At 58.4% G+C, this 109,132-nt stretch carries 120 protein-coding genes, 1 tRNA gene, 1 pseudogene and 2 riboswitches (2 of these 124 cut by a window edge); of the genes and pseudogenes, 53 read left to right on the forward strand and 69 right to left on the reverse strand.

Going from position 1 to position 109,132, the window contains the following annotated elements:
* The 7 genes from AC2TEL_RS00275 to cbiE form a co-directional block, all read right to left on the reverse strand.
* A protein-coding gene (locus AC2TEL_RS00275; protein ID WP_480842572.1) for a CbtB domain-containing protein crosses the window boundary here: on the reverse strand, positions 1-114 show its 5' portion. Its footprint begins 57 nt before the window's first position; only the first 114 of its 171 coding nucleotides appear in the window; it begins with the start codon at positions 112-114; the stop codon falls past the left edge of the window.
* A gap of 35 nt (positions 115-149) precedes the next feature.
* A riboswitch (cobalamin riboswitch) is annotated at positions 150-356 on the reverse strand.
* A 43-nt stretch (positions 357-399) separates the two neighbouring features.
* Positions 400-1,143: a precorrin-6A synthase (deacetylating) gene (gene cobF, locus AC2TEL_RS00280; RefSeq protein WP_480901356.1), complete on the reverse strand. Its 744-nt coding sequence runs from the start codon at positions 1,141-1,143 to the stop codon at positions 400-402.
* Positions 1,136-1,864, reverse strand: coding sequence for a uroporphyrinogen-III C-methyltransferase (gene cobA / locus AC2TEL_RS00285; RefSeq protein WP_480842568.1), 729 nt, complete (start codon positions 1,862-1,864; stop codon positions 1,136-1,138). The genes cobF and cobA overlap by 8 nt, the downstream gene beginning before the upstream one ends.
* The gene (locus AC2TEL_RS00290; RefSeq protein WP_480901357.1) at positions 1,861-3,177 is read right to left on the reverse strand and encodes a cobyrinic acid a,c-diamide synthase CobB; all 1,317 of its coding nucleotides are present in this window, start codon (positions 3,175-3,177) and stop codon (positions 1,861-1,863) included. Before AC2TEL_RS00290 ends, cobA begins: the two co-directional genes overlap by 4 nt.
* Positions 3,170-3,964 (reverse strand): precorrin-4 C(11)-methyltransferase, encoded by a 795-nt coding sequence (gene cobM, locus AC2TEL_RS00295; RefSeq protein WP_480842564.1) that lies wholly within the window; start codon positions 3,962-3,964, stop codon positions 3,170-3,172. Before cobM ends, AC2TEL_RS00290 begins: the two co-directional genes overlap by 8 nt.
* Entirely contained in the window at positions 3,961-4,329 is a 369-nt protein-coding gene (locus tag AC2TEL_RS00300) for a cobalamin biosynthesis protein (RefSeq protein ID WP_480901842.1), read from the reverse strand. Before AC2TEL_RS00300 ends, cobM begins: the two co-directional genes overlap by 4 nt.
* Complete coding sequence (cbiE, locus tag AC2TEL_RS00305) at positions 4,326-5,525, reverse strand: precorrin-6y C5,15-methyltransferase (decarboxylating) subunit CbiE (protein WP_480901359.1); 1,200 nt, start codon at positions 5,523-5,525, stop codon at positions 4,326-4,328. The genes AC2TEL_RS00300 and cbiE overlap by 4 nt, the downstream gene beginning before the upstream one ends.
* Between cbiE and AC2TEL_RS00310 the strand changes: the two genes are divergently transcribed.
* Positions 5,524-6,273, forward strand: coding sequence for a cobalt-precorrin-6A reductase (locus AC2TEL_RS00310; protein ID WP_480901360.1), 750 nt, complete (start codon positions 5,524-5,526; stop codon positions 6,271-6,273). The two genes, cbiE and AC2TEL_RS00310, sit on opposite strands and share 2 nt — an antisense overlap.
* Here AC2TEL_RS00310 and cobJ read toward each other — a convergent pair.
* From cobJ to AC2TEL_RS00345, 7 genes are read right to left on the reverse strand one after another with little or no spacing between them, the layout of a single operon-like run.
* Positions 6,246-6,998 (reverse strand): precorrin-3B C(17)-methyltransferase, encoded by a 753-nt coding sequence (gene cobJ, locus AC2TEL_RS00315; RefSeq protein WP_480901362.1) that lies wholly within the window; start codon positions 6,996-6,998, stop codon positions 6,246-6,248. The genes AC2TEL_RS00310 and cobJ overlap by 28 nt on opposite strands.
* Positions 6,995-7,723, reverse strand: a complete 729-nt coding sequence (locus tag AC2TEL_RS00320) for a precorrin-2 C(20)-methyltransferase (RefSeq protein ID WP_480842557.1) — start codon at positions 7,721-7,723, stop codon at positions 6,995-6,997. The genes cobJ and AC2TEL_RS00320 overlap by 4 nt, the downstream gene beginning before the upstream one ends.
* Complete coding sequence (locus tag AC2TEL_RS00325) at positions 7,720-8,349, reverse strand: precorrin-8X methylmutase (protein ID WP_480901363.1); 630 nt, start codon at positions 8,347-8,349, stop codon at positions 7,720-7,722. Before AC2TEL_RS00325 ends, AC2TEL_RS00320 begins: the two co-directional genes overlap by 4 nt.
* A complete protein-coding gene (gene cobG / locus AC2TEL_RS00330) occupies positions 8,349-9,488 on the reverse strand; it encodes a precorrin-3B synthase (RefSeq protein ID WP_480901364.1) in 1,140 nt (379 codons plus the stop codon). The genes AC2TEL_RS00325 and cobG overlap by 1 nt, the downstream gene beginning before the upstream one ends.
* Positions 9,485-12,778: a cobaltochelatase subunit CobN gene (gene cobN, locus AC2TEL_RS00335; RefSeq protein ID WP_480901365.1), complete on the reverse strand. Its 3,294-nt coding sequence runs from the start codon at positions 12,776-12,778 to the stop codon at positions 9,485-9,487. Before cobN ends, cobG begins: the two co-directional genes overlap by 4 nt.
* Positions 12,779-12,784: 6 nt before the next feature.
* Complete coding sequence (gene cobW, locus AC2TEL_RS00340) at positions 12,785-13,840, reverse strand: cobalamin biosynthesis protein CobW (RefSeq protein ID WP_480842549.1); 1,056 nt, start codon at positions 13,838-13,840, stop codon at positions 12,785-12,787.
* 2 nt (positions 13,841-13,842) lie between these two features.
* Positions 13,843-14,217, reverse strand: a complete 375-nt coding sequence (locus AC2TEL_RS00345) for a DUF1636 family protein (RefSeq protein ID WP_480842547.1) — start codon at positions 14,215-14,217, stop codon at positions 13,843-13,845.
* Between the two features lie 93 nt (positions 14,218-14,310).
* Positions 14,311-14,515: riboswitch (cobalamin riboswitch) on the reverse strand.
* 84 nt (positions 14,516-14,599) lie between these two features.
* Between AC2TEL_RS00345 and AC2TEL_RS00350 the strand changes: the two genes are divergently transcribed.
* Positions 14,600-15,619: an NAD(P)-dependent oxidoreductase gene (locus AC2TEL_RS00350; RefSeq protein ID WP_480901843.1), complete on the forward strand. Its 1,020-nt coding sequence runs from the start codon at positions 14,600-14,602 to the stop codon at positions 15,617-15,619.
* 206 nt (positions 15,620-15,825) lie between these two features.
* Complete coding sequence (locus tag AC2TEL_RS00355; protein WP_480901366.1) at positions 15,826-16,269, forward strand: hypothetical protein; 444 nt, start codon at positions 15,826-15,828, stop codon at positions 16,267-16,269.
* Positions 16,270-16,456: 187 nt separating this feature from the next.
* Here the strand turns inward: AC2TEL_RS00355 and AC2TEL_RS00360 are convergent.
* Positions 16,457-16,530 (reverse strand) — tRNA-Cys (locus AC2TEL_RS00360).
* Between the two features lie 224 nt (positions 16,531-16,754).
* On the opposite strand from AC2TEL_RS00360, the gene AC2TEL_RS00365 reads away from it, so the two are divergent.
* The 3 genes from AC2TEL_RS00365 (at position 16,755) to AC2TEL_RS00375 (ending at position 19,828) form a co-directional block, all read left to right on the forward strand.
* Positions 16,755-17,408, forward strand: a complete 654-nt coding sequence (locus AC2TEL_RS00365) for a protein-L-isoaspartate O-methyltransferase family protein (RefSeq protein WP_480901367.1) — start codon at positions 16,755-16,757, stop codon at positions 17,406-17,408.
* A 96-nt stretch (positions 17,409-17,504) separates the two neighbouring features.
* The gene (locus AC2TEL_RS00370) at positions 17,505-18,923 is read left to right on the forward strand and encodes a TolC family outer membrane protein (RefSeq protein ID WP_480842533.1); all 1,419 of its coding nucleotides are present in this window, start codon (positions 17,505-17,507) and stop codon (positions 18,921-18,923) included.
* Between the two features lie 74 nt (positions 18,924-18,997).
* On the forward strand, positions 18,998-19,828 hold the full coding sequence (locus tag AC2TEL_RS00375) for a hypothetical protein (RefSeq protein ID WP_480901368.1): 831 nt from the start codon (positions 18,998-19,000) through the stop codon (positions 19,826-19,828).
* A 2-nt stretch (positions 19,829-19,830) separates the two neighbouring features.
* Here AC2TEL_RS00375 and AC2TEL_RS00380 read toward each other — a convergent pair whose 3' ends face one another.
* Positions 19,831-21,288, reverse strand: coding sequence for a cobyric acid synthase (locus tag AC2TEL_RS00380; RefSeq protein WP_480901369.1), 1,458 nt, complete (start codon positions 21,286-21,288; stop codon positions 19,831-19,833).
* Between the two features lie 60 nt (positions 21,289-21,348).
* Between AC2TEL_RS00380 and AC2TEL_RS00385 the strand changes: the two genes are divergently transcribed.
* The gene (locus tag AC2TEL_RS00385) at positions 21,349-21,918 is read left to right on the forward strand and encodes a cobalamin biosynthesis protein CobQ (protein WP_480901370.1); all 570 of its coding nucleotides are present in this window, start codon (positions 21,349-21,351) and stop codon (positions 21,916-21,918) included.
* Between the two features lie 69 nt (positions 21,919-21,987).
* Here AC2TEL_RS00385 and AC2TEL_RS00390 read toward each other — a convergent pair whose 3' ends face one another.
* A complete protein-coding gene (locus AC2TEL_RS00390) occupies positions 21,988-22,308 on the reverse strand; it encodes a DUF6280 family protein (RefSeq protein WP_037310273.1) in 321 nt (106 codons plus the stop codon).
* Positions 22,309-22,526: 218 nt separating this feature from the next.
* Between AC2TEL_RS00390 and efp the strand changes: the two genes are divergently transcribed.
* A complete protein-coding gene (gene efp / locus AC2TEL_RS00395) occupies positions 22,527-23,090 on the forward strand; it encodes an elongation factor P (RefSeq protein WP_480901371.1) in 564 nt (187 codons plus the stop codon).
* Positions 23,091-23,143: 53 nt separating this feature from the next.
* Here the strand turns inward: efp and AC2TEL_RS00400 are convergent, their stop codons facing one another.
* A complete protein-coding gene (locus AC2TEL_RS00400) occupies positions 23,144-24,088 on the reverse strand; it encodes an ABC transporter transmembrane domain-containing protein (protein ID WP_480901372.1) in 945 nt (314 codons plus the stop codon).
* Positions 24,089-24,197: 109 nt separating this feature from the next.
* A complete protein-coding gene (gene ygfZ, locus AC2TEL_RS00405; protein ID WP_480901373.1) occupies positions 24,198-24,935 on the reverse strand; it encodes a CAF17-like 4Fe-4S cluster assembly/insertion protein YgfZ in 738 nt (245 codons plus the stop codon).
* Positions 24,936-25,008: 73 nt separating this feature from the next.
* On the opposite strand from ygfZ, the gene AC2TEL_RS00410 reads away from it, so the two are divergent.
* Positions 25,009-25,683: a TIGR04283 family arsenosugar biosynthesis glycosyltransferase gene (locus AC2TEL_RS00410; protein WP_480901374.1), complete on the forward strand. Its 675-nt coding sequence runs from the start codon at positions 25,009-25,011 to the stop codon at positions 25,681-25,683.
* 7 nt (positions 25,684-25,690) lie between these two features.
* Here the strand turns inward: AC2TEL_RS00410 and AC2TEL_RS00415 are convergent.
* Both AC2TEL_RS00415 and AC2TEL_RS00420 read right to left on the reverse strand, forming a co-directional pair.
* Positions 25,691-26,446, reverse strand: a pseudogene (locus AC2TEL_RS00415) (hypothetical protein); the annotation flags it as partial.
* 68 nt (positions 26,447-26,514) lie between these two features.
* Positions 26,515-27,384: a MurR/RpiR family transcriptional regulator gene (locus tag AC2TEL_RS00420; RefSeq protein ID WP_480861904.1), complete on the reverse strand. Its 870-nt coding sequence runs from the start codon at positions 27,382-27,384 to the stop codon at positions 26,515-26,517.
* A gap of 120 nt (positions 27,385-27,504) precedes the next feature.
* Here AC2TEL_RS00420 and AC2TEL_RS00425 point away from each other — a divergent pair, with 120 nt between their 5' ends.
* From AC2TEL_RS00425 to AC2TEL_RS00470, 10 genes are all read left to right on the forward strand, one after another.
* Entirely contained in the window at positions 27,505-28,281 is a 777-nt protein-coding gene (locus AC2TEL_RS00425; protein ID WP_480861903.1) for an N-formylglutamate amidohydrolase, read from the forward strand.
* Positions 28,278-28,862, forward strand: coding sequence for a TRAP transporter small permease subunit (locus tag AC2TEL_RS00430; protein ID WP_480861902.1), 585 nt, complete (start codon positions 28,278-28,280; stop codon positions 28,860-28,862). Before AC2TEL_RS00425 ends, AC2TEL_RS00430 begins: the two co-directional genes overlap by 4 nt.
* Positions 28,859-30,178: a TRAP transporter large permease gene (locus AC2TEL_RS00435; RefSeq protein ID WP_480842511.1), complete on the forward strand. Its 1,320-nt coding sequence runs from the start codon at positions 28,859-28,861 to the stop codon at positions 30,176-30,178. Before AC2TEL_RS00430 ends, AC2TEL_RS00435 begins: the two co-directional genes overlap by 4 nt.
* A 53-nt stretch (positions 30,179-30,231) precedes the next feature.
* Positions 30,232-31,266, forward strand: a complete 1,035-nt coding sequence (locus AC2TEL_RS00440; protein WP_480842509.1) for a TRAP transporter substrate-binding protein — start codon at positions 30,232-30,234, stop codon at positions 31,264-31,266.
* 148 nt (positions 31,267-31,414) lie between these two features.
* On the forward strand, positions 31,415-33,100 hold the full coding sequence (locus AC2TEL_RS00445; protein ID WP_480901376.1) for a Na/Pi cotransporter family protein: 1,686 nt from the start codon (positions 31,415-31,417) through the stop codon (positions 33,098-33,100).
* 55 nt (positions 33,101-33,155) lie between these two features.
* Positions 33,156-34,517: a glutamine synthetase family protein gene (locus AC2TEL_RS00450; RefSeq protein WP_480901377.1), complete on the forward strand. Its 1,362-nt coding sequence runs from the start codon at positions 33,156-33,158 to the stop codon at positions 34,515-34,517.
* Between the two features lie 94 nt (positions 34,518-34,611).
* On the forward strand, positions 34,612-35,994 hold the full coding sequence (locus AC2TEL_RS00455; protein WP_480901379.1) for an aldehyde dehydrogenase family protein: 1,383 nt from the start codon (positions 34,612-34,614) through the stop codon (positions 35,992-35,994).
* A gap of 66 nt (positions 35,995-36,060) precedes the next feature.
* Complete coding sequence (locus tag AC2TEL_RS00460) at positions 36,061-37,206, forward strand: iron-containing alcohol dehydrogenase (protein ID WP_480901381.1); 1,146 nt, start codon at positions 36,061-36,063, stop codon at positions 37,204-37,206.
* Between the two features lie 74 nt (positions 37,207-37,280).
* On the forward strand, positions 37,281-38,120 hold the full coding sequence (locus AC2TEL_RS00465) for an EamA family transporter (protein ID WP_480901383.1): 840 nt from the start codon (positions 37,281-37,283) through the stop codon (positions 38,118-38,120).
* A gap of 69 nt (positions 38,121-38,189) precedes the next feature.
* Complete coding sequence (locus tag AC2TEL_RS00470) at positions 38,190-38,960, forward strand: alpha/beta hydrolase (protein WP_480901385.1); 771 nt, start codon at positions 38,190-38,192, stop codon at positions 38,958-38,960.
* A 15-nt stretch (positions 38,961-38,975) separates the two neighbouring features.
* Here the strand turns inward: AC2TEL_RS00470 and AC2TEL_RS00475 are convergent, their stop codons facing one another.
* The 4 genes from AC2TEL_RS00475 to AC2TEL_RS00490 form a co-directional block, all read right to left on the reverse strand.
* A complete protein-coding gene (locus AC2TEL_RS00475; RefSeq protein ID WP_480842495.1) occupies positions 38,976-39,257 on the reverse strand; it encodes a hypothetical protein in 282 nt (93 codons plus the stop codon).
* A 237-nt stretch (positions 39,258-39,494) separates the two neighbouring features.
* A complete protein-coding gene (locus AC2TEL_RS00480; protein WP_480901387.1) occupies positions 39,495-40,520 on the reverse strand; it encodes a GTP pyrophosphokinase in 1,026 nt (341 codons plus the stop codon).
* 12 nt (positions 40,521-40,532) lie between these two features.
* Complete coding sequence (parE, locus tag AC2TEL_RS00485) at positions 40,533-42,491, reverse strand: DNA topoisomerase IV subunit B (protein WP_480901389.1); 1,959 nt, start codon at positions 42,489-42,491, stop codon at positions 40,533-40,535.
* A 179-nt stretch (positions 42,492-42,670) separates the two neighbouring features.
* Positions 42,671-43,510, reverse strand: coding sequence for a class I SAM-dependent methyltransferase (locus AC2TEL_RS00490; protein WP_480901391.1), 840 nt, complete (start codon positions 43,508-43,510; stop codon positions 42,671-42,673).
* A gap of 138 nt (positions 43,511-43,648) precedes the next feature.
* On the opposite strand from AC2TEL_RS00490, the gene AC2TEL_RS00495 reads away from it, so the two are divergent.
* Positions 43,649-44,257, forward strand: a complete 609-nt coding sequence (locus AC2TEL_RS00495; protein WP_480861900.1) for a carboxymuconolactone decarboxylase family protein — start codon at positions 43,649-43,651, stop codon at positions 44,255-44,257.
* Between the two features lie 311 nt (positions 44,258-44,568).
* A complete protein-coding gene (locus tag AC2TEL_RS00500) occupies positions 44,569-45,921 on the forward strand; it encodes an MATE family efflux transporter (RefSeq protein ID WP_480842485.1) in 1,353 nt (450 codons plus the stop codon).
* A gap of 1 nt (position 45,922) precedes the next feature.
* On the opposite strand, the gene AC2TEL_RS00505 is transcribed toward AC2TEL_RS00500, so the two are convergent.
* Positions 45,923-46,324: a hypothetical protein gene (locus AC2TEL_RS00505; protein ID WP_480842484.1), complete on the reverse strand. Its 402-nt coding sequence runs from the start codon at positions 46,322-46,324 to the stop codon at positions 45,923-45,925.
* 14 nt (positions 46,325-46,338) lie between these two features.
* Positions 46,339-47,541, reverse strand: coding sequence for a pyridoxal phosphate-dependent aminotransferase (locus AC2TEL_RS00510; protein ID WP_480901844.1), 1,203 nt, complete (start codon positions 47,539-47,541; stop codon positions 46,339-46,341).
* A gap of 92 nt (positions 47,542-47,633) precedes the next feature.
* Between AC2TEL_RS00510 and AC2TEL_RS00515 the strand changes: the two genes are divergently transcribed.
* The 3 genes from AC2TEL_RS00515 (at position 47,634) to AC2TEL_RS00525 (ending at position 48,856) form a co-directional block, all read left to right on the forward strand.
* Positions 47,634-48,026 (forward strand): helix-turn-helix domain-containing protein, encoded by a 393-nt coding sequence (locus tag AC2TEL_RS00515; RefSeq protein WP_480842482.1) that lies wholly within the window; start codon positions 47,634-47,636, stop codon positions 48,024-48,026.
* On the forward strand, positions 48,023-48,280 hold the full coding sequence (locus tag AC2TEL_RS00520) for a succinate dehydrogenase assembly factor 2 (RefSeq protein WP_480842480.1): 258 nt from the start codon (positions 48,023-48,025) through the stop codon (positions 48,278-48,280). The genes AC2TEL_RS00515 and AC2TEL_RS00520 overlap by 4 nt, the downstream gene beginning before the upstream one ends.
* A gap of 78 nt (positions 48,281-48,358) precedes the next feature.
* Positions 48,359-48,856, forward strand: coding sequence for a MarR family winged helix-turn-helix transcriptional regulator (locus AC2TEL_RS00525; RefSeq protein ID WP_480842478.1), 498 nt, complete (start codon positions 48,359-48,361; stop codon positions 48,854-48,856).
* 3 nt (positions 48,857-48,859) lie between these two features.
* On the opposite strand, the gene AC2TEL_RS00530 is transcribed toward AC2TEL_RS00525, so the two are convergent.
* The 3 genes from AC2TEL_RS00530 to AC2TEL_RS00540 are packed head-to-tail and all read right to left on the reverse strand — an operon-like array spanning position 48,860 to position 50,705.
* Positions 48,860-49,579, reverse strand: a complete 720-nt coding sequence (locus AC2TEL_RS00530; protein ID WP_480842476.1) for a DUF1194 domain-containing protein — start codon at positions 49,577-49,579, stop codon at positions 48,860-48,862.
* Complete coding sequence (locus tag AC2TEL_RS00535) at positions 49,576-50,280, reverse strand: DUF1194 domain-containing protein (protein WP_480901393.1); 705 nt, start codon at positions 50,278-50,280, stop codon at positions 49,576-49,578. The genes AC2TEL_RS00530 and AC2TEL_RS00535 overlap by 4 nt, the downstream gene beginning before the upstream one ends.
* Positions 50,277-50,705: a VOC family protein gene (locus AC2TEL_RS00540; protein WP_480901395.1), complete on the reverse strand. Its 429-nt coding sequence runs from the start codon at positions 50,703-50,705 to the stop codon at positions 50,277-50,279. The genes AC2TEL_RS00535 and AC2TEL_RS00540 overlap by 4 nt, the downstream gene beginning before the upstream one ends.
* A 178-nt stretch (positions 50,706-50,883) precedes the next feature.
* Here AC2TEL_RS00540 and thyX point away from each other — a divergent pair, with 178 nt between their 5' ends.
* Both thyX and AC2TEL_RS00550 read left to right on the forward strand, forming a co-directional pair.
* Positions 50,884-51,795, forward strand: a complete 912-nt coding sequence (gene thyX / locus AC2TEL_RS00545) for an FAD-dependent thymidylate synthase (protein WP_480901397.1) — start codon at positions 50,884-50,886, stop codon at positions 51,793-51,795.
* 53 nt (positions 51,796-51,848) lie between these two features.
* Positions 51,849-52,157 (forward strand): hypothetical protein, encoded by a 309-nt coding sequence (locus AC2TEL_RS00550; protein WP_480842467.1) that lies wholly within the window; start codon positions 51,849-51,851, stop codon positions 52,155-52,157.
* 80 nt (positions 52,158-52,237) lie between these two features.
* Here the strand turns inward: AC2TEL_RS00550 and AC2TEL_RS00555 are convergent, their stop codons facing one another.
* Positions 52,238-52,444 carry a cold-shock protein gene (locus AC2TEL_RS00555; RefSeq protein WP_008758035.1) on the reverse strand — a complete coding sequence of 69 codons (207 nt, stop codon included), beginning with the start codon at positions 52,442-52,444 and terminating at the stop codon, positions 52,238-52,240.
* 215 nt (positions 52,445-52,659) lie between these two features.
* On the opposite strand from AC2TEL_RS00555, the gene AC2TEL_RS00560 reads away from it, so the two are divergent.
* Together AC2TEL_RS00560 and AC2TEL_RS00565 are read left to right on the forward strand one after the other, a co-directional pair.
* Positions 52,660-52,977, forward strand: coding sequence for an arsenate reductase family protein (locus AC2TEL_RS00560; RefSeq protein ID WP_480842466.1), 318 nt, complete (start codon positions 52,660-52,662; stop codon positions 52,975-52,977).
* 41 nt (positions 52,978-53,018) lie between these two features.
* Complete coding sequence (locus tag AC2TEL_RS00565) at positions 53,019-53,387, forward strand: hypothetical protein (protein WP_480842464.1); 369 nt, start codon at positions 53,019-53,021, stop codon at positions 53,385-53,387.
* Between the two features lies 1 nt (position 53,388).
* On the opposite strand, the gene AC2TEL_RS00570 is transcribed toward AC2TEL_RS00565, so the two are convergent.
* From AC2TEL_RS00570 to thrS, 5 genes are all read right to left on the reverse strand, one after another.
* Positions 53,389-53,916: a DoxX family protein gene (locus tag AC2TEL_RS00570; RefSeq protein ID WP_480842462.1), complete on the reverse strand. Its 528-nt coding sequence runs from the start codon at positions 53,914-53,916 to the stop codon at positions 53,389-53,391.
* On the reverse strand, positions 53,913-54,674 hold the full coding sequence (locus AC2TEL_RS00575) for an HvfC/BufC N-terminal domain-containing protein (protein WP_480901399.1): 762 nt from the start codon (positions 54,672-54,674) through the stop codon (positions 53,913-53,915). The genes AC2TEL_RS00570 and AC2TEL_RS00575 overlap by 4 nt, the downstream gene beginning before the upstream one ends.
* On the reverse strand, positions 54,671-55,528 hold the full coding sequence (bufB, locus tag AC2TEL_RS00580) for an MNIO family bufferin maturase (RefSeq protein ID WP_480901401.1): 858 nt from the start codon (positions 55,526-55,528) through the stop codon (positions 54,671-54,673). Before bufB ends, AC2TEL_RS00575 begins: the two co-directional genes overlap by 4 nt.
* A gap of 71 nt (positions 55,529-55,599) precedes the next feature.
* Positions 55,600-55,902, reverse strand: a complete 303-nt coding sequence (locus AC2TEL_RS00585; protein ID WP_480842456.1) for a BufA1 family periplasmic bufferin-type metallophore — start codon at positions 55,900-55,902, stop codon at positions 55,600-55,602.
* A gap of 221 nt (positions 55,903-56,123) precedes the next feature.
* Complete coding sequence (thrS, locus tag AC2TEL_RS00590) at positions 56,124-58,082, reverse strand: threonine--tRNA ligase (protein WP_480842454.1); 1,959 nt, start codon at positions 58,080-58,082, stop codon at positions 56,124-56,126.
* Positions 58,083-58,297: 215 nt separating this feature from the next.
* On the opposite strand from thrS, the gene AC2TEL_RS00595 reads away from it, so the two are divergent.
* From AC2TEL_RS00595 to AC2TEL_RS00610, 4 genes are read left to right on the forward strand one after another with little or no spacing between them, the layout of a single operon-like run.
* Positions 58,298-59,047, forward strand: coding sequence for an alpha/beta fold hydrolase (locus AC2TEL_RS00595; protein ID WP_480901403.1), 750 nt, complete (start codon positions 58,298-58,300; stop codon positions 59,045-59,047).
* Positions 59,047-60,039 (forward strand): alpha/beta hydrolase, encoded by a 993-nt coding sequence (locus AC2TEL_RS00600; protein ID WP_480901405.1) that lies wholly within the window; start codon positions 59,047-59,049, stop codon positions 60,037-60,039. The genes AC2TEL_RS00595 and AC2TEL_RS00600 overlap by 1 nt, the downstream gene beginning before the upstream one ends.
* On the forward strand, positions 60,039-60,464 hold the full coding sequence (locus AC2TEL_RS00605) for a VOC family protein (RefSeq protein WP_480901406.1): 426 nt from the start codon (positions 60,039-60,041) through the stop codon (positions 60,462-60,464). The genes AC2TEL_RS00600 and AC2TEL_RS00605 overlap by 1 nt, the downstream gene beginning before the upstream one ends.
* A gap of 20 nt (positions 60,465-60,484) precedes the next feature.
* Positions 60,485-61,099 (forward strand): hypothetical protein, encoded by a 615-nt coding sequence (locus tag AC2TEL_RS00610; protein ID WP_480901846.1) that lies wholly within the window; start codon positions 60,485-60,487, stop codon positions 61,097-61,099.
* 24 nt (positions 61,100-61,123) lie between these two features.
* Here the strand turns inward: AC2TEL_RS00610 and AC2TEL_RS00615 are convergent, their stop codons facing one another.
* Positions 61,124-61,708, reverse strand: coding sequence for a DUF6151 family protein (locus tag AC2TEL_RS00615; protein ID WP_480901408.1), 585 nt, complete (start codon positions 61,706-61,708; stop codon positions 61,124-61,126).
* A 5-nt stretch (positions 61,709-61,713) separates the two neighbouring features.
* Entirely contained in the window at positions 61,714-62,985 is a 1,272-nt protein-coding gene (phaZ, locus tag AC2TEL_RS00620) for a polyhydroxyalkanoate depolymerase (RefSeq protein WP_480842443.1), read from the reverse strand.
* A 112-nt stretch (positions 62,986-63,097) separates the two neighbouring features.
* On the opposite strand from phaZ, the gene AC2TEL_RS00625 reads away from it, so the two are divergent.
* The 4 genes from AC2TEL_RS00625 to AC2TEL_RS00640 all read left to right on the forward strand — a co-directional run bounded on the left by AC2TEL_RS00625 (position 63,098) and on the right by AC2TEL_RS00640 (position 66,934).
* Entirely contained in the window at positions 63,098-64,900 is a 1,803-nt protein-coding gene (locus AC2TEL_RS00625) for a PHA/PHB synthase family protein (protein WP_480842441.1), read from the forward strand.
* Between the two features lie 130 nt (positions 64,901-65,030).
* Complete coding sequence (locus tag AC2TEL_RS00630; RefSeq protein WP_480842440.1) at positions 65,031-65,477, forward strand: phasin family protein; 447 nt, start codon at positions 65,031-65,033, stop codon at positions 65,475-65,477.
* Between the two features lie 135 nt (positions 65,478-65,612).
* Complete coding sequence (gene phaR / locus AC2TEL_RS00635; protein ID WP_480842438.1) at positions 65,613-66,167, forward strand: polyhydroxyalkanoate synthesis repressor PhaR; 555 nt, start codon at positions 65,613-65,615, stop codon at positions 66,165-66,167.
* Positions 66,168-66,175: 8 nt separating this feature from the next.
* Positions 66,176-66,934: a trypsin-like serine peptidase gene (locus AC2TEL_RS00640; RefSeq protein ID WP_480901409.1), complete on the forward strand. Its 759-nt coding sequence runs from the start codon at positions 66,176-66,178 to the stop codon at positions 66,932-66,934.
* A gap of 3 nt (positions 66,935-66,937) precedes the next feature.
* Here AC2TEL_RS00640 and AC2TEL_RS00645 read toward each other — a convergent pair whose 3' ends face one another.
* Entirely contained in the window at positions 66,938-68,152 is a 1,215-nt protein-coding gene (locus AC2TEL_RS00645; RefSeq protein ID WP_480901410.1) for a DegT/DnrJ/EryC1/StrS family aminotransferase, read from the reverse strand.
* A gap of 754 nt (positions 68,153-68,906) precedes the next feature.
* On the opposite strand from AC2TEL_RS00645, the gene AC2TEL_RS00650 reads away from it, so the two are divergent.
* Positions 68,907-69,716 (forward strand): M90 family metallopeptidase, encoded by an 810-nt coding sequence (locus AC2TEL_RS00650; protein WP_480842432.1) that lies wholly within the window; start codon positions 68,907-68,909, stop codon positions 69,714-69,716.
* Between the two features lie 10 nt (positions 69,717-69,726).
* Here AC2TEL_RS00650 and AC2TEL_RS00655 read toward each other — a convergent pair whose 3' ends face one another.
* The 7 genes from AC2TEL_RS00655 to AC2TEL_RS00685 form a co-directional block, all read right to left on the reverse strand.
* The gene (locus AC2TEL_RS00655; RefSeq protein ID WP_480842430.1) at positions 69,727-70,533 is read right to left on the reverse strand and encodes an ABC transporter permease; all 807 of its coding nucleotides are present in this window, start codon (positions 70,531-70,533) and stop codon (positions 69,727-69,729) included.
* A complete protein-coding gene (locus tag AC2TEL_RS00660) occupies positions 70,530-71,417 on the reverse strand; it encodes an ABC transporter permease (protein ID WP_480901412.1) in 888 nt (295 codons plus the stop codon). Before AC2TEL_RS00660 ends, AC2TEL_RS00655 begins: the two co-directional genes overlap by 4 nt.
* Before the next feature lie 82 nt (positions 71,418-71,499).
* Positions 71,500-72,249 (reverse strand): transporter substrate-binding domain-containing protein, encoded by a 750-nt coding sequence (locus tag AC2TEL_RS00665; protein ID WP_480842426.1) that lies wholly within the window; start codon positions 72,247-72,249, stop codon positions 71,500-71,502.
* A gap of 32 nt (positions 72,250-72,281) precedes the next feature.
* Entirely contained in the window at positions 72,282-73,058 is a 777-nt protein-coding gene (locus tag AC2TEL_RS00670) for an ABC transporter ATP-binding protein (RefSeq protein ID WP_480842424.1), read from the reverse strand.
* 128 nt (positions 73,059-73,186) lie between these two features.
* On the reverse strand, positions 73,187-73,930 hold the full coding sequence (locus AC2TEL_RS00675; RefSeq protein WP_480843029.1) for a phosphate/phosphite/phosphonate ABC transporter substrate-binding protein: 744 nt from the start codon (positions 73,928-73,930) through the stop codon (positions 73,187-73,189).
* A 5-nt stretch (positions 73,931-73,935) separates the two neighbouring features.
* Complete coding sequence (locus AC2TEL_RS00680) at positions 73,936-74,373, reverse strand: tellurite resistance TerB family protein (RefSeq protein WP_480842422.1); 438 nt, start codon at positions 74,371-74,373, stop codon at positions 73,936-73,938.
* A gap of 20 nt (positions 74,374-74,393) precedes the next feature.
* The gene (locus tag AC2TEL_RS00685) at positions 74,394-74,843 is read right to left on the reverse strand and encodes a tellurite resistance TerB family protein (RefSeq protein ID WP_480842420.1); all 450 of its coding nucleotides are present in this window, start codon (positions 74,841-74,843) and stop codon (positions 74,394-74,396) included.
* A gap of 125 nt (positions 74,844-74,968) precedes the next feature.
* Between AC2TEL_RS00685 and AC2TEL_RS00690 the strand changes: the two genes are divergently transcribed.
* Positions 74,969-75,913 (forward strand): methyltransferase domain-containing protein, encoded by a 945-nt coding sequence (locus AC2TEL_RS00690; RefSeq protein ID WP_480901414.1) that lies wholly within the window; start codon positions 74,969-74,971, stop codon positions 75,911-75,913.
* A gap of 93 nt (positions 75,914-76,006) precedes the next feature.
* Here the strand turns inward: AC2TEL_RS00690 and AC2TEL_RS00695 are convergent, their stop codons facing one another.
* The 4 genes from AC2TEL_RS00695 to secG form a co-directional block, all read right to left on the reverse strand.
* Positions 76,007-76,300 carry a DUF1330 domain-containing protein gene (locus tag AC2TEL_RS00695; protein ID WP_480842416.1) on the reverse strand — a complete coding sequence of 98 codons (294 nt, stop codon included), beginning with the start codon at positions 76,298-76,300 and terminating at the stop codon, positions 76,007-76,009.
* Between the two features lie 69 nt (positions 76,301-76,369).
* On the reverse strand, positions 76,370-77,146 hold the full coding sequence (locus AC2TEL_RS00700; protein WP_480901415.1) for an isocitrate lyase/PEP mutase family protein: 777 nt from the start codon (positions 77,144-77,146) through the stop codon (positions 76,370-76,372).
* 105 nt (positions 77,147-77,251) lie between these two features.
* On the reverse strand, positions 77,252-78,895 hold the full coding sequence (gene pyrG / locus AC2TEL_RS00705; RefSeq protein ID WP_480842413.1) for a CTP synthase: 1,644 nt from the start codon (positions 78,893-78,895) through the stop codon (positions 77,252-77,254).
* 160 nt (positions 78,896-79,055) lie between these two features.
* Complete coding sequence (secG, locus tag AC2TEL_RS00710; protein ID WP_480843028.1) at positions 79,056-79,418, reverse strand: preprotein translocase subunit SecG; 363 nt, start codon at positions 79,416-79,418, stop codon at positions 79,056-79,058.
* Positions 79,419-79,568: 150 nt separating this feature from the next.
* On the opposite strand from secG, the gene nthA reads away from it, so the two are divergent.
* The 5 genes from nthA to AC2TEL_RS00735 all read left to right on the forward strand — a co-directional run bounded on the left by nthA (position 79,569) and on the right by AC2TEL_RS00735 (position 82,941).
* Positions 79,569-80,183, forward strand: a complete 615-nt coding sequence (gene nthA, locus AC2TEL_RS00715) for a nitrile hydratase subunit alpha (RefSeq protein WP_480843027.1) — start codon at positions 79,569-79,571, stop codon at positions 80,181-80,183.
* Positions 80,180-80,857, forward strand: coding sequence for a nitrile hydratase subunit beta (nthB, locus tag AC2TEL_RS00720; protein ID WP_480901416.1), 678 nt, complete (start codon positions 80,180-80,182; stop codon positions 80,855-80,857). Before nthA ends, nthB begins: the two co-directional genes overlap by 4 nt.
* A complete protein-coding gene (locus AC2TEL_RS00725; RefSeq protein ID WP_480901418.1) occupies positions 80,854-81,189 on the forward strand; it encodes a nitrile hydratase accessory protein in 336 nt (111 codons plus the stop codon). The genes nthB and AC2TEL_RS00725 overlap by 4 nt, the downstream gene beginning before the upstream one ends.
* 217 nt (positions 81,190-81,406) lie before the next feature.
* Entirely contained in the window at positions 81,407-82,699 is a 1,293-nt protein-coding gene (locus AC2TEL_RS00730; protein WP_480842407.1) for an adenylosuccinate synthase, read from the forward strand.
* Complete coding sequence (locus tag AC2TEL_RS00735) at positions 82,699-82,941, forward strand: DUF2842 domain-containing protein (protein WP_480842405.1); 243 nt, start codon at positions 82,699-82,701, stop codon at positions 82,939-82,941. The genes AC2TEL_RS00730 and AC2TEL_RS00735 overlap by 1 nt, the downstream gene beginning before the upstream one ends.
* A gap of 102 nt (positions 82,942-83,043) precedes the next feature.
* Here the strand turns inward: AC2TEL_RS00735 and AC2TEL_RS00740 are convergent, their stop codons facing one another.
* Positions 83,044-83,586: an N-acetyltransferase family protein gene (locus tag AC2TEL_RS00740; protein WP_480842403.1), complete on the reverse strand. Its 543-nt coding sequence runs from the start codon at positions 83,584-83,586 to the stop codon at positions 83,044-83,046.
* Positions 83,587-83,797: 211 nt separating this feature from the next.
* On the reverse strand, positions 83,798-85,543 hold the full coding sequence (locus AC2TEL_RS00745; RefSeq protein WP_480901420.1) for a hypothetical protein: 1,746 nt from the start codon (positions 85,541-85,543) through the stop codon (positions 83,798-83,800).
* Between the two features lie 120 nt (positions 85,544-85,663).
* On the opposite strand from AC2TEL_RS00745, the gene AC2TEL_RS00750 reads away from it, so the two are divergent.
* Positions 85,664-86,371, forward strand: a complete 708-nt coding sequence (locus AC2TEL_RS00750) for a thiamine diphosphokinase (RefSeq protein WP_480901421.1) — start codon at positions 85,664-85,666, stop codon at positions 86,369-86,371.
* Here AC2TEL_RS00750 and AC2TEL_RS00755 read toward each other — a convergent pair.
* From AC2TEL_RS00755 to AC2TEL_RS00770, 4 genes are read right to left on the reverse strand one after another with little or no spacing between them, the layout of a single operon-like run.
* Positions 86,316-87,230 (reverse strand): DMT family transporter, encoded by a 915-nt coding sequence (locus tag AC2TEL_RS00755; protein WP_480901422.1) that lies wholly within the window; start codon positions 87,228-87,230, stop codon positions 86,316-86,318. The genes AC2TEL_RS00750 and AC2TEL_RS00755 overlap by 56 nt on opposite strands.
* Before the next feature lie 48 nt (positions 87,231-87,278).
* Complete coding sequence (locus tag AC2TEL_RS00760; RefSeq protein ID WP_480842396.1) at positions 87,279-87,695, reverse strand: GFA family protein; 417 nt, start codon at positions 87,693-87,695, stop codon at positions 87,279-87,281.
* Positions 87,696-87,735: 40 nt separating this feature from the next.
* Positions 87,736-89,109, reverse strand: a complete 1,374-nt coding sequence (locus AC2TEL_RS00765; protein WP_480842394.1) for an L-serine ammonia-lyase — start codon at positions 89,107-89,109, stop codon at positions 87,736-87,738.
* A gap of 1 nt (position 89,110) precedes the next feature.
* On the reverse strand, positions 89,111-89,812 hold the full coding sequence (locus AC2TEL_RS00770; protein ID WP_480901423.1) for a glutathione S-transferase family protein: 702 nt from the start codon (positions 89,810-89,812) through the stop codon (positions 89,111-89,113).
* A 169-nt stretch (positions 89,813-89,981) separates the two neighbouring features.
* Here AC2TEL_RS00770 and rpiA point away from each other — a divergent pair, with 169 nt between their 5' ends.
* From rpiA to AC2TEL_RS00800, 6 genes are all read left to right on the forward strand, one after another.
* Positions 89,982-90,767, forward strand: a complete 786-nt coding sequence (gene rpiA / locus AC2TEL_RS00775; RefSeq protein ID WP_480843026.1) for a ribose-5-phosphate isomerase RpiA — start codon at positions 89,982-89,984, stop codon at positions 90,765-90,767.
* A 117-nt stretch (positions 90,768-90,884) separates the two neighbouring features.
* Positions 90,885-92,243 carry a glutathione-disulfide reductase gene (gor, locus tag AC2TEL_RS00780; protein ID WP_480901425.1) on the forward strand — a complete coding sequence of 453 codons (1,359 nt, stop codon included), beginning with the start codon at positions 90,885-90,887 and terminating at the stop codon, positions 92,241-92,243.
* A 72-nt stretch (positions 92,244-92,315) separates the two neighbouring features.
* Positions 92,316-93,458, forward strand: coding sequence for an FtsH protease activity modulator HflK (gene hflK / locus AC2TEL_RS00785; protein ID WP_480842389.1), 1,143 nt, complete (start codon positions 92,316-92,318; stop codon positions 93,456-93,458).
* Positions 93,458-94,336: a protease modulator HflC gene (gene hflC / locus AC2TEL_RS00790; protein WP_480842387.1), complete on the forward strand. Its 879-nt coding sequence runs from the start codon at positions 93,458-93,460 to the stop codon at positions 94,334-94,336. The genes hflK and hflC overlap by 1 nt, the downstream gene beginning before the upstream one ends.
* Complete coding sequence (locus tag AC2TEL_RS00795) at positions 94,336-94,530, forward strand: DUF2065 domain-containing protein (protein WP_480842386.1); 195 nt, start codon at positions 94,336-94,338, stop codon at positions 94,528-94,530. The genes hflC and AC2TEL_RS00795 overlap by 1 nt, the downstream gene beginning before the upstream one ends.
* 185 nt (positions 94,531-94,715) lie before the next feature.
* Positions 94,716-96,152: a DegQ family serine endoprotease gene (locus AC2TEL_RS00800; protein ID WP_480901848.1), complete on the forward strand. Its 1,437-nt coding sequence runs from the start codon at positions 94,716-94,718 to the stop codon at positions 96,150-96,152.
* 258 nt (positions 96,153-96,410) lie between these two features.
* On the opposite strand, the gene AC2TEL_RS00805 is transcribed toward AC2TEL_RS00800, so the two are convergent.
* The 6 genes from AC2TEL_RS00805 to AC2TEL_RS00830 all read right to left on the reverse strand — a co-directional run bounded on the left by AC2TEL_RS00805 (position 96,411) and on the right by AC2TEL_RS00830 (position 101,526).
* Positions 96,411-96,827 (reverse strand): VOC family protein, encoded by a 417-nt coding sequence (locus AC2TEL_RS00805; RefSeq protein WP_480842382.1) that lies wholly within the window; start codon positions 96,825-96,827, stop codon positions 96,411-96,413.
* A gap of 468 nt (positions 96,828-97,295) precedes the next feature.
* Positions 97,296-97,964 carry a Crp/Fnr family transcriptional regulator gene (locus AC2TEL_RS00810; protein ID WP_480842380.1) on the reverse strand — a complete coding sequence of 223 codons (669 nt, stop codon included), beginning with the start codon at positions 97,962-97,964 and terminating at the stop codon, positions 97,296-97,298.
* Between the two features lie 107 nt (positions 97,965-98,071).
* A complete protein-coding gene (locus AC2TEL_RS00815; protein ID WP_480901426.1) occupies positions 98,072-98,677 on the reverse strand; it encodes an inner membrane-spanning protein YciB in 606 nt (201 codons plus the stop codon).
* 17 nt (positions 98,678-98,694) lie between these two features.
* A complete protein-coding gene (locus AC2TEL_RS00820; protein WP_480901427.1) occupies positions 98,695-99,597 on the reverse strand; it encodes an EamA family transporter in 903 nt (300 codons plus the stop codon).
* 89 nt (positions 99,598-99,686) lie between these two features.
* Complete coding sequence (ftsY, locus tag AC2TEL_RS00825; RefSeq protein ID WP_480901429.1) at positions 99,687-100,829, reverse strand: signal recognition particle-docking protein FtsY; 1,143 nt, start codon at positions 100,827-100,829, stop codon at positions 99,687-99,689.
* A 28-nt stretch (positions 100,830-100,857) separates the two neighbouring features.
* Positions 100,858-101,526, reverse strand: coding sequence for a lysoplasmalogenase family protein (locus AC2TEL_RS00830; protein WP_480842373.1), 669 nt, complete (start codon positions 101,524-101,526; stop codon positions 100,858-100,860).
* A gap of 139 nt (positions 101,527-101,665) precedes the next feature.
* Between AC2TEL_RS00830 and AC2TEL_RS00835 the strand changes: the two genes are divergently transcribed.
* Complete coding sequence (locus AC2TEL_RS00835; RefSeq protein ID WP_480842371.1) at positions 101,666-102,061, forward strand: hypothetical protein; 396 nt, start codon at positions 101,666-101,668, stop codon at positions 102,059-102,061.
* A 2-nt stretch (positions 102,062-102,063) separates the two neighbouring features.
* Here AC2TEL_RS00835 and AC2TEL_RS00840 read toward each other — a convergent pair whose 3' ends face one another.
* Positions 102,064-102,705, reverse strand: coding sequence for a glutathione S-transferase family protein (locus AC2TEL_RS00840; protein WP_480861896.1), 642 nt, complete (start codon positions 102,703-102,705; stop codon positions 102,064-102,066).
* Between the two features lie 3 nt (positions 102,706-102,708).
* Positions 102,709-104,193: an exodeoxyribonuclease VII large subunit gene (xseA, locus tag AC2TEL_RS00845; protein ID WP_480842367.1), complete on the reverse strand. Its 1,485-nt coding sequence runs from the start codon at positions 104,191-104,193 to the stop codon at positions 102,709-102,711.
* A gap of 75 nt (positions 104,194-104,268) precedes the next feature.
* On the opposite strand from xseA, the gene purD reads away from it, so the two are divergent.
* Entirely contained in the window at positions 104,269-105,531 is a 1,263-nt protein-coding gene (gene purD, locus AC2TEL_RS00850; protein ID WP_480901430.1) for a phosphoribosylamine--glycine ligase, read from the forward strand.
* Between the two features lie 89 nt (positions 105,532-105,620).
* Here the strand turns inward: purD and AC2TEL_RS00855 are convergent, their stop codons facing one another.
* Complete coding sequence (locus AC2TEL_RS00855; protein ID WP_480842363.1) at positions 105,621-106,370, reverse strand: FG-GAP repeat domain-containing protein; 750 nt, start codon at positions 106,368-106,370, stop codon at positions 105,621-105,623.
* A complete protein-coding gene (locus AC2TEL_RS00860; RefSeq protein ID WP_480842361.1) occupies positions 106,370-106,693 on the reverse strand; it encodes a 2Fe-2S iron-sulfur cluster-binding protein in 324 nt (107 codons plus the stop codon). Before AC2TEL_RS00860 ends, AC2TEL_RS00855 begins: the two co-directional genes overlap by 1 nt.
* A 127-nt stretch (positions 106,694-106,820) precedes the next feature.
* Between AC2TEL_RS00860 and AC2TEL_RS00865 the strand changes: the two genes are divergently transcribed.
* Positions 106,821-107,192, forward strand: a complete 372-nt coding sequence (locus tag AC2TEL_RS00865) for an OB-fold nucleic acid binding domain-containing protein (RefSeq protein ID WP_480842359.1) — start codon at positions 106,821-106,823, stop codon at positions 107,190-107,192.
* A gap of 4 nt (positions 107,193-107,196) precedes the next feature.
* On the opposite strand, the gene AC2TEL_RS00870 is transcribed toward AC2TEL_RS00865, so the two are convergent.
* The 3 genes from AC2TEL_RS00870 to AC2TEL_RS00880 form a co-directional block, all read right to left on the reverse strand.
* Positions 107,197-107,964, reverse strand: a complete 768-nt coding sequence (locus AC2TEL_RS00870) for an extensin-like domain-containing protein (RefSeq protein WP_480842357.1) — start codon at positions 107,962-107,964, stop codon at positions 107,197-107,199.
* A gap of 116 nt (positions 107,965-108,080) precedes the next feature.
* Complete coding sequence (locus AC2TEL_RS00875; protein ID WP_480851643.1) at positions 108,081-108,605, reverse strand: GNAT family N-acetyltransferase; 525 nt, start codon at positions 108,603-108,605, stop codon at positions 108,081-108,083.
* Positions 108,606-108,842: 237 nt separating this feature from the next.
* Positions 108,843-109,132 carry the 3' end of a glutathione S-transferase N-terminal domain-containing protein gene (locus AC2TEL_RS00880; RefSeq protein WP_480842353.1) on the reverse strand. The gene runs 400 nt beyond the window's last position, so 290 of the gene's 690 nt are visible here — the last part of the coding sequence; its start codon lies off the right edge, out of view; its stop codon occupies positions 108,843-108,845.

The following is a 109,132-nucleotide window of genomic DNA, read 5'->3' on the forward strand; positions in this document are numbered from 1 at the left end:
AGCCGCCTGAACATGGCCGGTCAGGGTGATGATGCCCAGACCCAGTGCAACAGCGAACAGAGCCGAAAGTACACCTGTGCGAGCGACCGATGCCGTTTGAGTTTGTGTCGTCATATTTATCCTCCTGTGCCGCCGCACCCGACGGCCGGTGTTTCAATTTTCGCCTGGCAGGTCTCCTGGCTCGCGGGTCGGTGCCTCTGTTCGCCTTCCCCCCGGAACCGGGAGTGGCTGGTTGAACAGGGGCTCACCGCTTACAGTCGCGGGGGCGGCTTTGGATTTGACCTGCGTGCAGGCCGCACCAAATTCCCTCTTAGCATCCGGATGTCTCCGGCAGGACCAGACGGTTTCATTTAGCCGTGAAGGGCTCGTGCACGCAATGACCAAATGCGACGTTTTCGGTCAGATCCCGCGCTTTTTCAGCAGATAGACATCCATGATCCAGCCATGTTCCGCCCGAGCCCGCGCGCGGGTTTCAAGAATCTCGTGCGCCACGTCGGCCAACGGGCCCTTGATCAGAATCTCCTCCGCCATGCCCACGTAAGCGCCCCACCAGATGTCGAATTGGGCCATATCGAGGCATTGGAAAGAGCATTCTCCATCCAGCATGACAGCCACTTTCGAAGCAGCGTCCGGCCACCCTCCGTCTCGCAAACGCCGCCCTGTTGTCACCACATAGGGCGCGCCAATGTCGTTGATCGGAACGGCATGCGCGGCCGTCAGCGCCTGCAGTGCTGTTATGCCGGGAACCACGCGCGTTTTCGGCTGTGGGTCGAGGCGCGAGGCGATCCGAAGCGAACTGTCGTAGAGCGAAGGATCACCCCAGATCAGCAAGGCGACGGTGCGAGCTTCTGGGTGAGCGTCAATCGCCTCACGCCAGCGTTCGGCTATCGCGTCGTGCCATTCATCCACACCGCGCAGGTAACCATCTTCGGCCCGTCGTTTTGGGATGTCGAAATAGGCGGTCCTTGGTGGCTTGTCCGCGACCTGTGCGATGATCTGCTCCCGAATACCAGCCAGATCCGCCTTGTTTTCACCTTTGCGGGGAATCAGGATCAGATCGGCCTCTCGGATCGCCTGCGCGCCCTGAAACGTGACATGATCGGGATTGCCGGTGCCAATGCCAATGAGGTTCAGTTCAATCATCGTCAAACTCTGCCAACGGGCCGTACAGGATCAGGGCCGGGGCCGTACCGATCTCGGTTTTCAGTTTTTCGGACAATGCGCCGATGGTAGAGCGATGCAGAACCTGATCCGGTGTCGAGACCGACTCCGCCATAAGTGCCGGGGTATCCAGAGGCAGACCGTGCGCATGCAGTGTTTCGACCAGCAGCGGAAAGGTGCGTTTTCCCATGAAAACAACCGAAGTCGCACCGGGATCGGCCAGCGCAGGCAAGTTCAGGTCCTCCGGCAATTTGCCGCTGACATCGTGGCCGGTGACAAACTGCACGCGCCGCGCTGTCAGTCGCCGGGTCAGCGGAATTCCCGCCGCAGCGGCCGCTGCTACCGCTGATGGAATGCCTGGAATGATCTCATATTTGATCCCGGCTTCGCGCAGCGCGACTAGCTCTTCCTCCAGGCGCCCGAACATCCCGCCATCGCCTGATTTCAGGCGCACCACATGCTGCCCGGTCTGCGCATATTCCACCAACAAGCGGCTGACATGATCCTGCTTGGGCGAGGGGCGGCCAGCACGTTTGCCTACACCGACCAAATCGGCATCCGAGCGTGCATGGCTCAGAATGGGTCCGCTGCTGAGGTCGTCGAACAACACCGCGTCCGCCTTTTGCATTCGATCAACGGCCTTGAGCGTCAACAATTCCGGATCACCCGGACCCGAACCTATGAAGCTGACGAATCCGCTCATGCCGACGCCTCTGCAATCAGGTGGAAAAAGGTGCCGGTGACATTGCCACGCTGTGAGCCCGTTTGCGGCCCCTCCGCGCCTTCGGCATCAAAGACACGCGCCAGCGGCGCGTCCGGCTGTTCAACAATCGACGAATAGTGGAACTCATGCCCGCGCAGCGCTGTTCCGGCTGCAAAGCCAGGCATCGGCGCCAGCAATTCGGCCCGGCGATAGCCGAGGTTGAACTTGCGCTTTTCATAGGAAGTCACCAGACCCAGCAGTCCCGCCATCCGGTGCGAGGTTCCTTCCTTGTCCACCAGAACCTCTCCCAGAGCCATATATCCGCCGCATTCGCCGTGCACGGGCTTGGTTCCGGCGTGCTTGCGCAATCCGCTCAGGAACGTGTCGGCAGCGGCCAGAGTACCTGCGTGCAATTCGGGGTAGCCTCCGGGCAACCAGACCAGATCCGCGTCCGGTGCAGGCGCTTCGTCTGCCAAAGGAGAAAACGGCAGAATCTCCGCCCCTGCACTGCTCCACCCTTCCAGAAGATGTGGGTAGGTAAATGAAAACGCTTCGTCCCGAGCCAGTGCGATCCGTTGCGCCGGAGGGCGCGGCAGCGCGGCTGACGATGGCCCAACCGGGCCTGAGGAGGCCGCCTCCTTGATCGCCTCAAGGTCCACATGTTCGCGCAGGAATGCAGCGTATCCTGCAATGGCGCTTTCCAGATCAGGATGCTCGACGGCCTGAATCAGGCCCAGATGCCGTTCGGGCAGGGTCAGATCGCCACGCCGTGGAAGGACCCCCAGAACCGGCAGGCCGGCCCGCTCCATCCCCAACCGGGTCAGGCGTTCGTGCCTTGGACTGGCGCAACGGTTCAGGATCACACCGGCAAACGGCAGATCGGGGTTGTACATTCGGAAGCCCAAAGCAGTCGCAGCGGCGGATTGCGCCTGACCGCCCACATCCAGTACCAGCACCACGGGCCAGCCCATGCGCAGAGCCGTCTCGGCGCTGGACCCATGACCCAGCTCTCCCGGCTTGGCGACGCCGTCAAACAAGCCCATCGAGCCTTCCGCGACCATGATATCCGCGCCATCGGCTTGGGCCGAAATCGCGTTCAACAGGGGCTCATCCATTGCCCAGCTATCGAGATTGAACGAGGCCCGCCCGGCAGCCGCCCGATGAAAGGCGGGATCGATGTAATCCGGCCCGCTCTTGAACGGCTGAACGGACAGCCCGTCCTCGGCCAGCGCCCGTAACAGGCCCAGCATGACCGTAGTCTTTCCGGTGCCCGACGAGGGCGCTGAAATCAAAAGGCCCGGAGGGTTAGTCATCACCGTGGCTCCAGCTCGACCACGGGCTGTCGGCACTTTGCGGGCGATAGCGGCGGTCGTAGGTTTTGGAATACAGACAGCTTTCGTCGAATCCCTCACCCGCCAATGCGGGGCCAACCATGATCAGCGCTGTGCGCGAGATGCTTTCATCCAGCGCGTCTTTCAGGGTTTCAAGCGTTGCGCGAATGATCTTTTCGTCCGGCCAACTGGCACGATAAACCACGGCGACCGGACAGTCCGCACCATAGGCAGGCGACAGATCTGCAATCACTTGGTCCAGATTGCCGATCGACAGATGAATGGCCAGTGTCGCACCGGTCCGGGCGAAGTTTTCCAGTGTCTCACCCTCAGGCATTGACGATGCGCGACCTGGTGTGCGGGTCAGCACCACCGATTGCGCCAAACCGGGCAGCGTCAGTTCGGTGCCAAGTGCCGCCGCAGCCGCTGCAAAGGACGGCACGCCCGGGGTGACGCTGACCGGTATGCCCATCTCTTTCAATCGGCGAATCTGTTCGCCCATTGCTGACCAAACCGAAAGATCGCCGGAATGCAGTCGTGCCACATCCTGACCTGCCTTATGCGCGATCTCGATCTCAGCCATGATCTGATCCAGATCCATCGGGGCGGTATTCACGATTTTAGCGCCTTCCGGGCAGTGGCTCAGGATTTCTTCAGGGACCAGAGAGCCGGCATAAAGGCATACCGGGCAAGAGGCGATAATATCGCGCCCGCGCAGGGTCAGCAGGTCGGCGGCGCCCGGTCCGGCACCGATGAAATGAACGGTCATATCTGTCCTCCGATGGCGACGGCGCAAGTGGCAAGCCGGTCGTCCGAGATTTGTCTGGGTGAGATCAACCGCGCGCCGGGTCCGGCGGCAGCAAGGGCGGATGCTTCGGCCACGCTGCCGGTGCCATATGTGGCGCGGCTGCGGGCCGAGCAGGTGAGGGTGCGCTCTCCGATCAAGTCCGCGGACTCGACGAATTTCAGCGGCAGGCCCGTCGTTTCCACGAACTCGGTCAGCGCCGGGTGACCATCTTTGTCGGCGGCTGTCGCCAGGGCTTCAACGTGCTGACCCACGGTGGCCAGATTAAACGCGGCGCGCAGGCTGTCTGCAGTTGCAGTAGATGAAAACCCGATACCGGCCACGATCATAGCGTCGCGCTCCACTGAACCACCGGATAGGCGGAATTCCATCCACGCCGGGGGCCAAGTTGGCCTGCCTGAGCCAGTTCAATGCGCAGCAGGTCTCCACCCAGCTTGGCGTGCCATTGCGCCAGCAGGGCTTCACTTTCCAAAGTGACGGCATTGGCGACCAATCGAGTGCCGGACGGCAGATTTGCGTGTAGCCAGATCAGAAGTTCGGTACTCAACCCACCGCCGATGAAAACGGCGTCGGGTATGGGTAGATCGGGCAAAATTTCGGGCGCTGTCCCATGTACCACGTCCAGCCGGTCCTGGCCCAATGCGTCCGCATTGCGGCGTATGCGCTCGGCGCGGTCGGCGCGCGGTTCAATCGTAGTCGCGGTCAGGGTCGGATCGCACATCAACCATTCGATACTGATCGAACCTGTGCCTCCGCCGATGTCCCAAAGGCGCTCGCCCCTCTGCGGCGCCAGCGCCGACAAAGTAAGCGCGCGGACCGGGCGTTTGGTTATCTGTCCATCCGTCTCGAAGATGTCGTCCGGCTTGCCCGAGGCCTTGGGAAAAGCTCGACCGGGACCTGTGACCTCGAGTCCGACGCATACGGGATGGTCAAACGTGCCCAGCAGCGCCTCGGTCAGCGATACAATCCGGGTGTTTTCCCGCGGGCCACCTAATGCTTGCATAACGTGCAGCTTGCTGTCGGCAAAGCCTGTCTCGGTCAGGTATGATGCGAGCTCGGCGACGGCCTTGCCGTCGCGCAATAACAGAATGGCGTGCAACCCTGAAGACAAATGGGGGCGCAGGCGAGTCAGGGGTGCGGCGTGCAATCCAAAAGTCAGCGTGGTTTCCAACGGCCAGCCCAACCGGGCCGCCGCAAGCGAAAAGGTCGACTGGCCGGGCAGGGCGGTCCACTCTCCGGCTTCGAAGTTGCGCGCGATGACCGACCCGGCACCGAACCAGAAGGGATCACCTGAAGCCAGAACAACGGTACGACGTCCGCGCAGGTCGTTCAGGATCGGCAGGCCATCGGCAAAGGGAACCGGCCATTCGATACGGTCCGCGCCGGATTCCGGGATAAGCGACAGATGTCGCGGCGGCCCCATGACAACTTCGGCGTTGTCCAGCACTTGACGGCTTGCGGGTGACAGGCCATCCAGTCCATCTTCGCCCAGTCCCAGAACGGTCAGCCACGGAGCTTCACGCATGTCCAACCTCCTGATCCTTGGTGGTACGGCCGAGGCCAATGCCCTGGCCAATGCTGTCGCCGAACAGGGTATAGCGGCAATCTATTCTTACGCCGGCCGCGTCGACAACCCGCGTCCACAGCCCTTGCCACTGCGCGTTGGCGGATTTGGTGGCGCGGACGGGTTGGTCAGATACATCCGCGAGACCAAAATCAGCCATCTGGTTGATGCAACCCACCCGTTTGCGGCGCAGATGAGCCGGAACGCGGTCGAGGCGTGCAACGTGACGGGCATTCCGATGGCGGCGCTGACACGGCCCGCCTGGACCAGCCAGGTCGGGGACCTCTGGCACCGCGTTCCCGATATCGCCGCCGCGGTCGATGTCCTGTCCGGCCCCGCTCAGCGGGTCTTTCTGGCCGTTGGCCGGATGCATCTTGAGGATTTTGCGGCCCAGCCCCAACACAATTACCTGCTTCGATTGGTGGATGAGCCAGAGAGGTTGCCTTTGCCGAACTGCGAGGTGGTCGTTGCGCGCGGCCCGTTTACGGTGGCGGGTGACCGTGCGCTGATGGAGCGCCACAAAACCGAACTTGTCGTATCCAAGAACGCGGGCGGCACTGGCGCCCAGGCCAAACTGGATGCTGCGCGAGCGCTGGGCGTGCCGGTGCTGATGATCGACCGTCCCGTCCTGCCGCAGCGGACGGAGCTGTCGAGCGTGGCGCAGGTTCTGGACTGGCTGGCTCATTCCGGAGTGAACCTCGGCGTATAGACGATCGGATCGCTGTTTCGTTCGATCACGCGCGTGCGCGATGATCCGACGATCACGACAGTCTGCATGTCAGCCATATCCGGCGTCGCCTCGGCCAGGGTTGAGATGCGGATCGCCTCATCGGCGCGCGATACGGCGCGGGCAAATAATATGAGCCGCTCGGGCTCGCATTCCTCGCGCAGGATTTCAAGCGTCTTTACAAAACCTTCCGGCCGAGACTTCGAGCGAGGATTGTAGAAGGCCATCGAAAAGTCGGCCTGCGCCGCCAGACGCAAACGCTTTTTAATCAGGGACCAAGGCTTGAGGTTGTCGCTGAGGTTGATGGCACAGAAGTCATGCCCCAACGGTGCCCCCGCACGGGCGGATGCGGCCAGCATCGCAGTGATGCCGGGTAGCACGTCGATCTGAATATCGCGCCATTCTTCCGGGCCGTTTTCCAGCGCCTCGAACACCGCCGCCGCCATAGCGAAAACGCCCGGGTCGCCCGAAGAGACCACAACCACGCGCTTACCCTCGGCAGCCATCTGCAATGCGTGCTGAGACCGGTCAATCTCAACCCGGTTGTCGCTGGCGTGCAAAGTCAGCCCTTCGCGTTCCGCCACGCGGGCAACATAGGGGATGTACCCTACCACATCTGTCGCTTCCGCCAGCGCCGCTGACACCTCGGGCGTCACCAGATTTTCGTTGCCCGGCCCGAGACCTGCAATCTTGACCCAGCCGCTCATGGGCGACGCCCCTGACCGTGTACGATGATGATTGAAAAATAGGGTGTAACTTTCTCGCAAGCTTCGGACAGCTTTGTTACCGTCTGGTTCGGCATCTGCGCGAATTCCACGATCCACGCGCGGTTATAGAGACCGGCTGTTTTCAACGCCCGTTTTACCTTGTCGATATTGCGCCCAATCTTCATCACGACCAGAGCGTCGGTCTGCGCCATACGCTCGGCCAACGTATCCTCGGGCAACGTGCCAACCAGAACTGTCAGCACGTCATCGCCCCACGTGATCGGATCTCCGGTTGCGGTCCACGCGCCTGACATTCCAGTAATCGCCGGGACGACATCAACATCAACATCATCGCGCAATCGACTGTAAAGGTGCATAAAAGATCCATAGAAGAATGGATCTCCTTCGCACAGAACGACAACTTCCTCGCCGCTTTCGGCCAGTGTCTTAAGGTGTGCGGCGCAGTCCTCGTAGAACGCGGAAAGCAATTCGTTATAGCGCGGGTCAGTCACGGGAATTTCCGTGGTTACGGGGTATTCCATTGGGAATTCCACCGCGCCACTGGGGATCATGCCGTTCACGATCTTTCGCGCCTGTCCGCTACGCCCGGGCTTGCGGAAGAATGCAATGTGGCGAGCGTTCCGCAGCAAACGATCTGCGCGGACGCTCATCAGATCCGGGTCGCCGGGGCCGAGGCCGAGGCCATATATCTTGCCCGCGCTCATTCCGCACGGCTCGCAATGGCATTGATTGCCGCCACGGTGATGGCGCTGCCGCCCAGACGGCCCTTCACAATGCAGGACGGAACGGGTTGCGCTTCCCACAGGGCGTCCTTGGATTCGACCGCGCCGACAAAGCCCACCGGACAGCCGATGATGGCGGCCGGCCGGGGGCAATCGGGATCTTCCAGCATGTTCAGCAGATGGAACAGGGCCGTTGGAGCGTTACCTATGGCGACCAGCGCGCCTTCCAGCTTGGGCCGCCACAATTCCAGCGCAGCGGCCGAGCGGGTGTTGCTCATCTCAGCGGCCAAGGGGCGCACGCGTTCGTCATGCAGGGTGCAGATCACCTCGTTATCTGCGGGCAGGCGAAATCGGGTCACACCTTCGCTGACCATGCGCGCGTCGCACAAGATAGGTGCGCCGTTTTCCAGCGCAGTGCGAGCGGTCGCAACGAATCCGGGTGAGAAATGCACGAACTCCTCCAGCCCGACCATCCCGGCAGCGTGGATCATGCGGACGGCGACCTGTTCTTCGTCGGCGTCGAACCGGGCCAGATCGGCTTCGGACCGGATGGTGGCAAAGCTCTCCTTGTAGATCGCCGCGCCATCGGTTTCGTATTCATAGGGCATCAGGTGAAGTCCATGGTCATGAGTGTTTCGGGGTCGAGCCCGCGCTGGCAGGGCTCATCCCCCGCGCGGCCCTGTTTGACAAGATCAAATCGACCGTTCTGGCCAACCAATGTGACATCGGCAGACCCCATTCTGGCGCATCCCTTGGCGCAGCCGGAGACATGAAGGCTGCCGGGAATACACGAGGCCAATACGCGAGCGATCTCGCGCGTTTCCACCTGCGCCTGCGGGCAGAACGGAGCGCCGGGGCAGGCGTCGGTGGTCATCAGCGGGTCGGTGCCATCCGTGACAAAATCCGGAGCGGGTAACGCCGCCCCGCCTTCCAGCAGGATCAGTCGCCACGGGGTGACCCGCAGGGCCAAGGCGCCACTGTCATTCATCAGATCGTAGAGCTTTCGTGCGGGCAATTGTCCAAAGGCCGCACCGTAGAACGTGCCCAGATCACAGTTGCCGGGTTCCAACGGCGTACCAACCGCGCCCGGCGCACCACCTTGCCATTCCTTCGGAAGTCCGTGCGTTGCAACAGCCCGGGCCATGCGGCGGGTGTCTTCTGTGAAGTTATCGGCAAACCAATTTGCCAGCGCAATCAGGTGGTCGACGGCTTCGTCTTCGGTGACGAGTCGTCCGGTTTTGGACCCGTCCGCGCGCAGGACCATGCCGTCGGGGGCCATCTCCAACCGGATATCTGCAGAGTCCGCTGCCAAAAGTCGCGCAGGGCCAGTGTCGATGGCAAAGCCGAATTTGGCCGGCAGAGCGGGCAGTTCTCCCAGGCGATCAATCAGTTCCTGCGCCAGCCGGGCGGTTAGGTCACCCGTCTGATAGAGTGGTGAGACCAGAATATTGCGCCGCACTTCAATACCGGCTTCGGCATCCAACAGGTTTAGCGCGGCAAGTTCCTGCAGCAACGCCTGATGGTCAGTTTCTTTCACGCCACGCAGTTGCAAATTGGCGCGGTTGGTCAGGTCAATAGTACCGTTGCCGAACTGTTCCGCCAAGTCACACAGTCCAAGTGTCTGCGCGGCAGTGAGGCGCGCTAGTCGGGGTCGTACCCGTACTACCAGCCCGTCGCCCGACATCATCGGTCGGTGTGCGCCGGGGCACCAGCCCTGGACGATGGGTTCTTTTTTCAGGGCGCTCATCCCAGCCCCTCCAGATTGGCGCAGATCGAATTGCTGCGCGTGTTCCACAACCCCGCCTCCAGCAGAGCGCGGAACCGGTCCTGCATAGCTTGGTAAGCTTGCGGGTTTGCCTCTTGCAGGAAGGCGTCCACTTCTGCGTCTCCCAACGTTGCGTCATGATAGAGATCAAAAAGATGCGGCGCGACCGTGCCGGACAGATGTGCGAACGAGGCCATGTGATCCAGCGTCGCCGCGATTTCGGCGGCCCCCCGGGACCCATGCCGTTGCATGCCTGCGATCCAGCCGGGATTGGCGGCGCGAGCATGGACAACACGACTGATCTCTTCAGGCAGCGTACGGGCGCGCGGATTTTCCGGATTGGTGTTGTCCAAATGATAAAGCTGCGCAGTGCCGCCGGTAATCTTCTTGGCGGCCGCGAACCCGGCCTCATGCGTGGCATAGTCATTGGCCAGCAGCAGGTCGGTCTCGGTCAGATCCTGCAGGTGCACGAAGCTGTCCGCATTTGTGACACGCTGAGTGATGCCGTCGACATCCTGCGCGATTTGCTCTCCTTCGATGGCGAAGGAACTGGCCTCAAGCCAAGCTTGCCCGGCCTGTTCGCGCGCTTCGTCCGTGTAAGTTTCGGACAGGTGCGTCATGTTCAGGCCATAGCTGCCCGGAGCTGGGCCAAAGACCCGCACGGCGGGGGCCTGCCCGGCATAGGGGTTCCAGTCCGGTGCCTCGTCACGTTCGGACAAGGCCCGTACCGCCTGACCAAACAGCGCCGAAAGTGTCGGGAAGACGTCCCGGAACAGACCCGAAACGCGCAGGGTCACGTCCAGGCGCGGGCGGCTGAGGTCGGTGATCGGCAGCACCTCGATGCCGGAGACGCGCTCCGAGCCCCTGTCCCAGACGGGTTTGACGCCCAGCAGATGCAGCGCCATGGCGAACTCCTCGCCTGCCGTGCGCATGGTGGCCGAGCCCCACAGATCGACGATCAGCCCCTTGGGATAGTCGCCTTCTTCTTGCAAGTGGCGTCGGACCAGTTCCTCGGCCAGTTTCACGCCCTGCGTATAGGCAGCACGGGTCGGAACTGAGCGCGGGTCCGTTGTATAGAGGTTTCGCCCTGTGGGCAGCACATCCGACCGCCCGCGATAGGGTGAGCCCGAGGGGCCGGCTTCGATCCGTTTTCCGGCCAGCGCATCGATCAGGGCGCCGCGCTCGGCATGGGCCGAAGGAGCTGGGTTGAAGTTACCGGTCACATCGGGGACGCGGCCAAAGATGTGCAGACCATCGCCGAACTGGCTTTCCTTGATGTCGCAGACAAAGCGGTCGATGCGGGTGATTGCCTCGGCGGTGCAGGTGGCCTGGTCGAGGCCCAGATCGCTCTCCAGTCCGATGGCCTGCGCCTCATCCCGGATATCCGCCTGCAGCCGGTCTCGGCGCTTGGGGTCCAGCCCGTCGGCGTTCGAGAATTCATCCAGCAGCGATTCCAGCCGCACCATTCGGTCCGGCGTTCCGCTTTCCTTCATTGGGGGTGGGATATGGCCCAGAGTGACCGCGCCGATCCGGCGTTTGGCCTGCGCGGCCTCGCCCGGGTCATTGACAATAAACGGGTAGATCACCGGCAGGTCGCGGATCAGCGCTTCGGGCCAGCATTCGTTGGACAAAGCGACCGACTTGCCCGGCAGCCACTCCAGCGTACCATGGGCACCGATATGGATCAGAGCGTCCGCGCCGAGGCCCTTGCGCAGCCATAGGTAGAAGGCGACATAGCTGTGGCGCGGGGTGCGCGACAGGTCGTGGTAGTCGTCATCCCGCAGCTCGGGCGTGCCGCGTTCGGGTTGCAGCGCGACCAGAGCGTTGCCGCGACGCAGGGCGGTGAAGTGGAAGGCACCGTCGATGAAAGAGGGGTCGTCTTCCGGTTCGCCCCAGACGGTTTGCAGGTCGGTCCGCAATTTCTCGGGCAGGTCCGCCAGCGCGGTCAGGTAATCGTCCAGCGGCCACGAGATGCGGGCGTCCAGAAGTGTCTCGGCGATCGGCTCAGCCGGGGCAGTGTCATAGCCCTCGGCCTGTAGATCGGACAGCATCGCCTCGGCGGAGGCCAGCGCATCCAGACCCACCGCATGGGCCATCTGCCAGTCCTTGCCGGGATAGGTGGACAGCACCAGCGCCGGCACGTGATCCGCCTTGGGCTTGTCATGCAGGGCCAGCCAACCGGTGACGCGGTCGATGATGGCTTCGATCCGCTCGGGTTCGGCCCGGTGGGCAAAGCGGGAGTATTCCAGATGCGGATCGCGCTTTCCGGGCTCCTTGAAGGATGCGATGCCCGCCGAAATGCGCCCATCCACCTCAGGCAGCACCACATGCATTGCCAGATCGGCAGGGGAGAGGCCGCGCTCCGTCTCGGCCCAAGCCTTGCGGCGTGAGGTCGCGAGGGCAATCTGGAACACTGGCACACCCGCTGCATCCAGAGGGGATGTGCCCGACGCGCCTTTGCCCGAGAATGAGGTGGCGTTGATAATGGCCGCAGGGGTCAGCGCCACGACTTGCTCGCGCAGCCAATCAGCAGATGCTGGCGCCTTCAAGGACGGTGCGAACAAGCCGACCGCCTCAAATCCGCGCGCGTGCAGGCTGCGGATCAAGGCTGCAATCGGGGCAGTGTCAGCTGACGTCAGATAGGCGCGGTAGAAGGTCACGAGTATGCGTTTCGCGTCGCCCGAGAAGGCCTTGTCCACCGGGATAACGCCGCGATCGGGGCACCATGCTCCGCATTCGGGCAGGGTTTTTGCCCCCATCACCGGCCCGGCATAAAGCCCCGCCGCCAATGCCATCTGCGCCAGCGCAGCCTGCGCTGCGACTTCACCACCGGTATCACACAGATGCGCCAGCCGCCGCAGAGTCGAGACGGGCAGGGTGGAATAGTCATCCAGCCGCGTATCTTCGCGCCCGTCTGCCGGCAGAACGGCCAGCGCGATGCCTTTGGCCTGCGCCAGCGCCAGAACCTGCTGAAGACCGTAGGACCAATAGGGCACGCCACCGATCAAGCGGATCAGGATGCCCTTGGCCCCCTCCAGCGTTTGTTCCACATAGGTGTCGACCGACAACGGGTGTTTCAGCGCCGTCAGATTGGCCAGCCGCAGGGTGGGCATCCGCCCCTCCGGCCCGCCCCCGCGATGCCAACCCGCCGCAAAAGCGCCAAGGTCGCTGTCGGAAAAGGACAGCACCACCAGATCCGCCGGGCTCTGGCCCAGATCGGTTGGGGTCTCAGTTTCTTCTAACCCGTGGCTTTCGCGGAAGACGACGTGCATGTGTGGTTACTCGGCGGCCTCGGCAACTCCCACGAGGATATCGCGGATTGCGGCCTCTTTGATGTCGTCATGCTCGGCAATGACCACCAGTCGCGAGCGGCGCTCTTCGCCGGGTTCCCATGGGCGGTCGTACTGGTGGCGCACGCGGGCACCGACAGCCTGCACCAGCAGGCGCATGGGTTTGCCCTGGACGGCGGCATAGCCTTTGACGCGCAGGATATTCAGTTCGTTGGCCAGACGTTCGATATTGGCGACCAGTTCCGCCGGGTCGGTCTGTTCCGGCAGCTCGACGATGATGCTTTCGAAATCGTCATGCTCGTGATCGTGGTGGCCGTCGTGATGGCTGGGGCGGGCGTCCATGTCATCTTCGGCAGCGGCTTCCAGACCCAGCACGACGCGTACATCCACGACGCCTTCGGCCACTTCGACCACGGGCAAGGGGCGTGGGGCCTCGGCCGCGATGATCTCTTTGGCCTTGGCGACGCCTTCCGGGCCGGCCAGGTCGGGCTTGGTCAACAGAATGATGTCTGCACATGAGATCTGATCCTCGAACACCTCAGACAGGGGTGTTTCGTGGTCGATCGAGTCATCGGCCAGACGCTGCGCGTCCACCGCTTCGACATTTGGCGCAAAACGCCCAGCGGCGACGGCCTCGGCATCGGCCAGAGCGATCACGCCGTCGACGGTGATCTTGGACCGGATATCGGGCCAGTCGAACGCCTTCAGCAGCGGTTTCGGCAGGGCGAGGCCGGAAGTTTCGATCAGGATGTGATCGGGGCGCGGCTCCAGCGCCATCAGCGCCTCGATGGTTGGGATGAAATCATCGGCCACGGTGCAGCAGATGCAGCCATTGGCCAGTTCCATGATGTTTTCCGCCGGGCAATCCGGAATTGCACAGGACTTCAGGATGTCACCATCGACGCCAACATCGCCGAACTCATTGACCACAACGGCCAGACGCTTGCCCTGCGGGTTCTGCATCAGGTGGCGCACAAGCGTGGTTTTGCCCGAGCCCAGAAAGCCGGTGATCACGGTGACGGGAAGTTTCTCAAGAGTGCTCATTCTCAGGCTCCAATCGGGGGGATGCGCGAGGCGCAGTTTTTGCGGAAATGCTCGGGGCGCTCGCGCCATTTGACCAGGCCGTCTTCGGTGGCCAGATACTTGGTCGCGCCGTCGACGATGACGTCGACATGATCGGTTTCGTTCAGGTTTTCATAGACGAAGGTCCAGCGATCCGGTCCACCGCGCAACACGATTGAGCATCCCTGATCGCAGTTCGACAGACACTCGACCGGTTTCAGGGTAATGCCCTCGGGCAGGTTGGCCCTTTCCAGCGCCTTGTGCAGAAGGGTGCCGGGCCGTTCCGCGTCGTCTTCAATCGGCAACCCACGGCGGCACGTAGTGCAGACCAGCAGCTCGACTGGCGCCGTCTCTGTCATGTCTCTCATCCCCCCAAATCCTCTTCGCGGGGGACGGGGTTTCATGCGGGCCACGTGTGCGACATGGGCCCGACACCGGAACACCCCGCCCGGTTTCAACTTCGGGTGCTGGCAGGTCTCCCGGCTTGCGGATGTCAGAACGGTTGTTCTGTCGGATGTCCCGCCTTCCCGGCCTTGCGGGCCAGTGGCTTTGGGCACCCTCTCCGGTCACGGTCGCGGGGGCGGCTGCGTTTGACGGATAACCGCTGACGCATTCCCTTTTCATCCAAAAATGGACACCAACGGATGCGACATGCGGCACCGGTGGGCGCCTTGTCAAGCGAGTCGCACACTTCTTGTGCCTCAGGGGGTGAAAAGCGACCTGCCGGCGTCGCTGGGCGGCATGACGTATTGTGACGGGCCATGGTGCCATGGATCGCAGAATGCGAACAGGGAGCGCAATAATATGAAAGTGGGTTTCATCGGACTGGGAAATGTAGGCGGCAAGCTTTCGGGTTCATTGCTGCGCAACGGTATTGATCTGACCGTGCATGACCTGAACCCGGATTTGGTTGCGGAGTTCGTGGCCAAAGGCGCGAAGGCCGCGGAAGGACCGGCCCAGCTGATGCGCGACTGTGATGCGGTGATTACCTGCCTGCCATCGCCTGCGGCCTCGGACGCTGTCATGCAGGAGATGCTGCCCGAGGTCGGACCCGGCAAGATCTGGATGGAGATGTCCACCACCGACGAGGCCGAGGTGAAACGTCTGGGTGCAATGGTCATCGAACGTGGAGGTAAGGCGGTCGACTGTCCGGTCTCGGGGGGATGCCACAGGGCGGCAACTGGCAATATCTCGATTTTTGCAGGTTGTGATCGCGAAACGTTCGAACAGATATTGCCGTTTCTGACAACGATGGGGCGGCGTGTTCTGCATACCGGCGAACTGGGCTCGGCCTCGGTATTGAAGGTGCTGACCAACTATCTGGCCACGGCCAACCTGATCACGTGCGCCGAAGCGCTGGTTACGGCCAAGGCGGCCGGGATGGACTTGGGCACGACCTATGAGGCGATCAAGATTTCTTCGGGGACGTCGTTCGTCCACGAAACCGAAAGTCAGGTCATCCTGAATGGCTCGCGCGATATTTCTTTCACGATGGACCTTGTGAAAAAGGATATCGGCCTGTTTCAGGAAGTGGCCGACCGTGCCGGGGTTCCGTTGGAAATCAATCCGGTAATGATCAAGATATTCGAGGACGGAATCGCCCGTTTTGGGGAGCGTGAACTGTCCCCCAACATTATCAAACGTCTGGAAGAGGCCACAGGGCTGGACATCCGTGCGCCCGGCTTCCCACCGGAGATGTTGGACGACGAACCCGAAGAGCCCGGATACGAGGTTATCCCGCAGAACCGGGCGGCGGGATAACAGGACGACTTTGATCGGATGCCTGCCTAAACTGCGTTATCGAAGGTAGGCATTCCAAAAAATACTGCTGATGCACCCTTGGCACACAATGCGTTACTTGGCGCTTGGCCCCAGACGTAATTGATCTGATTTCTGGATTTTCGGAAATCGGCGTACTCTGTGATTTAAGTCGTTTTATTGTCTGCGGATTTTTAGGGGTGACATAAATGCGGGTTCTCTTCAAACAAGCGTTGGTAGTATTCTGGTTGCTGTGGTGGGCCTTCGCTTTTCTGACTGATTTCATTGGCGGTTTGGAACTGTTGGGCGTAACCTCGACACCGTGGTTTGACGGTCACAACTATCCGTTCCTGAAAAAGACGCTTGAACAATTCGGAGCGTCCACGGCCGTAGATGTCACTCTGTTTGTTGGCATTATTATCTGGCTGCTATTGTCGACCTCGTTGTTTGCCGTCGCGGCAATAACGCCCTACTCAAAAAGGGATCTGTGGCTCAAACGGGTCGACGCTGCGTTTATTGTCTCGCTGGGCCTGTGGCTTGCGTTCTTTCTGTCTGATCAAACAGTTATGAACTTTGATCTTGAAGAGAACCATATGGTTCAGGGGGGCTTTCAGCTTTTGTGTTACCTGACCATCTATCTGTTGCCCGATTGAATGCGCAGAGATCGGGGCGTGATCCGTGTTGAAACGGTTTCTTCGCTGCAAGGTTGTTCAGATATGCGCACGGATAGTTCAGGGAGAAAGCGATCCGGGCCAAGCTCTCAGATGCAATTGCACTTGAAAGGAAAATGCGACTGGCAAAGCGGATATAGTATACGGCCAGGGCGGGTGGCTGAGTGGATGGAGGCGAGTACCGGAATCGAACCGGTGTACACGGATTTGCAATCCGCTGCGTCACCACTCCGCCAACTCGCCTTTTCAAGTAAAATCAATCACTTGCCGTGGTGTGATGGGCGTTCTAACAGCTTTCGCAGGGAACGTCCAGAGGGTTGGTGGCAAAACCGGTGCAACAATGCACATCGCGTGTCGCAATTGACTGCACGATTTTGCCGCGGCAGGATTCCGTCCATGGCCCGTTGCCGCAGGGGATTGGATGTGGCACAAGCCGGTCAAACTCGGGACTATGGAAGAGCGATCATATGACAGATTTCGCGGCTCGGCGCCTAACGATGGTTGATACGCAGATTCGGCCCTCGGACGTGACAAAATTTCCCATCATCGACGCAATGCTGAATGTGGAACGCGAGAGATTTGTACCGGACGCACAGCGCGAGGCAGCCTATGTCGGCGACCTGATCGAGCTTAGTGACGGTCGCTGCATGCTGGAGCCGCGCACTCTTGCGAAAATGCTGGATGCCCTGAACATTTCCAACGACGAGATAGTGTTGGATATCGCTCCGGTCCTTGGGTACTCGACTGCTGTTACGGCCCGTATGGCGCAGCTGGTCGTAGGTGTGGAAGATGACGAAACGCTTGCGTCAGAAGCACAGACCGTACTGGTGGAAGCGGATGTCGACAACGCCATCATTCACACCGGACCGCTGGATCAGGGCGCGGCTGAACACGGGCCTTATGATGTGATATTGGTCCAGGGCGGTGTTGAACGTTTGCCCGACGCTTTGCTGGACCAGTTAAAAGAGCACGGCCGGATCGCTTGCCTCTTCATGGAGGGCGAATTGGGAACTGTGAGGGTCGGTCATAAGTCCGGTGGCCGTGTCACCTGGCGCTATGCATTCAATGCCAGCGCACCGGTATTACCTGCCTTTTGTGCTGAGTGTGCATTTTCGCTATAGTAAGGCATTAGAAATTTTTTGCCTCCTTGATTACTTGAAAACAAGGGCGCAAAGTGCCTGTGAGGCAGTGAAAAATTGATTTGAGAGGGTTAGAAAATGCGTGGGACAGCAGGAAGGAGGCTGGCCAAAGCCTTTGCGCTGGCGGCCGGTATTGCGGTTAGTGCGTTGCCCGAAAGGCCCGCTTGGGCTGACAACATCACCGATGCTTTTATTGGCGCCTACAACACCAGTGGCCTGCTTGAGCAGAATCGGGCCCTGTTGCGAGCAGCCGACGAAGACGTGGCAATTGCGCTGTCGGCGTTGCGGCCAATTATCAATTGGTCGGTGCGCGTCAGCGACCAATACAGAAAAAGCAATGTCAGCACTGCGGTTACCACGATCAGGCCAACAAGTTTCTTTTCAGGTCTGACGCTGAGCCAGTTGATCTATGACGGAGGAGCCTCGGTTCTGGGGAAGCAGTCCGCGCAGGAGACCGTTCTGGCGACACGGCAATCGCTGATCGACATTGAGCAGCAAGTCCTGATCCGCGCGGCGAATGCCTATCTGGGTGTTCTGCTACAGGAAGAAACCGTGGAAATTCGGCAGAACAACGTAAACGTTTCTGCAGAGGAACTCCGGGCGTCACAGGACCGGTTCGAAGTGGGTGAAGTCACCCGCACTGATGTGGCTCTGTCCGAAGCGCAATTGGCCAGTTCGCAAGCGGATCTGGCGGTTGCACGCGGTGAACTGAGCATCGCGCAGGCCGAGTATGTAAACGCAGTCGGCAAGGCCCCGGGGCGAACCGCAGGTCAACCGAGCTTGCCCAACCTGCCGCGTTCCGAAGCCGAAGCCGTCAGCCTGGCGCAGCGCAACCACCCGGCCATTCAGTCCGCGAAGCACCAGGTGCGGGCGCTGGATCTGATTGTTCAGCAGCAGCGCGCCAATCTGGGCCCGAACGTCACTTTGAACGCTGATGCCGGGATCACCGAAAGCTATGACAACGACGACTATATCAACGACGCGACGATCTCGCTGAACTTCAATCAGCCGATTTATCAAGGTGGCGGTCTGGCGGCCGCGGTGCGTCGTGCAATGGCTACGCGGGATGCCTCGCGGGCGAACCTGCTGAACGTGCAGAAGGATATCACCCAAGGGGTTGTCGACCGTTATGCCGCTTACCAGGCCGCGTCAGCCAGCTTGAGGGCTTCGACGGAACGGGTTCGCGCCTCGCAGGTCGCGTTTGACGGTATCCGCGAAGAAGCGACTTTGGGCGCGCGCACCACGCTGGATGTTCTGAACGCACAGCAGGATTTGCTGGATGCGCAGTTAGCCGAAGTTGCATCGCGAACCGAACGGTCCCGGGCAGCATATCAGCTGCTGCAGGCACAGGGTCTTTTGACTGCGGAACGTCTGGGACTGGCCGTTCAGATCTACGATCCGACGCTGTACTACAATCTGGTCAAAAAGGCTCCGTCGCAGGTCAGCAAACAGAGCCGCGATCTTGATCGGGTGCTCAAGGCCTTGCGTCGCGACTAATCGGCGTTACTACCGGTTGTTCGCTTTGGCAGGATTGGCTACACTTGAGCCAGGGCTGAGAGCGGTAGAAAAAAATGTCAGATAGTCTTGTGAATACAGATGCTGAGGATGTTCTGTCGTCGATCAAACGTTTGGTCAACGAAGATGGGCGCGAGGAATCGGAGTTTATCTTCATTCCGACGCCTCCGGCACGAAAACCGGGCAGGCTGGTTCTGACCGATGCATTGCGCATTGGTGATGAACCGATGCCCGAAGAAAAACCCACGCCATTGAAGCTGACCATTGAGGACAGCGCAGAAACCACCACACCAGCAGAAGCCGCAAACGCGTCGGTAAGCCCTAAAGAACCGATGCGTTTGCAGCCTTGCGACGCTATTCAGTCAGAGGCAGCCGCGCCATCGACCGAAGCGACAACAACAAAGCAGGCAGTTTCCGAAGACGGCAATGTTGGCCCGGAACGTGGTGACGCCAAACGGGATCTGGCCGGTAGTCTGAGCGCAAAGATTGAAGCGTTGGAAGCAGCAATTGCCCGTACCGAAGATCAGTGGGAACCGGACGGCGAAAGCAATGACGATTACTCCGGTACCCGGATGCGGTCCATGAACTGGTCAGTCCACGGCGGGTTTGACGAGTCGGAAGAGACTGAAAATGACGCGGCCGATTCTGCGGGGGAGTCTCGTTTGACCTTTATTCGCCATTCCGACAAGGCAGAGGCCGCACCTTCTGAGAATGAGGATGCGCAATCTTCCGCCGAATTCCCCGATGAAGAAGCTTTGCGCGAATTCGTGGCGCAGGTCGTGCGGGAGGAACTGCAAGGTGCTTTGGGGGAACGGATCACACGGAACCTGCGCAAAATGGTTCGGCGCGAAATCTACCGGGCAATGATGGCCCAGAAAGTAGAGTAGACTCACTTCCGACCGGGCGTCTGGGCCAGCGACAGCAACAGGTCCAGATCCATGTTCCGTTCCAGGTGATCGGCCAGTGCATCCAATACCTGATCGACACCGTCTTCATATGCGATCTCGGAATTGACGCCAAGCTTTGACAGATAGCTGGATCGAAACGCGTCGGATGTGAAAATACCGTGCAGATAGCTGCCACGGATGCGCCCGTTGGCACTGGCCGCGCCTTCAGGGCGCCCTTCGATTTGCAACCATGCGCGAGCGCAATCGGGACCTTCAGTGCGCCCCATGTGGATTTCGTAACCGCTGACAGGTTCACCGCCGGGAAGGGCCATAGCCGTGCGTAGAGTGACCTGTTTCTGACCTGCCATGACGGTTTCCACATCCAGCAGTCCCAGACCTTCAACCGAACCGGGGCGCCCGTCGACACCGTCCGGGTCCGAGATGGTTTTGCCCAACATCTGGTAACCGCCGCACAGCCCCAATACGTGGCCCCCGCGACGCACATGGGCGTACAAATCCACATCCCACCCCTGCGCGCGGAAATACGTCAGATCACCGATCGTCGACTTGCTGCCAGGTAACAGAACCAGATCCGCATCACCAGGCAGGGCACGTCCGGCCGGTACGATCTCGACCGTCACGCCGGGTTCGGCTGACAGAGGATCGAGATCGTCGAAATTGGCCATCCGCTCCAACTGAGGCACCACCACTTTGCAGGCGCCGCCGGTATGCGAGCGGATATCCATCATATCCTCAGCAGGCAGCCTCCACGCGTCCTGAAACCACGGAACTACACCAAGGCAAGGCCAGCCGGTCCGCGCGGCGATGTCGTCGCGTCCCTCATCGAACAGAGAGACATCACCCTTGAACCGATTGACCGCAAAACCACGGATCATCTCAATGTCGCCGTCTTCCAACACCGCCTTTGTGCCAACGATCTGAGCAATCACGCCGCCCCGGTGGATGTCACCGACCAGAACGACAGGTACGCCGGCGGCGCAGGCGAAGCCCATATTGGCGATATCTCCCTTACGCAGGTTGGTCTCGGCCGGGCTGCCTGCGCCTTCGATCAGAACCAGATCGGCATCGGCACAAAGCCGGTCAAAGCTCTGCATCGCAGCATCCAGCAACTTGGATTTGTCCCTGCGATAGTCCCCCGCTTTCATCGTACCGGCGCGCTGGCCTTGCACGATAATCTGAGCGCCGGTGTCAGTTTCCGGCTTCAGCAGGATTGGATTCATGTCCGTATGCGTTGGACGATTGGCCGCGCGAGCCTGCAAGGCCTGCGCCCGACCGATTTCGCCGCCGTTTTCGGTGACGGCGGCATTGTTCGACATGTTCTGCGGTTTGAACGGTGCAACGCGTAAACCGCGGCGGGTATAGGCGCGTGCAAGCCCGGCCACCAAAACCGATTTTCCGACGTTGCTGCCGGTGCCCTGAATCATGATGGACCGAACCATGGCCTGTCTCCTATGCTGACGCGCAGATGACCCGATTTGCGGGCAAAGGAAAAGCCCCTGATGAACACGCCCGCGCATCTTTTGATCGGTGCAGCCGCCTTTGCCCGCCCGGCCAGGGGACGCATGCTTGCAGCGGCACTGCTGGGGTCGTTGATACCCGACCTGTCCCTTTATCTGCTGGCGGGTGTCTCGCTTTTCGTTCTGAATATCCCCGAACAGGTGGTGTTCGGTGAGCTCTATTTTTCTCCGGCCTGGCAGACGGTTTTTGCCATCGACAATTCGTTTGTCCTGTGGGGTCTTTCTCTCGGAATCGCTCTGTTCAGCGGATCGCGGGTATGGATCGCGGTGACTGGGTCAGGGTTTTTGCATCTGACGATGGATTTCCTGCTGCACGCAGGCGATGGCAGACCGCAATTCTGGCCTTTCAGTGGTTGGGTTTTTCACAGCCCGGTCAGCTACTGGGATAGCTCTCATCACGCGCTGTTGGTCGCGCCAATGGGCGTCCTGGTCTGCTCGGGTTCATACCTGATCTTGTGGAGGCGCGGGATTGCGCTGTGGGCAAAGCTTTTCTTTGCCGCATTGTTGGTGGCCGAGCTTTGGGTGGCGCGACAATGGTTATTGTACTTCTGAAGCTGTTGGGCAAAAGAAAAACGCGCCCCGAAGGCAGGAGCGCGTTTTTTCATAAGAAGTCGCCTTGTATCAGGCGGCTTCGGCCTGCTGAGCGGCGTTGCGACGCTCGCTTTCTTCGCGCGACAATGCCACCGAGGTACGCACTCCACGACCAACGAATTCCATCAATCCGCTGACAACCCGTTCGTTCGGGTCGATACCTGCGCAGGACAACACTTCACGACCGTCGCGCGATCGTGCCCAGCGGGCGATCTGTTCCGGGCCGTTGCCATACTTCTTGTCATCGGCAATAGCGTCATCAAGTGCAGCCAACACAACGGCCGCGAAAAGTTTGCGTGCACGATTGCCCTGTTCGTTATTAAAGGCAGTGCCGTCAACGAAATCTCTCATCTCGTCTTCCTTGTTGTTCTTGCTCTTGCATTTTCGGCGTGACGGTCCTTATGACCTATTAGGTGCGATTCGGATACACCTAAAATGCATAGTTGCGTTGCGTCATTTGCATAGCTTGCTGCAAGTGCAGCACTAGGTCTCGTTGTCTTGTCAGGTGTGGTCACGCCAGATATAGGGACGCCAACTGACGCATCAACCGTTTGTGAAGGATTTATGTAATGCCCAAGATAAATGGGAACGAAATTCGCCCCGGCAATGTGCTTGAGCATAACGACGGGCTGTGGGCGGCGGTCAAAGTGGACCACGTAAAGCCCGGAAAAGGCGGCGCATTTGCCCAGGTCGAACTGCGCAACCTGCGCAACGGATCCAAGCTGAACGAACGTTTCCGCTCGGCTGACAAGGTTGAGCGCGTTCGCCTGGAACAGAAGGATCAGCAGTTCCTGTACGAATCTGACGGTATGCTGGTCTTCATGGATACTGAAACCTACGAACAGATCGAACTGCCTGCGGATCTTCTGGGCGAACGCCGCCCGTTTCTGCAGGACGGCATGACAATTGTGGTCGAATTCTACGAAAGTGAAGCGCTGAATGCGACGCTGCCGCAGAAAGTGACCTGCAAGATCGTCGAGACCGAGCCGGTGATCAAAGGGCAAACCGCCGCGAATTCGTTCAAGCCAGCGGTACTGGACAACGGAGTTAAGGTCATGGTGCCGCCGTTCATCGGTCAGGACGAAATGATCGTGGTGAACACCGAAACCATGGAATATTCCGAACGCGCATAGGTTCTGGCGCTAAGGCAACAAAGACCGTGACAGCCATGCTGCGCGGTCTTTTTTCATGTCCTGCGCCGTGGGCGGCGATAGCGGGCAGGGTCGGGGCCGAACAATTCCAGCATCAACTCGAACTTAATCCGATTTGCGCTGACCTGCCGGTAAAAGGCGATCAGAAATGCGGTCGGACCCTGTATACGGCTGAGTCCGCTGGTGGCGGCCACCACCGTTCCGACGTCGGTTCTGCCTTCAAGCACCAGCCAGCCGCCCAGCATCAGAACACCCACTGTTCCGGCACCGTTGATCACGCTGAGCAGGAATTTGGCCGACAGTTTCCAGATGAACATCCTGCGGCGGGTTTCGTAGATTTCGTCAAACAGGGCGTCGATGTCCCGTGCCACCGCGTCGATATCCTCGGTTGTCAGGCGATCGGTTGAGTTGCGAAGAATGCGGACACGTTCGGCGACAAACACGTTCACTTTGCGCTGAGACACCAGGACGATGATGATCTGTGGAACGATCATCGAAAACGCGATCAGGCCCAATCCGGGTTGCGTCGATGAGATGTAGCCGATCACGCTGATCAGCGTTCCGATTTGCACGACGGGATCGGAAAAGGCGCCACCGGCGAATTTGCCCAGCTCTTCTGCTTCGGCAGAGATTGCGGTGGTCATTGTGCCTTTGCGGAATGGCTGGCCCTCGTCGTTCAGGTCCGACGTGCGAACCAGCAGGCGTTGGCGGATCATGCGGATCAAATCCTCGCCCAGAGTTCCTGCGCGGTAGCCCAGCACCCATTTCAACGCGAGGCTCAGCAGGATCACGGACATCATTCCCCCGCCCAGATATAACAATCGTTCTGTATCGACATCGTCTGTAGTGAGGTGATTGATGATGTCGCGTTGAAACTCCAGCGGCACAGCGGCAAGTGCCGCGACGGCCAAGGATAGCAGGATGAGTATGATTTGCCGCCCGGCGCTGGCGCGCCAGATCGCCGTGTACAGGCGAAACATGCTCGATTTCCCTCACGATACCATTCTATTCAGTGATACCGCGCCGTCCGGCAGGTTCAAATGCGCTGGAAGTTGAATGGGCAGGGGCGTGCCGCTGAGGCAACAAGTGTCAGTCCGTCAGTCGCAGGTTTGCGCTGCCAGCCTGCATATCCCCGCGGGCGCGATCCAGGCGCAAATAGGCGATAGCCTTTCCGTTGGATTGCGTGAACAGCGTTCCGGCCGGTTTTCCATCTGACAGGATTTCCGTCCCGACCGGAGCCTCCCCGGACACCTCCACCGTGCGAAGGCCTTTGCGCAACTCGGTCTTGTGCTTCATGCGGGCAGTGACTTCTTGTCCGACATAACAGCCTTTTTTGAAATCCAGACCGTTCAGAGCCTCAAACCCGGATTCCAGGATGTAGCTGTCCGATGTCAGTTCGATACCGCTTTCCGGGATGCAGTGGCGCACGCGGATGGCATCCCAATCGGTTCCGTCTTCAGATTCTTGCGCAGATGAGTAGGCGCGCCAACCCATATCCGGATGCCGGGGGTCGGGCAGGGCGCCCTCCGGGGCATCGCCCGTGCCGCGCTGCAGGTTCAGGTCGGTATCCTCAATCGACACGTCCGCGCGCAACTTGTACATCGACAGGCGTTTGGCCAGTCCATCTGCAAGTTCATCCGCTACATCCAGCAGGACCGCGTCACCGTCGCGCTTCAGAAAGAAATCGGCCAGATATTTGCCCTGAGGCGTCAGCAGTGCCGCGTAAACCAGCCCGTTTTCAAGCCTCTGGACATCGTTGGTGATCAGCCCCTGCAGAAAGCTGTCCGTGTCCGTCCCGGTCAGGCGCAAAATGCGGCGATTGGGCATGGGTGGATCCTCGTCATTTGGTCTGGCTCCGTGATATAGGAGATCTCGCTGCCATGACCAGAGGGTAACAGACGTGTCCGCACCGATCAGTGTTGTAATCCCGACCCTGAATGCATCCGCTGATCTGCCCAGAACCCTGCTGTCGTTGATGGAGGGCTTGCATGCCGGCATGATCCGCGAACTGATTATTTCTGATGGCGGATCAGATGATGCGACGCTTGAGATCGCCGAAGAGGCCGGGGCCCGGATGTTTGCAGGCGACCCCTCGCGTGGTGGACAGTTGCGACGGGGCTGTGCGGCGGCCAAAGGGGAATGGATACTGATCCTACACGCAGACACGGACCTGCAACCGGGTTGGAGTGAGGTTGTCGGCGAACATCTCGAGACGCGTTCTCCGGCTGCCTTTAGGCTTCGCTTCCGTGTGGGCGGTTTTGGTGCCAGATGGGTTGCAGGCTGGGCAAATCTGCGCAGCAGGGTGTTTGGATTGCCTTACGGGGATCAGGGGTTGCTGGTCCTGCAAGAGGATTACCGGTCAGTTGGCGGCTATCCGGATCAGCCTCTGATGGAAGATGTGGCGCTGGTCCGGGCGTTGCCGCGTGCGGCCCTTCTGAAGACCGTCGCCGTTACGAGTGCGGAACGCTATACTCGTCAGGGCTGGATACGCCGGGGGGCGCGGAATCTTTGGACTCTGACACGCTATTATCTGGGGGCTGATCCGGAGAGGCTGGCGCGGGCTTATCGACGCTGAAGGTGCTGCGCAATTCGACAATCGACTTTCCCAGACGGAAAGGGGCTGCAAAACTGACGAGGCACAGCGCGATGATCTGCAACACCAGAATATGCGCGTTGGCCTGCAGATACTCCCATTCATCCTTGAGCTTGCCGACCTGCTCAATCAGATCGTCATAGCTCTGGGCGAGGATCAGATAATCCCCGGCGATAGCGGGTACTTTGCGGCGCATGTTGTCTATGGCCGTCTGTGTGGCGTCATCAAGCGAGGTGAAAACCAGAAACTGTTCGATGTCGAAGGCGTCGGCCTTTGCGGCCATATCGCGAGCCTCGTCCATTTCGTCCTTGGCTTGGCGTCCGAACAGAAACTGCAAGCCCTGCAAAGGCGCAACCTCGTTGGTTACGGCGATGAACAGGGGCAAATCCGCGTTACTGGCGGTCGAAGCGGAAAGGAACTCGACCTTGTCACATAATACGGCTGTATCGGGGTCAAATGCCGGATCACAGAACCGCAGCCTGAACCGCGCAGCGTCGCGGTCAAATGCCAAGGTTGCGGCATAGGCCACATCGATCTGGCGATCCAGCCGGGAACTGTCCGACGTGTAGAGGCCCGCCAGCACGGCCACAAGGGCACCGACACCACCAAGAACAACCCAAACCAGATCGGCCAGTTTCCAGGCCCGGTGCCCGGCCGGTTTGCGGAACAGAAATCCGGTTCCGACGAAACCGATCAGAAAGAAGACGATCAGCAGCAGCAATTGGTTCTCGGTAACAAAAGTCATGGCCCGAGTGTAAGAGCTGCGCGCAGGCTGGCAACAGGGCTCACGCGCTGTTGTAGTTTATCAGGGGTTCACGACCCTGAGCTTTGACCAAATTTGCGAAACAGTTTGGTCCGGTCGAAAGCCTGTTCCAGCTCGTCCGTGCGATCCTTGACGCTGTCCCACAGACGCCCCTGCATTTCGGCGATGACGCATTCCAACAGAACCAGCAGGGAAGCCATCGAATCCCACGCGGAAGGCACTGCAATGCGGGCCGCAAACGTGTGTTTCGCCAGTCGGTGGATCGGGGATCGCCACTGGTCCGTCAACAGGACGACCTCGGCCTTGCGCTCGTGACACAGTTGTCCGATCAGCAGGGTGGTGTTTTCATAACGACGGACATCCAGGGCCACCAATACATCGCCTTCGCGGACTTCCAGCAAATCATGGGTCCAGGACGCAGCGTCCGCCAGCAGTTTCACATCCGGACGGATCATCTGCAGATGAAGGTACAGATATCGGGCAAGCGTTCCGGTGATGCGTCCGCCGGTGATAAATACACGCCGTTTCGGATCGCAGAGCAGACGGCAGAAACTGTCGAACTCTTCCGGGTCAACCTCGTCGATCGACCGTCTCTGGTTTTCCAGCGCCTGGCGGGAATAGCGGTTCAGGATGTGTTCTTCCGGCAGGTCGTTCTGCCAAACGTCGCGCTTGGCTTCGGGCCCAGAGATCATCTCTTTGACCTCGCCCCGCACCGCTGCCTGAAACTGCGGATACCCCTCGAAGCCGGTTTTCTGCAACATGCGTGCAACCGTGGTAGTCGAGACCGAAGCCACACTGGCCAGCTCGGTTATGCTGCCCAGACCCGCCATTGGGTAATCGTCCAGCAGCACGTTTACCAATTGCCGCTCTGACGGTGTCATTTTTTCCCGATGCGACAGGAGTTTTTCAGTTACCCGCACAAGGATCCTCCGTTGGTTGCAGTCCGTTTATGTGAAATTTTTGACGCTGCAATCAAGTCTGGAGAAATTTGTACAGGAAAATTATTGACAGGTGAATGGCGAATGTAGAGATTTTTCCGCATGGAATCGCAGGACAGCAAAACCGACTTTGGACCGGTCGTTCACAAAACGCAGGCCGAGGGCAGGCCCTCGGTTCTTGTAGTTTGCGAACATGCCTCCAATCGGGTGCCAGAGTTTCTTGGGAATATGGGTTTGGCCGAAGCTGCTTTGCACAGCCATATTGCCTGGGACCCGGGTGCGTTACCGGTGGCGCGGGCACTTGCGGACCAGATGTCGGCATCCCTGGTTTACGGCGGCGTGTCGCGTCTGGTTTATGACTGCAACCGCCCGCCGGAAGCTGCGGATGCCATGCCGGCGCGCAGTGAAGATGTAGAAATACCGGCCAACGCCAATCTGACGCCTGAAAAACGGGCAGAGCGGGTCGCCCAGGTTTACACGCCATTTGCGGCGGCTCTGTCGAACGAAATCGCCACGCATCGCGAAACACTGGACCTGATGGTCACCGTACATAGCTTCACCCCGGTTTATCGCGGTGAAAACCGTAGTGTTGAGCTGGGTCTGTTGCATGGCGCGGACAGTCGTTTTGCCGAAACGATGATGACAATGGCGCCGACGGATCTGCCCTATGTCACGCGGTTGAATGAACCATATTCTGCTGCGGATGGTGTCGCCCATACGCTGGATGTTCAGGCTGGCCCCAGCGGGTTGCTAAACGTGATGATCGAAATCCGGAATGATCTGATCCGCACACCGGAACAACAGCGGGGAATGGCGGATTGGCTCGCTCCCTGGATCGAACGAACCCTGGCGGCACTACGCGAAAGGGGGCTGGCATGATCAGGATGATGGCCGGATACGTACGCGTGGTGGACGCTATCAACTACCGGATTGGCCGTGTCATGATGTGGGGCCTGTTCGTCATGATGGGCATCCTGTTGTGGTCCTCGATCTCGAAGACCTTCTTTTTGCCGTCGCTCTGGACGCTGGAAATGGCGCAGTTCGCTATGGTCACCTACTACATCGTAGGAGGGCCGTATTCGATCCAGCTGGGCTCGAACGTGCGGATGGACCTGTTCTATCACAACTGGAGCCCGCGCAAGAAAGCGTGGTTCGACGCCTTCACGGTGATCCTTCTTATCCTTTACCTTGCCGTGCTTTTCTACGGAGGGTTGGGGTCGACCGCCTACAGCCTTGGCTACTGGGGCGATGCGCCGATTTCGTATTTCACCGGGCTGATAACGGGTACCGAGGAAATCGGTCGGCTTGAGCGTTCATCAACGGCGTGGCGCCCCTACATCTGGCCGATAAAGGCGATCATGGTATTCGGCTTCTTCCTGATGTTGCTGCAGGCGATATCGGAATTTTTCAAAGACATAGCCCGGATCAACGGGCAAGAAATCGGGGTCCGTCGGGCATGAGCCAGGAATTTATTGCCATCTTCATGTTCGCATTGATGATGCTGATGCTGTTCACAGGTCAGCGTGTCTTTGGTGCGATCGGTGCTGTGGCTACGATTGCAGCGCTGGCCTTGTGGGGCACGGGTGGGCAGGACATCACGTTCTCGGCCGCGATGAAGCTGATGAAATGGTACCCTCTGCTGACTCTGCCGATGTTTATTTTCATGGGCTATGTGCTGTCTGAAAGCCGGCTGGCGGATGACCTTTACCGGATGTTCCATGTCTGGATGGGGCCGGTGAATGGTGGGCTGGCGATTGGAACCATCGGATTGATGGTTCTGGTGTCGGCCATGAACGGCCTCAGCGTGGCGGGCATGGCCATCGGCGCGACGATTGCGCTGCCGGAACTGCTGCGGCGTGGCTACGACAAGACCATGGTGACAGGTGTCATTCAGGCGGGGTCCAGTCTGGGAATCCTCGTCCCACCGTCTGTCGTGCTGGTTCTGTACGCCATGATCGCGCGTCAACCGGTAGGGCAGCTATGGCTGGCCGGTATCCTTCCGGGGTTGCTGATGGCCGGTTTGTTCATTCTGTACATCTGGATCAGATGCCGCATTCAGCCGCATCTCGGCCCCGCAATGGAAGACGCGCACGAAGTGCCACGTGCTGAGAAGATCAGGTTACTTGGGGCCGGGGCGCTGCCGTTGATCATCTTCGCGGCAATGATGGTGCCTTTTGTCAACGGCTGGACCTCGCTGGTCGAAAGCTCGGCCATTGGGGCGCTGACGGCGCTGGTTGTCTCGGTCATCAAACGTCGGATGACGTGGAAAATATTCGAAGACTGCACAAAACAGACGCTGGCGATTTCCTGCATGTTCATGTGGATTATCCTCGCCGCGCTGGGCTTCGGAGCCGTCTTTGACGGGCTGGGTGCGGTGAAGGCCATCGACAACCTGTTTACCGAACAGTTGGGTCTTTCCCCCTGGATGATCCTGATCCTGATGCAGCTCAGCTTCATCGTTATGGGGACATTCCTTGACGACACGGCAATGCTGGTCATTGTGGCCCCACTTTATGTTCCGTTGGTCGGTGCGTTGGGATTTGATCTGATCTGGTACGGCGTGCTGTACACGATCACCACCCAGATCGCCTATATGACACCGCCCTTCGGCTACAACCTGTTCCTGATGCGCGCGATGGCGCCACCCGAGATCAGCCTGAGGGACATCTACCGCTCGATCTTTCCCTTTGTCGCGGTGATGGTTCTGGCATTGGTGATCATCATGGTATTCCCGGAAATCGCCCTGTGGCTGCCCGGTTACATTTACGGAAATTAACAAGAAGGCCCACCAAAACGGGCACGCAAACTTAAAACGGAGAGGAATTAGACATGACGACAAGACGTAAGTTTCTGAAAACCGCCGGTGTTGGCGTTGCGGCCGCACCTCTGGCAGCGCCGGCCTTGGCGCAGAACACGATTACGTGGCGTATGCAAACTTATGCGGGGCCGGCACTGGCCGAACACGTGATTGATCCAGCCATCAAAATGTTCAACCAGATCGCAGGCGACCGCATGCAGATCGAGCTTTTCTATGCCGACCAGTTGGTACCCACCGGAGAGCTTTTCCGTGCCATGCAGAAAGGCACCATCGATGCGGTTCAGTCGGACGACGACTCCATGGCCTCTCCGACCGAAGTTACGGTGTTTGGCGGATACTTCCCCTTTGCGTCGCGCTACTCGCTGGATGTGCCCGTTCTGTTCAACCAGTACGGTTTGAACGAGATCTGGGATGAGGAATATTCCAAGGTCGGCGTCAAACATATCAGCGCAGGCGCCTGGGATCCCTGCCACTTTGCCACCAAGGACCCGATCAACTCGCTGGCCGATCTTCAGGGCAAACGCATCTTCACCTTCCCCACCGCGGGCCGGTTCCTCAGCCAGTTCGGCGTGGTTCCCGTCACCCTGCCTTGGGAAGATATCGAAGTCGCGGTGCAGACCGGCGAACTGGACGGTATCGCATGGTCCGGCATCACCGAGGATTACACCGTCGGCTGGGCGGACGTGACCAATTACTTCCTGACCAACAACGTCTCGGGTGCATGGGCCGGTCACTTCTTTGCCAACATGGATCGCTGGAACGAACTGCCCGAGGATCTGCAGACCCTCTTTAAAGTGTGTTGCGATCAGTCGCACTACTATCGCCAATGGTGGTATTGGGGCGGTGAAGCCAGCCTGCGGGTCAACGGCGACAAGCTGAAACTGACGACGATCCCGGATGAGGAATGGGCGCAAGTCGAACAGGCTGCCGTGAAGTTCTGGGACGAGATCGCGGCCGAAAGCCCAACCAAGGCGAAGGTGGTCGATATCTTCAAGAAATACAACGAAGTCATGCAACAGGCCGGACGGCCTTACCGCTACGGCTAAGAAACGCGCAATCCCGACGCGAGGCTTCCGGCTCGCGTCGGGATTGGACAACAGGAACCAACGCCTCTTATGCTGATGATCTCTCAGAAAGCAAAAACCAAAGCCCGGAAGCTCTTATGCGCTTCCCGGGTTTTCGAGGTGTAGATAGATGGCCATCGCAAGTTTCTTGATCGAAATTTTTGCAGCGACCATGTTGTTGCTCTTTGCCGTGCGATTGGTGCGCACCGGGATCGAGCGGCGGTTTGGCGCCTTGTTTCAATCTATCCTGACGCAGCACTCCAACAGCTATGTCGCAGGTGGTGCCGGGATGGTACTGGCCGCGATCCTGCAAAGCTCGGCTGCGGTCGCGGTGTTGCTGACCGGATTTGCCGCCGCAGGGATGGTCAGCTTCGGAATGGCTCTGGCGGGCGTTCTGGGGGCCGATGTCGGCTCGGCGCTGGTCATCCAGGTCTTGTCATACGATCTGGGCTGGCTGCAGCCGGTGTTGTTGGGGCTGGGCGGCTGGTTGTATCTCAAGTCGGACCGGGCGAACGTGCGCCTGATGGGGCGGATCATCGTGGGGATCGCGTTCATCCTGATTTCGCTGCAGTTTCTGCGCGATGCGGTTGAACCCATCCGCGAAAGCGCCTTTTTGCCCGCAATCGCGGACTATCTCGAAAGCGACTACCTCAGCGCCTTCATCGTTGGTGCGGTTCTGGCCTTTGTCATGCACAGCTCGGTCGCGACGATCCTGATGTGCGTCACACTTGTCCAGATCGGAGCAATCCCGTTTGCGGCCGGGCTTTCATTGGTTCTCGGAGCCAATCTGGGTTCGGCATTCATTCCGATGTGGCTGACGCGAGATATGACGATCCCGGCCAAACGCATACCGCTGGCCAACCTGGTCCTGCGCGGCAGTGCCGCTTTGCTGGTGCTACTCGCCGTCAACCTGACGGGTGCAGAACAGATGCTGATGGTGGCCAGCGCTGGGCAGTCTCTGATCCTGGCTCACATCGGTTTCAACTTTGCGGTCTTTCTTCTGGCCACCGGCTTTGTCACATGGATGGAACGACCCATGTCGTTGATCCTGCCTGAACAGAAGGTCGAGAAAAATTCGCTTGATCAGTTTTCGGGCGCCCTCAGCCCGCTAGACGACCCCACTGCCTCGGGTGCCAGTGTCGCGATGTCGTCGGTACGCCACGAATTGCTGCAGATGGTTACGCAGGTCGAACGGATGTTCCGACCCGTTCTGGATATCTACGAAAAAGATGACAGTGATGCCATCTCGGCCCTTTGGCAGCAGGACGAGAGGGTCAATGCGCAACTGACCGAGATTCGCCGGTATGTCGCCCGGATGCCACGCCAGAACATGAGCAAGGCACAAATCAAGACTGCACGCGGGCTGGTGGAATATGCCATCCGTCTGGAAGCGGCGGGCGATGTGGTTTCGAACAACATGACTCGCATGGCCCAGATCAAGCACACGGACCGTACCGAGTTTTCAGCGCAGGGCTGGAAAGAGTTGAAAGATCTGCACGACAGGATACTCGACAGCTTTTCGTTGGCCCGACATGTTCTGCTGGTTGACGATGTGGACTGCGCCCGGAGGTTGGTGCTGGACAAGGCCGAAGTCAAACGATTGTCACGCAACAGTCGCAAAGCGCATCTCAAGCGCCTGGAGCGCGGCCAGACCGAGAGTTTTCAGTCCAGCGATCTGCATTTGGAAACGCTGCGTGCCATGCGGGATCTGCACGGGCACGTGGCGGCAATAGCTTATCCGATCCTGTATCGGAGCGGACAGGTACTGGAAACTCGTCTGGTTATGGAGTTGGAACAAGAAGCGGCCGAAGATTGACGGTGAACAGGGAAAACCGAGACCGGGATAGCTCGGGTGAAAAGGGATGAATGCGATGGGCAAGGACGCAGTGCTGGCCGATTTGAAGGCCAAAATTGATGCCGGATTGGTTGATACGGTATTGGTCTGCATGGTCGATATGCAGGGGCGCTTGATGGGCAAGCGGTTTCATGCAGGCCATTTTGTGGCAGGCGCGTGGGAGGAGACGCATTGTTGTAATTATCTGCTGGCGACGGATCTGGAGATGGGAACGCCCGACGGCTATGCCTCGACCAGTTGGGAGCGGGGTTATGGTGATTATGTCATGAAGCCCGATCTGAGCACGTTGCGTCCGGTGCCCTGGCTTGAGGGCACGGTGATGGTGATGTGCGACGTGCTGGATCACCACACGCATAAGGAAGTGCCGCATGCGCCCCGGTCCATACTGAAACGCCAGGTCAACCGCCTGAAAGCCATGGGCTATGAGGCGATGTGCGCGACCGAGCTGGAGTTTTTCCTGTTCGAAAAGAGTTTTGACCAGATCCGCAAGGAGGGGTTCCGCGATCTGGAGCCGATTTCGGGCTATAACGAGGACTACCACATCCTGCAGACCACCAAGGAAGAGCATGTGATGCGGCCGATCCGCAATCATCTGTGGGATGCGGGGATTCCGGTCGAGAACTCGAAGGGGGAGGCCGAGACCGGGCAGGAAGAGCTGAACATCAAGTATGCGCCGGCTATGGATACGGCCGAGTATCACTCGATCGCCAAGAACGCGGTGAAAGAGATTGCCTGGCAGCACGGCCATGCTGCGACCTTCCTGCCGAAATGGCACCATGACAAGGTGGGAAGTTCCAGCCATGTGCATCAGTCTCTCTGGGCCGATGGTCAGCCCGCGTTTTATGACGCAGAGGATGAGCTGGGCATGTCGGCGCTGATGAAAAGCTACATGGCGGGGCTGCTGAAATACGCCGCCGATTACACCTATTTCATGGCGCCTTACATCAACAGCTATAAGCGCTTCATGAAGGGCACCTTTGCGCCGACGCGGATCATCTGGTCGGTGGACAACAGGACTGCGGGGTTCCGCCTGTGCGGAGATGGCACCATGGCGGTGCGGGTGGAGTGCCGGATTCCGGGTTCGGACATGAACCCCTATCTGGCGATGGCCGGGATGCTGGCGGCCGGGATAGCTGGGATCGAAGAAAAGCTTGAACTGCAGCCGCCCACTAAAGGCGATGTCTACCAAGGCGATACTGGGATGATCCCCGGCAACCTGCGCGCGGCACGGGATGCGTTGCACGGGTCAGAGATGCTGCGCGCGGCCCTAGGCGATGAGGTTGTCGATCACTATACCCGTGCGGCCGAGGTCGAGATCGAAGAGTTTGAGCGCGTGGTGACGGATTGGGAAGTGGCCCGCGGCTTCGAGCGGGCTTGAGGAGGCGGGAGCGAGGGGCCAGCCCCTCGCGCTCCCCGGGATATTTTTGGCCAGATGAAGCAGGGATCCTGTTTTCTTTGAAGATGGAGTGGACATGGGGCAGGTGTTGAAATGCATCTCGCCGATTGACGGATCGGTTTATGCGGAACGTGAGGTTTTGTCTCGGGATGAGGCCTTCGCGGCGGCTGAACGGGCGGGGGCGGCGCAGGCGAATTGGGCGGCGCGCCCATTGCGGGAGCGAATTGATCTTGTGATGGCGGGTGTGGCCGCGGTTGGCGCGATGAATGACGAGATCGTGCCGGAACTGGCCCATATGATGGGTCGGCCGGTGCGTTATGGCGGTGAGTTTGGCGGCTTCAACGAGCGCGCCAGCCACATGGCCGAGATTGCGGAAGGCGCACTGGCCGATATCGTGGTGGGTGAGGACTCGACCTTCAAACGCTACATCAAGCGCATCCCGCATGGGGTGGTGTTTGTGGTGGCGCCCTGGAACTACCCCTACATGACGGCGATCAACACGGTGGCGCCGGCGCTGATCGCGGGCAACACGGTGATCCTGAAACATGCCACGCAGACCCTGCTGGCGGGCGAGCGCATGGCGCGGGCCTTCCATGCGGCCGGTGTTCCGGAAGACGTGTTCCGGAACGTGTTCCTGAGCCATGACGTGACCAATGACCTGATCGCGGGCAACGCGTTCGACTTCGTGAACTTCACCGGCTCGGTCGGCGGCGGTCAGGCGATGGAACGCGCGGCGGCGGGCACTTTCACCGGTGTCGGAACCGAGTTGGGCGGCAAGGACCCGGGCTATGTGATGGAGGATGCCGATCTGGATGCGGCGGTTGATACGCTGATCGACGGGGCGATGTTCAACGCGGGCCAGTGCTGCTGCGGGATCGAGCGGATCTATGTGCATGAGAGCCTCTACGATGACTTCGTCGCCAGGGCGGTCGAGATCGTGAAGGGCTATAAGCTGGGCAATCCACTGGAGGCGGGGACCGCCATGGGCCCGATGGCCAATGTGCGCTTTGCCGACGAGGTGCGGGCGCAGATTGCCGAGGCTGTCGAGGCGGGGGCCGTGACCCATATCGACACCTTCCCCGAGGATGATGGCGGCGCCTATCTGACGCCGCAGATTCTGACAGGCGTCACCCATGACATGCGGGTGATGCGGGACGAGAGCTTTGGTCCGGTGGTCGGCATCATGAAAGTGTCCTCGGATGACGAGGCGATTGCGTTGATGAATGACAGCGAATTTGGCCTGACCGCCTCGCTCTGGACCCGCGACGTGGATCGCGCGGCGCGGGTGGGTGACGCCATCGAGACCGGCACCGTGTTCCTGAACCGCGCCGATTACCTGGACCCCGGCCTGTGCTGGACCGGTTGCAAGAATACCGGGCGGGGCGGCGGTCTGTCGGTCATCGGCTATCACAACCTGACACGTCCAAAGTCGTATCACCTGAAAAAGGTGACTGGCTGAGGATACCCGCCCGTCCCGTTCTCCTCCCTCGCCGGGACGGGCCCGAACATTGAGAGAAAGTAAGACATGAGCCTTGTTGGAAACTGGTCTTATCCGACCGCAATCAAATTCGGCGCCGGTCGTATCCGGGAACTGCCCGACGCCTGTGTGGCTGCCGGGATGAAAAGACCCTTGCTGGTCACGGACAAGGGGCTGGCCGATCTGCCGATCACCACCGCGACGCTGGATATCATGGAGGCCGCCGGTCTGGGCCGCGGCCTGTTCAGTGACGTGGATCCGAACCCCAACGAACGGAACCTCGATGCAGGCGTCGCGGCCTATAACGCGGGCGGCCATGACGGGGTAATCGCCTTTGGCGGCGGCTCGGGGCTGGACCTGGGCAAGATGGTGGCCTTCATGGCCGGCCAGACGCGGCCGGTCTGGGATTTTGAGGATATCGGCGACTGGTGGACCCGCGCTGATGCCGACGCCATCGCGCCGATCATCGCGGTGCCGACCACGGCCGGAACCGGGTCCGAAGTCGGCCGCGCCAGCGTCATCACCAATTCCGAGACCGATGCCAAGAAGATCATCTTCCACCCCAAGGTGCTGCCAACGGTGGTGATTTGCGACCCGGAACTGACCGTGGGGATGCCGAAGTTCATTACCGCCGGCACCGGTCTGGATGCGTTCGCCCATTGCGTCGAGGCGTTTTCCAGCCCGCATTACCACCCGATGAGCCAGGGCATCGCGCTGGAGGGGATGCGCCTGGTCATGGAATACCTGCCGCGCGCCTATGCCGACGGCGCCGATATCGAGGCCCGCGCCCAGATGATGAGCGCCGCAGCTATGGGCGCCACTGCCTTCCAGAAGGGCCTCGGCGCCATCCACGCCATGAGCCACCCCGTCGGCGCACACTTCAACACCCATCACGGCACAACCAACGCCGTCTGCATGCCCGCCGTGCTGGAGTTCAACGCCCCGGCCATCGCCGACCGCTTCCGGTCCGCCGCTGCCTATCTGGGCATCGACGGCGGCTTCGATGGCTTCCGCGCCTTCGTGCAGGAGTTCAACGACAGCCTCGGCATCCCCCGCAAACTGTCCGATCTGGGCGTCGCCGAGGCCGCAATCCCCGACCTCGTCCAGGGCGCAATCATCGATCCCTCATGCGGCGGAAACCCAATCGAACTCAACCAAAACAACCTCACAATCCTGTTCAAAGCCGCATTGTGATCTCATTCGCAGTATGCAAGTAACGCGACCGGCCCGCCCTGCGGGCCGGTTTTCCCTTCAAGAGAGGCTTGGAAGTGACCCTGTTTGTCATTGCCATCATTTTGACGGCAGCGTTGCTGCATGCGGTGTGGAACGCGATTGTAAAAACCGCAGCCGACCGGACGACCACTCTGGGGCTGGTTGCGCTGGGTCAGGTCATTCCGGCAACGGCCATGATCCTGCTTCTACCGCTGCCCAGTGCCGAGAGCTTTCCCTACATCCTGATCTCAACTGTGGTTCACTTCGGTTATTATTACATGTTGGGCAAGGCTTATCAGCATGGAGACCTCAGCGTCGTTTACCCCATCGCCCGTGGCGTTGTGCCCGCTTTGGTGTCTTTGTGGGCCATGGCGCTGGTCGGCGAAGTGCTGCCTTTGCAGGCCTGGGGCGGGATCGCGTTGATTGCGTTGGGTATTCAGCTTAGCAGCTGGAAAGCGTTGCGGTCTGGTGTGGGGCTGTGGGCCTTTGGATTCGCACTTGGTACCGGGTTCTGTATTTCGATCTACTCGGTTGTAGACGGTATTGGTGTACGGATCTCCGGCAACACGCTCAGCTACTGGGCGTGGGGGGCGTTTCTGCACCTGTTCATTGCAGGGTTCATCGGTATCCGGAAGAGGAACACCCTGGCCGCGCTTCCTGCCAAAGCGTGGATAGTGGGCATTCTGGGCGGTTTGGTGTCGATGACGGCCTACGGCCTCGTGCTTTATGCCAAGAACTTCGCCCCGTTGGGCGCGGTCTCGGCGCTCAGGGAAACATCGGTCATTTTTGCGGCGCTCATCGGGTTCGTTTTCCTGAAAGAGGGCTACTGGGTGCGACGGTTGGGTGCCGCCGTATTGATGGCGGTTGGCGTCGCCCTGATCGGCATGGCTGTGTGAAACCAGCGGCCTTGCCGCTTGCGCCGTTCGTCTCGCATAGTGGATGCGACAGATGAAGGAGCGTATTTCATGACCAAAGAGATTGTTCTGATCCACGGGGCCTTTGCCGGACCTTGGTGCATGGAGGATTATGCGACGTTTTTCCGCGACCGGGGCTGGACGGTGCACACGCCTGCACTGCGCTATCATGACAGAGACCCCAAGGCGGAACCCGATCCGGGTCTGACTGACACCAGCGTTCTGGATTATGCCGACGACATCGCGGAATTCGTGCAGGGGCTGGACAGCAAACCGGTCATCCTCGGCCACGCTATTGCAGGCGTGGTGGCGCAGCAGGTGGCCTCACGCGGGTTGGCCAGAGCCATCGTTCTGATCAACCCGAACGCGCCGTGGGGCACGCTGCCCGAAACTGACGACGAACGGGCCATTCCCCGGGCGCTGATGGAGGGCGGGGCGTTCTGGAAACAGCCGATGCGGGTCGAGTTCGACCTGATGGCCCCCTTCGCGCTCAACAAAATGCCCGAGTCGCAACAACATGAGGTGTTCGACCGGTTGGGGGCCGAAAGCGGGCGGGTGATGTTCGAGATGTTCTTTTGGATGTTCGACGACAATCACGCGATGAAGGTCGATATCGACAAGGTCGACTGTCCGGTGCTGGTCGTCTCGGGCACCGAGGACCGGGCGGTGAACCCCAACACCTGCCGCGCGTTGGCAAAACTCTACGGAGACCGCGCGACTTTCATGCCCGTGGAAGAGCACGCGCATTTCCTGTTCATGGAGCCCGGCTGGGAAGGCCCGGCCGGACAGATCGCGGACTGGTTAGATCAGAAGGTGGGCTAAGGCCGCCAACCGGGGTCAGTTATTGGTCGAGAAGGTGCTCTGCGGCTTCCATTTCAGGGTGCCGTCACTGTCGCGATGACAACGTAACAGGCGTTCTTGTATCGTGCGGACCGTCTCGGTGACCGTGTTGTCACCGGTCAGCAGGACAAATGAATCTTCAGAATAAGCCATGCCTTCGTAATAGCAGAACCGAGACTCTGCGCCGTCCGGAATGGGCGATGCGGTGCTGAGCATCTGCTGCGCGGGGGCTTGTGCGGCCAGCAAGGCAAAGGCCAGCCCGAGGGTTAGTGTTTTCATGTCGTCCTCCCGTTCGAAATCTGTTGTTGGTCTAATTGGGTCTTGGACGCTCGGAACCTCAAATGTCGTTCTTGAATGACGGATTGAGAGTAAGTGTGAACGAGATCAACGGGTTAGGCAAGGGGGGTGTTTAGGAAAACGGTTTTGCAAGTTTGTCGCGATTTGACCCAAGCACCATTCAAATCACTTTGTTGACACCTGGATTCTCAAAGAAGGGAAAAACAAAGTCGTCCTGATTTAGTAAGTCAGGAGTAGACCGCTTGCCTTAAGATACTCACGCATCTCTTTTAGATCGACTAGGTCTTCGAGTTCATGGAAGTCTTCTTCATCTATGGAGTAGTGCTCCTGAAAGCAATCGGAAAAGTACTTCTTGTAGTCCTTCGCGACCATTGCGGAGCGTAACAACCCGAGCATTGTTTGATCGTATGGAAAGTAGACTGAGTCTGGCAAATTTAGAAGAAGGCCTTCCAGATCTACGGTATTTTTGACGCCAAAGTGCTTTAATTCTGAAATAACTTCATTAATCAATTCAGGGCTAGACTCAAAAAAATCTTCATCTAAGTCGTCTTCTGGCCCAACTTTACGTACCACGGCTTCAATGGACAGCCTTGAAAGCGGGTCATGTTTTGTCTCCGGGCTGCTACTCGAAATTTTCTCTTTGTAAGTCTTCGCTTCTGCGGCAATGTTTGAAAGCTCTCGGTCCAACAATTCTAGAGTACCAGAAATAACCATCAGACGTCTTTGAAGTGCCTGTGGGAGCGCTTTGGTAGACTTGTAGTTTTGACCGTGTTCAATTTCTGCCCAAGCATGCTCGAGCGCAGTTCTAACTTGGATTTCGAACGCCAAATCGCAAATACCATCGTATTCTGGTAGTTTTCTCCGATCCTCGCCTAGCTTGCAGACTAAGTGGAGCGATCGATACCCAACCAAATTAACTTTGTCGAAAATTCGCTTGTTTATGCTGTTGTCTTCGTCAATCTCAAAGCTAGCACGCAAGAGTTTTTCTACTGTCGAAACTTCGGTTTCTAAATACACTACAACTCTAAAACCGACGATATCCGTCATTTCGTCATGTGGAGCGACGTAGCGCTTCCGGCGCGCTTTCGCTAGCGCACCGTCATGGTCCTTTACTCTTGACTGGATGGGAAGATGCTTTACCCCAGCTTTTGATATTTCACTTGAGATTATTCCAAAAGCGCTTGTCCTCAATCTTTCAAAGTCGTTTTTTCTAGAATTCAGATAGTTTTGAAATTCTTTACTCACGAATAGTTTTCCTCAAACATCCAACTCCTCCACAAACCGCGCGTTCTCCTGAATGTACTGGAACCGCAGTTCGGGTTTTTTGCCCATCAGGCGCTCGACCAGATCGCCGGTCTCGCCGGGCTCGTCCTCGTCGATTGTGACGCGGATCAGTTTGCGGGAGGCAGGGTCCATCGTGGTCTCTTTCAGGTCTTTGGCGTCCATTTCACCCAGACCCTTGAAGCGTGAGACGTCGATCTTGCCCTTGCCGCCCAGACCTTTCTCAAGCCACTCATCCCGCTCGGCCTCGTCCAGGCAATAAACGCGCTTGGCCCCTTGCGTCAGGCGGTAGAGGGGCGGGCAGGCCAGGTACAGGTGGCCCGCGTCGATCATCGGGCGCATCTGGGTGAAGAAGAACGTCATCAGCAGCGAGGCGATATGCGCCCCGTCCACATCCGCGTCGGTCATGATGATGACCTTGTCATAGCGCAGGTCGTCGACGTTGAACTTGGTGCCAAGGCCCACGCCCAGAGCCTGCGTCAGGTCGTTGATCTCGGCATTGGTGCCCAGCTTGGAACTGGCCGCGCCCAGCACGTTCAGAATCTTACCGCGCAGGGGCAGCAGGGCCTGTGTTTTGCGGTCCCGACCCATTTTGGCGGACCCGCCCGCCGAGTCGCCCTCGACGATGAATAATTCGGTGCCGTCGCGTGTTGAACTGGAACAGTCCACCAGCTTGCCGGGAAGACGAAGTTTCTTAGTGGCGGACTTGCGTTGTGTTTCCTTCTCGGCCCGTCGGCGCAGGCGTTCCTCAGCCCGCAGGATGAGGAAGTCTAGAATCGCGCCGGCGGATTTCGTGTCGGCGGCCAGCCAGTTGTCGAAATGGTCGCGGACCGAGTTTTCGACCAGCCGTTGCGCCTCGACCGTGGCCAGACGGTCTTTGGTCTGGCCGACGAATTCCGGCTCAGAGATAAAGCACGACACCAGCGCGCAGCCACCGGTGATCAGGTCGTCGCGCGTGATCTGACCCACTTTCTTGTTGTTGATCAGCTCGCCATAGGCCTTGATCCCCTTGAGGACGGCGGCCCAGAATCCGGCCACATGAGTGCCGCCTTCGGGGGTGGGGACGGTGTTACAGTAGGATTGGATGAATCCGTCGCGCGAAGGCGTCCAGTTGATCGCCCATTCGACCTTGCCGGGGGTGCCGAATTTCTCGTTGAAGTCCACGGTGCCGGCAAAGGGTTGCTCGGCATATGTCGAGGAGCCGTTCATCGTCTCTTTCAGGTAATCCGACAGGCCGCCGGGGAAATGGAAGGACGCCTCGGTCGGCGTCTCACCGTCGTCGATGGCGGATTTCCAGCGGATTTCGACGCCCGAGAACAGGTACGCCTTGGAGCGGATGGATTTGAACAGGCGGGCGGGCTTGAACCGGTGATGGCCGAAGATTTCTTCGTCTGCATGGAAGGTAACTGTTGTGCCGCGCCGGTTGGGGGCCGCACCGACTTTTTCCACGGGGCCCAGCGGGATACCGCGAGAAAACCGTTGTTCAAAAAGCTGCTTGTCGCGCGCCACCTGCACGACCATCGAATCCGACAGAGCATTCACCACTGAGGCGCCAACACCGTGCAGACCGCCCGAGGTCTGATAGGCCTTGCCCGAGAATTTGCCACCCGCGTGCAGGGTGCACAGGATCACCTCGAGCGCCGATTTGTCCGGGAACTTTGGGTGCGGGTCGATCGGGATGCCGCGCCCGTTGTCGCGCACGGTCAGGGCGTAATCGGCGTGCAGCTCGACCTCAATCCGGTTGGCGTAACCGGCGACCGCTTCGTCCATCGAGTTGTCGAGGATTTCGGCGACCATATGGTGCAAAGCGCGCTCATCCGTGCCGCCGATATACATACCGGGGCGTTTGCGGACAGGTTCCAGACCTTCAAGCACCTCGATTGAGGAGGCGTCATAGGTCGTTGTGGCAGGTGCGCTCAACAGATCTTCGGGCATGGGTGCTGCTCTTGTTTTCGGGTTTTCCCCATTATGGCAGGTGATGTGGTTCGGGGGAAGAGGGGGGCGAAGTGTTGTGTGCTCCTTAACGCATTCAATTGTTTTACACGCTCAATGATACTAAGCTGACGAAGTCGAATAGAGGGCACCAACTGGCCGGAACCACGTCTTTTCCCGCATCAATCGGGTTTCTCTGCCGTGAATCGGGCGCCTCCCACACGGTGTCGCTGAACATCGTCGACAAATCGCGCGTACATGTCGATGAACCCTTTTCCTTTGGAGGGGTTTCCCGCCCGTTCCGCCTCGGCATCCAGCTCTCGGTACATGTGAAGGCGTTCAGCCAGAATTGTACCCCAGGGTTGGGTAAGATCATCCGTCGAAATAACAGTAAAGCCCGCCTGTTCAAGCAATGCTTGGTAGTCCGGGATGCTGTGCAGGGTCTGGCAGGCAAAACGGACGCGGTATTCTTCGATCTCTTCGTCCGGCAATGGGCTGTGCATCACCCAGTCGGTAAACGAAAACCGGGCGCCAGGGCGAAGGACCCTGAAGACTTCCTGCAATGCGCGCGAAGTATCCGGAATATGCAAGAACGATTCCTGACTGACCGCGGCATCAAAGCATGAAGCGTCAAAGGGCAACTCCATTGCGCTCCCTTGAACAGGATGAACTTTATTCTGTAAGCCCACAAGATTGTTCAGTTCTTCCGCCCCGGCGACGCGGTTTGGGCTAAGGTCCAGCCCGGTCACGTCAACTCCTCGTTCAGCCGCATACCATCGCGCTGGGCCGCATAGACCGGCGCAAACATCGAGCACGTGGTCGCCCGGTTTCATACCGGTGTTGTCCGCCAGACATGCATTAGCATTCAGCCCATCATAGTGGTCCTGATCGAAGGGATAGAGATCGGCTGGATGTACGTTTTCCAGCGAACCCCTGCTATTTTGAAGTTTGGTCAAGATATGTGGGGCTGAAATCGGGTGGTTTGCGTACCACGCTGCGACGTCGTTTTCTTTTGCGTCCATGGGAAATCCATCTCTTTTGAATTCAAGAAGCTTACTTCCCCGGGGCTTGCCGTCAATTATGCGCGTTCAGAATTGCCTCGAACAACACAAAGATCGCCCCTAGGGTGAGTTTCAACGTAACCATCAGGCGAGAACTCGATGAGCTGGATCAAAACCATTCCGTTCGAAGAGGCAACGGGCAAGCTGAGAAAGCTTTACGGGCGGATCACGGGGCCGGGTAACAATGTAGACAATATCATGATGGCGCATTCTCTGCGTCCTCATTCGATGGAAGGGCACATGGCGCTGTACAAGAATGTGCTGCACCACTCGGCCAACACGATCCCGAAGTGGTTTCTCGAAACCCTTGGCGTCTGGGTCAGTTCACTGAACCGCTGCGGTTATTGTGTCGAGCATCATTTCAACGGGCTGCAGCGCTTGTTGGGGGATAAGCCGCGAGGTGACGCCATCCGCGCAGCGATCGAGACATGCGACCCTGAAACCGCCCCGTTGAACTCAGCGCAGATCGCAGCCATGAAATATGCACAAATTCTGACCGAGGCTCCGGCGGAGTTGACGGAACGCGACGTGGCCGCATTGCGGGATGCTGGCTGGGATGATGGTGAGATCCTGGAGATCAACCAGGTTTGTGCCTATTTCGCGTATGCCAACAGAACTGTATTGGGGTTGGGGTGTTCGACCGAGGGAGACATTCTTGGGCTATCGCCCAACAACTCGGACAATCCTGATGATTGGGGACACCGTTGAACGGCTGTCCTGTGGCGCAACGAACCGACCTGTCTTAGGGTTCGAATGAGGGTGCGGACCCGGGCATTCAGCGCAAACGCATACCGAGTTTCCCACAGTTTGGAACTCAATTTGCAGGCAGTCCTGAAGCCGGGCGATCAAACCGACTGTTCGGTGGCGGCAGTAGATATCTGTTACCTCTGTTTGGTACGTGGAGTGGGCAGTTGAATTGCTCTGACATTCCGTATTCAAAAGTCTCACTTTGAAATAAATCAGTTCCTCTCTTGTTTCTGGCGCGGGCCGAGCCTAAGGCTGGCGGAATGAGGAAAGTGATGACATATCCCGCCCATTTTCGCGCCATTGCGGTGTTGGGTTTGCCGCTGATCGGCGGGCACCTTGCGCAGTTTGCGATCGGGTTGACCGATACCGTCATGCTGGGATGGTACGGAGTCGAGGCGCTGGCCGCAGTGACGCTGGCCAGCAGCTATTACTTTGTACTTTTCCTGTTTGGCGCAGGGTTCGGCTGGGCCGTCATGCCGATGGTCGCCACCGCTGCCGCCGAAGAAGATGAGACCAGTATCCGACGCTCAACGCGCATGGGACTGTGGTTGTCGCTGATCTACGCGACCGTGATGATGCCCCTTCTGTGGTGGTCCTATCCGGTTCTGATAGCGTTGAAGCAGGAACCGCAAGTGGCTGAAACTGCTTCCGAATACCTTCGCATCGCCGGGTGGGGGCTGTTCCCGGCATTGCTGGTCATGGTTCTGAAATCCTATCTGGCGGCATTGGAGCGGACGCAGATCGTTTTATGGATCACGGTTCTGGCCGCGGTGGTAAACGGTATCACGAACTACGCCCTGATCTTTGGTAATTGGGGCGCCCCCGAATTGGGCGTTACCGGTGCGGCCATTGCGTCGGTCGTAACACAACTCGTTTCGCTGATTTGTGTCGTGGTTTATGCGGTCCGGGCATTGCCCGAGCACAGCCTGTTCCAGCGCTTCTGGCGTCCGGATTGGGAGATGTTCTTCAGCGTTCTGCGGCTTGGCGTTCCCATCGGGTTGACGACTTTGGCCGAAGTATCACTGTTTGCTACCTCCGCTGTCATGATGGGCTGGCTGGGGCAGGTGCCGCTGGCCGCGCACGGAATCGCGCTGAACCTCGCCTCAGCCACGTTCATGGTGCATTTGGGTTTGTCAAACGTGGCAACGATCCGGGCTGGCAATGCTTTGGGCCGCAGGGACCGGGCGCATCTGGAAAAAGGAGCGATCGCTGTGACGGGCATGTCGCTGGTGATGTCTTTTGTTGCGATCGTGCTGTTCCTGACCTGCGCCGAGCCATTGATTTCACTGTTCATCGAATCCGATGATCCACAGCGTCCGCAGATCGTTGCGATTGGTACGGGCCTGTTGGCAATGGCGGCCCTGTTCCAACTTGTGGACGGTGCTCAGGTCATTGCATTGGGTCTGCTGCGCGGGTTGCAGGACGCAAAGATACCAATGGTCATGGCTGCGCTCAGCTATTGGGTCGTGGGTATTCCGGCCTCGTATTTCTTTGGGTTCATCCAGGGAATGGATGGGATCGGAGTCTGGCTGGGTCTTGTGCTTGGTCTCGCCTTTGCAGCAGTCCTGCTTATGGCCCGTTTTTGGTTGAGGTCAGTTCGCGAAGTTCCTGTTCCCGCGGAATAATTTACTCTCTTGCGACTCGATCCGCTTTTTTGCGCACCAGCACTGTGCGCAAGTCATGCATTGCCATCAGCAGCCGGTCGGTCACCTCCTCAAGCTCTTGGTCCGAGGCTTTGGATTGCGCCCATTGGGCTGTCTGGTTCAGGTGATCCACCGTGCGATGAATGTCGTCGATGCTGCGCTGCGCCAACAACGTTTTGCGTTCGTCCATCCAACGAGCAATTTCGGCCGTCTCATCGTCATTCAGAACGTGCTGCCCATGGGGTTTTACTTCGCCGTTGCGGACGTTCACAACGGCGATTTGCTTCATTTCAATCCGCTGTTGGCGGTTTTCAGTATCGACCCTGAACACGACCGCGCCATTCTCGCGCACGCGGAAATAATATTCTGGCAGTTCTGCAGTCATGTGGTCCTCCGGATTCAGGTCAGCGAAGCACAAAACTTCTGTATGCGGGTGCAGGCTTCTTTCAACGCCTCGTCCGAGGTCGCGTAGCTGACCCGGAAATTGGGTGACAAACCAAAAGCCGCGCCAAAGACGACTGCCACGTCAGCCTCTTCCAATAAGGCGTTGGCGAAGGTTTCATCCGTATCGATGACGGTCCCTGCGGGTGTCGTCTTGCCGATCAGACCAGCGATCGAAGGGTAGACATAAAACGCGCCTTCGGGCGTTGGGCAGGTGATGCCGTCAATCCGGCTCAGCATGTCGACCACCAGATCGCGGCGGCGTTTGAAAATCTCGGCATTCGGGGCCAGAAAGGCCTGCGTACCATTCAGCGCCTCGACCGCGGCCCATTGGCTGACCGAGCAGGGGTTCGAGGTGGATTGCGACTGGATCTTGCGCATTGCGGCGATGATCTCGACCGGACCAGCCGCGTAGCCAATGCGCCAACCCGTCATCGCATAGGCCTTGGACACGCCATTACAGGTGAGCGTTCGGTCATAGAGTCCGGGTTCAATCTCGGCGGGCGTGCAGAATTCGAAACCGTCATAGGCCAGATGCTCATACATATCGTCGGACATGATCCAGACATGAGGGTGGCGCATCAGGATGTCCGTCAGGGCCTTTAACTCAGCGCGGCTGTATCCCGCACCAGTCGGGTTCGACGGCGAGTTGAAGATGAACCACTTGGTCTTCGGGGTGATCGCCGCTTCCAGTTGTTCGGCGGTCAGCTTGAAATTGTTGTCCAGAGTGGTCTCAACCACAACCGGTGTACCGCCTGCCAGCAAAACCATATCCGGATAACTGACCCAATATGGCGCAGGGATGATGACTTCGTCGCCGTCATTCATCGTTGCCATCAGAGCGTTGTACAATGTCTGCTTGCCGCCTGTCCCGACCGAGATCTGGGCCGGCGTGTAGTCCAAACCGTGATCCCGCTTCATCTTGGCACAGGCCGCCTGTTTCAGTTCGGGGATACCATCGGGGGCGGTGTACTTCGTTTTACCGGCGGCGATTGCCGCAACTGCCGCGTCCTTGATGTTCTGCGGCGTGTCAAAATCCGGTTCACCTGCGCTGAGCCCGATGACATCGCGACCCGCCGCCTTCAATTCGCCTGCCTTTGCGGTCATGGCAATGGTCGGAGAGGGTTTGACGCGCGACAATGTCGCAGACAGGAAGGTCATGGCGGCCTCGGTTTGTAAGTTTGTCCGGACTGTCATAGGGTGCGCCCGAAATACGATCAAGTCATACAAGATACAGGTATAGGAGACCCCCAATGAACGACGAAACGGACTGGTTCGGACCGGACGCGGCGACATTCGGGGATCGTGTCGCCGGCGCGCGCGAGGCGACGGGAATGACACAGACCCAGCTGGCCCGCCGTCTCGGAGTCAAAAAGGCCACCGTTGCCGCGTGGGAGGACGATCTGTCCGAACCGCGCGCTAACAAACTGTCGATGATGGCCGGAATGCTCAACGTCTCGATCATGTGGCTGCTCACGGGCGAAGGAGAGGGGATGGACGCGCCTAACGCCTTGAGCGAGGCCAATACCGATCTGGCGCCTCTGGTTGCAGAGATGCGTGCCATTCGAGGGGAAATGCGCGCCAGTTCCGAACGGTTGGCGCGCGTCGAAAAGACTCTGCGTTTGAAGCTGGAAGAGACCGAATGACCGAGCCACGCGAAACCCGGATCAAGCGCATGAAGATGCGTTCGATGCGGCGCGGGATCAAGGAAATGGATCTGATCCTGTCGGCTTATGCCGACCGCAATCTGGCGGCGATGGATCCGGCCCAGTTGGAAGCCTACGATGCGTTGTTGCACGAAAACGATCAGGACCTCTATCAATGGGTCACTGGTCAGTCTGCTGCACCCGAACCCTTCGCGGATCTGATTGCCGACATAGCGCAAACCTTTCAAAAATAGCATAAAATCCGGCTTAACTGATTTTTCGGGATTTCGCGTCATCTTGCCTTGAACGGCGCGGATGAATCGGAGGGTCATATGAGTTTGGAATTGCAGGTCTCCGGGCAAGGAACCAAGGGGTTCATGTCCAGCTACCTAGAGGCTTTGGCGTTGGTCGAGCGGCTGCACCGGTTGCTTCTCGACGTCATCAAGGATGAGTTCGAGCGTGTCGGCGTTCTGGAAATCAATGCCGTTCAGGCCCTGCTGCTGTTCAATATCGGCGATCATGAAGTCACCGCAGGTGAACTGAAAAGTCGCGGATATTATCAGGGCAGCAACGTCAGCTACAACCTCAAGAAACTGGTTGAAATGGGATACATGCATCACCAGAGATGCGAGATCGACAGACGCTCGGTTCGGGTGCGGCTGACACCTCGTGGGCGTGAGATAAGGGATATCGTCTCAGATCTATTTGCCCGTCACGCTGATGGGCTTCAGAGCCGTGGTGTCCTTAGCATAGACGGTATCGAGGATATTACCGGATCGCTGCGTCGCGTGGAAAGATACTGGACCGACCAGATCAGGTATATCTATTGACGATCAACGCGCCTTTGGGCTGAGGCCCGACAGGATCAACCCCTCCAGCTCTTTGATCAGCTTTCGGGTCATGGCGTCCTCATAATCTTCGAAACCCAGTGCAACTTCGACAAATGCGCCTGGTCCCAGAATGACCCATGCGTTGTAATAGGCGGATAACTCACCAACCTGCACATATCGCTTGTCGCTATGTGTCGGATCATCGGCGCCAATGACCAATCCGTTGATCGTGATCCCGGATGCGCTCAGGGTCTGTTTGACGTCGCGCGGATGGGGGCCAAGATTGTGTTTGCCGTCGCCTGACAAGTCCAGCGTACGTTTCCAACAATCGGACTGTTCGGCCAAAAGCTTGGCCCCAAACACCATGGCAGACCCAACGGCGGTGCCCTGAGGTGCCGAGGATCGTGTGACCGAATCCAGACGTTGCCCGATTTGTTGAAGGTCCGTGGAGGAGCGAACTTCCGTCCAATCCAGAAGAATGCGTTGATGGCTGGCCTCGCTCCACTCGAATATCGCCAGACGAACGGGCGCAGCAGGATTTGACAGGATCAGTTGCTGAACCTCGGGGCGACGCAACGCTGCTGACAGACCGCGGAGCTGAAGACGGTATTCCTGGCTATCGACCGAGCCAGACACATCCAGGCCCAGCGCCAGAGCTTGCCGGCATTCGGCCCAAACCGGAGGCGCTGTCAGGCTGAACAAAAGTGCCAGCAACCGGATCAATTCGGATGACCTTTTGAAACTGCACTCAGTTCGAGCGTGTTCAACTCGCGTTCCAGTTTCCGCCGCATGGCCCGCTCGAAATCTTCAAACCCATTTGCAATTTCCAGAAAGGCACCGGGACCACGCAGAACATTGTTCTCGAAGAACGGGATCAAATACAGCTCACCCTCGAAATCGGCGGCGTTGATGACGAGGCCATTGACGACCGTGTCACCGAAGGGAAAATGCCTGTAAGCGATTTCAGGTCCATAACCGTCGTTGTTCGACCCATCCCCTGACAGATCAATGGTTTGAAACAGACATCTGGGCGCCTGCTGCATCAGGGTTGCCCCAAAGGCCAGAGCATACCCCATGGCCGTCGCCGAACCACTGTCCGAGCGGACGGATTGTGAAATACGCGAAGAAGCGAAAGTGAGGTCGTTGTCGTTCTCTATCATTTTCCAGTCGAGAATAACCCGCTGGATATCGCGCCCGCTCCATTCATAAACTGATAATGCAACGGGCAGTGAGGATGAAAAAAAAGCATCTCGCACCTCGGGTGCAATCAGAGCTGCAGCGAGGCCCTGCCTCTGTAACACATCCTCATTCGCGTCGACCGAAGTTGATATGTCTAATGCCAGCGCCAAGGCGAGACGACAGGTTTCGGCCTGACCGGGGCTGGCCAGAATAGCCAGCCCAAGGGATGCCAGCCAGCGGATCACCAGTGCCCGGTGCTTTCCATACTGGCCCAGGGTTCAGCGGGCTCGAGTGCTTCGCCGTTTTGCAACAGCTCAACCGAAATATTGTCGGGCGACCGGACAAACGCCATACGCCCGTCGCGCGGCGGGCGGTTGATGACGACGCCATTGTCCTGAAGGTGCTGGCAGGCCTCGTAGATGTTGTCGACGCCATAGGCGAGGTGACCGAAATGGCGGCTGTCGCTGGGCAACGCGTCATCGCCGTCCCAGTTATATGTCAGCTCAATCGGTGCGTCTTCCTGACCCGGAGGGGCCAAGAACACCAGGGTAAAGCGCCCGGCCTCACTCTCGTACCGGCGGGTTTCTTTCAGGCCCAATAGTTCATAAAACTCTATGGATTTCTCCAGATCCTTCACGCGGACCATGGTGTGAAGATATGTCAGCCCCATCGTGACTTCCCTTACATTGATTGTGATTTTCAGCAGCTTAGCGCGCAGTCATCGTGTGTCGAGGGGTGCGGCGGATCACAATTCCAATTTTGCACGAAACGCCGCACATCTCGCGGTTCCGGTAGGGAAGTCGACGATATATAGTGGTGGGCGACTCATCGCTGGAAAGGATAATTTCATGCCTCTGTCTGCCGACCAACTGGCCGAGATCGACGCGCAACGTGCTCAGTCCCATCCGACCCGCCGCGTTGTTGCCGAAGGTATGGAAGATCACCTTTACACGGCGCAACCGGTTCTGGATCACGGATTTGTCCGGGTTATCGATTATATGGGCGACGATGCTGCAATTTGTCAGGCGGCGCGTGTGTCTTACGGCAAAGGCACCAAGTCGGTACAGAATGACGAGGGGCTGATCCGCTATTTGATGCGGCACTGGCATTCGACACCATTCGAGATGTGCGAGATCAAACTGCACGTCAAATTGCCGGTCTTTGTCGCGCGCCAGTGGATTCGCCATCGGACGGCAAATGTGAACGAATATTCCGCCCGTTATTCGATCCTGGATCGCGAGTTCTATATTCCTGCACCCGAAAACGTCGCCGCCCAATCCGAGGTGAATAACCAGGGGCGAGGCGACGCGTTGCAAGGTGAGGAAGCAGCACGCGTTCTAGAGATTCTCAAGGCCGACAGTGCCCGGTGTTACGACAACTACGAATCCATGATCGATCAGGATGGTCAGCAGGGGCTGGCCCGCGAGTTGGCCCGCATGAACCTGCCGGCAAATATCTATACCCAATGGTACTGGAAGGTGGACCTTCACAACCTGTTCCATTTCCTGCGCCTGCGCGCAGACCCGCATGCACAATATGAGATACGGGTCTATGCCGAGACCCTGTGCAAAATCGTTGCCGACTGGGTTCCTTTCGCCTATCGCGCGTTCGAAGACTACCGCCTTGGCGCGGTCAATTTGTCGGCTCAGATGGTTGCTTGCCTTCGACGGATGCTGGCAGGTGAGGCTGTCACGCATGAGAATTCGGGCCTGACCGCCCGCGAGTGGCGAGAGTTTCAGGATGTGATCCGCGAAGGCTGAACTCGCATATCATTTGTCTATACGTTTTGTCATGTATCTGTTACATTGGATGCATGACAATGATCTCGGATATTCGAAATGTTGCCGCAGCTCTGCTGCTGGCGGGTACGGCTCATGCGCAATCTCCGATTGCAGAGGTGATCTGTGAACCCACCAGCCGGATGCACGACAAGTTGACACTTCAGTTCGGATCGCAGCAGGCAGCATCGGGTATACGCGGGCCCGAGCAGATCATGGAAGTCTGGACCAGCGAATCCGGTGATTGGACCTTGGTTATTACCTATGCAACCGGAACGTCCTGCATCGTTGCAATGGGCGAAAACTGGTTCACCCATGCCGAAGCAGATCCGGCACGAGGGTGAATTTTCCTGGAAGGGCGGTCAACGGCCGGAAATTGGCCGCTAACCTTTTTTGGAAACGTCCCACCTTTGGTGAGAGCAAATTACAATGGCTTCAAATCAGCCGCCATCTGACGACCGTCACGTCCGTCCTGCAGCTCGTACGAGACTTTCTGATTATCAGCGAGCCCGGTCAGACCGGATCGTTCTACGGCTGAGATATGAACAAACACGTCTTTGCCGCCTTCATCGGGGGCGATAAACCCATAGCCTTTGGTTGTATTAAACCATTTCACGGTGCCGGTTGGCATTTCCCGTGTCTCCTTCCTACTTACACGTTGACCCCTAAATTGGCGGGGACAGTAGTTGACGCAACCGCAACACATCACAGTTCGCCCAAGCGAGACGGCCCGAATTGCGTGTTTCGTCTTTTTCAACATTGCACGGTGAAGTAAAAAATCAAGAATAACCGGGGTAAGCATTTCATTTTGCCCAACATTGCATCAACGACAGGAACAACCCGATCATGCGCCTTTATGGATTGAAAACCTGTGATACCTGCCGCAAGGCATTGAAATCGCTTCCAAATGCTGAGTTCGTGGATGTTCGGGCGCAAGGTGTGCCGGATTCAGTGATAACGACGGCGTTCCAACGTTTCGGCAAAGCCTTGCTCAACACTCGGTCAACAACCTGGCGGGATTTGGATGAATCCGAGCGGGATCGTCCTGCTTTGGACCTGTTGGCAGAGCATCCCGCGTTGATGAAGCGTCCATTGATCGAAGCAGACGGCAGATTGTTCTTGGGCTGGACCGAAGAAACACGCCGAGGCCTTGGTGTTGTCTGAGAAACCACATATCTGACATCTGAAACTGTGGAGACGGAAGAATGCGGAACGCTGCAATGATCTTGGGCGTCATCGCCGGCCTTGTTGGAATGATTGTCGGCTTTTTTGGCTATGGCTTCGTGGAACTGGTTGATCAGTTTGGTGAGATCGACGGCATTGCCGAGCAGGTCGAGAATCCCGAACTGGTTCAGACCATCTCGATCCTGGCGCCCCTTCTGGCAATTGCAGGGGGCGCAATGGCTCATGCGCGTGCGCTTGTGGCTGGTGTTTTGCTGCTGCTTTCGGCGGCCGGCATGTACTACGCCTTTGGTTTCGGCGTGTTCACCATGTTCCCGATTGCCTTTGCCGCAGTGGCCGGGGTTCTTGGGCTGGCCGCGGGAAAGCCGGACGAGCCCAAGACGCATTTCTAAATCACTTGATGCGCAGGATTCGGTCCAGCGACAGAGGGCCTGCGCCATTGATCACGATCACCGCAAGCGTGAAGGACCACAGTGTCCGATCATCCAGCAGGTTCGGAGCGTTCGTGAAGTAGCTACCCAGCTCGGTACCGTGCCCGTTAACGTCCACGATCGTCTGAACCCAGACAAACGCGATCATGCCCAATGCGGAGATGCGCGAGAGTAAGCCTACCACGATCAGAGCGGGCAACAGGAATTCCGCCCATGTGCCCGCCACGGCAACCGCCCAGTGAAAGATACCCAGTTGGGAGCTGTCATAGCTGACAGCTTCCATGGCTTTGGGGAAAATCTGTACATAAGCACCGTCAGACGGGCGCAAGAACCCGAAAAATCCGCTGCCCAGTTTGGTCGTCGCCGAGTTCCAGTAGTACACCAGCAGAGTTGCCGCAAAAACCAGCCGGGCCAAGGTCGGTGTCAACCAGCCAGAGGTCACCTCCAGCCGTCCCAGGGTGTTGTTGTACGTAGAAATCAGGGCAGTCATGTATCCAGCCTTTCGATAGTCACGGAAGTAATCGCACCGCCCTGCAAAAGCAGTGCCAGAGTGGTTCCCAGGTCAAAGTCGTGGGTTTCTGCAGTTGTCGCCTCAAACGCTTCGCCGATGGTTTCACCGTTCTGAATTCGTTCGATCCAGCCGGCACCGCCAGGCGGTAGTTCATGCGGGGCAGGGTCATATTCCGGACGAGTGATCAGGACGTCCTGTGCGCCCGCTTCGGGTTTGGGAGCATCTTCCTGCGTGTTGAACCGCCAAATTGCATGAATCGGCCAGACCGAGCGGACGATCTGCACCGCCGGAGCCAATGTAAGCTTTGCCCGCATCAGATCCTCGGGCGCGACGGCCAGAGCATCCGGATCGATCGGTTGACCATCGGCCGCGTGATAGGATCGCCGAATTGCAAGTTCCAACCGGGCGACATCCGGCAGGTAACCCAGATGGGAAAGCTGCTCCATTTTGGCCAGAAAACCCGGAAACTCTTCCCCATAATACATCATCATAGGTGAAGACGGCGGATGCTGGCGCAGAAAAATTCCCGCCAAGCCGTCCATGTTTTGCGGGCCCAGCAGTTTGGCAATCACCGGGAAGGCCTGATGCATTGCCTCGGTCAGGGATACGGCGACGTTGTTGCGATAGACGCTGAAACGGCCCCCCGCCGGTTGGTCGGCTGAATCCAGCAGACCGTCCGGAACGGGTTGGCTTGCATCCAACAGGGCCGAGTGAAAAGCGGTTTGCGACACCCTCATGCCGGAACCCGGTCCAAAGCCGATTGTGCGCGTTCCGCTTCGGCCCGCAGGACCGGCCAGTCGGGAACATCAGTGTCCCATTCGATCAGAATTGGCTTGGGTCCCGACCGGTCCAGAACGTAATCCAGCAGAGCCCAAACCGGATCGACGACTTCGCGCCCATGGCTGTCGATCAACAGCGGGTGGCCGTGATCGTCCTCGTCTTCGTCATGACCGCCAAGGTGAATCTCGCCAACCTGCTCCAGCGGGTAGGCGTCGATATAGCCCTGTGGCGAGAAATCGAGGTTGGTGGCAGAGACAAAGACATTGTTGACGTCCAGCAACAAGCCGCAGCCCGTTCGCCTGGCGATTTCGCGAAGGAAGTCGGGCTCGGACCAAGTGCTTTCCTCAAAAGCAAGATAGCTGGACGGGTTTTCCAGCAGCATTTGCCTGCCAACGACTTCCTGTACCTGATCGATATGATCGCATACGCGGGCCAGTGTGGTGTCGGTATAGGGCAGGGGCAGAAGGTCGTTCAGAAAATGACTGTCATGGGTTGACCAGGCCAGGTGCTCGGAAAAGCTTGCCGGGTTCAGCCAGCCGACCAAACTTTTCAAACGTGTCAGGTGGTCAGAGTTCAGCGGATCCTCTCCACCAATGGAAAGGCCGACACCATGGACGGAAATCGGAAACTGTTCGGACAGGTGTCGTAACTGCGCCAGCGGACGGCCACCGTCGCCCATGTAGTTTTCGGCATGAATTTCCAGCCATGCCACTGGTTTTGCGTGATCAAGGATCTGCGAGAAGTGCTGCGGCTTGTATCCTACGCCCGGTGCGGCAGGCAGTCGGTTCGATCGGAGAGCATCATCCAACATAAGCGCGTTCCCTGACTACGACGAAAAGGGCGGGCGATGTTGCCCGCCCCCAAATCTTCGTTTGCGAGGCCTTATGCCGGCAGGTCACGCTCCAGCGGCTCGAGCGAGCCGTGGCGGGGCGTACCGTCGGCGGACTTGGGCAGTTCGATATCGGCGCATGTGCCGGCATCGACCAAGGTCCAGGCATTGCCCTGATAATCAACGGTCGAGGTGCCTGCGCAGGTAGTGCCGGGGCCCGCGGCGCAGTCATTCTGACCGGCCAGCGAAACGCCATAGCACTTTTCTTTGGCTTGCGCGGTTGCTGTAGTGGCTGCGCCCGATACAGCAGCTGCAACTGCGGTTGCGATGACCAGGGACTTTGCGGTGTTCGACATCTCGGTAATCCTCTTGATGACTGGGTATGTCTGCTTGTGACAATGACAAAGGTAATGGCTTGCGGGCCAGAGTTGAATTCACGAGCCCGTGTCTCACGAGCGCGTCAAAGGTAGTCATGCCACCTTGCGCGTTAACAAACTGTTTTTGAAGTGGAAAATTGGAAATGTTTCAATCCGGCCCCAAAAAGGGGGCCGGATTCACGGCAATTTGCTGCCGAATGTTACAACAGGTCCGGCGGGGTCGCGGACTGGCCCAGCTCTTTTGTTACAGCTTCAAGTGATTGAACCTGTGTCTGTTTTTCACCCAGCCGGCGAACGCTGACCGTGCGCTCTTCGACTTCGCGGTGGCCGACGGCAAGAATGACCGGAACCTTGCCGACCGAATGCTCGCGGACCTTGTAGTTGATCTTCTCGTTGCGGATGTCGGCTTCGGCGCGGACACCGGCGGCCTTGAGCGTTTCAACCACTTCCATCACGTATTCATCTGCGTCCGAGGTAATCGATGCGACGACCACCTGCCGCGGAGCGAGCCAGAACGGCAATTTACCTGCGTGCTCCTCGATCAGGATGCCGATGAAGCGTTCGAAAGATCCAAGGCAGGCGCGGTGCAGCATGACAGGACGGTGTTTGGCGCCATCAGCGCCGATGTAAGTGGCGTCCAACCGTTCCGGCAGAACGAAGTCCACCTGGAACGTGCCGCATTGCCAGTCCCGGCCAATCGCATCGGTCAGGACAAACTCCAGCTTGGGCCCATAAAATGCGCCTTCTCCGGGGTTCAGCTCTGGTTCGACACCCGCTGCGCGAGTGGCGTTCAGCAACGCTTCTTCGGCTTTGTCCCAAACCTCGTCCGACCCGGCCCGTTGTTCCGGGCGGTCCGAGAACTTGATCTTGAAACTGTCAAACCCGAGGTCCTTGTAGACATCCGTCAGGAAGCCGATGAAGCGTGCGCACTCGTCGCCGATCTGATCTTCAGTCGAAAAGATATGAGCGTCGTCCTGCGCGAAGCCTCGAACGCGCATGATGCCATGCAGCGCGCCCGATGGTTCGTATCGTGCGCACGACCCGAATTCCGCCATGCGTAGCGGCAGGTCGCGATACGACTTTAGACCCTGTTTGAAGATTTCAACGTGGCAGGGGCAGTTCATCGGTTTCAGCGCGTTGACCGATTTCTCGCGCGCGTGTTCTTCGTCCACTTCAACGATGAACATATGCTCCTGGTATTTGTCCCAGTGGCCGGACTTTTCCCACAGTTTGCGGTCTACGACCTGGGGTGTGTTCACCTCAACATAGCCACCGCGGTGCTGGGCGCGGCGCATGTAATCCTGCAACTGGGTGTAGATGGTCCAGCCGTTCGGGTGCCAGAAGATCTGACCCGGGGCCTCTTCCTGCATGTGGAACAGGTCCATCTCGCGACCCAGCTTGCGGTGGTCGCGTTTGGCGGCTTCTTCCAGCATGTGCAGGTGGGCCTTGAGCTTTTCCTTGCCGGTGAAGGCCACGCCATAGATGCGTTGCAGCATCGCGCGGTTGCTGTCGCCACGCCAATAGGCGCCGGCAATGCTCATCAGCTTGAAGGCGTCACCCGGCAACTGACCGGTATGTTGCAGGTGCGGACCGCGGCACAGATCCTGCCAATGGCCATGCCAATACATACGCACTGGCTCGTCACCCGGGATCGCTTCAATCAACTCGACCTTGTAAGGCTCGTTGTTGGCTTTGTAGAATTCGATCGCACGGTCCCGATCCCAGACCTCGGTGGTCACGGGATCACGCTTGTTGATGATTTCTTTCATCTTTTTTTCGATGAGGCCGAGATCTTCGGGCGTGAAGGGGTCCTCCCGGTCGAAATCGTAATACCAGCCGTTCTCGATGACCGGGCCGATGGTGACCTTGGTTGCGGGCCAGATTTCCTGCACCGCGCGCGCCATCACGTGAGCAAAATCGTGGCGGATGAGTTCATTGGCCTGAACCTCATCCTTCATGGTGTGGATGGCGATATCGGCATCCGCTTCGATGGGCCATTGCAGGTCCCAATGCTGGCCATTCACCGTGGCCGAGATGGCCTTTTTCGCCAGCGAGTTTGAGATGTCGGCCGCGATTTGCGCCGGCGTGATGCCAGCTTCATAGGATCGTGCATTGCCATCGGGAAAGGTGAGAGAGACGGATTTTGAATCCAGGGCCATGGTCTGGCTCTCCTCGTCGGTTTGGCGCCCACTGAACGCCCGGTTGCGGGTTATGGTGTTCCGATCCTTTGTCAGGCGGTTGCGTGGGTGTCAAGGGAAGAAGCGAGGAGCGCTGCCCCTCGCGCTCCCCGGAGTATTTGTGAAAAGATGAAAGGGCCGGGGAATTGCACTTGGGTTCGGGGCGTGCATGATGCGGGAAACGCAAAGAGGATTTCATGGCGGCGACGGAATACCTGGAGACAGCGCAAGGGCGACGGCTGGCCTATCACAAGAGTGAAGGGTCAGGGCCGACACTTGTTTTCCTTGGGGGGCTCAAGTCCGACATGGAGGGCACCAAAGCCGTACATCTCGAGGCATGGGCGCAGGCCCGTGAGCAGTCGTTTCTGCGGTTCGACTATTCCGGGCATGGCGAAAGCTCAGGCGCGTTCGAAGAGGGCTGCATCGGGGACTGGCATCAGGATACGCTGGCTGCGATTTCCACGCTGACGGACGGGCCGCTGATTGTTGTCGGCTCGTCCATGGGCGGGTGGCAGGCGCTGCTGCTGGCCAAGGCGATGCCGGATCGGATCGCGGGCATGGTCACCATCGCGGCCGCGCCGGATTTTACCGAGGACGGGTATTGGGCGTCCTTTACGGATGAACAGAAAGCGACGCTGGACACCGTCGGTCGCGTGGAGCTGCCATCGGACTACATGGAACCTTACATCATCACCAGGCGGATGATCGAGGACGGACGGCAGCAGCTTGTTCTGCGCAACGCTCTTGAGTTACCGTTTCCCGTTCGCTTTCTGCAAGGTACGGCGGATACTGCGGTATCCACCGAAACGGCTGTTCGTTTGCTTGAGCACGCCAGCGGGCCGGATATGCAGCTGTTATTGGTCAAGGACGCCGACCATCGGTTTTCGGACGGCCCCTGCCTGCAGATAATCGAAAAGGCAGTCCTGGATGTGATGGCGGGCAGCTGATGCGGCGGTTCGGGCGTTTCCTGGGACGCGTTCTTCTGGCAGGCATTGCACTTGGCGCTCTTGTGTATTGGTTTGGCCCGCGTGAGATGGTGGACCTGAATCCCCAGTTTGAATCGCGAAAGTTCGGCGAAGGTGTGCAGGTCTATTTCGAAAGTACCGAGTCCGTCTTTGATGACATCGTGCCCGGTGTGGAGAAGCGGGTAATCTGGCGGGATGGCTTCAAAGAGCGACGCACGCCCTATTCCGTTCTTTATGTTCACGGCTTTTCCGCGTCATCCGAAGAAATCCGACCGGTGCCGGATCTGATAGCAGACGCGTTGGGCGCCAATCTGGTCTACACGCGCCTGCAGGGGCATGGTCGATCCGGAATGGCCATGGCCGAAGCGACCGCGTCCGGCTGGATGATGGACATGGCCGAAGCGCTGGCCGCGGCCCGCGCTGTTGGCGAGCGTGTGGTTGTCATTTCCACGTCGACCGGTGGTACGCTGGCGGTAGCGGCCGCTCTCAACCCAGAACTCAGCAAAGACGTCGCGGCAATGGTTCTTGTGTCACCGAATTTCGGCGTCAATACGGTTGGGTCGTGGGTACCATCGCTGCCTTGGGCACGAAACTGGTTGCCGGTTCTGTTGGGGTCGGAACGGGATGTTTCTGGCCCAGACCCCGAATTGAACAAGTATTGGACCGTCGTCTATCCGTGGGAGGCCGTCGTGCCGATGACGGTGTTGGTCGAGAGCGTTTATGCTCTGGACGTCTCTGGCGCGCAGGTTCCGGCCCTGTTCTGGTTTTCCGACGACGATCAGGTTGTGCGGCCGGACCGGACGCATAAAGTGGCAGAAGCATGGGGCGCACCGGCCACCGTTTCGCTTGTCACGATGGGGCCGGGGGACGATCCGGCGTCTCACGTCATAGCGGGCCGGTTGATGGCTCCGGGGCAGACCGAATTTGCCGTGGCCGGTATGCTCGCTTGGTTGAAGGAACAGGGGATCGAATAATGGAACAACGCGTCAGCCTCATCACCGTCGGAGTTGTCGACCCGGAAACTGTCGCGGCATTCTACGAGCATTTGGGTTGGAAAAGGGTCGAAAGCCCAGATGGAGTCATCGCGTTCGATTTGATCGGACAGACCCTCGGCCTTTACCCGCTTTCGGCACTGGCAGAAGAAATCGGCGTCGATGTTGGTACGCTGGGGCAGGGGGCGCTGACCCTTAGCTATAATTGCCGCGCAAAAAGTGACGTGGCCGAAGTTCTGAGCAAGGCCGGAGAAGCAGGTGCCGAGATTTTGAAGCCTGCTTCGGATGTGTTCTGGGGTGGTCACCACGGCTATTTCCGCGCGCCCGAAGGCACGATCTGGGAGGTGGCATTTAACCCCTTCTCGAAGCTCGGACAGGATGTGGCTTTTCGCTGGAACGGATACTGACAATGCGCAAGCCGGGCAGTATGTGGAGCCTCGAAACGCTCGGCCGTATACGCCTGTCCCGGCATTTCTTCATGCGGGATTTCCTGTATTCCGAGATCAGTAATTTTCATGCCCGGCAGAACATCCCCGAGAATCCGGATCTTGCAATCGAAACCGGCCGGGCGTTCTGCGAAACTCTGCTGGATCCGCTCGAAGAAACCTTTGGCCGCATTGCCGTGCGTTCCGGCTATCGGTCGCCGTCATTGAACCGGTTCGGCAATGAGAACAAGCTGAATTGCGCCCGCAATGATCACCCCCTGGAATGCCATATCTGGGATCGGGGTGAGGGCGAAGCCCGGATCGCCGGGGCATCCATCGTGATTCCGTGGTTTGCGGATCGGTATGCGCGGGGGCGCGACTGGCGGGATCTTGCATGGTGGATGCACGACCATCTAGACTATTCCGAAATTTGGTTCTTTCCCAAGCTCTGCGCATTCAACCTCGTCTGGCGCCCAATCCCGATGCGGCGCATCGACAGTTATATCGCGCCGCGCGGCTGCCTGTTGCGACCAGGCGCCGAGCCGAACGAAAGCACGACGGAAAGGCGCAAGCGATACGTGGATTTCCCAGCATTCCGAGCCATCCAGTATCCTTGAGCCGTTGATCGAACGGGGCTGCGATTAATCGTAGAACGATGCGCGTTCTTCTTTGGTCAAAATTGTCGGTGTGACGGTCGGTGCACCGGTTTCCCGATTAAAGAAAACAGAGGTTTTCCAACGTCCTGACAGTCGGGATGCCAAGGCGCGCCTGAAAAGTCCGATCGCGGCATATTGCAGCTTTTCGTGCTTTTGTTTCCCTTCTGGGGCAGGAACGAACCCTCGCGTGGTCACAGGGCCCAAGGGTGTTGGATCGGTGATGCGTTCAACGATAAATCCACCAAAGGAAAATGTCGGTGATTGCGGGGTCGTCAAAAGCGGTGCGTTACAGCAGTTTGCATACCAGCGCATCATCCCTTTGGGGCTTAACTGCATTGCGGCCAGATGCTCGGCCCCTTTTTCTATGATGATATCTTCCGGAGTGGTCTGAAGAATTTCAACGGGTCCCGGCGCCGGGTCCGGTTGGCCGAAGTATAGTTGAGCTGCCCGGCAGTCGTGGCAGAAGCACACGACATGTGTTCCGGACTTCACGCCCCGAGCGGTGATATGTCCTTGCAGGGAACCGCATGTGCAGGAAAAGGGGATATCTCCAACCTTTTTCCCGCTCATGGTTGTCAGGCAACTTTGTTCTGGTTGGCCGCTTTCCGGCGTGGTTTGCGGCTGTTTTGGTTCATGAAATCAATCACAAGCGGGCGGATATTGTCGCGCCAGCTTCGGCCGGCGAAGATACCGTAATGGCCAGCGCCCGGTTCGACATGGCTTGCTTTTTTGCTTTCGGGCAAACCGGTACACAGGTCCAGCGCGGCGATACACTGGCCGGGGGCCGAGATATCGTCATTCGCACCTTCGACCGATTTCACCGCCACGTCAGTGATTTTTGCGATGTCCACCTTGTGCCCAGCCACGACAAATTCGTTACGGGCGATTTCGCGGTTCTTGAACACCCGTTCCACTGTGGACAGATAGAACTCGGCCGTCATGTCCATCACCGCCAGGTATTCGTCATAGAATCGGTTATGGGCATCATGGTCCGACGCTTCATCCCGGATCACGCGGTGTATCTGATCGGTGAAGGCTTTGCTATGACGCTCCGCATTCATCGACATGAATGACGCCAGTTGCAGCAGGCCGGGATAGACCATGCGCCCCACGCCCTTGTATTTGAAGCCGACGCGCTGGATCATCGTTTCTTCCAACTGACCCATTGTGACGCGACGCCCGAAATCGGTGACCTCTGTCGGGGTTGCGTCCGGATCGACAGGGCCGCCGATCAGGGTCAGTGTGCTGGGCTGAGCCTTTGGTTCAAGCTCGGCCAGATAGGCGGTCGCGGCCAGTGTCAGCGGCGCGGGCTGGCAGATTGCAACGACGTGGGTATCCGGCCCCAGCTCCTTCATAAAATCGACAAGGTAGAGCGTGTAATCCTCGACATCGAACTTGCCTTCGGACACAGGGATATCGCGCGCATTATGCCAGTCGGTTACATAGACTTCGCAGTTGACCAGCAGGCTTTTGACGGTCGAGCGCAAAAGCGTCGCGTAGTGTCCCGACATCGGTGCAACCAGCAGCACTTTGCGGGCCTGGGTCTCGCGCCCGTTCACGCGGAAATGGATCAGGTCGCCGAATGGGCGTTCAAGCACGGTGGTGATGTCGACCAGATGGTCCTTGCCGTCTTCGCAGGTAAAGGTCCGGATGCCCCAGTCGGGCTTTACGACCATGCGCTGAAAGGTGCGTTCCGTCACTTCACCCCAGGCGGCCATCCATTTGAACGCCGGGTTCGGGATCATCGCGAATTGGGGAAACGACGCCATTGCACTGGCCGTTGCGCCAAGCCACTGATTGGTGTTGCGCATGGTTTCCATCAGGTCGTAGGTCATCATGTAGCGCATGAAATGGGGCCTCCTGAGTGTCAGCCTGAGAGTTCGGACCATTCGTCGCTTTGCCCCCCAGCACCCACGACGTTATTCTGCATAGCAGCGAGGTTAGGGGGGAATTGTTAAAATGACAACTAGCGAAGGTCAGACACCCGAGGTGACCGAAGAACATATTGAACGCCTTAAAGAAAATATGGAAAAGGTCGAGCAGTTGTCGAAGCGCCTGATCGAGGTGATGGCCGGAAAAACGCCGCACGCCCCCGCGCTGGACGGCCCGAATCAAGATCTTTATGCAAAGGCAGCAACCGCTTATTGGGCCGATGCTTGGCAAAATCCCGCCAAGTTGTTGGAACAGCAGGTCGAATTCTGGAGCAAATCCGTTTTGAACTTTGCTGAAGCGCAGCGAGCGATGACCACCGGCGAAGTTGAAGACGACGGAAACTCGAAACCCGACCGCCGGTTTTCGAACCCGATGTGGGACACGAACCCCTATTTCCGATTCATTCGTCAGCAGTATCAGACCAATGCTCAAGCCATCGAACAGGCCGTGGCCTCGGTCGAGGATCTGGATGCGAAGGACAGGCGCCGTCTGGCCTATTTTTCACAGCAGATTATCGACATGATGGCGCCGACGAATTTCCTGGCCACAAACCCGGATGCGCTGGAAAAGGCCGTCGAGACCGAGGGGCAATCTCTGATCAAGGGACTGGAAAACCTTGTTTCCGACCTTGAGGCCAACGATGGCGAGCTGGTGGTCAAGCTGGCTGATGACAGCGCCTTCGAGATCGGCGGGAATATCGCGACGACACCTGGTGATGTGGTCTATCGCAACCGGATGATGGAACTGATCCAGTACAAACCCGCGACTGAAACGGTACACGAAACGCCCATTGTTTTGTTCCCGCCCTGGATCAACAAGTTCTACATCCTGGATTTGAAGGCCCAGAACAGTCTGATCAAATGGGTAACCGAGCAGGGATACACCCTATTCGTTGTAAGTTGGGTCAATGCGAACCAGTCCCATGCCGATATCGGGATGGAAGACTATATTCAGGAAGGATTTCTGACCGCCATTGAAGAGGCCAAGAAGATTTGCAAGGTCAAGCAGGTTAACGCCGTCGGTTATTGTATCGCCGGAACGACGCTGAGCCTGACGCTGTCGTTGCTCAAGCAGCGCGGCGACAAGTCGATCAAATCAGCCACTTTCTTTACCACGCTCACGGATTTTGGCGAGCAGGGCGAGTTCACGCCCTTCCTGCAAAACGATTTTGTGGACGGGATTGAACAGCAAGTTGACAAAGACGGCGTTCTCAAGGCGTGGATCATTGGGCGCACCATGTCGTTCCTGCGCTCGAAGGACCTGATCTATACGCCCGCCATCCGCAGTTACATGATGGGCGAAACGCCTCCGGCTTTTGATCTGCTCTATTGGAATGGAGACGGCGCCAACCTGCCGGGACGGATGGCAATGCAGTATCTGCGCGGGTTGTGTCAAAGCAACGATTTCGTTGCAGACGGTTTCGAGTTGATGGGGCACAAGCTGCACATCAAGGACGTGGACGTGCCCTTGATGGCAGTTACCTGCGAAACCGATCACATTGCAGCCTGGAAGGATTGTTATCGTGGTGTCCAGCAAATGGGCTCGCGGTCCAAGACCTTCGTAGTGTCCGAATCCGGTCATATTGCCGGGATTGTTAACCCTCCGAGCAAGAAGAAATACGGCCATTACACCAATCCCGATCTCAAGGCCGACGCCGACACCTGGCTGAAAGAGGCTGATTTCCACGAAGGGTCGTGGTGGCCGCTGTGGGAGGCCTGGCTGAAGAAGCGCTCGGGCAAGCAAGTGCCCGCTCGCGATACCGGCGATTCGGACCATCCGCGTCTGTGCCCGGCACCGGGGACCTACGTGTTGGTCAAGGCAAATCGCTGATTTCATTATGAAACTAATTTTTTCTGCATCGCAGCAAGAAAATACTTGAAATGCTGCGGTGCAGAAATCATATTGTCCTCAAGCTGATGAAACCCGGGGTGGGCCCGGACCGGCTGAAAGGATTAGGACAATGGCAAAGACCCAAGACTTTACCGCGACCCTGAAAGACATGATGGGCGCGTTCCCGGTTGACACAACCGCTCTGGAAGACGCATTCAAGTCGACCGCGACCCTGAACGAAAAGCTGTCGGGCGTTGCTCTGGACGCTGCTGAAAAATCGGCAGAAATCTCGAACAAGTGGACCAAGGAAACCCTGGCCAAGCTGAGCGAGATGTCGAAAGCAAAGGCAGAGCCTGCCGACTACGCCAAGGCTGCAACCGACTTCGCAAGCGCGTCGGCCGAAGTTGCTGCTGAAAACATGGCTGCATTCGCCGAGATCGCAAAAAAAGTGCAGACCGAAACCGTTGAGCTGCTGATGGCCGCCGGCAAAGACGCTGCAGAAGACGCGACTGCCGCTGTCAAGAAGGCAACCAACGAAGTGACCGCTGCTGCCAAGAAAGCCGCGACCACCAAGTAAGCGACGACGGCAATCGGCACCCAACCCTCCCATTTGGTGTGATTGCTTCGGGCAGGTCGAATGACCTGCCCTTTCTTTTTGTGCTGCGCTCGCATAATCTCTGCTGCAACGCATCATCCTTGGGGAGGGTACTAGGTGTCAGAACAAGAAAAACCGCTGCTGATCAAGCGCTATGCCAGCCGCCGGCTGTATAACACCGAGACCAGCGATTACGTCACGCTCGAAGACATCGCAGGGTTCATCCGCGATGGGCGTGAGGTTCAGATTATTGACCTGAAAACGGGAGATGACCTGACTCGTCAATACCTGCTTCAAATCATTGCTGAACATGAAAGCCGCGGTGAAAATGTTTTGCCGGTGAATGTGCTGAACGATCTGGTACGCAGCTATATGGTGCCGGGCGGTGGAATGATGCCGCAATTCCTGCAAAGCTCGTTCGAGATGCTTCGCGAAAGCCAGACCAAGATGATGGAAAACATGAACGCCATGAATCCAATGTCACAGATACCTGGGTTCGAGGCGTTGCAGGCGCAGCAACAGGCGTTTCTGAAGGCGATGACGGGTGGTCTATCGGGGAACTGGTCCGGTCCTGATGCCGAAAAGGAAGACACGTCCGAACCGAAGGAAGATCTGGCGGACATCAAGAAACAGCTGGCCGAATTGCAGCAGAAACTGTCCAAACTTAGCTGACGATCCTTATGTGGTATGCGCTTCTGCTTCCTGCGGTTCTCTGGGCAGGGGGAGCGCTGGCGCAGGGGAAGTTCACTGAGACCTGGGAACCCGTTTGCACGATGGGCAGGGATGCGGCGGCCGGGTGTAGCGATATTCGCGCCCGTGAAATTATTGACGCATCTCAATCACCATGGCGCGCCATTGGTCGGGTCAATTTTGCCAGTACCAGCCAACGGTTTCATTGCACTGGAGTTCTTGTGTCAGAACGCCATGTCCTGACGGCTGCGCATTGCCTCTATAACGGTGCTCGTAAACGATGGATCCCCGCAACGAGCATCCGTTTCGCCGCTGGCTATCAACGCGGAGAAGCTGCAGCGTTTTCGACAATCAAAGACTACCGATTGGCGCCCGCACAGGGGCGTGATGGGACGTTCGATGGGCAAGCCGATCTGGATTGGGCCGTTTTGGAGCTGTCCGAACCGATCGGTCAATCGGTGGGCTATCTGCCCATCGATCCGGTCACGCAACCGGGATTTGTGGCTGGTTACTCGGGCCTGAGGCCACATGTCCTGAGCCGAACGAACAGCTGTGAGCCCGATCCGGGGCCGCCAAGGCTATTGCGTGCGATCTGTCCGGTGATGATGGGAGATTCCGGTGCCCCACTGCTTGTCGAGACTGAACACGGAATGGCCGTGGCTGGTATCCTGTCGCGTATCGCGCCGACCCCGCAAGGGATCAACGCGCTTTTTTTATCTGTCAGGTTGTTCGAACTGAACGGCGATTGAAAATCAGGTGCCGTAGACGGGCATCGGGCCCGTAACATCTGCGACCGACGCCAGCAGAATGTCCGTGATCACATCCAGCTCGTCCCGCGTCAGGCGAACGGGCAGGCGGACATCACAGGCTTTCATCAACATCGCACGGGTCCGCGGCAGCTCGACCTGTTCCGGCAAGAATTGCCAGTTCCAGAACGCGCGCGCGTTGTCCTCGCTCAGACCAAAGACCTGAACCTTGACGCCGCGCGCCTCGGCAGCCTCGGCAAAAGCACGGGTTTCGGCCACATCCATACCCACCAGATTGAACTGGATCGAATCCGGAGCGCGCCGTTCCGGAGCCAGCGGGGCTGGAACATCGATGTAAGGAGAGGTGTTCAGACGATCTGCGACGTAGTCGTGGTTTTCGAGGCCGTCGCGCACACGGCGGGCAAGTTCCGGGATCTGCGGGCGGATGACGGCGGCGCTCAGGTTGCTCATGCGCAGGTTATACAGCGGCAGTTGGTTCTGCCAGCGGGCGAAAGCTTGTTCAAGGTCTGGCGAGTTATCGCCATGCGGGCCTTTGTGCTTCTTCCAGTTGTGTTCATAGGCACCGGACATGATCACAGCCCGAGCGACCAGATCGGCGTCGTCGGTGATCAGGATGCCACCTTCGCCCGCATTGATCATCTTATAGGACTGGAAGGAGAAACAACCAACCTTGCCAATGGTCCCGATGTTGCGACCATGCCACTGAGTGCCCAGTGAATGGGCTGCGTCCTCGATCACCGGGATGTTGCGCGCGTCGCACAGCTCCATGATGGCGTCCATATCGGATGTGTGGCCGCGCATGTGGCTGATGATCACCGCCTGTACATCGTCCAGTTTGACGGCGAAATCTGCCATGTTGATCCGATAATTGTCGCCCACTTCGCACAGAACTGGGATGCAGTCGGCATGCACGATCGAAGACGGAACGGCTGCGAAAGTAAATCCGGGGATCAGCACCCGCGCATCGCGCGGCAGCCCCAATGCCTTGATCGAAAGGAACAGCGCGGCGGAACAGGAGGACACCGCCAAAGCGTATTTCGTGCCCAATAGTTCGGCAAATTCGGCCTCGAGAAGGGCAACCGGCGCGTCCTGCGGTGCGGTATAGCGAAACAGGTCGCCGGACTGCATCAGGGCGTCAATGGCTTCTCGTGCTGCTGCGGGGATGGGTTCGGCATCATGAACGTTAGGTGGTAGCGTCATATTTGGTTTTCCCGAATTCTATTATTTGGAAATATAAAGTAATGAATTCAGCAAACCAAGGCCCCATTGCACGCTTAAGCGGAATTTCACCAAACTGTTGCTTTTTCGAAAGGTCGACCTGTCTGCATGACCTCCCCCGGTGACGTCGGTATCCGCCCTGGTATCGCCGCGTACCAGCTTGGCGAGTGGCTCGATTATCGATCGTTGGAAGGGCGGAGGCTGAAATTCACGATCAAACGTTCATCAGCATGTAGTCATGTTCCCGCACCGAAAACCAACGCGGGACCTTGGCGACAATTCAGGGGGCGGCCGACACAGCAAATGCTCCAGTTTTCAGGCAGCCGTCCGGCCAAGCCGAACTTTTGCATGGCGGCCGTCAATGTCGGCTTCTAAAAGTCCGACATGACTACTCGAGATAGTATCCGCGCATTTCTCCAGCATGGCTGCAAATGAAGACGGCACTCCTTTGCTTCGCAGTTTTCGTTCAGGTAACTTGCGTTGATGCGTCATTGAGCATGGCCGTCATGACAAATTGGAGCTCGATTGGACTTGGCTCCAAAGGCGAAATGAAAGCCAGCGCAACCTGTCGAGACTTGAACAGGCTGTTCAATGTGCGCGACGCCGAACCCAGGAGTTTCGACGCATCGCGCAAATAGTACGATCACCTAGCCATGATCGATCCATTGTTCGGTCAGGATTGGAGACGGTTCGTCGCCAATTGTACCCCTTGGCGTGATCCGTATAGTGTTCGCTGATGATACTGTTTCTTGCACTTGTCCTGCTGATCGTCGCGGTTTTGGGCTATCGCTTTTGGTCGAAAAAACAAAAGCGGGCGGCGCTTCTTTCTGCGCCGCTTACCGACCATCAGCGCAAGATCATCTATCGTCGTGTGCCGATCATTCAGCGGTTACCCCAGGACCTGCGCGGCAAGCTTGACGGCAAGATAAACCTGTTTTTGAACCAGGTGAATTTCCTTGGCTGTGATGGCCTCGAGGTTACAGAAGACATGGAGCTTTCCATTGCTGCACAAGCGTGTTTGCTCGTCGTGAACAGCGAGCTTTGGTACGATAATTTGACAACTGTCCTGATCTACCCGAACGCGTTCAAATCAAAACAGCAGAAGCATTCCGGTTTCGTTGTGACGGAAAAGGAAATCGTACGGACAGGGGAAAGCTGGGACCGGGGTCCTGTCATTCTGTCCTGGGCGCACAGCAATCAGGGCGCGCTGGATGATCACGATGGACAGAACGTTGTTTTTCACGAGTTTGCCCATCAGATCGATGATCTGTCCGGTGGAACCAATGGCGTGCCGATCCTGAGCGAAGGTCAGAGCTTTACCGAGTGGGAACACGCATTCCTTACAGCCTATGACGCCCATGTTCGGGCCGTCGAGAGCGGCCGTCACACGGTTATCGACCCCTATGGGGCAACAGGGCACGAAGAGTTCTTTGCGGTTTCAGTCGAGGTGTTCTTTGAAAGGCCCCAAGCGTTGAAGCATGAGGTTCCCGAAGTATACGCTCAGCTGTCCAAGCTGTTTCACCTCGACCCCGTCACCTGGCAGTAAGGTCCGACCCTTAACGCGCCAGATTCAACCGGAAGCGCATCTTGGCTTTCCGCTCGGCTGGCAGGTGGCGGTTCAGTCGTTTATTGACCAGCCCGAATCCCCAGACGATGACCAGCGTTAGCAGGATGAAATAGAATGCCAGGATCGGGTAAGGGACGAACGGGTTGAACGTCTTGTCCGCGAAATAGCTGGCGTAATAAAGCGCGTCACCCCGTTGCTGCCACGCAGGAAAGGCCGAGAAAAAGACGAGTGTGGTTGCATGGAACAGAAAGATCGCTTCGTTCGTGTAGGCGGGCCAGGCTAGCCGAAGCATGGTCGGCCAGACGATACGGCGAAAGCGGGACCACCCGGACATCCCATAGGCATCTGCCGCCTCGATATCACCCTTGGGGATCGAGCGCAGCGCGCCGTAGAAAATCTCGCCCGAATAGGCGGCGGTGTTCAGGAACAGCACGATCAACGCCCCCAGCCAGGCCGAGGTGAAGGCGTCGAACATCGGATAGGTCTTCTTCAGCGACAGGAAGAAGAAATAGGCGAAGAAGAACTGGATAAAGAGGGGCGAGCCCCTGAAGATGAAAATGAACCACTCGGCGGGCTTGCGCAGCCACTTGTTGGTCGATGCCTTGCCTACGGCCAGTGCGGTTGCAAGAAAGAACCCGGTCGCCAGCGCCATGATGCCGAAATAGACGTTCCAGATCATTCCCGAACCGATCAGAGTGAACTGTTCACACAGGGTAAAATCGGTTCTCGGCAACAAACGTTCGCCGATCCCGATCGAACGCAGGCCGTAGTCCTGGATGGTTTGCAAGCAGCTCATGCAGTGGTCTCCTTGCGCAGCAACTCGCCGCCGGATGTGGCCTGGCCGTGGGACAGGCGGCGCATAAGCTTTTCAAGCCCGATCTCCGACACGCGCGTCATGCCAAGGTAGAAAATGAGCAAAAACAGGAAGTACCACATGCGCCAGTCACCATGCGGGTATTGGGTGAATTTCGACGTCTTGGTGCCGCCAAGTTCGCGGGCCCAATAGACGATGTCTTCGATGCCCAAAAGAAACAGCAGGGGTGTCGCCTTGATCAGCACCATCCACAGGTTGCTGAGACCGGGCAGCGCATAGACCCACATCTGGGGCACAAGAATACGCCAGAATGTCTGGCGACGGGTCATGCCATAAGCTTCGGCCGTTTCCAGTTGTGCATGAGGGACGGCGCGCATACCGCCGAACAGAACGTTTGCCGCGAAGGCGCCAAAAACGATGGAAAATGTGATGACGGCGAGGAAAAAGCCATAGGTCTCGTGCACCCATTCCGGGGCAGTGCCCAAAGGCAACTTGGCGGCCTGACACACGAGGAAGTCATTGCCCTGGCGAACGGGCTCGGTCCATTCGGGGCACAAAACCTTGTGGCGGATCCATTCGAATCCCTGATCAAGGGCGATGACGAAAAACAGGAAGAACGCGATATCCGGAACACCCCGGACGATGGCGATGTAGCCTTTGCCCAACAAACTGAGCGGTGGAAAATGCGACCGTGCAGCCATGGCACCGCCAAACCCGAAAGCCAATGCGACAGGGGCGGTTACGGCCAGCAGGGCCAGAACCTTGACGAACGACAGGTAAAACGACCAGTGGACGCCGTTGGTCAGGTAACATGAAAACCAGCGAAACGTGCCCAGTGTGTCAGGATCGGCGCAGTAGGAGAACATAAGGCGTCTTTCGAACGTCAAGCCCGGTGATTAGCCGGGTTGGTCCGGCGCGCAAATGGCGCCGGACCTTTGAACGGAGTGCTTAGTTGGTGACGACCGAGCCGTCAGCGCTGTAGGTGGAGATGCCTTCACCAAACCACTTGATCAGCATTTCGTTCAGCGTGCCGTCAGCTTTCATCGAGGTGATTGCCTCGTCGAACTTACCGCGCAGTTCGCCGTCGCTTTCACGCAAGCCCATGCCGACACCACCGCCCAGTGGAACCGGGTCGCCTACGAATACCAGTTCGCCACCCGATTCCTCGACCAGCGGGACCAGATAATCGCGGTCCGCCAGAACGGCATCGGCTTCGCCGTTGCGAACAGCGGCGATGGTTTCTTCCGGTGTGGCAAATTCAACCAGAGTCGCACCGGATTCGGCGACGTGGCCCGCCTGAATGGTCGCGGTTTGGGCCGCAACGATGCCGCCGGTCACGTCCGCCGCATCAGAGGTTGCGACATAGGCCGACGCGGTCGGAGGATAGTAATCCTGAGTGAAGTCGATGACCTCGTCCCGCTCATCAGTGATCGACATACCGGCAATGATGGTGTCGTAGTTGCCCGAAACCAGGTTCGGGATGATCGAATCCCAGTCGTTCTTGACCCATTCGCATTCCAGACCGGCGCGCTTGCACAGCTCATCGCCAACTTCACGCTCGAATCCGTCGATTTCACCCGCATCGTTGATGAAGTTGTACGGAGGGTATGCGCCCTCGGTTCCCATCCGAACGGTGTCGGCCATAGCGATACCGGCAGTCAGCGCCAGTGCTGCGGTGGTCAGAATCAGGTTTTTCATTGGTTACTCCCCTTATTGGTTCTGTCCGTAGATTATGCCGCCTGAGTGGCGGAGAGAAAGCCCTGAAGCCGTTTGGATTCAGGGGTGGTGAAAATATCTTCGGGTGTGCCTTCTTCCTCGATCAGGCCCTGATGCAGAAACACGACATGGCTGGATATGTCAGCCGCCATCTTCATGTCATGGGTCACGATGATCATGGTGCGGCCTTCGGCGGCCAGATCCTTGATAACCTTGATCACTTCCTGTTCCAGCTCGGGATCGAGCGCTGAGGTCGGTTCATCGAACAACAGCGCCTCGGGTTCCATGCAAAGTCCGCGGGCGATGGCCGCGCGCTGCTGCTGGCCGCCGGACAACTGCGCCGGGTAAACATCGCATTTGTCGCCGATGCCCACTTTCTCAAGGTATTTGCGGGCGCTGTCCTCGACCTCGGCCCGGTCGCGGCCCAGAACGGTCACAGGTGCCTCCATCACGTTCTGAAGGATCGTCATGTGAGCCCAAAGATTGAACTGTTGGAACACCATTGACAGGTTTGTGCGAATGCGCAGCACCTGTTTGGGGTCGGCCGGACGGCGATGGTTGTGGTTACCGGTCCAGCTTACAGGTTCGCCTTTGAACAGAATCTCGCCTTCCTGGCTGTCCTCCAGCAGGTTGCAGCAGCGCAGAAGGGTCGATTTTCCTGACCCGGACGATCCGATCAGAGAAACGACGTCCCCGCGATGCGCCGTGATGTCCACCCCTTTCAACACCTCGAGATTTCCGAAGCTTTTGTGCAGGTTCTTGATCTCGATTACGGGCGCGGTCTCTGTCACGGGCGATCCAGGCATTGTTGGTTGTGTTGGTGCGGTACTAGGGCTGAAAAAATCGTCCAATGCAATGCGCAAATGACACGTTCCGGACCTGAAACCTCCAAAATGACCAGAGGTTTTGGTCAAATCGGTCAGGGATTGCGCAGGATGGCCTCTGGCGCGGGCGGATTGGGTACGGCCAGATAGTGTTCCGCCGGGATGTCGATCAGGTCGCACAGATGCAACAATTCCCGCTCGGTGCGTGACAAATTTCCGATGGCGTCACGCACAGCGCGGGCGACACTGCGCGCATCCTGTCCATTGGCAGTAATGTAGGGCAGTACGGGGGTCGGAGTCGTGGCAGCAGTTTCGCGTAGCTTTGCGCCGAGATCGCTATGTTCCTTGAGCAATTCCCAGGTCAGCGCGTCCAACGACGCATAGTCTGCACGTCCTTCCGCGACTGCCTGAGCCGACAAAGCGTGCCCACCGGTTTCCAGAATTGTCCTAGGAATTTTGCTGTGCTTGCCAAAGTGAACCATGGGCGCGGCCCAGCCGGATTGAGACAGGGCCTCGTTAAAGGCAAAAACACCCTCGGCAAGCTGATCCAGATCGCGGGAATCATCCCGCCGCGCGACGATGATCGAGCGATAATACCCCGGCGGACAACCAGTTAGTCCGTAATCCGGTGTACCAACCAATTGAACCTTGCCATGCAGGCGGGTTCGGTAGGGCATACCGCAGGTTTGTGCAAATACCAACCCCGGGTCCATCCAGACGTCCCAGAAGTCGCGATCACGGTCAAGTTTTGTGGGGCCGTACCCAAGGTGGTATCGAATCAGCGTCCAGAAACTGTCATTGGCGGCTTGCAAGGCAGGCATGTCGTACATGCCAAGCATCGCCGTCACGATTTTTCAGCCTTCTGCCGGGCCAAGGCCGAATCCACGTCGCTGATGCCCAAAAGGCTGACCACCAGTCGCAGCAGCGAATCCTCTTCTCCCGTTCGATGCCCGTCAGCCAGCGCAACCGACCACATCGCCTGCACCACGGCCAGACGATCATCGTATTCGATTGCCTCTTTGATAGCGCGGGTGAAACGGACGGTATCAGGGGCCTCGGCCTCCAGATCCTCGGCACGGGCACGCAGGGACGCGGCTTCGAATGGAGATAAGCCGTAACGCTGGGCTGAAATCCGGTCGATCCGGGCCATTTCGGTATCGGCATAATCGTTGTCGGATCTGGCAATGCGAACCAATAAGGCAGTCAGGGCCAGTCGGGCGTCATCTTCAACAAGCGGGTCGGGCTGAGGCTGCGTAAGCCGGGACAGGAAATCCTTGAACATACGCAAGATATAGACGCAGCTTAGCTGGCTTCCAAGCGGCTTTGCACCCGCTCGCGTGAGGCCTTGCTGTCATTGTAGCTGAGGCCCATTGCGGCACGTGCCTCTTCGACGATCTTGATCTCGCCTTCGTCCGAGTTGCCGTCGGCCAGGACAATCTCCCACAGCGCATCCAGTGCAGCCAGTCGTTCCTGCAGGTCCGTGGTTTCGCGGATCAGCTTGCCAAACGTATCGGTTTCAGGCGCGGCAGCGTGCAGTTTCTCGCATGTGGCGCGAACCTTGGCGGCCTCTATCGCATTGTGCTGGTAGAGGCGGGCGAGGATGCGGTCGATCAGACTGATTTCTTCCAGTTTGTAATCCCGATCCGCCTGCGCCACGCGCACCATCAATGCCCCCAGGGCCAGTTCGGCGTCAGGGTCGGGCAGGGTCGTGTTCTGAGGCGGTCGAAAGGCCTGAAAGAGTTTCTTTAGCATACCAAACACCTAATCGACACTGAGAGCTTGGCCAAGTATGAAATGTAGTAACACCGTACCGGAGCAACCAGCGTACGCTCAAGTGGCGGCGTGTCGCCCATCTTGTATTCCAAAGGATCTTGCACTTGGTAAAACGATCTCCCTCAGCGCTGGGCCTGCGCAAAACTCAAAAAGGTTTGGAGATTGCCCCATGGTTCAATCCGCTTGTTCCAAAGTCCAAAGGGTTCAACTCCAAATCCGCTGACGTTTTTCCTGCTAAAGATTTGATGGAGAACGCAAAAAATGATCCGTCAATCGCGTCGGACAAGTACGGGTTGATTGAAGAGGTGGACTATGTCGGCAGTGCGACGGAACTTGCTTCGACGGTTCCTCAGCACGAATTCGGGACTTTCGATTACATCTACAGCTCGCACAATTTCGAGCATCTGCCTAATCCAATTAAGTTTCTGCAAGCGTGCGAGCTTTTGTTGAAGCCCGGCGGGCAGTTGATCATGCACGTACCGGATGGTCGGCTTTGTTTCGATTATTTTCGCCCGCCCACTGTGCTTTCTGAATGGCTGGAAGGTTTTCACGAAGACCGGCAGAAGCCAACGGCCAGACAGGTCTTCGACTCGAACTACTTTTTGGCTTTTGAGGCGCAGGGAGACGCAGTGCTTCCGGTCAGCAACAAAACGGAGACCGCCTCTCTGAGGTTACAGAATGATCCGGCTGCGCTCTGGACGCGCTGGCAAAAGACTGACGCAGATAGCCCATATGCTGACGTACATTGTTCGGTCATGACGCCAAGTTCAGCTCAATTGATGCTCGAAGACTGCCGATATTTGGGCCTCACGTCTCTCTCCGTCGTAGAAGTTGGTGATCCTGTCGGGATTGAGTTCCTGATCAAGCTAGAGAAGCCAGCAGCAGAAGTCCCTGGGATGAATGCCGAGGAATATGAAGCTTTTCGTCGGAATCTGCTACATCGCCTGTGGAATGAGAGAGCCGACTGCACACGATCGAACCCGTTAGGAATAGTAAAAAGGCTGAACAACAGAAGGCTGTCGCGCAGACGGGCAAAAAAGCAGCGTTAATGCTTGGTGTCGCTCGCTGAGGAGGCGTTGCGGCACGGGTTTTGCCAAGTTTCGTGGACAAAAGCCTCAATCGGGTTTGTCGAGAGTTATGACTTACCCGTCATAGCCCTGAATAATCACCAATTCTCCGGTCGACACCGGATCGCGCAAAGCTTTGGCCCGCTGATAACTGTCACTCTCGTAACAGGCCAGAGCTTGTTCGTAACTTGGGAACTCAATCACAACCGTGCGGGCACGGGCCTGACCTTCCTTTTCGATGCGCTCGCCGCCTCGCACCAGGAATTTTGCCCCATATTCCGCGAACGGGGCAGCATTGGCAGCGATGTACTTCTTGTATGCTTCCATGTCGTCCACGTCGACATGAGCAACCCAGTATCCTTTGGCCAAGTGGCATCCTCCTGTAATCTTGGCGCAGGGTGCTTAGGATATCGCTGAATTGCAATCCCGAAATGGAATTCAGTTAGATGCTTGCAATGCCTCGCGCGCCTTGTCCTGCAACCATGCCACCATCTGTCTGTAAGGCACAGGGCCATAGCTGACACGTGCTACACCAAGCTTGGCCAGAGTGGGCGTATCCGGTGTTCCGGGCAGGGCGATAATGTTCACTGGCAGATCAGTCGCATCGCAAAGCGAAGCAATCAACGCTTCGTCTTTCAAACCGGGGGCAAAAAAACCGCTGGCTCCAGACTCTTCGTAAGCTTTGGCGCGCGCGACAGCATCATCAAGCATCGCCTCGCTATGAGTGTCAGGGTGCGCTTTGAGGAAAATATCGGTTCGTGCATTGATGAAAGCAGTAATACCCGCTGCGTCGCACCCCTCACGCATCGCGCTGACCCGCGCCGCCTGGGTTTCGATGTCGTAAAGTTCTTTGGTGCCAACGATTTGATCTTCGAAATTGAAACCGATGACACCGGTTTCAAGTGCGCGCTGTACGTTAGCAGCGATGCCGGGAACGTCTTCGGCATAGGCTCCTTCGAAATCCAGGGTCACCGGGACATCCACAGCGCCAACTATTCGGCGGGCATTGTCCAGCGCCGTTTCCAACGGGATGTTCTGCCCGTCAGAGAATCCCTGCGCCATGGCAACCGGAGCGCTGCCGGTTGCAATTGCTTTTGCACCCGCATCCCGCACCGCGGCGGCGCTGCCAGCGTCCCAGATGTTGAATAGGATGACAGGGTCACCCTTTTTGTGCAGGACGGTGAAGTTTTCTGCTCGTGTGTTCTGATCTGTCATGGTCGGTCTCCTGTCAGCGCTTTGCTGACAGTTAACCTCGTAACGGGCGGCCGCGTATAGTTGTTTTCGCGGCGGCTGTCACATTGCGGTGACCTGCAGGATTGATCAGACCAGTCGTGAGGTCTCTTTCGCAGCCCGCACGAAATCGCGGAACAAGGGGTGCGGTTCAAACGGCTTGGACTTCAGCTCCGGATGGTACTGAACACCGATAAACCACGGATGATCGGACCATTCGACGATTTCAGGCAGGCGTCCGTCGGGGGACATGCCCGAGAAATTCAGGCCCGCTTTTTCCAGCTTGTCACGATATTTTATGTCCACCTCATAGCGATGGCGATGGCGTTCTTCGATATTGGTGCCACCATAAACTTCGGCCACTTTGGAGCCTTCGGCCAGAACGGCGTTATAGGCGCCCAGTCGCATCGTGCCGCCCTTGTCGTCATCTACACCACGCTGCACTTTATAGTTGCCCTGCACCCACTCTTTGAGGTGGTAAACTACGGGTTCAAAACGTTTTTTTCCGGCCTCGTGATCAAACTCTTCCGAGCCCGCCTCGGCAATGCCCGCCGCGTTTCGGGCTGCTTCGATCACTGCCATCTGCATACCCAGACAGATGCCTAGGTATGGCACCTTATGTTCACGGGCATATTGCGCGGCCTTGATCTTGCCCTCGGTTCCGCGTTCGCCAAAACCGCCGGGTACGAGGATCGCGTGGAAGCCCTCCAGATGCGGGGCCGGGTCTTCGGTGTCGAATATCTCGGCATCGACCCACTCGACCTTGACCTTGACGCGATTGGCCATACCACCATGGGTCAAAGCTTCGGCAATCGATTTGTAGGCGTCTTCCAGTTGAGTGTATTTCCCAACAATGGCGACTTTCACTTCGCCTTCAGCATTGTGGATGCGGTCACTGACGTCTTCCCATTTTGCCAGATCGGGCTTGGGGGCAGGGCTGATCTGGAACGCGTCCAGAACTGCCTGATCCAACCCTTCGCGGTGATAGGCCAGCGGAGCGTCGTAGATGGTGGAAAGGTCCTGCGCCGCAATCACGCTGTCCGGGCGGACGTTACAGAACAGGGCCAGTTTCTCACGCTCTTTGGTCGGGATCGGACCTTCGGAGCGGCAAACCAGAATGTCGGGCGCCAGACCGATCGAGCGCAGTTCCTTCACCGAGTGCTGGGTCGGCTTGGTTTTCAGCTCGCCGGAGGCTTTGATGTAGGGCAGTAGCGTCAGGTGCATAAAGATGCACTGTCCGCGTGGCTTGTCCTGGCTGAACTGACGGATGGCCTCGAAGAAGGGCAAGCCCTCGATATCGCCCACGGTGCCGCCGATCTCACACAGCATGAAATCGACCTCATCCTCACCGATGGCGATGAAATCCTTGATCTCGTTGGTGACGTGCGGAATCACCTGAATGGTCTTGCCGAGGTAGTCGCCGCGGCGTTCCTTCTCCAGCACGTTGGAGTAAATCCGGCCCGAACTGACCGAGTCGGTTTTGCGCGCCGCCACACCGGTGAAACGTTCGTAATGGCCAAGGTCCAGATCGGTTTCGGCTCCGTCATCGGTGACAAACACTTCGCCATGCTCAAACGGTGACATAGTGCCGGGGTCAACGTTCAGGTACGGGTCAAGTTTGCGAAGACGCACCGAGTATCCCCGTGCCTGCAACAATGCGCCCAAGGCCGCTGAAGCCAGTCCTTTGCCCAAGGACGAAACAACACCACCAGTGATGAAAATAAAACGCGCCATGTTTTTTCGGCTGCTCCCGTGAGACGTCATTATCAACTGCCCGGCGGTTCCAAAAAACCGCTGCATCACGGGACTTCACGTATAAAGGATTCGCGCAAAATGCGCAAGAGAACCGCAAGATGCTGTTGCAGCTCTCTTTCAAGTTTCTAGGTTTTGTGGATCAGTCCGCCTGGGGAATCAGCGGCGCGTTGTCGCCCTGTGTCGGAGGCAGCAGATCATCTGCGGACGGAACCGCCGGTGTGGCTTCCTCAGCCGGGGCCGGAGCCGGAATGCCCAGCCGGTCGATAACCGAGCTGCCCGATGACTTCTGAGCGGCCAGTATGGTCAACGTGATCGAGGTTACGATAAAACACGCGGCCAGCAGCCAGGTCAGTTTGCCCAGTGCCGTCGCTGCCGCACGGCCCGTCATGGCACCACCGCCGCCACCCATGCCCAGGCCACCGCCTTCGGACCGCTGCATCAGAACAACGGCAATCAGGCCCAGGGCCAACAGAAGGTGGATGATGAGAACGACGTTTTCCATGGTGGTCCTGTACAGCGTGGCGTGTATCGCGTGGTACTTATGCAAGTTTGCCATCGGGGGCAAGGGAGGAGTTGTCATCACGACCCGTGATACGCCTGATCACGGCAAAGGGACTGGACAGTGTGGCAATCCGTGACGCAGGCTACGCCAATGCCTCATGACGATCACGACCACCCGCACGCTCTGCTGCCGCCTGAACCTGCGCTCCGAGTCAAGGCGCTGGAAACGATTCTGACCCGCAAGGGGTTGATTGATCCGGCTGCACTGGATGAGATTGTCGACACCTATCAGAACAAGATCGGTCCGCAAAATGGCGCGCGTGTTGTCGCAAAAGCCTGGAGCGATCCTGTCTTCAAGGCGGCTCTGCTGGAAGATGCAACGCCGGTGGTCGCCGATCTTGGCTACTACGGTCGTCAGGGTGAGCATATGGTTGTGGTCGAAAACACTCCGGAGCAGCACAACATGGTCGTGTGTACGCTGTGCAGTTGCTACCCGTGGCCGCTGCTGGGTATTCCTCCGGGATGGTACAAATCCGACGCCTACCGCGCGCGCGCCGTACGCGAACCGCGCAAAGTGCTGGCCGAGTTTGGCGTGACCCTGCCCAAGAACACCTCGGTTCGTGTCTGGGATTCGACGGCTGAGATTCGTTATCTTGTCTTGCCGATGCGCCCTGAGGGCACAGAAGGGCTGGACGAAGATGAACTTGCGCTGCTCGTGACCCGCGACAGCATGATCGGAACAGGTTTGGCAAAGGTGCCCTCATGACCCGCGTTCATGACATGGGCGGTCGTTTTGGCGATGGTCCGATTTGCCCCGAAGCTGAGGATGCACCAGTTTTTTCAGAGGATTGGCATGCACGGGCGCTGGCAGTGACACTGGCTTCGGGGTTTCTGGGGCAATGGAATATCGACACTTCCCGCCACGCGCGCGAGCGTCTGTCACCAAAGGACTATGCAAGGTTTTCCTATTACGAGAAGTGGATTGCGGGCCTGGCGGATCTGTTGGTCGAAAAAGGCGTGTTGACGCTGGATGATCTGCGCGGTGCGAACGATCGCGGGGAACATCCATTGGCCGCGCGTGCGCTGAAAGCCGAATCCGTTGCTGCTGCGTTGGCAAAAGGAGGTCCGGCGGTCCGACCTTCGAATGTCGCCGTAAAGTTTGAAATTGGACAGGCAGTTCAAACAATACACCCAGCCGCGAGCCGGATGGTGGATGGCGGGCACACGCGGCTGCCGGTCTACGCGGCAGGGGCAAAAGGCCGTATAGTTCGGCTGCACGGCACCCACGTCTTGCCGGATTCCAATGCCCATGGCTTGGGCGAGTCACCAGAGCCGCTTTATGCCGTGGCATTTCCGGCCTCCGAGCTTTGGGTCGCGCCGGAACATCCCGGGGACGAGGTGGTGCTGGATCTTTGGCAATCTTATCTGGAGCGGGCATGAGTAGTTGCGTCACGTATTCGGCTCCGGAACCTGTTTTCGCCCAGCCTTGGCATGCGCAGGTCTTTGCCGTCACGGTTGCGCTGAACGAGGCCGGTTGCTTCGGCTGGCCCGATTGGGCCGGCCGATTTTCCGACACATTGAGACGACATGGACTCGATCGGGAACTGGACGGTGGCGAGGATTATTTCAACGCTTGGCTGGAAACACTTGAGAGTTTGCTGGCGGAGCAGGGGCGCGCGTCCCCAGAGGATGTGTCGGCATTCACCAGGGCCTGGGAAGAAGCTTATCTGAAGACGCCCCATGGGCAACCGGTGCGTCTGGCTGGCTCGTAAAGGGGGCGCTGCCCCCGCCGTCCGTTCCGGACGACTCCCCCGGGATATTTTCAGCCAGATGAAGCAGGGGATCCTCACTTCATCTGGCCCCAAATATCCCCGCCGGAGGCATCGCGCGGAACGCGCGAATTTGGACTGCGGCGAAATACCGGTTTCCCTGTCGTCCGAGCGCCGCTATATGAGCCGGGTTTGAATACTCAGCGCAAAAGGACCGGATATGGCCAACGTGGTTGTTGTCGGCGCCCAGTGGGGCGACGAGGGGAAAGGCAAGATCGTCGACTGGCTCAGCGAACGGGCTGATGTGATCGCGCGTTTTCAGGGTGGGCACAACGCAGGTCATACGCTGGTGATAGATGGCGAGGTTTACAAGCTGCACGCGCTGCCGTCGGGCGTAGTCCGCGGCGGCAAGCTGAGCGTGATCGGCAATGGTGTGGTTCTGGACCCGTGGAACCTGCTGAAAGAGATCGAAACCATCCGGGCGCAGGGCGTGGAAATCACGCCTGAGACCCTGATGATTGCTGAGAACACGCCGCTGATTCTGCCTTTCCACGGAGAACTGGACAGGGCGCGAGAAAGCCAAAACTCAGTTGCCAAAATCGGTACGACTGGCCGCGGCATCGGACCCTGTTATGAGGATAAGGTGGGCCGCCGGGTCATCCGGGTGGCTGACCTTGCCGATGACGCCACGCTGGCGCTGCGTGTGGACCGTGCTCTGGTTCATCATAATGCATTGCGCAGCGGCCTGGGTTTGGAGCCCATTGATCGCGATGCGCTGATTGCACAGTTAAAGGAAGTCGCACCAAGTATTCTGGAGTTCGCCGGGCCTGTTTGGAAGGTCATGAACGAAAAGCGCAAGGCGGGCAAACGCATCCTGTTCGAAGGGGCGCAAGGGGCGCTGTTGGACATTGATTTCGGGACCTATCCGTTTGTGACCTCTTCGAATGTCATTGCGGGACAGGCGGCAACAGGTGTGGGCATTGGTCCAGGATCTATCGACTTCGTACTCGGTATCGTCAAAGCCTATACCACCCGCGTTGGTGAGGGACCGTTCCCGACAGAGCTGGATGATGATGACGGTCAACGTCTTGGTGAGCGTGGGCACGAATTCGGTACCACGACTGGCCGTAAACGCCGCTGCGGCTGGTTCGACGCCTGTTTGGTGCGCCAGACCTGTGCGACAAGCGGTGTGAACGGCATTTCCCTGACCAAGCTGGACGTGCTGGACGGATTCGAAACCCTTAAAATCTGTGTGGGATACGAGCTGGACGGCCAGCGTCTGGACTATCTGCCCACGGCTGCAGATCAACAGGCCCGTTGCATGCCGATTTATGAGGAAATGCCCGGGTGGAGCGAATCCACCGAAGGTGCGCGCAGCTGGGCTGAGCTGCCGGCGAACGCGATCAAATATGTACGCCGGGTCGAGGAGCTGATCGAGTGTCCGGTCGCGTTGCTATCCACAAGCCCGGAGCGGGACGACACCATTCTGGTGACCGACCCGTTTGCCGACTGATGAGCGGTCGCGACAAACCCGGCCTGAGTTACAAGGCTCGGCGGCGCTGGTCGCTGGTGCTGCTTTTGGTTGGACTGCCTTTGTATATTGTCGCTGTCGTGACCGTACTGAACTGGCTGGATCGCCCTCCGATTTGGTTGGAACTGCTGGTTTATGTCGGGCTGGGCATCCTGTGGGCCCTGCCGTTCAAGTTCGTGTTCAGGGGGGTTGGTAAAGAGGACCCGGATCAGGACACGAACTGAGCCTCATTGCTCGATACGGGTCTGCCCGGTGGATTGGTTGGTACAGTGGTGCCCGGCAGTGATGGGCGTTGATAGCTCGCGCTGGCACCAGGATCGGTGGGGCTATTCCGGCCAGCGAAATATCGCGCGGGCAAAGGCATGGTACTCGCCCGCGATTTCCTCGGCCATACTCATCGGACTAGGCCAGGCTGGCGTCAGTGTTGCTGCGACCTGACCGGTCACCAGGCTTAGCTCTGCATCATGCTTGCGCGCCAAGTGGCGCATTTTCTGATTAGTCGCGAGACACAGCAATTGCACCTCGCGAATTCTGCGGTTGCGCGCCGCAGCAATGATCCGTGACAAAAGCGCGTCGCCTATTCCGCGATCCTGCCATGGGGTTTCAACAGTGATAGCCGCCTCTGCAATGCCGGGTCCATCACCATCCGTGGGGCGCAATTCAGCCACGCCGCGTAGGTGGCTGTCGGGAAAAGCGCCATAGATCAGAGCCGAGTCGTCAAAAATACCTGAAACATAACGCGTCACCTTTTCGGGCGCGATAACCATGCCAAATCGGGATTTCAGGGCCGCGTCATCGAGGCTCTGAAAATGTGTGCTGATCTGGGGTTTGTCGAATATGCGCAGACGTCGGATTGCAAGGTCATACATACCGGTTCCTCGGATCGAGACGGGACAAGGCGACGAGGTCTAATTTCGACTCTGTATTAACATCTTTCTGCGTTGCAGCATAGCATTTGATCCCCAATCGGAACCCGGAACTGACTTGCCCGGGCCATATGCTCAAAAGCCATGCATATTGAGATAATCAAGGGCCAGAGGTTGCCTCTGGCCCTTTTGTCGAGGGGGAGGTTACTTTGAACTATCCCGCAGCGCGCGTGTCGTGTGGCCGAAAGCCTATCTCGGTCGAAGCCGAAAACCGGCCGCCACCAGCCTTTTCGATCTTCCCGTCACGTAGTAACTGACCGAAAGAGCGCAGGCTTTCCTCGCGGTTGAAATCGTCCTGCTTGAGCGAGCGAACCTTGTTCATCAGTTGCGGACGCGAAAATTGCTCCTGTCCTTCGATGAAGGAAAGATACGCGGCTGCGGCCTCCAGCAAGTCGGACAGTGATTGTGCACCCTGTTCCTGAGCGAAAGCGGCAAAGCCACCCTCTTCGTTCGCCTCATCCTGTGAGGACTGGATGCGCCGAGGTGTAACCGGGCCGGTTTCCTGATCATCGGTGTCCACGCGCTGCTCGGCCACCAGTTTCAGCGGTGCAGGAGCATCGGACTGCGGGCGAATGCTTGTAACATTAACCTCGGGGCGGCGCGGACTGACGACCGACGCCAGATCACCGCGATAATCCGCATCTTCAGACTCGGCTTCATTTTTAGCGCCACGTTCGGCTTCGGTCGCGGCCACTGCGGTGCGCAAGTGCGAATAGGTTTCGCGCTGGTCGTTGGTTGCGGGATCGTCCATGCGGGCGTCAGCTGTGTCCATCAGGCGCGAGACGTCCTGATCCAGATCGCTGTCCTCTGGCCCGTTGCGATCAGAACGCGCCGAAAGCTCTGCCTCGACCAGTGAAATCTCTTCCAGCAGGTCGGCTTCATCTTCGGCGCTCAGAACACTTGCGGCTGTTTCAGAGACCGGTTCGTCAGCGTCCTGAGCTTCCTCTTCTTCTTCGCTGAGAATGTTGCGGATGTCTTCCGTTTCCGTTTCGTCTTCTGGGGCTTCAGCTTCGGTGAACAGAACGTCTTCCGAGGTGACTTCGGGTTGTTCAGGTTCCGTATCTTCGACTTCCTCCGCTTCGACGGCATCTGCTCCGGTCAGAGCCAGAATTTCGTTCAGCGTCTCATCGTCCTCTTCAAAGGCGGTCTCGATCGATACCTGAGCTTCTTCCAGATCGGTGGAACCGACGTCTTCCAATTCGTCGGTTTCGGACAGAACTTCAGTTTCAATCTGTTCGGGTGGCTCAACGGCTTCTTCATACTCTTCCGGTTCGGGCATTTCCGCCTCTTCCGGTTCGGGCATTTCGACCGCCGGTGCTGCATCAGCTGGTTCGTCGGTTTCGACCTTGGCTTCACTTTCCGTCAGATCGGCGGGGTTCAGCGCACCGGCTTCAAAAGCGGCGGAAATCGCGTCTACCTGAGGTTCCGCCGGTTTGATAAAGCCGTTCTCCTCATCCTCGCCAAACTGCGGCGGGTTTTCATTGGAATGCGAAACCACGGCGCGAATACGTTGCAGCTTTGCAGCGATACTATCGGCGGCCGGCGCACCTGCGGCAGAGGCCGGGGTTTCGACGGATGGCATTTCCGGTTCGGCGGGTGCCTCCGGGGCAGGGGGGCTGGCGATGGGCGCGGCGGCGGGGGGCTCTGCCGTGGCGCGCAACAGCAGACCGCTGTCGTTCTGGCTGGCCTCTACTTTGCGTGCGATATCGCGCTGCGCGATGCGGGTCAGCATTTCGGCGTCTGGCTGCGGAGGTTCGGATCCGAAGTACCGGTCATCTGCTGCCAGATCACGGAAGTATTCGGCAATGGCCTTCATCGTTTCAAATGAATCGTCAAAGCCTTCCAAAGTGCAGGAAAAGGTCCCGTAGGATACGGTCAATACCTTGTTGTTCTGTACCATCAGACGCACGTCCTTTACAAACTACCAGGCCGAATTCCGAGCTTGGTGCACGGCATCGACTCGAAACTTTGTCCATGAGTCTATCATTTTGTGGTCTCATTATGTCCAAAAGCAGGAAAAATGGTCAATCTTACGAAAAATGGACCGATTGTACGAGCTGAGGAGCCAATCGCGCTGTTTGGCGGTGGTTATATCGGTCCAGAGGACGCGAATCTGGTGCTGGCCCGCGTCAATCGTGTCGTCGCGGCTGATGGCGGCGCGGCGGCACTCATCGATTCGGGGCATCTGCCGGAAGCGGTTATCGGGGATTTTGACTCTCTTGAGCCGGGGTATCGAAGCCGTATTTCCGCAGATCGTTTGTTTCCCATTCGGGAACAGGGCAGCACGGATTTTGACAAGGCCCTGCGCAATATCGATGCACCATTGGTTATAGGTGTCGGCTTTCTGGGAGCGCGCGTCGATCATCAATTGGCGGTACTCAACGCACTGATACGGCTACAGGATCGGCCCTGCGTGCTGCTTGGCGAACGTGAGGTGATTTTCCATGCGCCGCCGCGGATTGCTTTCAGCGTCGAAGCCGGGGAAACGGTCTCATTGTTTCCTTTTCGGCGCGTAACCGGGTGCAGCAAGGGGCTGGAATGGCCAATCGACGGGCTGGAGCTGTCCCCGGACGGACGGGTCGGAACCTCGAACCGTGCCCTTTCGGGTGTCGAGCTAAAGATGGAAGGGCCCGGACTATTGGTCATGGTGCCGCGGGCCGCGTTGGATCAGGTCACGCGGGCGTTTCTGTCGGGCCAGACCGGGCGCTGGCCCGCTCGTGCAAAATGACATAGAGCCCGGCGCCGATCGTAATGGCGATGCCCAAGGCTGCGATCCCGTTGGGGAGATCGCGAAAGATCAGCCAACCAATTAGGGTGGCCACTGGAATCTCCAGGTATTGCATGGGCGCCAGTGTCGCCGATGGCGCATAGCGCAGGGACCATGTCATCAGCAAATGTGCGACGGTGCCGAGGATGCCGATCGCCAGCAGCAGCCAGTGGATGTCGTCGATCGGCAGGATCAGGGTCAATTCCCGGATCCCGGTACTTGTTCCGAGCAACAGCAGCGGCAACAGAATTGCCGTTGCCATGGCTCCGGACACGGCCTGTAACGCCACCGGGTCCATTTCCTTGGCGATCTGCCGGGTGACCAGCATGAACAGTGCGAAAACAACGGCGACGATCAAGGGCAGCAGGGCTGGCAAGCCCACTGCGGCAAAGCTGGGTTGGATCACCAGCAGCGTGCCGATGAATCCCACGATGCAAGCGATCAACCGGCGGGGACCGACCTTTTCGCCCAGCACGTATTTACCGAGCAGCAGCATTATGAAAGGCATGACGAAGGCAATGGCAATCGCATCTGCCAGCGGCAGGTACTGCAGAGCGCTGAACATTGCCGCGATCCCGATGATATGGAGAACTGTGCGTATCAAAGTCAGTCTCAGTATGCGCCCCTGCATCCGCCAAATGCGCCCCGTAAGGAGAACCAGCGGCGTCAGGATGATGGCCTGCACCGCAAATCTGACAAGCACAAGCAGTCCGATGGGTGTTGTTTCTCCCAACAGCTTGGCCATTGCATCGCCGAGCGGCGCGAGGATGCAAAAACCAAGCATCAGTATGATGCCGAATAGGGGGCGATCCTGAGTCATGACCGCGACGCTAGCGGGTTGTCGATGCCGAGGAAAGAGTCGAGCCCGTCAAACGTCGGTCAGCGGCTGGTGTTTCGTGTAATCGGGGCCGATGCAACTGGGCAGCCCGTCATCCAGCTTGAGCCAGCTCAATTTCTCTTCATGGGCCACGTGCAGCGTTGGTTGCAGTACCTCAGGATTGTCCAAAGCCGCCACGTAGAGGTGCATCACATCCGACATTGAGGTCGAGCGAAAGGACATCGGTGTACCGCAGTTTGGACAGAAACTACGCTCGACGCCTGGCGAGGAATTGAACCGACGCGGCTCTTCTCCAGTCCAGCGCCAGCGGCCATCGCGGACGCCGAAATATGCGGTCATCGGGGCCGAGCACTGACGTCTGCAGCTTTCGCAGTGGCAGGTGACGCAGGACAGGACGGGGGGATTGACCTCGAACCGGACTGCACCGCACAGACAACGACCGTTCATCGGTCACCTCTCTTTCCGCATTGCCGCCCGGTGCGATACGTCAGCAGTTGGGAACGTTCACTGCCAAGCCACCGAGCGAGGTTTCCTTATATTTTTCATGCATGTCGTGACCGGTCTGGCGCATGGTTTCGATGACCGCGTCCAGCGGCACGAAATGCTGCCCATCACCGCGCAGTGCCAGCGACGCTGCCGAGACCGCCTTGATCGCGGCCAGACCGTTGCGTTCGATGCATGGCACCTGAACAAGACCGGCCACGGGATCGCAAGTCATGCCGAGATGGTGTTCCAAAGCGATTTCGGCTGCGTTTTCCACCTGTTCCGGCGTGCCTCCCATAACTGCACAAAGGCCTGCTGCTGCCATTGCCGAGGCGCTGCCGACCTCGGCCTGACAACCGGCTTCGGCGCCTGATATCGAGGCGTTGTATTTGACCAGACCTCCGATCGCCGCCGCGGTGAGCAGAAAATCCTCGATATGGCTCTCGGATGCGCCTGGAACGTGATCCAGGTAATACCGCAAAACGGCAGGCAGCGTACCGGCCGCGCCGTTGGTCGGAGCGGTGACGACTTGCCCACCGGCGGCGTTTTCTTCGTTCACTGCCATGGCGTAAACGCTCATCCAGTCGTTGATCGTGTGCGGTGCGGTCAGATTCATGCCCCGCTCGGCCATCAGCGCGTCGTATATGCCTTTGGCGCGGCGGCGGACCTTCAGTCCGCCGGGCAGAATACCGTCCGTTGTCAGGCCACGTTCGATGCAGTTGTTCATGACCTCCCACAGGCGGGCAGTTCCCCTGGCGAAACTGTCGGCACAGCCGCGTGCGATTTCATTCTCGCGCTTCATGGCAGCGATGCTCTTGCCGCTGGTCTTTGCCATCTCCAGCATCTCGGCCGCCGAATGAAACGGGAAGGGCACCGGGGGACCGTCGTTGGTGTCTTTGCCTTCGGCCAATTCCTCTTCGGTCAGCACGAATCCACCGCCGACCGAGTAATAAACCTGCCGCAGGATCACGTCGCCCTGCGCATCCGTGGCCATCAGGACCATACCGTTTGCGTGACCCGGAAGATTGTTTTCATAGTCGAAGATAAGATCGGCTTTTGGATCGAACTTCAGGGTCGGCAATCCCTCTGGCGACACCGATTGCGTTTCGGTGATTTTGGCCAGTGCAGCTTCGGCTTTGTCATTGTCGTAATTGTCCGGCACAAACCCCGCCAACCCAAGGATTGTGGCCCGGTCGGTGGCATGACCCACACCGGTAAAGGCCAATGAGCCGTGAAGAGACCCGCGCAGACCCGCGAAGTCGAATGGAGAGGCGCGCATCAGGTCCAAAAACCGGGCCGCGGCGACCATTGGGCCCATGGTGTGAGACGAAGACGGGCCGATGCCCACTTTGAACATATCGAAGACAGAGAGAAACATGTCAGGTAGCTGAGCCTTCTGGGGGGTTAGCGTAAGTGGGTGAGGTAAACGGCGTGACGCCCAGCCCTTCGGCCTGAATAGCGGCGCGTGTCGCCGGCCTTGATTCAAGCCGCATCAGCAGGGTTTGAAGATAGGGTGTATCCGGTAACTGGAACCAGCTGCGGTCCGACCCGGATGGGTACAAAGCCATCCAACGAAGCATGCAGGCCAGGTAATAGGTCAGGACAGAGGGCTGATCGGGCGAAAGCCATTCGGGCGCTTTTTGCGCTTCAGCATCCAGCAGTTTCAGGTGCTGGCGCAGCCGCGGTCTAATCCCGGAACGCAGGGCTTCGGCCTGCGCTGCGTTGATATACTTGTCGGCGTAGAACAGGATGCGCAGATCCGCATGCACTGTGTTGGACGCGAAGAACAGCCATTTCAGGAACGCAGCCCGCTCGGGGCTGTTGGCGGCCGGTGCCAGTTGCCCGTGCTTGTCTGCCAGCCACAACAGGATCGCGGCCGTTTCGAATATCGATCCCTGTGGCGTTTCCAACACCGGGATCAATCCATTGGGATTGAGCGCCCGATAAGCAACGCCATTCTGCTCGTTCCGGCTACGGTCAACCAGAACGGCCTCGAAGGGCTGGCCCATCTCTTCCAAAGCCAGCCGGATCACCAGCGAGGCGTTGTCGGGGGCATAATGCAGGCGGTACGGCGAATCCATAACCCTTATGTAAGATGCACAAATAACAGACGAAGCCTTGATTGCGACGTTTCCAATCGGAAACGCGCATTTCAGCGACATGTTAACACAGCACATTCGCGATTTGGCACTCGCAGTCGACCGGGGCATTCCGTATAACGCCGGCAGCAATCTGAAGGGGGAACCTGCCATGTCCGGAGAAATGTCGCCCATCGAGACAGCCAAATATGTCGCCGCACGTCGCGCCGCCGAGTTTGTGAAGGACGGGATGCGCGTCGGTTTGGGAACCGGATCGACTGCTGCCTGGATGGTGCGCCGACTTGGTGAACGGGTGCGCGACGAAGGATTGCAGATCAAGGGCGTCCCGACCTCGACTGCGACGGCGCAGTTGGCGCGCGAAGAGGGGATCGAGGTCGTATCGCTGGATCAAGCAGGCTGGCTGGATCTGACCATCGACGGCGCAGACGAATTTGACGGTGAATTCAATCTGATCAAGGGCGGCGGCGCCGCTTTGTTACAGGAAAAGATCGTGGCAACGGCCAGCGACCAGATGATCGTGATCGCCGATGCCGGAAAAGAGGTTGAAACTCTGGGCGCTTTCCCCCTGCCGGTCGAGGTGATCCCATTTGGCTGGCAAACCACGCGAACCCTGATCGAAGAAGCCTTGGACGCGATGGATGTTCTGGGCACTTCGGTCACGCTGCGGATGAATGGCGAAGTGCCAAGGGTCACGGATGAGGGCAATCATATACTGGACCTGCATCTCAAGCGTATCGGCAATGCGCGGCATCTGGCGTTGGTGCTCAATCAGGTTCCGGGTGTGGTCGAAAACGGACTTTTCCTCGATATCTGCGACAAGGTCATCATTGGCCACGGCGACGGACGGGTCGAAGTGCGTGATCTGAACGAGGGAACAGTTGAGACAGATCAGCCAAACGACAGCACCGAGAATCTGTTTTCAGATTTGGCGGACTGAAGGGACACGGCCCAAGGGGGCGATGCAAAACCGTTTTTTCGGCTGGCAGGGGTTGGCAATCGCCATATTGCGCCCAGATATCCAGAGAATTTTGGCAAGTGAACAAAGGAACCCGGCATGAGCTTTGACTATGATCTGTTTGTCATCGGCGGAGGCTCGGGCGGGGTCCGTGCAGCACGCGTTGCTGCGGGTGAGAACGGTGCCAAGGTGGCTTTGGCGGAAGAAGACCGCTATGGCGGCACCTGCGTGATCCGGGGTTGCGTTCCCAAAAAGCTGATGGTTTTTGCCAGCGAATATGCGGGTATGGTCAGCGACGCGCAGGCCTATGGCTGGGACATTCAGCCCGGTGCGTTTAACTGGGACATTTTTCGTGACAAGCTCTATGCCGAGCTGGACCGGCTTGAAGGTATCTATCGCAACATTTTGAAAAACAACGGTGTTGAAACCTTTGACCAGCGCGCGCGCCTGGTGGATGCACACACGGTTGAGATGGCCGACGGCACCCGCAAAACGGCCAAACATATTCTGGTGGCGACGGGAGGGCGCCCGATTGTTCCCGAGTTTCCGGGCTCGGATCTGGCGATCACCTCAAACGAGATCTTCCATCTGGAGAAACTACCCGAAACCATGCTGATCGTGGGCGGCGGTTATATCGCCTGCGAGTTTGCGGGCATCATGAACGGGATGGGCGTCAAGACCACGCAGTATTATCGCGGCGCGCAAATCCTGCGCGGTTTTGATGACGAAGCGCGCGGACTGATCTGCGAGGAGATGTGCCAAAACGGCGTAGACGTGCATCTGGGCACCAATGTGCTCGAAATGAAAAAGCAGGGCGACAAGATATGGGTCAAGGCGACCAACGGATCCGAACAACTGTTCGATGTGGTGATGTATGCGACTGGCCGCGTACCGAACGCCGATGATCTGGGTCTCGATGACCTCGGCGTCGAACGCGGCCGCAAGGGCGAGATTGTCGTGGACGAATACAGCCAGACTGCCGTGCCTTCGATCTACGCCATAGGTGACGTGACCGATCGGGTGAACCTGACGCCGGTTGCGATCCGCGAGGGCATGGCCTTTGTGGAAACCGTCTTCAAAGGCAACCCGACGCCAGTGGATCACGAGCTGATTCCGACGGCGATCTTCACGCAGCCCGAGATGGGCACCGTCGGCCTCAGCGAGGAAGAGGCGGCCGAGCAGGAGCCGATTGAAGTTTATGCGACATCGTTCAAGCCGATGCAAAAATCGTTTGCCGGTGGCACGCAGTGTGTGTTGATGAAGCTGATCGTCAGCCAAGCCACTCGCAAGGTGCTGGGATGTCATATCGTGGCCCCCGGCGCAGGCGAGATGATCCAATTGGCCGGGATTGCGGTGAAAATGGGCGCGACCAAGGAAGATTTCGACCGAACGGTCGCCGTTCACCCCGTGATGGCTGAAGAACTGGTGACAATGCGGCAACCTGTGCGCACTGCTTGATTTGCAACTGCGCGAACACAAGTTACAAGGGAACCCGTGATCACACGGTCCAATACGAAGGAATAGACTCATATGGCGGGCAACAGCGGTGGCCCCTGGGGGGGCGGAGGCTCATCCGGAGGCGGAGGAAATCGAGGAAACAACGGGGATGGGCGCAAACCTCCCGAAGGTGATGGCCCGCAGATCCCCGAGATCGATGAGCTGATGAAAAAAGGCCAGGAGCAGCTGCGCGTCCTGATGGGCGGTCGCGGCGGCGGTCGTGGTGGCAGCGGTCAGGGCTCTGGCGGCGGTGGTCCGATATTCACCAAGGGAACCATTGCCATAGGTGCGCTGGTCGCGATTGGCCTTTGGGCTGCCGCAAGTTTCTATACCGTAAAACCGGAAGAGCAGTCAGTTGAGCTGTTTCTGGGTGAATTTTCAGCCGTCGGGAACCCGGGTCTGAACTTTGCTCCCTGGCCGCTAGTCACCGCCGAGGTCATTCCGGTCACCCGCGAACAGACCGAGGATATGGGCGGCGCGCGCGGCAGCGATGATGGCCTGATGCTGACCGGCGACGAGAATGTCGTGGACATCGATTATCAGGTTGTTTGGAATATCAGCGACCCTGCGAGGTTCCTTTTCAATCTGCGCGATCCACGCGAAACCATTCGGGCGGTGTCTGAATCGGCTATGCGTGAGATCATCGCGCAAAGCGAATTGGCGCCAATCCTGAACCGGGATCGCGGTATCATCGCCGACCGCTTGCAGGAACTGATTCAGGCCACGATGGACAGCTACGATTCGGGCGTAAACATCGTGCGTGTAAACTTTGACAAGGCTGACCCGCCGCAGGACGTGATCGCCGCATTCCGCGACGTTCAGGCCGCCGCGCAGGAGCGTGACCGTCTGCAAAACGTGGCCGACGCCTATGCCAACCGTGTTCTCGCTGAAGCCCGGGGTGAAGCCGCGCAGGTTCTGGAAGAGGCCGAAGCCTATCGCGCCCAGCAGATCAACAGCGCGCAGGGTGAGGCCAGCCGTTTTAGCGCGGTTCTGGAAGAGTACACCAAAGCGCCGGACGTAACCCGCAAGCGTCTCTATCTGGAGCGGATGGAGCAGGTTCTGGGTGACGTCGACAAGATCATTCTGGACGAAAACTCGACCGGGCAGGGGCAAGGTGTTGTGCCGTATCTGCCGCTCAACGAGCTGCGCCGCAATCAGGCCGAGGAGAGCAACTGATGCGTAAATCGACATTTATTCTGCCGGTTATCGTGATTGCGGTTGTCGGCATCCTGTCTTCGATCTTTATCGTCGACGAACGCGAACGTGCGCTGGTTCTGCAGTTTGGCCGCGTGGTCGCTGTCAAAGAAGAACCCGGTCTGGCGTTCAAGATCCCCCTGATTCAGGAAGTCGTTCGCTATGACGACCGCATCCTGTCGATCGACGTGCAGCCGTTGGAGGTAACGCCCTTGGACGACCGTCGTCTGGTGGTTGACGCATTCGCACGCTATCGGATAGCGGATCTTGAACAGTTCCGTCAGGCGGTTGGTGTCGGCGGTATCCCGGTCGCCGAGGACCGCCTGGACCGCATCCTGCGCGCGGAAACCCGTGAGGTTCTGGGTTCGGTGTCGTCGCGTGACATCCTCAGTTCGGACCGGGCCGCCCTGATGCTGCGCATTCGCAACAGCGCCATTGCCGAAGCACAGGCGCTGGGCGTCAGTGTGATTGACGTGCGCCTGAAGGCGACGGATCTGCCGCAAGCAAACCTTGAGGCCACCTTTGACCGGATGAAGGCCGAACGTGAGCGTGAAGCAACGGACGAACGCGCACGTGGTAACGAGGCTGCGCAGCGTGTGCGCGCGCAAGCTGACCGGACCGTGGTCGAGCTGGTATCCGATGCCCGCCGCGAGGCCGAGATCATTCGCGGTGAAGCGGACGCCGAACGCAACGCCATCTTTGCCGAAGCCTTTGGCAAGGACCCGGAGTTCTTCGAGTTCTACCGGTCGCTTTCCGCTTACGAACGCGCGCTGGGCGGCAGCAACAGCTCGATGGTGCTGACCCCGGATTCCGAGTTCTTCAATTACCTAAAATCACCCACCGGGCAGGCGGCCCGGTAATGGGTATGATCCTTCTGGCCTTCGGGTTGGTACTGATTGTCGAGGGGCTGGCCTACGCGCTGGCCCCTTCGCTTATCGAGCGTATGTTAGAGGCGTTGAGGGCAATGCCGGAGCAGGCACGGCGTCTGGTCGGGCTACTGTGCATGGTCAGCGGTCTGGTGCTGTTGTGGGGTGCTTATCAGATCGGGTTTTGACACAAAGACCTCAATTGCCGGTGATTTCCCCATGATCCTGAGTTGCGGGCTTGGACAAACTGACTACATTGGTTGCTAAGAGAGGCTGCCTGCAGGCGGCTCAACAAGAATTGTCGACAAGGAGTTCCCAAGTGCAGGCTCAAGCACGCAGTATTTCGGTCCGGCGGGACGAGAGTGTTGGTTTCATGCGGCTGATGTGGCTGATCTTTGCCACGATGCTGCTTGTTCTGGCGCAGACCCTTGCAGCACAGGCCCGTGGTGAAAGCCTGGCGCCGCTGGCGGAAAAGATCAGCCCAGCGGTTGTCAACATTACCACAAGCACGCTGATCGAAGGTCAGACCGGCCCGCGGGGGATCGTGCCCGAGGGCTCTCCGTTCGAGGACTTCTTCCGCGAGTTTCAGGACCGAAACGGTGACGACGAAAACCGGCCGCGCCGCAGCAACGCTCTGGGGTCGGGTTTCGTGATCTCCGAGGACGGCTATATCGTCACGAACAATCATGTCATCGCGGAAGCCGATGAAATTCTTGTGGAATTCTTTCCCGGCGACGGGCAGCCGGCCAAGGAATTGCCGGCCAAGGTGATTGGTACCGATGACAAGACCGACATCGCGTTGCTTAAGGTCGAGGCGTCATCGCCGTTGCAGTATGTCAAGTTTGGCGACAGCGATACGGCTCGTGTCGGAGATTGGGTTATCGCCATGGGCAACCCTCTGGGTCAGGGCTTCTCGGTTTCGGCGGGGATTGTGTCGGCGCGGAACCGGGCGCTTAGCGGGTCGTATGACGATTACATTCAGACTGACGCGGCGATCAACCGGGGTAACTCGGGTGGGCCGCTGTTCAATATGGATGGCGAGGTCATCGGAGTGAATACCGCGATTCTGTCACCCAACGGGGGGTCAATCGGCATCGGGTTTTCGATGGCGTCGAACGTTGTCATCAAGGTTGTCGACCAGTTGCGTGAGTTCGGTGAGACTCGCAGGGGATGGCTGGGTGTTCGGATTCAGGACGTAACCGAAGACATGGCCGAAGCGATGGGCCTGGACAAGCCCGGCGGTGCGCTGATCAGCGATGTGCCGGAAGGCCCCGCCAAAGAGGCTGGTCTGCTGGCCGGAGACGTAATCATCAGCTTTGACGGCGTCGAGGTTGAGGACACACGTGGGCTGGTCCGTCAGGTGGGTGAAACCACCGTTGGCAAGTCGGTGCGTGTTGTTGTCCACCGCGACGGCGGTACCCAGACCGTATTGGTGACGTTGGGTCGCCGTGAGGATGCCGAACGTACGGAGAATGGCGAAGAAGAGACTCCGCAGGTCGAAGAAGAGGAAAACAAGGACATCCTTGGCCTCACGATTTCACCGTTGACCGATACACTGCGCGAGGATTTGGGGCTGGATGCGGATGCCGAGGGCTTGGTCGTGTCCAATGTTGACGAGGCGTCCGAGGCGTTCTCCAAGGGCTTGCGTGCGGGTGATGTGATCACCGAAGCCGGGCAGCAGAAGGTAACCTCGATCGACGATCTTGAGGCACGCATGGAAGAGGCGCGAGAGGCCGGGCGAAAGTCGCTGCTGCTGCTGGTTCGTCGTGGCGGAGAGCCTCGTTTCGTTGCGCTGAGCCTGCAAGAATAAGCAGCCCAAAACCCAAGATGGGAGCCTGGGGGGCATCCTCCAGGCTTTTGCCATGAATACCGTAATGCGTGGTTTAGTTACTTTCTTATTCCGGCCCTAAATTTGTTCAATCGGTGGAATCCTGACGCCGCAAGCCGGATGCACGCGGCGCATTCCCGGCGTTCGGTGATACAAATCGCAGCGACTGGTGCAAGTTGTGCCCGGTGTTACAGGTCATCTGTGCCACGACGACTGGTTCTTGCAGCCATGATACCTGCGTTATCCGTCTCGTCCGGGTTCGTTGGGATCGCTGGAGAACAATGCGATTTTGTTCCCTTGAGGGTCGCGAAGGTAACCAACATAGAAATGGGGTCCATACGAGTCGCGAAAGCCCGGTTGGCCATCGTCAAAGCCGCCTGCGGCGAGCGCGGCGGCGTGAAGGTCACGAACCTGCTTTTGACTGCGCGCCTCGAAGGCAACCATAGTGCCGTTTCCAGCCGAAGCCGGACGTCCATCAAAGGGTGACTTAACGTAGAACTCCGGCATCAGGGGAAACTGACCCGGCTTAGCAGGCAGCGCGTAACTCAAGTCTCCATGGTACTTTTCCAGCTCGTAACCAAGGGCTGGCAGGAACGCAGAGTAAAACCGTTCCGCGCGAGCGATGTCGTCAACACCGACGGTGACGTAGGCAATCATTCTGCGCACCTTTCAGGACGTCTGGTCATGGCAACGGATTAATTTCGCCAGGGTAGGCCAACATACGCACCCGCTCAAGAACGGCCTTTTGTCGAGCGGCTTTTCAGATCCAACCTTGGCACAAAAACGCCGGATGGCCGCTTTTTCCGTCACGTCGGGCATCAGACCGCATCATGACGATGACAGCATTGCGAAACAACTCAGATACCGCGCTTGGGTATCCTACTTCAGCCGAGGCAAGTGCCACGGATCTGCTACCCATCCGACGCATTCAGCGAAACGACTTTCGGGAAAAGAACTGTGCAAAAAAAGAAGAAGCCATATGCCGGAGAAGGCATATGGCTCTGGTACAGGGAGAGACTGGTGGACAGATATCGGGGATGATAGAACCAGCCTCCTACGGTAACGGGGTTAACCATACGGCGAATCTGATGTCAGGTATGTGAAGCGGATCACAGGGCTGAGATTTTAAATCAGATCGGATTCTGCCAGCTGTTTCAGCGCATCGAAATCATGGATTTGCAGCCCGCCACGTGAGGCTTCGACCACATTGCTGCGTTTCCAGGTCGAGATCGTTTTCGAAACTGCTTCGCGTGTGGCGCCGACAAACTCGGCCAGTTCGCTTTGCGACAGCGTGATGCGCGATGAGGGGTGTTCCTGTTGCCCGGCCAGCAGCAACAGTTTCCTTGCCAGTCGGACCGGCATGGGCAGAAAGACCTGCTCGTTGAGCTGAGCGCCCATCCATCGCATACGCAGACCGGCCAACCGGATCATGTCAACCGCAAGATCGGGATGCTGCCTGATCTGCTCCATCACGTCGTTTCTTCGCACGCGCAGGACGCGGGCCGGTCCGGTCGCGGTGATCGTCGCAGTGCGTGGGCCATTGTCGAACAGGGCGATTTCACCAAAAACCTCGCCAGGACCCATGAGGCTGAGTGACAGTTTCCGCCCACTCATTGCCAGAAATGACGCCTCTAGCGTGCCTTCCAGAATGGCATAAAGTGCGTCGCCTTCATCATCCTGTTCAAACAAGACCTCTCCACGAGCCAGAGCAAGCTCGGAGGCCTGCGCAGAGAGCATTTCCCGCAGCTCGTCGGATGCTTCGGACAGAAAACCACTATTGGGAAAAGCCGTCATGGTGCGAGCAGTACTCCGGTTGAGTATTTTGAGTGGTTCCTCAACTTTCCACAGCTTGCGCATTAAGCCAAGGGTTTTGTCTGTTAACCCTGTCAACAGGCGTCATTTTACTGCTGATCGGTGTCTTCCATATAGCGTTGCAGCAGGTTGAATTGCATCATCAGGAACGCCATCAAGGCAATGGGAAAGCCGAAGGTTTCGATCTTGACCCACAGGTCGGTCGACATGGTACGCCAAACAAGCTCATTCGCCACGGCAAGAACCGCAAAACAGGCGCAAAGACGGCGTGTCAGGATCATCCAGCCTTCATTGCGCATGGGCAGCATTTCGTCCAGCACATAGGCCAAATACGATTTGCCCTGTAGCAATCCTATGCCAAGGATCACCGAGAAGAATCCATAGACCAGCGTAGTCTTCATCTTGAAGAACCGCTCGTCATTGAACCATGCGGTCAGGCCGCCGAAGAAGATGACCATGAAAGCGGTGAATATCTGCATCTTGCTAAGCTTACCCGTCAGGAACCACAGGATACCCATTGCGGCCAGCATAAGTGGCACGAACAGAATGGTGGCGACGATGAACCCGGAATACTCGATCCCACCGATCTGAAAGCTGTCGTCGCGCAGGCGCAGATAGATGAAGAAAAAAGCCAGCGGGGGGCCGAGTTCCAGTACCTGTTTCAAAAACGGATTGATCTCTTTATTGCCTGTCATGCTTTGCGTCCTGCTGATTACCCGCCCATTTCAACTATTACGGCGCCGAGTGCAATCAATGCCATCAACGCAATGCGTCTGGGACCGACGGTTTCTTTCAATATCAGCCAGCCGATGAGTGCCGCGAAGACGGTGGAGGTTTCGCGCAGCACGGCGGCTTCTCCGACCTTGTCCAGTCGGGTGGCCAGCATGATGGATCCGAAGGATAGAGGGGCGATGATGCCTCCGGCCAGACCGCGCAGCATCAGCGGGCCAAGCGCGGGGCGATTGAACATCGCGCGCCATCTGAGTGCCGCATAGAACGGCATCGCCGCGCCGTCGATCATGAAGAACCAGGCGAGAAAGGTGAAAGGATCGGCGGTGGCGCGGATGCCATAGGCGTCATAGGTGGTGTAGAGCGCCACGAACAGGCCCGTGACAATGGCCAAGGTCAGTGCTATGCCCAGCGTTTCACGGTTGGTTTCAAGAAAGCGGAAATTATAGGCAGCCAGACCGTAGATACCCACCAGAAGGGTGGCAACGCCCAACCATTGAACGGCCGAGAAGGTTTCGCCAAACAGTAAATAGGCACCGATGACGGTGAACAGAGGTCCGGTGCCGCGCACGACCGGATAGACCACCGTGTACGAGCCCTTGGAGTACGCCATCGCCTGCAGGGTCTTGTAAGCAATGTGAATCAGCCAGACGACGAAAAAAATGGGCCACATATAGGGCTCCGGCCACGGAACCACGAAAAATGCGAAAGGCGCGGCCATCAGGCAATAGCAGGCGTCTATGGCCCCGCGGGACAGCCAGGGGTCGTGTCGGCCTTTTTGCAAGGCCCCAAAAGCTGCGTGCAGAAACGCCGCCATCAGCGCAAGGCCAAGGGCGAGGTGATGACCTGATTCGGTGCCTTCAAGTGAGATCAGCCAGTCGCTCAAATGTCAGGTCTTTTCGCTGGGCCGAGAGGGTGGGGGGCTGTCTGCCCCCCACGCCCCCCGAGGATATTTTTGGCCAGATGAAGATCGGATCAGGTGGGTTCCAGACCGGTGAGGGCAGCGGCGAAGTCTTCGGGGTCGAATGGGGCGAGATCGTCAATCTGCTCACCAACGCCGATTGCATGGATGGGAAGGCCGAACTTGTCCGCCAGCGCAACCAGAACGCCGCCTTTGGCAGTGCCGTCGAGTTTGGTCATCACCAGGCCCGAGACATCCGCCAGCTTGCGGAAGGTTTCCACCTGGCTCAGGGCGTTCTGGCCAGTGGTGGCGTCAAGCACCAGAAGGGTGTTGTGGGGTGCGGTTTCGTCGATCTTGCGAATGACGCGGACAATCTTGGCCAGTTCTTCCATCAGGTCGGCGCGGTTTTGCAGGCGGCCGGCGGTGTCGATCATCAGCAGGTCGGCGCCGTCCTGCTGGGCGCGAGTCAGGGCGTCGAAAGCGAGGCTGGCGGGGTCGGAGCCTTCCGGTGCGGTCAGCACGGGCACCCCGGCGCGGTCGCCCCAGACCTGAAGCTGTTCGACAGCGGCGGCGCGGAAGGTGTCTCCGGCGGCGATGACCACCTTTTTGCCTGCAGCCTTGAACTGACTGGCCAGTTTGCCGATGGTCGTGGTTTTGCCCGAGCCGTTGACCCCAACGACCAGAACCACCTGCGGGCGTTTGGGATAGATCGGCAGGGGTTTGGCGACAGGCTCCATCACGCGGGCCACTTCCTGCGCCAAAAGCTGCTTGATCTCCCGGGTAGAGAGTTTGCGGCCATAGCGTCCTTCGGCCATGTTCGCGGTGACGCGCAGGGCGGTGTCGACGCCCATATCCGAGGCGATCAGAAGCTCTTCGAGCTGTTCCAGCATGTCGTCGTCGAGCGTGCGGCGGACAACCGCGCGGTCGTCGCCGCGACTGAACAGGCGACCCAACAGGCCCTTGGATTCGGGAACCTCTGGCGGTGGCGGGGCAGGCGTTGGATCGACGGGGATCGGGGCCGGTGGTTCAACCGGCTGTGGTACAGGCCCTGGGCTTGGAACTTCGGGGACCGGTTGCGGTTCGGGCTCGGGGTCTGGAATGACCGGGTCCGGGTCCGGGGTTTCTTCGCCGCCATCCTCGACAATTGCGTCGAGCCCCTGTTCAAGGCGCGACGAGGATTTGAACAGCTTGTCCTTCAGCTTGGAAAAAAACGCCATTTTTGGTCTCCGCAGGTGTTCTCCTCACCTAATGCGGAATTGCGGCAGTTGCAAAGGGTCCCGAAAATGCAAACAGGAATCCGGCCTGTGCACACCAATAAAGCACCCAGACCAGATAGGGCGTTAGTTTCAAGGCCGGGTGGTCAGCCGGTAACAGAAATTTCTCGGTTGCCAGTATCAGGTCTGACGCGATGAAGGCCAGTGCCGCAGGAAAAGCCCAGCGCATTGCGCCGACCTCGGGCAGGGCGAGAACACTGATACCCATGCCGAGGATGATGGGGATATAGGCTAGTACCGGGCCTTTGAGCTCTCCGGCACGTGGGGCGAGCAACGTTGCCATGACGATACCGAGCAGGATCAGCGACCAGAATATGCCGGGTTTTTCGAGAATTAGACCGGTGACGCTTGCCGGATGGGTCAGAAACAGGGCGATATAGGCCAGGTGGCCGGCGGCAAAGGTTCCGATACCGGCCATGAAGGTCGCATCGGTCTCGCGAGACAGCAAGGCATCTCCGATGGCGCAAAGCGCAAGCGCCAGTACCAGTAGCCAGGGTGCGGCCTGTACCAGGGCCAACACCGCCAGCAGCGCAACGGAAGCGGTTTTGGCTATGCTGCGCAATGCGCTGGCTGGTCGGGCAGTCAGAGGCAGATAGGCCAGTGCGCAAAAGAGGGCGGCGATAAAGAGGACCTGTGTCATTTGATGGTTTCCTGTTTTGTTGCGCCGCTTTAAGTCTCTTCCGGTGTTGGGCGGCAACTCAAGCCGTGACGTGGAGTTAACCACGTGAACGAATAAACGTTAATTGGTGTCATGGCCGAGCATCTGCCAGAATGAGTGAATGTTCAGACGCTTGTTGATTCTTTTCCTGCTATCCGCCCAACTTGCCGCTGCACAATCGCCTATGTCCGGGGACGAGTTCGACAGCTACACGCGCGGAAAGACGTTGTTCTACGGATATGAAGGGCAGATCTATGGTGTGGAACGGTATCTGCCGAACCGGCGGGTGATCTGGTCGTTCCTGGATGGCGATTGCAAGGAAGGCGTTTGGTACGAGCGAGAGGACCAGATTTGTTTCCTTTACGAGGACCGGCCAGACCCGCAGTGCTGGGTTTTTACGCAGTCGGGTGGCGGGCTGATCGCGCAGTTCGAGGGGGATCCGACCGCAACGGAGCTCTATGAGGCCTCGGATATCGGCGAAGAAATGGTGTGCCTTGGCCCTGATATTGGCGTCTGATGCTAGGTCGCTCGAAGTTCTTGGTAGCTGATCATGACGTGCTCCTGATACGCCGGCCTGTCGGTCAACCTGTCGTAGTACCTGCGCAGATGGCACAGACGAGCACGCGGAATGTCGATGTCGTAATAACGGAACAAAATGTGGCCGAGCTGAATATCGGCCAGTGTCAGGTTTGAACCTGCGATGTAGTCGCTTTCCGCCAGGATGCTGTCAGCGATCTCGAGTTTGCCTTCCAGAGTAGTGACGGCTGCCAGTACGGCTGTCTCGTTCCTTTGCGATGGTGCAGTTCGGACGGTCTGCCAGAAAACCGGGACCGTGAAGGCCATGGCCACGTTGATTTTTGCCCATTCGGCCCATTTGTCCACTTCGGCCCGCTGCACGGGATCACGGGGCCAGAATGCTTCGGCGCCATACTGGCCGGCGAGATAGCGCAGGATCGGACCGGTTTCCCAAAGCGGTGGATTGTCGCCGTCCTGCAAAACCGGGATGGTCCGGTTTGGATTAAGCTTCCGGAAGAATTCAGTATCCAGCCCCCCGAAGCGGTGGCCCAAGTCGTGACGCCGGTATTCAAGACCAAGCTCACCGATACACCACATCAGGGCTTGAACATTGGACGAGGTTTTGCGGCCCCAGATCGTTAGCATGGGTTAGAACAACGACCCTTGATCCGGAGGATCGGGTTTCGATTTTTTTACGGTGGTCTTGGATGATCCTACTGTTTGCAGTCGGCCATCAGAGAATTCGATTTCGAGTGCCGCGTGGCCGGCGGCTTGGGCCTTTGTCGTGACAACTTCTCCTTCGGCGCGCACGACCGCGTAGCCCCGATCCAGCGTCGCCTTGTAGCTGAGCGTTTCGCGCAGGCGGTCCGTGGCCTCAAGCTGTTGGCGCAGGCGGTCCAGTCGGGTGGACTGGGCCGTGTTCAACCGCTCGGTCAGACGGATCAGCGTGTCGCGCCGTGTTGTCAGCTCACGCTGAATGGGACGCAGCGACAGGCGTGTGGACAGGTTGCGCCAGCGGTCGCGCCGCGTTTCCACGACGCCGCGCAAAGTCGAAGGGCGCAGATGGGCCGAGATGTCCAGCAATTTCAGACGGCGGGTCTGAACGCCTCGGATCAAGGCGTTGGGCAGACGTTCGGATATCTGATCCAGTCGCTGCCGGGGGGTATCCAGCAGGGTATCAGCGCGCGGAAGGGCGCGGGACAGATCGCGCAGGCGCTGGCTGCGGCGTTGAACTGCGTCCGAGGCAGAGCGTGCCAGACGCGCGCCCTGTTCGCCGGTCCAGGCCAGCAGCTCCATCCTGACCGGAACGGCCAGTTCCGCCGCTGCAGTTGGGGTTGGCGCACGCCTGTCCGAGACAAAGTCGATCAGTGTGGTGTCGGTCTCGTGCCCGACAGCCGAGATCAGGGGAATGTCCGAGGCGGCAGCGGCCCGGGCAACGATTTCTTCGTTAAAACCCCAGAGGTCCTCGATCGACCCGCCACCACGCGCGACGATGATCAGATCGGGGCGCGGCAATGCGCCGCCGGGCGTAAGCTGGTTGAAGCCGTCGATTGCCCGAGCGACCTCGGGCGCGCAATTGCTGCCCTGTACAGCGACCGGCCAGATCAGCACCTTGCGCGGAAAACGGTCGCGCAGGCGGTGCAGGATGTCGCGGATCACCGCGCCTGAAGGAGAGGTCACAACACCGATGATCTTCGGCAGATAGGGCAGCGGCTTCTTACGCTCGGGCGCGAACAGCCCTTCGGTCTCAAGTTGTTTCTTACGCTTCTCCAGCAGCGCCATAAGTGCGCCCTGTCCGGCGACGGCAACCTCATCAACATTCATGTTGTATTTCGATTGTGCGCCAAAGGCGGTAAGGCGCCCGGTGACGACCACCTCAAGCCCTTCTTCCGGAACCACCGACAACCCTGAAATCTGACCCTTCCACGTGGTGCAGGCGAGCACGTTCCGGTCATCTTTGATGTCATAGTACAAATGCCCGGAACGCGCTTTGAACACGCGCCCAACTTCTCCGCGCACACGGATTCGTCCGAACGAGCCTTCCAGGGTGCGTTTCACCTCGCCAGAAATCTCGGAAACCGTGTATTCGGGGGTATTTTGACCCGGAAGCGGGTCGTCGAGCAGGTCGGACATTTCAGCGCCTTGTGTCAAATGCCCGCCCAGCTTAGAACGCCCCGCAAGCGAGGCCAAGCAGATCGGAGAGCATTCATGAACATCCTCATTCTCGGCGGCGGTGGGCGCGAACACAGCCTGGCCTGGGCGGTGATGCAGAACCCTAAATGCGACCGGCTGATCGTGGCACCGGGCAATGCCGGGATCGCGCAAATCGCCGATTGCGCGGCGCTGGATATCGAGAATGGCGGGGCTGTGGTCAGTTTTGCCGAAGAAAATGCCATTGATTTCGTGATCGTCGGCCCCGAGGCCCCCCTGGCCGCGGGTGTAGCCGACCGTTTGCGCGAAGCCGGCATTCTGGTTTTTGGCCCTTCGGCCCAGGCAGCCCGGCTGGAGGCGTCAAAGAGCTTCACCAAGGAAATTTGTGATGCAGCGGGAGCGCCCACAGCGGCCTATGCCCGGTTCACCGAGGCGGAACCTGCCAGAACCTATATCCGTGAGCAGGGTGCCCCGATTGTGGTCAAAGCCGATGGTCTGGCAGCCGGCAAAGGTGTGATCGTTGCCATGGACGAACAGACTGCCCTGGATGCCATCGACGATATGTTCGGCGGTGCTTTTGGCGGGGCCGGGGCTGAGGTTGTCGTCGAGGAGTTCATGGAGGGCGAGGAGGCCTCTCTGTTTGTGCTGTGCGATGGTGAAAACATCCTTTCGGTCGGCACTGCGCAGGACCACAAGCGTGTGGGCGAGGGCGATACCGGTCTGAACACCGGCGGCATGGGCGCGTATTCTCCGGCGCCCGTTTTGAGCGCCGAAATCGAAGCCCGCGCGATGGATGAGATTGTGCGGCCGACCATGGCCGAAATGAAACGCCGGGGCATGCCGTTTCAAGGTGTTTTGTACGCAGGTTTGATGATCAAGGACGGGCAGCCCCGGTTGGTGGAGTACAACGTCCGCTTTGGCGATCCGGAATGCCAGGTACTGATGATGCGCCTCGGGGCGCAGGCGATGGATCTAATGCACGCTGCCGCCGAGGGGCGGTTGAACGAGGCCCGGGTAAACTGGGCCGACGATCACGCGATGACGGTAGTGATGGCCGCCAACGGTTACCCCGGGTCATATGAAAAGGGTACGTTGATTAGTGGGTTGGACGCTTTGCCTGAAGACAGCATGAATATGGTTTTTCATGCGGGAACCAAACTGGCCGACGGCAAACTTCAGGCGTCGGGCGGTCGCGTTCTGAATGTCACGGCTCGCGGCGATACTCTGCACGAAGCGCGGGATCGGGCTTACGCGATGGTGGAAGGTGTCGACTGGCCGGATGGCTTCTATCGCCGCGACATCGGCTGGCGAGCGCTCTGACCGGGGGCTCCCGCGCCCTGTTGCTGCATCAAAGATGCATCGCCAAAGGCCTTGGGCCGGGCAGCTCGCTGTCGCGGGCTGCGGTTGGTTCATGACGAGCAGCTCAATTCACGTTCCATCGTGCCTTGCGAAAAGCGACCAAGTGACGTCTCTACCCAGCCCTCATTGAATCGCACACTCACAATGTCGCGCCAGTCGGCACTGGCGATGATGAGTTCTAGGCCTGTGCCACAATCCCTTACGCCGCCGGAGATAAAGTCTTCGCCGATCCGATGATTGGTCAGGCCCGGCCGTATGGCGATCTCTGTCAGAGCGCCGTCCACAAACCGCCAGATGCGAAGCGTTTTTGCAAGGTGAGGGCGGTCGATATAGGCAATTTCGATATTGCCGTCACCGTCCAGATCGGCGGCACCAATCGGGGCGAGCCAGCGGAACCGGGTGCCGATATGGGGTGTTGCAGCAATCTTTTGACCGCGCGCGTCGTAGATCGCCAGTTGCGCTCCTGTGCTGTCTTGGGATTCAACGACGATGGCTTCGCGCGACCCGTCCAGATCAACGTCCACTAACCGGGGCGCCAAGTCTTCGAAAACTCGATCTGATGGAAGTCGAATAATCTCGACCTTGCCATCGACCGTCAGTTCAAGCGCGCCATACTCGATATTGTCGCCCAATACACCGTGGGCATAGCGCGTGGTGGGTTCCGTGAAACGGGCACTGTCGATTGTGTCGGCTGCGGGCATTGAGGCAATACCTGCCGGCCACAGGCTCAACAGCAGCAGCGCGCCGCGAGCCCGGCCTGGCCACAGGCAAGCGGGCAGACGCGGCGCTTTGGTGCGCATCAGATCTGCTTTTCGGGCATCTGTACGATCAGGCCGTCCAACGCATCGGTGACCTTGATCTGGCAGGTCAGGCGCGAGCGGGCGGGGTCGGGCTCATAGGCGAAGTCCAGCATGTCTTCTTCCATGTCATCCTTGCCGGGGATTTTCTCGACCCAGTCGGGGTGGATGTAGACATGGCAGGTCGAACAGGCGCATGCGCCGCCGCAATCGGCTTCGATGCCGGGGATGTTGTTGTCACGGGCCCCTTCCATGACGGTCAGTCCGTTGGCGACCTCGACTGTGTGTTCGGTACCGCCATGCTCGACATAGGTGATCTTTGCCATTGCGTGCGTCTTCCTTTTGCGATGTTCGAAACGTTGTTTAGTGAAGGGATTTAGGTCTTTCCAGCCTCATTTGCGACTCAGCGTGCCGCGACTGGACTTTCCTCCCTTTTGTTCTATCTTTGTTCTCATGCTTGTTGTCCCTGTCCGCCCCGCATCCCCAAACAGCGGCTGGCCGCGCCCGCCCGCCTGCCTGCCCGCCTGTCAACTGGACGCCCCACCCGAAGGTGCGCGGGTGGCGGTGGCGGGGCTGGTGATCCTGCGGCAGAGACCGGGGACGGCCAAAGGGGTGATCTTTGTCACCCTTGAGGATGAGACCGGTGTCGTGAACGTGGTGGTCTGGCGCAAGATCTACGAACGCTTCCGTCGCGCGGTGATTTCGGGGCGGCTGTTGCGGGTGACGGGGCGGATGCAGCGGGCGCATTCTGTAACCCATGTGATTGCGGAAGAGATCGAGGATATCTCGGGCATGTTGGATGTACTGGTGCAGGGGGAAGGCTAAGGTCTTAACGGCAAACGGGTCCGCCGCGACGGCGCGCCGTATCAAAGTGGAAATGCCCCTTGTGATACTGGTCCGCATCGGGGCCGAGCACCGTACCGAACAGACCACAGGCGCCACCGTGTAGCCTGCGCATGACCTCGCCCAAATCTTCGTCGTCCCATCCGTCGCGAACGTTGATGATGGTGCCATCCTTCAACACAAAAGAGGCGATATCGATCGCTCGACCCCTGGCATGTTCGGACAGGCGTGCGCGGGGTTGGTTGTTCTGCGTCTTGCAGGAATAGTGACCGACAAGCCGCATCCCAATCAAGCCACCGCCATAGTCGGCAAAAGCCGGTTTGGCGACGACTTCTATCCATGTCTTGAACGTAATCGCCGTTTCGCAATCCATCAGCGCAAACTGGCTGAGCATGATGTCAGAAACCAGGTGAATCCGAACCGGGTCGGCAATCCCGCATCCCCGATACCGTCCAGAAATAGGTTCGAGTGTTTCACCCAGAATGGTCCAGTCACTGCACACCGCGCCACGCTCGCGTAGTTTCTCGCGCCCGACTGCGATCAGGCCGAATTTGCAGGGTCGCAGCGCTGGCCTCAGTGAGACCAATACCTCCGGGTTGGATTTTGCAGATGCGTCTTCGGCAAGTGGTTCTTCGTCACTGATCGGCTCGTACGCAATCAGGTGGGAGGGTTGAGCGAGCGGGCTTTCGGCGCAATCCTGTGCGGCAATTGCCGGACCGGCCCAAAGTATCAGAAATGTGGCCAATGCCCTCATAACTCAGCGTTTTCCTTCTTTGGCGCCAAATCCTTATCTGCGTGGCCCAGCTAAAGTAGAGCGAATGTTCGAATTAAAACAAGTATGAACCCCGATTTCTGCTTGTTTCAAATGGGTTACGTGACATCGCGTACCATATGCAGATGCAAACCAATCCCATGCGCTTCGTCCAGTGCCGGAACACGGGTTTCAACCTCAACCTGAAACCCGGTGTGCCGGTAAAAACCAACGGCCTCATTGTCTGCTGCGACATCAAGGCAAATCTGGGTGCACCCGTTTGCAAGAGCCCGTGTTTCCGCCTCATTCAACAGTTGGGCAGCGATGCCTCCGCCTTGTGCCCGTGGGCTTACGGCAAACTCAAGAATATAGTAGGAACCCTTCCGTGGAGCCGGGAAAAGGCGATCCATCCAATGCAGCGCGGATTGTAAATGCTGCGCGTCTTTGTCCCCAAGGGCAGATGCCTGACATTCCAGTGAAAAGTCGAAGTTTGCTGAATATTCATCTTCTGTATGGCCAATAAGCAGCCCAACAACTTCGCCATTGTCCGATGCGGTAAAGGCATTTCTATGCGAGAATAAGCCCTGTTTTTCGGGCCATTCGCAGCCGATAATGCTGTGCAAGACGGCCTCGTTTCCAAACATATACCCATTCAGTTTCGGATCAGTGCTCCAAAGGAGATTTGCCAGGTCCTGTGGCGATACAGATGTTGACGCAGGCGCTATTACGACGGTCAAATTGATGCTCCTGAGATGGATTTCCTTCTAATCGGTTTTGAAATTCACGCGCATTCTGTTTGCTCAGAATTGCAAGTTTAGGGCAGTTCTGGTGTGATCCAGACTAGCCACACCGCTTGGAGTTTATCAACATAGTCACTGACCTCACCTTTTGAACAAAACCCGCTGCGCCTGCCTGTCCCGATGATCCCCACGCAGTTCGGCATGCAGCGCACGGCCTGCCTGAACCCCCGGGCGGGCGCTCATCATCTCCAGCCAGCGGGCAAAGTGAGGTTTGTCGTCCAGCACCTGCTGCTGACCTTCCCACAGGCTGGCCCAGCCCCAGATGGACATGTCAGCGATGGAGTAGAAATCGCCCGCAACATACTCGTTTTCCGCCAATCTCCGGTCCAGCACGCCATAAAGACGACCGACTTCGGTGCGGTAGCGGTCCT

Source organism: Ruegeria sp. HKCCD9138, assembly GCF_057220975.1.

Bases quoted from the DNA above. Each gene is read 5' to 3' on its own strand.
- cobF (WP_480901356.1), bottom strand. From the start codon at position 1,143: ATGATTGAACTGAACCTCATTGGCATTGGCACCGGCAATCCCGATCAT.
- cobA (WP_480842568.1), bottom strand. From the start codon at position 1,864: ATGAGCGGATTCGTCAGCTTCATAGGTTCGGGTCCGGGTGATCCGGAA.
- AC2TEL_RS00290 (WP_480901357.1), bottom strand. From the start codon at position 3,177: ATGACTAACCCTCCGGGCCTTTTGATTTCAGCGCCCTCGTCGGGCACC.
- cobM (WP_480842564.1), bottom strand. From the start codon at position 3,964: ATGACCGTTCATTTCATCGGTGCCGGACCGGGCGCCGCCGACCTGCTG.
- AC2TEL_RS00300 (WP_480901842.1), bottom strand. From the start codon at position 4,329: ATGATCGTGGCCGGTATCGGGTTTTCATCTACTGCAACTGCAGACAGC.
- AC2TEL_RS00310 (WP_480901360.1), top strand. From the start codon at position 5,524: ATGTCCAACCTCCTGATCCTTGGTGGTACGGCCGAGGCCAATGCCCTG.
- cbiE (WP_480901359.1), bottom strand. From the start codon at position 5,525: ATGCGTGAAGCTCCGTGGCTGACCGTTCTGGGACTGGGCGAAGATGGA.
- cobJ (WP_480901362.1), bottom strand. From the start codon at position 6,998: ATGAGCGGCTGGGTCAAGATTGCAGGTCTCGGGCCGGGCAACGAAAAT.
- AC2TEL_RS00320 (WP_480842557.1), bottom strand. From the start codon at position 7,723: ATGAGCGCGGGCAAGATATATGGCCTCGGCCTCGGCCCCGGCGACCCG.
- AC2TEL_RS00325 (WP_480901363.1), bottom strand. From the start codon at position 8,349: ATGCCCTATGAATACGAAACCGATGGCGCGGCGATCTACAAGGAGAGC.
- cobG (WP_480901364.1), bottom strand. From the start codon at position 9,488: ATGAGCGCCCTGAAAAAAGAACCCATCGTCCAGGGCTGGTGCCCCGGC.
- cobN (WP_480901365.1), bottom strand. From the start codon at position 12,778: ATGCACGTCGTCTTCCGCGAAAGCCACGGGTTAGAAGAAACTGAGACC.
- cobW (WP_480842549.1), bottom strand. From the start codon at position 13,840: ATGAGCACTCTTGAGAAACTTCCCGTCACCGTGATCACCGGCTTTCTG.
- AC2TEL_RS00345 (WP_480842547.1), bottom strand. From the start codon at position 14,217: ATGACAGAGACGGCGCCAGTCGAGCTGCTGGTCTGCACTACGTGCCGC.
- AC2TEL_RS00350 (WP_480901843.1), top strand. From the start codon at position 14,600: ATGACGTATTGTGACGGGCCATGGTGCCATGGATCGCAGAATGCGAAC.
- AC2TEL_RS00355 (WP_480901366.1), top strand. From the start codon at position 15,826: ATGCGGGTTCTCTTCAAACAAGCGTTGGTAGTATTCTGGTTGCTGTGG.
- AC2TEL_RS00365 (WP_480901367.1), top strand. From the start codon at position 16,755: ATGACAGATTTCGCGGCTCGGCGCCTAACGATGGTTGATACGCAGATT.
- AC2TEL_RS00370 (WP_480842533.1), top strand. From the start codon at position 17,505: ATGCGTGGGACAGCAGGAAGGAGGCTGGCCAAAGCCTTTGCGCTGGCG.
- AC2TEL_RS00375 (WP_480901368.1), top strand. From the start codon at position 18,998: ATGTCAGATAGTCTTGTGAATACAGATGCTGAGGATGTTCTGTCGTCG.
- AC2TEL_RS00380 (WP_480901369.1), bottom strand. From the start codon at position 21,288: ATGGTTCGGTCCATCATGATTCAGGGCACCGGCAGCAACGTCGGAAAA.
- AC2TEL_RS00385 (WP_480901370.1), top strand. From the start codon at position 21,349: ATGAACACGCCCGCGCATCTTTTGATCGGTGCAGCCGCCTTTGCCCGC.
- AC2TEL_RS00390 (WP_037310273.1), bottom strand. From the start codon at position 22,308: ATGAGAGATTTCGTTGACGGCACTGCCTTTAATAACGAACAGGGCAAT.
- efp (WP_480901371.1), top strand. From the start codon at position 22,527: ATGCCCAAGATAAATGGGAACGAAATTCGCCCCGGCAATGTGCTTGAG.
- AC2TEL_RS00400 (WP_480901372.1), bottom strand. From the start codon at position 24,088: ATGTTTCGCCTGTACACGGCGATCTGGCGCGCCAGCGCCGGGCGGCAA.
- ygfZ (WP_480901373.1), bottom strand. From the start codon at position 24,935: ATGCCCAATCGCCGCATTTTGCGCCTGACCGGGACGGACACGGACAGC.
- AC2TEL_RS00425 (WP_480861903.1), top strand. From the start codon at position 27,505: ATGGAATCGCAGGACAGCAAAACCGACTTTGGACCGGTCGTTCACAAA.
- AC2TEL_RS00430 (WP_480861902.1), top strand. From the start codon at position 28,278: ATGATCAGGATGATGGCCGGATACGTACGCGTGGTGGACGCTATCAAC.
- AC2TEL_RS00435 (WP_480842511.1), top strand. From the start codon at position 28,859: ATGAGCCAGGAATTTATTGCCATCTTCATGTTCGCATTGATGATGCTG.
- AC2TEL_RS00440 (WP_480842509.1), top strand. From the start codon at position 30,232: ATGACGACAAGACGTAAGTTTCTGAAAACCGCCGGTGTTGGCGTTGCG.
- AC2TEL_RS00445 (WP_480901376.1), top strand. From the start codon at position 31,415: ATGGCCATCGCAAGTTTCTTGATCGAAATTTTTGCAGCGACCATGTTG.
- AC2TEL_RS00450 (WP_480901377.1), top strand. From the start codon at position 33,156: ATGGGCAAGGACGCAGTGCTGGCCGATTTGAAGGCCAAAATTGATGCC.
- AC2TEL_RS00455 (WP_480901379.1), top strand. From the start codon at position 34,612: ATGGGGCAGGTGTTGAAATGCATCTCGCCGATTGACGGATCGGTTTAT.
- AC2TEL_RS00460 (WP_480901381.1), top strand. From the start codon at position 36,061: ATGAGCCTTGTTGGAAACTGGTCTTATCCGACCGCAATCAAATTCGGC.
- AC2TEL_RS00470 (WP_480901385.1), top strand. From the start codon at position 38,190: ATGACCAAAGAGATTGTTCTGATCCACGGGGCCTTTGCCGGACCTTGG.
- AC2TEL_RS00475 (WP_480842495.1), bottom strand. From the start codon at position 39,257: ATGAAAACACTAACCCTCGGGCTGGCCTTTGCCTTGCTGGCCGCACAA.
- parE (WP_480901389.1), bottom strand. From the start codon at position 42,491: ATGCCCGAAGATCTGTTGAGCGCACCTGCCACAACGACCTATGACGCC.
- AC2TEL_RS00490 (WP_480901391.1), bottom strand. From the start codon at position 43,510: ATGGACGCAAAAGAAAACGACGTCGCAGCGTGGTACGCAAACCACCCG.
- AC2TEL_RS00495 (WP_480861900.1), top strand. From the start codon at position 43,649: ATGAGCTGGATCAAAACCATTCCGTTCGAAGAGGCAACGGGCAAGCTG.
- AC2TEL_RS00500 (WP_480842485.1), top strand. From the start codon at position 44,569: ATGACATATCCCGCCCATTTTCGCGCCATTGCGGTGTTGGGTTTGCCG.
- AC2TEL_RS00505 (WP_480842484.1), bottom strand. From the start codon at position 46,324: ATGACTGCAGAACTGCCAGAATATTATTTCCGCGTGCGCGAGAATGGC.
- AC2TEL_RS00510 (WP_480901844.1), bottom strand. From the start codon at position 47,541: ATGACCTTCCTGTCTGCGACATTGTCGCGCGTCAAACCCTCTCCGACC.
- AC2TEL_RS00515 (WP_480842482.1), top strand. From the start codon at position 47,634: ATGAACGACGAAACGGACTGGTTCGGACCGGACGCGGCGACATTCGGG.
- AC2TEL_RS00520 (WP_480842480.1), top strand. From the start codon at position 48,023: ATGACCGAGCCACGCGAAACCCGGATCAAGCGCATGAAGATGCGTTCG.
- AC2TEL_RS00525 (WP_480842478.1), top strand. From the start codon at position 48,359: ATGAGTTTGGAATTGCAGGTCTCCGGGCAAGGAACCAAGGGGTTCATG.
- AC2TEL_RS00540 (WP_480901395.1), bottom strand. From the start codon at position 50,705: ATGGGGCTGACATATCTTCACACCATGGTCCGCGTGAAGGATCTGGAG.
- thyX (WP_480901397.1), top strand. From the start codon at position 50,884: ATGCCTCTGTCTGCCGACCAACTGGCCGAGATCGACGCGCAACGTGCT.
- AC2TEL_RS00550 (WP_480842467.1), top strand. From the start codon at position 51,849: ATGACAATGATCTCGGATATTCGAAATGTTGCCGCAGCTCTGCTGCTG.
- AC2TEL_RS00555 (WP_008758035.1), bottom strand. From the start codon at position 52,444: ATGCCAACCGGCACCGTGAAATGGTTTAATACAACCAAAGGCTATGGG.
- AC2TEL_RS00560 (WP_480842466.1), top strand. From the start codon at position 52,660: ATGCGCCTTTATGGATTGAAAACCTGTGATACCTGCCGCAAGGCATTG.
- AC2TEL_RS00565 (WP_480842464.1), top strand. From the start codon at position 53,019: ATGCGGAACGCTGCAATGATCTTGGGCGTCATCGCCGGCCTTGTTGGA.
- AC2TEL_RS00570 (WP_480842462.1), bottom strand. From the start codon at position 53,916: ATGACTGCCCTGATTTCTACGTACAACAACACCCTGGGACGGCTGGAG.
- AC2TEL_RS00575 (WP_480901399.1), bottom strand. From the start codon at position 54,674: ATGAGGGTGTCGCAAACCGCTTTTCACTCGGCCCTGTTGGATGCAAGC.
- bufB (WP_480901401.1), bottom strand. From the start codon at position 55,528: ATGTTGGATGATGCTCTCCGATCGAACCGACTGCCTGCCGCACCGGGC.
- AC2TEL_RS00585 (WP_480842456.1), bottom strand. From the start codon at position 55,902: ATGTCGAACACCGCAAAGTCCCTGGTCATCGCAACCGCAGTTGCAGCT.
- thrS (WP_480842454.1), bottom strand. From the start codon at position 58,082: ATGGCCCTGGATTCAAAATCCGTCTCTCTCACCTTTCCCGATGGCAAT.
- AC2TEL_RS00595 (WP_480901403.1), top strand. From the start codon at position 58,298: ATGGCGGCGACGGAATACCTGGAGACAGCGCAAGGGCGACGGCTGGCC.
- AC2TEL_RS00600 (WP_480901405.1), top strand. From the start codon at position 59,047: ATGCGGCGGTTCGGGCGTTTCCTGGGACGCGTTCTTCTGGCAGGCATT.
- AC2TEL_RS00605 (WP_480901406.1), top strand. From the start codon at position 60,039: ATGGAACAACGCGTCAGCCTCATCACCGTCGGAGTTGTCGACCCGGAA.
- AC2TEL_RS00610 (WP_480901846.1), top strand. From the start codon at position 60,485: ATGTGGAGCCTCGAAACGCTCGGCCGTATACGCCTGTCCCGGCATTTC.
- AC2TEL_RS00615 (WP_480901408.1), bottom strand. From the start codon at position 61,708: ATGAGCGGGAAAAAGGTTGGAGATATCCCCTTTTCCTGCACATGCGGT.
- phaZ (WP_480842443.1), bottom strand. From the start codon at position 62,985: ATGCGCTACATGATGACCTACGACCTGATGGAAACCATGCGCAACACC.
- AC2TEL_RS00625 (WP_480842441.1), top strand. From the start codon at position 63,098: ATGACAACTAGCGAAGGTCAGACACCCGAGGTGACCGAAGAACATATT.
- AC2TEL_RS00630 (WP_480842440.1), top strand. From the start codon at position 65,031: ATGGCAAAGACCCAAGACTTTACCGCGACCCTGAAAGACATGATGGGC.
- AC2TEL_RS00640 (WP_480901409.1), top strand. From the start codon at position 66,176: ATGTGGTATGCGCTTCTGCTTCCTGCGGTTCTCTGGGCAGGGGGAGCG.
- AC2TEL_RS00645 (WP_480901410.1), bottom strand. From the start codon at position 68,152: ATGACGCTACCACCTAACGTTCATGATGCCGAACCCATCCCCGCAGCA.
- AC2TEL_RS00650 (WP_480842432.1), top strand. From the start codon at position 68,907: ATGATACTGTTTCTTGCACTTGTCCTGCTGATCGTCGCGGTTTTGGGC.
- AC2TEL_RS00655 (WP_480842430.1), bottom strand. From the start codon at position 70,533: ATGAGCTGCTTGCAAACCATCCAGGACTACGGCCTGCGTTCGATCGGG.
- AC2TEL_RS00660 (WP_480901412.1), bottom strand. From the start codon at position 71,417: ATGTTCTCCTACTGCGCCGATCCTGACACACTGGGCACGTTTCGCTGG.
- AC2TEL_RS00665 (WP_480842426.1), bottom strand. From the start codon at position 72,249: ATGAAAAACCTGATTCTGACCACCGCAGCACTGGCGCTGACTGCCGGT.
- AC2TEL_RS00675 (WP_480843029.1), bottom strand. From the start codon at position 73,930: ATGCTTGGCATGTACGACATGCCTGCCTTGCAAGCCGCCAATGACAGT.
- AC2TEL_RS00680 (WP_480842422.1), bottom strand. From the start codon at position 74,373: ATGTTCAAGGATTTCCTGTCCCGGCTTACGCAGCCTCAGCCCGACCCG.
- AC2TEL_RS00685 (WP_480842420.1), bottom strand. From the start codon at position 74,843: ATGCTAAAGAAACTCTTTCAGGCCTTTCGACCGCCTCAGAACACGACC.
- AC2TEL_RS00700 (WP_480901415.1), bottom strand. From the start codon at position 77,146: ATGACAGATCAGAACACACGAGCAGAAAACTTCACCGTCCTGCACAAA.
- pyrG (WP_480842413.1), bottom strand. From the start codon at position 78,895: ATGGCGCGTTTTATTTTCATCACTGGTGGTGTTGTTTCGTCCTTGGGC.
- secG (WP_480843028.1), bottom strand. From the start codon at position 79,418: ATGGAAAACGTCGTTCTCATCATCCACCTTCTGTTGGCCCTGGGCCTG.
- nthA (WP_480843027.1), top strand. From the start codon at position 79,569: ATGCCTCATGACGATCACGACCACCCGCACGCTCTGCTGCCGCCTGAA.
- nthB (WP_480901416.1), top strand. From the start codon at position 80,180: ATGACCCGCGTTCATGACATGGGCGGTCGTTTTGGCGATGGTCCGATT.
- AC2TEL_RS00725 (WP_480901418.1), top strand. From the start codon at position 80,854: ATGAGTAGTTGCGTCACGTATTCGGCTCCGGAACCTGTTTTCGCCCAG.
- AC2TEL_RS00730 (WP_480842407.1), top strand. From the start codon at position 81,407: ATGGCCAACGTGGTTGTTGTCGGCGCCCAGTGGGGCGACGAGGGGAAA.
- AC2TEL_RS00735 (WP_480842405.1), top strand. From the start codon at position 82,699: ATGAGCGGTCGCGACAAACCCGGCCTGAGTTACAAGGCTCGGCGGCGC.
- AC2TEL_RS00740 (WP_480842403.1), bottom strand. From the start codon at position 83,586: ATGTATGACCTTGCAATCCGACGTCTGCGCATATTCGACAAACCCCAG.
- AC2TEL_RS00745 (WP_480901420.1), bottom strand. From the start codon at position 85,543: ATGGTACAGAACAACAAGGTATTGACCGTATCCTACGGGACCTTTTCC.
- AC2TEL_RS00750 (WP_480901421.1), top strand. From the start codon at position 85,664: ATGGTCAATCTTACGAAAAATGGACCGATTGTACGAGCTGAGGAGCCA.
- AC2TEL_RS00755 (WP_480901422.1), bottom strand. From the start codon at position 87,230: ATGACTCAGGATCGCCCCCTATTCGGCATCATACTGATGCTTGGTTTT.
- AC2TEL_RS00760 (WP_480842396.1), bottom strand. From the start codon at position 87,695: ATGAACGGTCGTTGTCTGTGCGGTGCAGTCCGGTTCGAGGTCAATCCC.
- AC2TEL_RS00765 (WP_480842394.1), bottom strand. From the start codon at position 89,109: ATGTTTCTCTCTGTCTTCGATATGTTCAAAGTGGGCATCGGCCCGTCT.
- AC2TEL_RS00770 (WP_480901423.1), bottom strand. From the start codon at position 89,812: ATGGATTCGCCGTACCGCCTGCATTATGCCCCCGACAACGCCTCGCTG.
- rpiA (WP_480843026.1), top strand. From the start codon at position 89,982: ATGTCCGGAGAAATGTCGCCCATCGAGACAGCCAAATATGTCGCCGCA.
- gor (WP_480901425.1), top strand. From the start codon at position 90,885: ATGAGCTTTGACTATGATCTGTTTGTCATCGGCGGAGGCTCGGGCGGG.
- hflK (WP_480842389.1), top strand. From the start codon at position 92,316: ATGGCGGGCAACAGCGGTGGCCCCTGGGGGGGCGGAGGCTCATCCGGA.
- hflC (WP_480842387.1), top strand. From the start codon at position 93,458: ATGCGTAAATCGACATTTATTCTGCCGGTTATCGTGATTGCGGTTGTC.
- AC2TEL_RS00795 (WP_480842386.1), top strand. From the start codon at position 94,336: ATGGGTATGATCCTTCTGGCCTTCGGGTTGGTACTGATTGTCGAGGGG.
- AC2TEL_RS00800 (WP_480901848.1), top strand. From the start codon at position 94,716: ATGCGGCTGATGTGGCTGATCTTTGCCACGATGCTGCTTGTTCTGGCG.
- AC2TEL_RS00805 (WP_480842382.1), bottom strand. From the start codon at position 96,827: ATGATTGCCTACGTCACCGTCGGTGTTGACGACATCGCTCGCGCGGAA.
- AC2TEL_RS00810 (WP_480842380.1), bottom strand. From the start codon at position 97,964: ATGACGGCTTTTCCCAATAGTGGTTTTCTGTCCGAAGCATCCGACGAG.
- AC2TEL_RS00815 (WP_480901426.1), bottom strand. From the start codon at position 98,677: ATGACAGGCAATAAAGAGATCAATCCGTTTTTGAAACAGGTACTGGAA.
- ftsY (WP_480901429.1), bottom strand. From the start codon at position 100,829: ATGGCGTTTTTTTCCAAGCTGAAGGACAAGCTGTTCAAATCCTCGTCG.
- AC2TEL_RS00830 (WP_480842373.1), bottom strand. From the start codon at position 101,526: ATGACACAGGTCCTCTTTATCGCCGCCCTCTTTTGCGCACTGGCCTAT.
- AC2TEL_RS00835 (WP_480842371.1), top strand. From the start codon at position 101,666: ATGTTCAGACGCTTGTTGATTCTTTTCCTGCTATCCGCCCAACTTGCC.
- AC2TEL_RS00840 (WP_480861896.1), bottom strand. From the start codon at position 102,705: ATGCTAACGATCTGGGGCCGCAAAACCTCGTCCAATGTTCAAGCCCTG.
- xseA (WP_480842367.1), bottom strand. From the start codon at position 104,193: ATGTCCGACCTGCTCGACGACCCGCTTCCGGGTCAAAATACCCCCGAA.
- purD (WP_480901430.1), top strand. From the start codon at position 104,269: ATGAACATCCTCATTCTCGGCGGCGGTGGGCGCGAACACAGCCTGGCC.
- AC2TEL_RS00855 (WP_480842363.1), bottom strand. From the start codon at position 106,370: ATGCGCACCAAAGCGCCGCGTCTGCCCGCTTGCCTGTGGCCAGGCCGG.
- AC2TEL_RS00860 (WP_480842361.1), bottom strand. From the start codon at position 106,693: ATGGCAAAGATCACCTATGTCGAGCATGGCGGTACCGAACACACAGTC.
- AC2TEL_RS00865 (WP_480842359.1), top strand. From the start codon at position 106,821: ATGCTTGTTGTCCCTGTCCGCCCCGCATCCCCAAACAGCGGCTGGCCG.
- AC2TEL_RS00870 (WP_480842357.1), bottom strand. From the start codon at position 107,964: ATGAGGGCATTGGCCACATTTCTGATACTTTGGGCCGGTCCGGCAATT.
- AC2TEL_RS00875 (WP_480851643.1), bottom strand. From the start codon at position 108,605: ATGTTTGGAAACGAGGCCGTCTTGCACAGCATTATCGGCTGCGAATGG.